This window comes from Arthrobacter sp. NPDC056691 (genome assembly GCF_042791415.1).
In the GTDB taxonomy this organism is placed as follows: Bacteria; Actinomycetota; Actinomycetes; order Actinomycetales; family Micrococcaceae; genus Arthrobacter.
In genome coordinates this window covers 1-81,567 of the sequence record NZ_JBHTXX010000031.1, presented here as the reverse complement: position 1 = coordinate 81,567, position 81,567 = coordinate 1, and the positions used below count along the sequence as shown (strand labels likewise).

At 68.1% G+C, this 81,567-nt stretch carries 71 protein-coding genes, 2 pseudogenes and 1 riboswitch; of the genes and pseudogenes, 31 read left to right on the top strand and 42 right to left on the bottom strand.

Translation table 11 applies throughout. The features are described 5' to 3' along the window. Nucleotides 1-55: 55 nt before the first annotated feature. Genes ACFRAU_RS20575 through ACFRAU_RS20565 form a run of 3 tightly spaced genes read right to left on the bottom strand, consistent with a single transcriptional unit; the run spans nt 56 to nt 4,031 of the window. Nucleotides 56-1,219, bottom strand: a complete 1,164-nt coding sequence (locus ACFRAU_RS20575) for a mannitol-1-phosphate 5-dehydrogenase (protein WP_378001265.1) — start codon at nt 1,217-1,219, stop codon at nt 56-58. Next, complete coding sequence (locus ACFRAU_RS20570) at nt 1,219-3,249, bottom strand: PTS mannitol transporter subunit IICBA (protein ID WP_377995744.1); 2,031 nt, start codon at nt 3,247-3,249, stop codon at nt 1,219-1,221. Before ACFRAU_RS20570 ends, ACFRAU_RS20575 begins: the two co-directional genes overlap by 1 nt. Before the next feature lie 53 nt (nt 3,250-3,302). After that, nucleotides 3,303-4,031 (bottom strand): TetR/AcrR family transcriptional regulator, encoded by a 729-nt coding sequence (locus ACFRAU_RS20565; RefSeq protein WP_377995743.1) that lies wholly within the window; start codon nt 4,029-4,031, stop codon nt 3,303-3,305. A gap of 162 nt (nt 4,032-4,193) precedes the next feature. On the opposite strand from ACFRAU_RS20565, the gene ptsP reads away from it, so the two are divergent. After that, nucleotides 4,194-5,879, top strand: coding sequence for a phosphoenolpyruvate--protein phosphotransferase (ptsP, locus tag ACFRAU_RS20560; RefSeq protein ID WP_377995742.1), 1,686 nt, complete (start codon nt 4,194-4,196; stop codon nt 5,877-5,879). A 100-nt stretch (nt 5,880-5,979) separates the two neighbouring features. On the opposite strand, the gene ACFRAU_RS20555 is transcribed toward ptsP, so the two are convergent. After that, nucleotides 5,980-6,807, bottom strand: a complete 828-nt coding sequence (locus ACFRAU_RS20555; protein WP_378001264.1) for an alpha/beta fold hydrolase — start codon at nt 6,805-6,807, stop codon at nt 5,980-5,982. 48 nt (nt 6,808-6,855) lie between these two features. On the opposite strand from ACFRAU_RS20555, the gene ACFRAU_RS20550 reads away from it, so the two are divergent. The 4 genes from ACFRAU_RS20550 (at nt 6,856) to ACFRAU_RS20535 (ending at nt 9,308) form a co-directional block, all read left to right on the top strand. Continuing rightward, nucleotides 6,856-7,293 (top strand): helix-turn-helix domain-containing protein, encoded by a 438-nt coding sequence (locus tag ACFRAU_RS20550; RefSeq protein WP_378001263.1) that lies wholly within the window; start codon nt 6,856-6,858, stop codon nt 7,291-7,293. A 136-nt stretch (nt 7,294-7,429) separates the two neighbouring features. Then, nucleotides 7,430-8,206, top strand: a complete 777-nt coding sequence (locus tag ACFRAU_RS20545) for a FadR/GntR family transcriptional regulator (RefSeq protein WP_378001262.1) — start codon at nt 7,430-7,432, stop codon at nt 8,204-8,206. Between the two features lies 1 nt (nt 8,207). Continuing rightward, nucleotides 8,208-8,927: a cache domain-containing protein gene (locus tag ACFRAU_RS20540; protein WP_378001261.1), complete on the top strand. Its 720-nt coding sequence runs from the start codon at nt 8,208-8,210 to the stop codon at nt 8,925-8,927. 111 nt (nt 8,928-9,038) lie between these two features. Beyond that, a complete protein-coding gene (locus tag ACFRAU_RS20535; RefSeq protein ID WP_378001260.1) occupies nt 9,039-9,308 on the top strand; it encodes a hypothetical protein in 270 nt (89 codons plus the stop codon). Nucleotides 9,309-9,313: 5 nt separating this feature from the next. Here ACFRAU_RS20535 and ACFRAU_RS20530 read toward each other — a convergent pair whose 3' ends face one another. Then, entirely contained in the window at nt 9,314-10,531 is a 1,218-nt protein-coding gene (locus tag ACFRAU_RS20530; RefSeq protein WP_378001259.1) for a PucR family transcriptional regulator, read from the bottom strand. 234 nt (nt 10,532-10,765) lie between these two features. Between ACFRAU_RS20530 and ald the strand changes: the two genes are divergently transcribed. Next, entirely contained in the window at nt 10,766-11,884 is a 1,119-nt protein-coding gene (gene ald, locus ACFRAU_RS20525; RefSeq protein WP_377995748.1) for an alanine dehydrogenase, read from the top strand. Nucleotides 11,885-11,952: 68 nt separating this feature from the next. On the opposite strand, the gene ACFRAU_RS20520 is transcribed toward ald, so the two are convergent. Both ACFRAU_RS20520 and ACFRAU_RS20515 read right to left on the bottom strand, forming a co-directional pair. Then, nucleotides 11,953-13,023: a Gfo/Idh/MocA family oxidoreductase gene (locus ACFRAU_RS20520; RefSeq protein ID WP_377995735.1), complete on the bottom strand. Its 1,071-nt coding sequence runs from the start codon at nt 13,021-13,023 to the stop codon at nt 11,953-11,955. Nucleotides 13,024-13,032: 9 nt separating this feature from the next. Continuing rightward, nucleotides 13,033-13,677 (bottom strand): TetR/AcrR family transcriptional regulator, encoded by a 645-nt coding sequence (locus ACFRAU_RS20515; protein ID WP_378001258.1) that lies wholly within the window; start codon nt 13,675-13,677, stop codon nt 13,033-13,035. Nucleotides 13,678-13,801: 124 nt separating this feature from the next. Between ACFRAU_RS20515 and ACFRAU_RS20510 the strand changes: the two genes are divergently transcribed. Both ACFRAU_RS20510 and ACFRAU_RS20505 read left to right on the top strand, forming a co-directional pair. After that, nucleotides 13,802-14,368, top strand: coding sequence for an NAD(P)H-dependent oxidoreductase (locus ACFRAU_RS20510; protein WP_377995733.1), 567 nt, complete (start codon nt 13,802-13,804; stop codon nt 14,366-14,368). A 409-nt stretch (nt 14,369-14,777) separates the two neighbouring features. After that, the gene (locus tag ACFRAU_RS20505) at nt 14,778-15,584 is read left to right on the top strand and encodes a GerMN domain-containing protein (RefSeq protein WP_378001257.1); all 807 of its coding nucleotides are present in this window, start codon (nt 14,778-14,780) and stop codon (nt 15,582-15,584) included. A 20-nt stretch (nt 15,585-15,604) separates the two neighbouring features. On the opposite strand, the gene ACFRAU_RS20500 is transcribed toward ACFRAU_RS20505, so the two are convergent. Beyond that, nucleotides 15,605-16,519, bottom strand: a complete 915-nt coding sequence (locus ACFRAU_RS20500) for an isocitrate lyase/phosphoenolpyruvate mutase family protein (protein WP_378001256.1) — start codon at nt 16,517-16,519, stop codon at nt 15,605-15,607. A gap of 122 nt (nt 16,520-16,641) precedes the next feature. Between ACFRAU_RS20500 and ACFRAU_RS20495 the strand changes: the two genes are divergently transcribed. The 3 genes from ACFRAU_RS20495 (at nt 16,642) to ACFRAU_RS20485 (ending at nt 18,918) form a co-directional block, all read left to right on the top strand. Then, nucleotides 16,642-17,937 (top strand): PLP-dependent aminotransferase family protein, encoded by a 1,296-nt coding sequence (locus ACFRAU_RS20495; protein ID WP_378001255.1) that lies wholly within the window; start codon nt 16,642-16,644, stop codon nt 17,935-17,937. Between the two features lie 46 nt (nt 17,938-17,983). Continuing rightward, nucleotides 17,984-18,415: a universal stress protein gene (locus ACFRAU_RS20490; protein WP_378001254.1), complete on the top strand. Its 432-nt coding sequence runs from the start codon at nt 17,984-17,986 to the stop codon at nt 18,413-18,415. A 161-nt stretch (nt 18,416-18,576) separates the two neighbouring features. Beyond that, nucleotides 18,577-18,918: a hypothetical protein gene (locus ACFRAU_RS20485; RefSeq protein WP_377995728.1), complete on the top strand. Its 342-nt coding sequence runs from the start codon at nt 18,577-18,579 to the stop codon at nt 18,916-18,918. Nucleotides 18,919-18,959: 41 nt separating this feature from the next. Here ACFRAU_RS20485 and ACFRAU_RS20480 read toward each other — a convergent pair whose 3' ends face one another. From ACFRAU_RS20480 to ACFRAU_RS20460, 5 genes are all read right to left on the bottom strand, one after another. Next, nucleotides 18,960-19,589: a phosphatase PAP2 family protein gene (locus ACFRAU_RS20480; protein WP_377995727.1), complete on the bottom strand. Its 630-nt coding sequence runs from the start codon at nt 19,587-19,589 to the stop codon at nt 18,960-18,962. A gap of 83 nt (nt 19,590-19,672) precedes the next feature. Then, nucleotides 19,673-21,169 carry a dihydrolipoamide acetyltransferase family protein gene (locus ACFRAU_RS20475; protein ID WP_378001253.1) on the bottom strand — a complete coding sequence of 499 codons (1,497 nt, stop codon included), beginning with the start codon at nt 21,167-21,169 and terminating at the stop codon, nt 19,673-19,675. A gap of 89 nt (nt 21,170-21,258) precedes the next feature. Continuing rightward, complete coding sequence (locus tag ACFRAU_RS20470) at nt 21,259-22,239, bottom strand: alpha-ketoacid dehydrogenase subunit beta (RefSeq protein WP_377995725.1); 981 nt, start codon at nt 22,237-22,239, stop codon at nt 21,259-21,261. Then, on the bottom strand, nt 22,236-23,483 hold the full coding sequence (pdhA, locus tag ACFRAU_RS20465; RefSeq protein ID WP_378001252.1) for a pyruvate dehydrogenase (acetyl-transferring) E1 component subunit alpha: 1,248 nt from the start codon (nt 23,481-23,483) through the stop codon (nt 22,236-22,238). The genes ACFRAU_RS20470 and pdhA overlap by 4 nt, the downstream gene beginning before the upstream one ends. 149 nt (nt 23,484-23,632) lie before the next feature. Further along, the gene (locus tag ACFRAU_RS20460) at nt 23,633-24,751 is read right to left on the bottom strand and encodes a histidinol-phosphate transaminase (protein WP_378001251.1); all 1,119 of its coding nucleotides are present in this window, start codon (nt 24,749-24,751) and stop codon (nt 23,633-23,635) included. A 59-nt stretch (nt 24,752-24,810) separates the two neighbouring features. On the opposite strand from ACFRAU_RS20460, the gene ACFRAU_RS20455 reads away from it, so the two are divergent. Further along, nucleotides 24,811-25,239, top strand: a complete 429-nt coding sequence (locus tag ACFRAU_RS20455) for a phage holin family protein (RefSeq protein ID WP_377995722.1) — start codon at nt 24,811-24,813, stop codon at nt 25,237-25,239. On the opposite strand, the gene ACFRAU_RS20450 is transcribed toward ACFRAU_RS20455, so the two are convergent. Together ACFRAU_RS20450 and ACFRAU_RS20445 are read right to left on the bottom strand one after the other, a co-directional pair. Next, nucleotides 25,193-26,758 carry a hypothetical protein gene (locus ACFRAU_RS20450; protein ID WP_378001250.1) on the bottom strand — a complete coding sequence of 522 codons (1,566 nt, stop codon included), beginning with the start codon at nt 26,756-26,758 and terminating at the stop codon, nt 25,193-25,195. The two genes, ACFRAU_RS20455 and ACFRAU_RS20450, sit on opposite strands and share 47 nt — an antisense overlap. Further along, nucleotides 26,758-27,096: a hypothetical protein gene (locus ACFRAU_RS20445; RefSeq protein ID WP_378001249.1), complete on the bottom strand. Its 339-nt coding sequence runs from the start codon at nt 27,094-27,096 to the stop codon at nt 26,758-26,760. Before ACFRAU_RS20445 ends, ACFRAU_RS20450 begins: the two co-directional genes overlap by 1 nt. A gap of 205 nt (nt 27,097-27,301) precedes the next feature. Between ACFRAU_RS20445 and purB the strand changes: the two genes are divergently transcribed. From purB to ACFRAU_RS20420, 5 genes and pseudogenes are all read left to right on the top strand, one after another. After that, the gene (purB, locus tag ACFRAU_RS20440) at nt 27,302-28,744 is read left to right on the top strand and encodes an adenylosuccinate lyase (RefSeq protein WP_378001248.1); all 1,443 of its coding nucleotides are present in this window, start codon (nt 27,302-27,304) and stop codon (nt 28,742-28,744) included. A gap of 132 nt (nt 28,745-28,876) precedes the next feature. Continuing rightward, complete coding sequence (locus ACFRAU_RS20435) at nt 28,877-29,542, top strand: histidine phosphatase family protein (RefSeq protein WP_378001268.1); 666 nt, start codon at nt 28,877-28,879, stop codon at nt 29,540-29,542. Between the two features lie 135 nt (nt 29,543-29,677). Then, nucleotides 29,678-34,719: pseudogene (locus tag ACFRAU_RS20430) on the top strand (NAD-glutamate dehydrogenase). 142 nt (nt 34,720-34,861) lie between these two features. After that, nucleotides 34,862-35,365: a GNAT family N-acetyltransferase gene (locus tag ACFRAU_RS20425; protein ID WP_377995716.1), complete on the top strand. Its 504-nt coding sequence runs from the start codon at nt 34,862-34,864 to the stop codon at nt 35,363-35,365. Nucleotides 35,366-35,432: 67 nt separating this feature from the next. Beyond that, nucleotides 35,433-35,867 carry an acyl-CoA thioesterase gene (locus ACFRAU_RS20420; protein WP_377995715.1) on the top strand — a complete coding sequence of 145 codons (435 nt, stop codon included), beginning with the start codon at nt 35,433-35,435 and terminating at the stop codon, nt 35,865-35,867. Here the strand turns inward: ACFRAU_RS20420 and ACFRAU_RS20415 are convergent. From ACFRAU_RS20415 to ACFRAU_RS20405, 3 genes are all read right to left on the bottom strand, one after another. Beyond that, nucleotides 35,864-36,937 carry an FAD-dependent monooxygenase gene (locus tag ACFRAU_RS20415; RefSeq protein ID WP_378001247.1) on the bottom strand — a complete coding sequence of 358 codons (1,074 nt, stop codon included), beginning with the start codon at nt 36,935-36,937 and terminating at the stop codon, nt 35,864-35,866. The two genes, ACFRAU_RS20420 and ACFRAU_RS20415, sit on opposite strands and share 4 nt — an antisense overlap. 57 nt (nt 36,938-36,994) lie before the next feature. Beyond that, nucleotides 36,995-38,179, bottom strand: a complete 1,185-nt coding sequence (locus tag ACFRAU_RS20410) for a 4-hydroxybenzoate 3-monooxygenase (RefSeq protein ID WP_378001246.1) — start codon at nt 38,177-38,179, stop codon at nt 36,995-36,997. Between the two features lie 138 nt (nt 38,180-38,317). Next, nucleotides 38,318-39,067: an IclR family transcriptional regulator gene (locus tag ACFRAU_RS20405; protein WP_378001245.1), complete on the bottom strand. Its 750-nt coding sequence runs from the start codon at nt 39,065-39,067 to the stop codon at nt 38,318-38,320. A 206-nt stretch (nt 39,068-39,273) separates the two neighbouring features. On the opposite strand from ACFRAU_RS20405, the gene ACFRAU_RS20400 reads away from it, so the two are divergent. From ACFRAU_RS20400 to ACFRAU_RS20390, 3 genes and pseudogenes are all read left to right on the top strand, one after another. Then, nucleotides 39,274-40,548, top strand: a complete 1,275-nt coding sequence (locus ACFRAU_RS20400; protein ID WP_378001244.1) for an MFS transporter — start codon at nt 39,274-39,276, stop codon at nt 40,546-40,548. A 77-nt stretch (nt 40,549-40,625) separates the two neighbouring features. Next, a pseudogene (locus tag ACFRAU_RS20395) lies at nt 40,626-43,078 on the top strand (molybdopterin oxidoreductase family protein). Continuing rightward, nucleotides 43,075-43,536, top strand: coding sequence for a hypothetical protein (locus tag ACFRAU_RS20390; RefSeq protein ID WP_378001243.1), 462 nt, complete (start codon nt 43,075-43,077; stop codon nt 43,534-43,536). The pseudogene ACFRAU_RS20395 and the gene ACFRAU_RS20390 overlap by 4 nt, the downstream one beginning before the upstream one ends. Nucleotides 43,537-43,570: 34 nt before the next feature. Here the strand turns inward: ACFRAU_RS20390 and ACFRAU_RS20385 are convergent, their stop codons facing one another. After that, nucleotides 43,571-44,647 carry an FUSC family protein gene (locus ACFRAU_RS20385; protein WP_378001242.1) on the bottom strand — a complete coding sequence of 359 codons (1,077 nt, stop codon included), beginning with the start codon at nt 44,645-44,647 and terminating at the stop codon, nt 43,571-43,573. Between the two features lie 155 nt (nt 44,648-44,802). After that, complete coding sequence (locus tag ACFRAU_RS20380; RefSeq protein WP_377995707.1) at nt 44,803-45,795, bottom strand: hypothetical protein; 993 nt, start codon at nt 45,793-45,795, stop codon at nt 44,803-44,805. Between the two features lie 245 nt (nt 45,796-46,040). On the opposite strand from ACFRAU_RS20380, the gene ACFRAU_RS20375 reads away from it, so the two are divergent. Beyond that, nucleotides 46,041-47,066, top strand: a complete 1,026-nt coding sequence (locus tag ACFRAU_RS20375; RefSeq protein WP_378001241.1) for an amino acid-binding protein — start codon at nt 46,041-46,043, stop codon at nt 47,064-47,066. On the opposite strand, the gene ACFRAU_RS20370 is transcribed toward ACFRAU_RS20375, so the two are convergent. Then, nucleotides 47,014-47,547 (bottom strand): HPP family protein, encoded by a 534-nt coding sequence (locus ACFRAU_RS20370; RefSeq protein WP_378001240.1) that lies wholly within the window; start codon nt 47,545-47,547, stop codon nt 47,014-47,016. The two genes, ACFRAU_RS20375 and ACFRAU_RS20370, sit on opposite strands and share 53 nt — an antisense overlap. Nucleotides 47,548-47,663: 116 nt before the next feature. Continuing rightward, nucleotides 47,664-48,647 carry an aldo/keto reductase gene (locus ACFRAU_RS20365; protein WP_378001239.1) on the bottom strand — a complete coding sequence of 328 codons (984 nt, stop codon included), beginning with the start codon at nt 48,645-48,647 and terminating at the stop codon, nt 47,664-47,666. 273 nt (nt 48,648-48,920) lie between these two features. Between ACFRAU_RS20365 and ACFRAU_RS20360 the strand changes: the two genes are divergently transcribed. The 7 genes from ACFRAU_RS20360 (at nt 48,921) to ACFRAU_RS20330 (ending at nt 57,145) form a co-directional block, all read left to right on the top strand. After that, nucleotides 48,921-50,279 (top strand): MFS transporter, encoded by a 1,359-nt coding sequence (locus tag ACFRAU_RS20360; RefSeq protein WP_378001238.1) that lies wholly within the window; start codon nt 48,921-48,923, stop codon nt 50,277-50,279. Between the two features lie 171 nt (nt 50,280-50,450). Continuing rightward, entirely contained in the window at nt 50,451-51,818 is a 1,368-nt protein-coding gene (locus tag ACFRAU_RS20355) for an MFS transporter (RefSeq protein WP_378001237.1), read from the top strand. A gap of 11 nt (nt 51,819-51,829) precedes the next feature. Further along, nucleotides 51,830-53,362, top strand: a complete 1,533-nt coding sequence (locus tag ACFRAU_RS20350) for an amidase (RefSeq protein WP_378001236.1) — start codon at nt 51,830-51,832, stop codon at nt 53,360-53,362. A 56-nt stretch (nt 53,363-53,418) separates the two neighbouring features. Further along, nucleotides 53,419-54,102 (top strand): GntR family transcriptional regulator, encoded by a 684-nt coding sequence (locus ACFRAU_RS20345; protein WP_378001235.1) that lies wholly within the window; start codon nt 53,419-53,421, stop codon nt 54,100-54,102. After that, nucleotides 54,099-54,899, top strand: coding sequence for an aspartate/glutamate racemase family protein (locus ACFRAU_RS20340; protein WP_377995700.1), 801 nt, complete (start codon nt 54,099-54,101; stop codon nt 54,897-54,899). The genes ACFRAU_RS20345 and ACFRAU_RS20340 overlap by 4 nt, the downstream gene beginning before the upstream one ends. A 59-nt stretch (nt 54,900-54,958) precedes the next feature. Beyond that, a complete protein-coding gene (locus ACFRAU_RS20335) occupies nt 54,959-56,380 on the top strand; it encodes an amidohydrolase family protein (protein WP_378001234.1) in 1,422 nt (473 codons plus the stop codon). Between the two features lie 9 nt (nt 56,381-56,389). Further along, nucleotides 56,390-57,145 carry an aspartate/glutamate racemase family protein gene (locus ACFRAU_RS20330; protein WP_378001233.1) on the top strand — a complete coding sequence of 252 codons (756 nt, stop codon included), beginning with the start codon at nt 56,390-56,392 and terminating at the stop codon, nt 57,143-57,145. Between the two features lie 82 nt (nt 57,146-57,227). Here ACFRAU_RS20330 and ACFRAU_RS20325 read toward each other — a convergent pair whose 3' ends face one another. From ACFRAU_RS20325 to ACFRAU_RS20315, 3 genes are all read right to left on the bottom strand, one after another. Next, nucleotides 57,228-58,145, bottom strand: coding sequence for a diacylglycerol/lipid kinase family protein (locus tag ACFRAU_RS20325; RefSeq protein ID WP_378001232.1), 918 nt, complete (start codon nt 58,143-58,145; stop codon nt 57,228-57,230). A 111-nt stretch (nt 58,146-58,256) separates the two neighbouring features. After that, a complete protein-coding gene (locus ACFRAU_RS20320) occupies nt 58,257-59,534 on the bottom strand; it encodes an MFS transporter (RefSeq protein WP_378001231.1) in 1,278 nt (425 codons plus the stop codon). 11 nt (nt 59,535-59,545) lie between these two features. Further along, on the bottom strand, nt 59,546-60,433 hold the full coding sequence (locus ACFRAU_RS20315; protein WP_378001230.1) for a dihydrodipicolinate synthase family protein: 888 nt from the start codon (nt 60,431-60,433) through the stop codon (nt 59,546-59,548). 99 nt (nt 60,434-60,532) lie between these two features. Between ACFRAU_RS20315 and ACFRAU_RS20310 the strand changes: the two genes are divergently transcribed. Next, nucleotides 60,533-61,939, top strand: coding sequence for a PLP-dependent aminotransferase family protein (locus tag ACFRAU_RS20310; protein ID WP_378001267.1), 1,407 nt, complete (start codon nt 60,533-60,535; stop codon nt 61,937-61,939). Between the two features lie 46 nt (nt 61,940-61,985). Here ACFRAU_RS20310 and ACFRAU_RS20305 read toward each other — a convergent pair whose 3' ends face one another. Continuing rightward, a complete protein-coding gene (locus ACFRAU_RS20305; protein WP_378001229.1) occupies nt 61,986-62,591 on the bottom strand; it encodes a LysE/ArgO family amino acid transporter in 606 nt (201 codons plus the stop codon). A gap of 69 nt (nt 62,592-62,660) precedes the next feature. On the opposite strand from ACFRAU_RS20305, the gene ACFRAU_RS20300 reads away from it, so the two are divergent. After that, a complete protein-coding gene (locus ACFRAU_RS20300; RefSeq protein WP_378001228.1) occupies nt 62,661-63,566 on the top strand; it encodes an ArgP/LysG family DNA-binding transcriptional regulator in 906 nt (301 codons plus the stop codon). A 135-nt stretch (nt 63,567-63,701) separates the two neighbouring features. On the opposite strand, the gene ACFRAU_RS20295 is transcribed toward ACFRAU_RS20300, so the two are convergent. The 16 genes from ACFRAU_RS20295 to ACFRAU_RS20220 form a co-directional block, all read right to left on the bottom strand. Next, a complete protein-coding gene (locus ACFRAU_RS20295; protein WP_378001227.1) occupies nt 63,702-64,706 on the bottom strand; it encodes a LysM peptidoglycan-binding domain-containing protein in 1,005 nt (334 codons plus the stop codon). A 6-nt stretch (nt 64,707-64,712) separates the two neighbouring features. Beyond that, a riboswitch (cyclic di-AMP (ydaO/yuaA leader) is annotated at nt 64,713-64,881 on the bottom strand. Between the two features lie 161 nt (nt 64,882-65,042). Next, on the bottom strand, nt 65,043-66,416 hold the full coding sequence (locus tag ACFRAU_RS20290) for an NAD(P)(+) transhydrogenase (Re/Si-specific) subunit beta (protein WP_378001226.1): 1,374 nt from the start codon (nt 66,414-66,416) through the stop codon (nt 65,043-65,045). After that, nucleotides 66,413-66,763, bottom strand: a complete 351-nt coding sequence (locus ACFRAU_RS20285; protein WP_378001225.1) for an NAD(P) transhydrogenase subunit alpha — start codon at nt 66,761-66,763, stop codon at nt 66,413-66,415. Before ACFRAU_RS20285 ends, ACFRAU_RS20290 begins: the two co-directional genes overlap by 4 nt. Continuing rightward, nucleotides 66,763-67,965 (bottom strand): Re/Si-specific NAD(P)(+) transhydrogenase subunit alpha, encoded by a 1,203-nt coding sequence (locus tag ACFRAU_RS20280; protein ID WP_378001224.1) that lies wholly within the window; start codon nt 67,963-67,965, stop codon nt 66,763-66,765. Before ACFRAU_RS20280 ends, ACFRAU_RS20285 begins: the two co-directional genes overlap by 1 nt. A gap of 155 nt (nt 67,966-68,120) precedes the next feature. Further along, on the bottom strand, nt 68,121-68,957 hold the full coding sequence (locus ACFRAU_RS20275) for an IclR family transcriptional regulator C-terminal domain-containing protein (protein WP_378001223.1): 837 nt from the start codon (nt 68,955-68,957) through the stop codon (nt 68,121-68,123). 122 nt (nt 68,958-69,079) lie between these two features. Beyond that, a complete protein-coding gene (locus tag ACFRAU_RS20270; RefSeq protein WP_378001222.1) occupies nt 69,080-69,763 on the bottom strand; it encodes a 3-oxoacid CoA-transferase subunit B in 684 nt (227 codons plus the stop codon). Between the two features lies 1 nt (nt 69,764). Then, the gene (locus tag ACFRAU_RS20265) at nt 69,765-70,472 is read right to left on the bottom strand and encodes a 3-oxoacid CoA-transferase subunit A (protein ID WP_378001221.1); all 708 of its coding nucleotides are present in this window, start codon (nt 70,470-70,472) and stop codon (nt 69,765-69,767) included. Nucleotides 70,473-70,475: 3 nt separating this feature from the next. Further along, nucleotides 70,476-71,690, bottom strand: a complete 1,215-nt coding sequence (locus tag ACFRAU_RS20260) for a thiolase family protein (RefSeq protein ID WP_378001220.1) — start codon at nt 71,688-71,690, stop codon at nt 70,476-70,478. Nucleotides 71,691-71,769: 79 nt separating this feature from the next. Beyond that, nucleotides 71,770-72,288, bottom strand: coding sequence for a 4-carboxymuconolactone decarboxylase (gene pcaC, locus ACFRAU_RS20255; protein ID WP_378001219.1), 519 nt, complete (start codon nt 72,286-72,288; stop codon nt 71,770-71,772). Beyond that, on the bottom strand, nt 72,285-73,103 hold the full coding sequence (locus ACFRAU_RS20250) for an alpha/beta fold hydrolase (protein ID WP_378001218.1): 819 nt from the start codon (nt 73,101-73,103) through the stop codon (nt 72,285-72,287). Before ACFRAU_RS20250 ends, pcaC begins: the two co-directional genes overlap by 4 nt. Continuing rightward, nucleotides 73,096-74,622, bottom strand: coding sequence for a lyase family protein (locus ACFRAU_RS20245; protein ID WP_378001217.1), 1,527 nt, complete (start codon nt 74,620-74,622; stop codon nt 73,096-73,098). The genes ACFRAU_RS20250 and ACFRAU_RS20245 overlap by 8 nt, the downstream gene beginning before the upstream one ends. After that, nucleotides 74,619-75,209 carry a protocatechuate 3,4-dioxygenase subunit alpha gene (gene pcaG, locus ACFRAU_RS20240; protein WP_377995859.1) on the bottom strand — a complete coding sequence of 197 codons (591 nt, stop codon included), beginning with the start codon at nt 75,207-75,209 and terminating at the stop codon, nt 74,619-74,621. Before pcaG ends, ACFRAU_RS20245 begins: the two co-directional genes overlap by 4 nt. Then, the gene (gene pcaH, locus ACFRAU_RS20235) at nt 75,202-76,050 is read right to left on the bottom strand and encodes a protocatechuate 3,4-dioxygenase subunit beta (RefSeq protein WP_378001266.1); all 849 of its coding nucleotides are present in this window, start codon (nt 76,048-76,050) and stop codon (nt 75,202-75,204) included. The genes pcaG and pcaH overlap by 8 nt, the downstream gene beginning before the upstream one ends. Before the next feature lie 83 nt (nt 76,051-76,133). Then, nucleotides 76,134-78,056, bottom strand: coding sequence for a bifunctional sugar phosphate isomerase/epimerase/4-hydroxyphenylpyruvate dioxygenase family protein (locus ACFRAU_RS20230; RefSeq protein ID WP_378001216.1), 1,923 nt, complete (start codon nt 78,054-78,056; stop codon nt 76,134-76,136). Further along, complete coding sequence (locus tag ACFRAU_RS20225; protein ID WP_377995861.1) at nt 78,056-78,937, bottom strand: shikimate dehydrogenase; 882 nt, start codon at nt 78,935-78,937, stop codon at nt 78,056-78,058. The genes ACFRAU_RS20230 and ACFRAU_RS20225 overlap by 1 nt, the downstream gene beginning before the upstream one ends. A gap of 160 nt (nt 78,938-79,097) precedes the next feature. Next, a complete protein-coding gene (locus ACFRAU_RS20220) occupies nt 79,098-79,928 on the bottom strand; it encodes an IclR family transcriptional regulator (RefSeq protein ID WP_378001215.1) in 831 nt (276 codons plus the stop codon). 227 nt (nt 79,929-80,155) lie between these two features. Here ACFRAU_RS20220 and ACFRAU_RS20215 point away from each other — a divergent pair, with 227 nt between their 5' ends. Then, the gene (locus tag ACFRAU_RS20215; protein ID WP_378001214.1) at nt 80,156-81,475 is read left to right on the top strand and encodes an MFS transporter; all 1,320 of its coding nucleotides are present in this window, start codon (nt 80,156-80,158) and stop codon (nt 81,473-81,475) included. The last annotated feature ends 92 nt before the right edge of the window (nt 81,476-81,567 follow it).

Sequence of the window (81,567 nt, the reverse complement as noted above, 5' to 3'; positions counted from 1 at the left end):
ACGCCGGAACTCACCTTGAGTTCCGGCGTCGTGCGTTTCGTCATATGCAGGGAGGCTAGGCCGGGGCGGCGACGTCCTCCGCTTTGCGCTCCTCGACGAGACCGCAGACCGCCGCAAAAAGCGGGTGGTCCTGCGCCAGCCCGGTGATCCGCTCCGTAGCGGCGGCCGGCTCGGACGAAGCCAGGATCTGGCTGAGTTCCACGGCCTCGGCGTCGGCGGGGTCGTTGAAGCGCAGGGCGGCCGCGATGGCCCCGAGCAGCGCTTCGGGGACAATCCCGCGCTCGGCCAGTTCCGCCGCCGGGCCGATGAACCGTTCGTGCCGGCTAAGCTTGCGCAGCGGGGCCCGGCCCACACGGTTCACCGTGTCCGGCAGGTGCGGGTTGGTGAAGCGGCCCAGGATCTTCTGGACGTAGGCCTCCTGCTCGTCATAGCTGAAGCCGTGCTTGGACACGAGCAGCTGCTTCGTCTCGTCCAGCACGGCGCGCACGTCTGCGGCAACGTCCTCGTCGGCCATGGCATCGGAGATCTTCTCCAGCCCGGCTTCAAAACCGAAGTAGGCCGCGGAGGCGTGCCCCGTATTCACCGTGAACAGCTTGCGCTCGATGTAGGGGCCCAGCTCGTCCACGAAGGTGGCGCCCGGTATCACCGGGGCAGCCCCGCCGAACGGAGTGCGGTCGATGACCCATTCGTAGAACGTCTCCACCGTCACGTCCAGGCCCTGGCCCGGTTCCTGGTTGGGCACAATGCGGTCCACGGCCGTGTTGGCAAACACGGCCGCGTCCGCCAGCGACCCGGCCGCTTCGTCCCAGGACGAGGCGATCGACTCGCGCAGGATGTCCGTGGCGTTGATGGCGTTCTCACACGCCATCACCTGCAGCGGCGCCAGCCGCGCGGCCCGGGCAGCAATTCCCTTGGCGATCGCGGGGGCCACGAACTTGAGGATGTGCGGCCCCACAGCAGTGGTGACGATATCCGCCGTCGCAATTTCCTCGATGAGCTGCGCCTCCTGGGTGCCGGAGTTCACCGCCCGGAAGTTGTCCACCGTGCGCACGGCGGGGTTCTCCCCCACCTCGTGCACGCTGTAGTTGTCCGCCCCGGCGAGCTGGGAGATCAGCGCGTCCGCAACATCGGCGAACACCACCTCATACCCGGCCTCGTGCAGCAGCAGGCCGACGAACCCGCGGCCGATGTTGCCGGCCCCAAAATGTACAGCCTTCACTATGCGTTGACCTTTCCGAACAGCTCCAGGACTTCGTCCACAGATGTCGCCGCCTCAAGCTGCGCCACCTGCGCCTTATTCGTGAAGACCTTGGCGATCGAGGACAGGATGTGCAGGTGCTCGTTGTTGACGCCGGCCACGCCCACCACGAACTTGACCTGCTTGCCGTTCCAGTCGATGCCCTCGGGGTAGCGGATCACCGAGACAGCCGACTTCCGGATGTGGTCCTTGGCGGCGTTGGTGCCGTGCGGGATGGCCAGGAAGCTGCCCATGTACGTGGAGACGGACTCCTCGCGCTCGTGCATGGCGCGGATGTAATCCTCGTCCACCGCCCCGCGCGCCAGCAGCAGCTGGCCCGCCTCGTCGATCGCGGCATCACGGGTGGAGGCTGATCCGGCCAGGACCACACTCTCCGGCACCAGGATGTCCGACGGCGCCGCACCGGTTTCGGGGGCACCGGCGGTTTCGGCGGTGGTGCCGGCAGTTGCTGCATCGGCCGGGGCTGCCACTGTGGCCGCCCCGGCGCCGGGAGCCGCCGTTCCTTCCGTATTGCTGCGCTCGACCAGTTCCACGATCTCGTCATAGCGCGGGCTGTTCATGAAGTTGTCCACGGAGACGTGCATGGCGCTGGCCGTGGCAGGCTTGGCCCGCTCTGTCAGGTCCTGGTGCGTGACCACAACGTCGTAGGTGTCCTTGAGATTGGCGATGGACGCGTTGGTGACGTTGACCTCCGGGAACCCGGCGGCCTTGATCTTGTTGCGCAGCACCGAGGCGCCCATGGCACTGGAGCCCATGCCGGCGTCGCACGCGAACACGATGTTCTTGATGGGCCCGGTCAGGACGCCCACTCCGCCTCCGGCGTCGGCCCCGGTGAGGGTGGAGGCGACGGAGCTCTTCTTGCCCTTCATCTCCTCCATGCGGCTGGTGGCCGCGCTGAGGTCGTCCTCGTCACTGTGGCGCGTGGTCCGCAGGATGACCGAGGCGACCAGGAAGGACACCGTGGCGGCGAGCAGCACCGAGAGCGCCACGCCGAGGTAGCTGTCACGGGCAGTCTGGGCGAACACCGCAAAGATTGATCCCGGAGCCGCCGGCGCAACCAGACCTGCTCCCGTGACGGCAAGGGTGGCGATGCCGGTCATGCCGCCGGCGATCGCTGCCAGGATCAGCAGTGGGCGCATGAGGACGTACGGGAAGTAGATCTCGTGGATGCCGCCGAGGAACTGGATGATCGCGGCGCCGGGGGCGGAAGCCTTCGCCGCACCGCGGCCAAAGAACATGTACGCCAGCAGGATGCCGAGGCCCGGGCCCGGGTTGGCCTCCAGCAGGAAGAGGATGGACTTGCCCTGCGCCAGCGACTGCTGGATGCCCAGCGGGGTCAGCACGCCGTGGTTGATGGCGTTGTTCAGGAAGAGGACCTTGGCCGGTTCGATGAAGATGGAGGTCAGCGGAAGCAGGCCGTTGTTCACCAGGAACTGGACGAAGTTGCCGGCGGCCGTGCTGAACGCGGTCACCAGCGGGGAGATGCCGTAGAAGCCCAGCATGGCCAGCAGGGCACCCCAGATGCCGGCGGAGAAGTTGTTCACCAGCATCTCGAAGCCCGGGCGGATCTTGCCGTGCCAGATCGCGTCGAGATGCTTCATGGTCCAGCCGCCCAGGGGTCCCATGATCATGGCGCCGATGAACATCGGGATGCCTGCGCCGACGATCACGCCCATGGTGCCGATGGCGCCAACGACGCCACCCCGCACGTCATAGACCATCTTGCCGCCGGTGTAGCCGATCAGCAGCGGCAGCAGGTAGGTGATCATGGGGCCGACGAGGCCCACGTTCGGTGCGCCCGCCGCGTTGGTGCCGAACCCGCCCAGGGCAGGGACGGGGATCCAGCCCTTCTCGATGAAGAGGGCTGTGATGAGCCCCCAGGCGATGAAGGCGCCGATGTTGGGCATGATCATGCCGGACAGGAACGTCCCGAACCTCTGGACGTGCACCCGCGCACTGGTTTTGGGTTTTGCAACTGTCTCTGTTGCCATGTGATTTCCTAACGTGGTCCCTGCGGCACCGCAGGATGGTCCGATAGTTTCGACTAGCCGGTGGAACTGGTGGAGATCCGGTGGAGCCATTCGAGAAAAAGCTTGAGTTCCGAGCTGGTGAGCTGGTCCGAGTGGGATGCCTGCAACGCCGCGTTCAGCGCAATGGCAGCCACCACCACCGATGACTTCCCGGAGTCCTCCGGTCCGGCATCCCGCCCTTGGTCCCTGGACACCGCAAAGATCATGGCGTCCCGGGTCATCGTGGACAGCTCCAGGTTCCGCTCCGCGGCCGGTTCTGCGATCAGCATGAGTGTCACGCCCACGTTGGCGGCCAGGATGCTCCTGGCGGCTTCCCGTGGCTGGACGTTCAGCTGGCCGGCCGCAGCGGCCTTGTTCAGCATTTCCTCCAGGAGACCCTCCGCATCGGCAACGATGGCGGGGCGGCTCTCGGGGCGGATGTTACCGAACATGACCAGATAAAGTTCGGGCTGCTTGAGCCCGAACTGGACGTGGTTGTCCCACATCCGCCGGATATCCACCAGGGGCTGTCCGGACGGGGCGAAATCCCTCTCGCCCGCCACATACTCTTCGAAGCCCGCGGCGACTACTGCGTCAAACAGGCCCTCCTTGTCACCGAAGTGGTGATAGAGGGTGGGCGCCGTGACGCCCGCCAGCTGCGTGATCTGACGGGTGGAAACAGCGGCCCCCGCGGAGTTGGCCAGCAATTCGGCTGCCGCACGCAACAGCCTCATTTTGGGCGGAAGCTGGCCATCGAAACTCATAACCGCTACCCTAGCACCTATAGCAACGCTATATGAACTGAATCACATACAATTTTTTTCAGGCACCGCAACGCACATCGGACGTAGCCGTTCCGAGCTTCCGGGCTCCCGCCCGGGCAGATTCCGGCGGGCCTGGTTACCGGCAGAGAACGAGGACCTTCAGTGCAGAACTTCCCAGGAGTAGGCGTCAGCCCAGGCCGCATCATCGGCACGATCCGCCAGATGCCCAAGCCCATCAGCGAACCTCCGGCCGGCGAGCAGCTGGCCGCCGGAACCACGCCCGAGGAGGCGACGGCGGCGCTGAAGGCTGCCTCGACAGCCGTCCACGATGAGCTGAAGGCCCGCGCGGACCACGCCACCGGTGATGGCAAGGCCGTCCTGGAAGCCACGGCCCTGATGGCCAAAGACACCATGCTGATCAAGGGTGCCGCCAAGCTGATCGCCAAGGGGGTTTCCGGGCAGCGGGCCATCTGGGAATCCGGCGCCTCGGTCTCCGAGATGCTGCACAACCTCGGCGGTTACATGGCCGAGCGCGCCACTGACGTCCTGGATGTCCGCGCCCGCATCGTGGCCGAACTCCGCGGCGTGCCCGCCCCTGGCATCCCGTCGTCGAACGAACCGTTCATCCTGGTGGCCGAGGATCTGGCCCCTGCCGACACCGCCACCCTCGATCCGAACAAGGTCCTCGCACTGGTGACCGCCGGCGGCGGTCCGCAGTCCCACACCGCGATCATCGCCCGCTCACTTGGCCTGCCCGCCGTCGTGGCCGCGGTGGGCGTGGACGAGCTCCCGGACGGCACCGAGGTTTACGTCGACGGCGCCGCCGGTTCCATCACGGCCAGCCCGGACGACTCACTGCGCGCAGCCGCCGAGGCCTGGGCCGCCACGGCGTCCCTCCTTGCCGAATTCAGCGGGACGGGTTCGACGGCGGACGGCCACCTGGTGCCGCTCCTCGCCAACGTGGGCGGGGCCAAGGATGCCCAGGCCGCGGCCAAGCTCGGCGCCCAGGGCGTGGGCCTGTTCCGCACCGAGTTCTGCTTCCTGGAACGTGACACCGAGCCCTCAGTCGAGGAGCAGGCCGCCGCGTACAAGGGCGTGTTCGATGCCTTCCCCGGTAAAAAAGTAGTGCTTCGTACCCTGGACGCGGGCGCGGACAAGCCGCTCCCCTTCCTCACCGACTCCACCGAGCCCAACCCGGCGCTGGGCGTGCGCGGCTACCGCACCGACTTCACCACCCCGGGCGTCCTGGACCGGCAGCTGGAGGCGATCGCGAAGGCCGAAAAGGAATCGGAGGCCGACGTTTGGGTCATGGCACCGATGATTTCGACGGCGGAGGAAGCCGCCCGTTTCGCCACCATGTGCGCCGAAGCCGGCATCAAGACGCCGGGTGTGATGGTGGAGGTTCCCTCCGCCGCCCTCACAGCCGACACCATCCTGCGCGAAGTGGGGTTTGCCAGCCTGGGAACCAACGATCTCACCCAGTACGCCATGGCCGCCGACCGCCAGCTGGGTCCTCTCGCCGGGCTGAACACGCCGTGGCAGCCCGCCGTGCTGCGCCTCGTGGGCCTGACCGTGGAAGGTTCAAGGGCAGAGGGACACAACAAGCCGGTGGGCGTTTGCGGCGAGGCCGCGGCGGACCCTGCCCTCGCCGTCGTGCTGACCGGCCTGGGCGTCACCACCCTGTCCATGACGGCCCGGTCGCTGGCAGCGGTGGCCGCCGTGCTGAAGACTGTCACGCTGGCGGAGGCCCAGGAGCTGGCCAAGCTGGCCCTGTCCGCGCCAAGCGCCGTGGAAGCCCGGGCCTGGGTCCGGGAGAAGCTGCCCGTTTTGGAAGAGCTCGGGCTGTAGTTCCGGTAGTTGCTAGGGAGGTGCGGGCGTCCGGTTTCCGGGCGCCCGCACCCGCCTGACGCCGCGTAGCAATAGGGCAAATTGGGGTTCAGGCCAGGGTTTAGGTCACGGCACCGCCTGCCGCCGTGGAGCCCTCGGCTGCGGTGCCGGCCCAGTGCCGGATGATGCGGGCAACATCTTCGGTGGCGGTCTCCTGCACCACGTGCCCGCGTCCGCGCACCTCGGCAAACGCACCGTCCGGTGCCTGCGCCGCGAGATAGGTACACCACGGCCGGCGTGCGATCGGGTCCCTTCCGCCGCGGAGCACCAGTACCGGCTGGGTTACGCCCCGCACCCGGGAATCGAGCGGATACGCCATCATCACGGGCAGTTCCGTCAGGTACCACCGCATGCCGGTGCGGAAATAGTCGGCGAAGACCACGGCGTTGGTGGTCGGCGGTTCGCTGAGCAGTGCGTCCCGTGTCAGCGCGAGCGCGTGCCAGGCAGCGCTCCTGCGGGCGGAATCCACCACCGGCCCCATGAGCACTGTGCGGGTCACCAGCCGGGGAGCCTGAAGTGCCAGCTCCACCGCAAACTGCGCTCCCATGGAGTGCCCCACCACAATGCAGGACTCCACGCCACGCTCCGCCAGGACCGCCGCGACGAAGCTGGCATATTCGCCAACAGTCACCTGACGGCCGGGCCGCGGCGTGCCGCCGAAACCCGGCAGGTCGAAGGAATAGACGGCAGCGCCGGCGTCCTCCTCCTGCCGGTGCTGCCCTTCCGGACGTTGGGCCAGTTCGACGTGCAGCCGGGCAAGGTAGCGGTGCGAGACGCCGATGCCGTGGAGCAGCACGTAGGCCGGCTGGCCCGTGGACGGCGCGTTGGATGAGTACAGGCGGCCGGTCAGGCCGTTCGCCGTCACTGCTGCTCCACCGGCAAGTCTCATCCGCCGAGCATATCCAACCCTCCGTTCCGCAGCGGTTAGGCTTCTGCCATGGCTCTGATTGCTCCCAGGGTGGCGCCCGCCCTTCCTGCCGAAGACGCGCTGGCGCTGCAGCGCGCACTCGACGGCGGCACTGACATCACCGTGTTCGTGGACGGCACCGTCCACCGCCTCCCGCCGCAGGCGAGGGACGCCGTCGTCGACCTTCTGTCAAGGTTCAGCCGCGGCGAAGCGGTGACCGTAAGCAGCGTGGAGGAAATGCTGACCACCTCGCAGGCGGCCGAACTGGCCGGCATCTCCCATACCTACCTGCGGAACATGACGGACCGGGGCGAGATCCCGGTGGAATACCGCGGCACGCACCGCCGCATCAGGCTGGCCGCGATCATGAGCTGGCTGGAGGGGCAGAAAAAGAAGCAGGCGGCAGCGGACGCCGCCGGCGCCGTGAGTTCCGACGGCGGGACCTCCGACGGCGGAAGCGGAACGTAGCGCCTCGCCCGGCCGTGCCGTGGCCCACAACGTTAAACGTGCAAAGATTGAAGGTAATCGGAAAAGCGCTGGCGCCCGAAGCCTCGGGGGATCGACGCCGGTGACATCAAAGCCACGGACTGCTGGAGGCCTGGGAATGGAAAGTGCGGCAATTTCCACCTCTGCGCTTGACCTGCTGCTGCTCTTGCGCGGTAGCGAACCGGAGGGCCTGGGACGGGCGGATCAGGTTTCGTACCAGATCGAAACAGCCATTCTGATGGGCATCCTCACCGAAGGCGACAGGCTGCCCACGGAGTCCGTGCTTGCCGGGGAGCTGGGCATCTCCCCGATCACCCTCCGGCAGTCCCTGGCCGCCCTGCGGACCAAGGGCCTGATCGAAACCAGCCGGGGACGCAGCGGCGGCAGTGTGATTCGCCGGCAGATCGAATTCACAGATTCACAGTTGCAGGACAAGCTTCGGGAAACCAGCACCGAGGCGCTCAGGGACCTTGGCGACCTGGGGGCTGCCATCGCGTCAATGTCCGCGAGGCTTGCCGCCGGCCGTGCTGATCCAAAAAATGTGGAGCACCTTGAAGATCTGGCCCGGCGCCACCGGGACTCGGCCGATGAGCGTGCGCGGCGCCGCATGGACAGCCGGTTCCACGTTGCCGTCAGCATTGCCGCGCAGTCCAGCAGGCTGACCTCGGCTGCCCTTCAGCTGGAAGCTGAGCTGATGACCCTGTGGTGGGGGCGCTCCGGCCAGGCCGACAACTACGGCAAGTCGGTGGAAGAACACGCCGCAATCGTTGATGCGATCAGGGCGCGGGACGCTGACGCGGCCGCCAGCGCGGCAGAGCGGCACAGCCGCAACGAGACCGAATACTTGATAGAGCAGCATCTCAGGTTGACGATGCGGCCCGAAGAAGGTGCGTGACGTGGAGACCGTAGAAGAAGCCCTTGAGCGGACGGCCACCGCGCTCTCCTCCAGCATCAGCCGCGTTTTCGTCGACCTGGAAAAGATTGCGGGCACCGTCACGGCAGCGGCGGCAGCGGCGTCGGGCGTACCCCGCCGCAGCGAATTCCTTTACTTGAAGCAGGAGCTGGCCAACTTCATCAAGCGGCACTCGGACCTCATCGTGGGAGCCGGCATCGCGTACGCTCCTGGAAGTCTCCGGGAGGCAACCCACTGGCTGGAATGGTGGCGGACGCAGCGGACTGGCGTACCCCGTTTCGTCACCCACGACCTCAACCCGGACTCGCTGAACTACTACGACTACACGTCCCGCGACTGGTTCACCATTCCGACCGCCAGCGGGCAGCCCGTGGCCGTTGGACCGTACGTTGACTTCGGCGGCATCAACGTCAACATCATCACGCTCTGTGTTCCGGCGCCCACGGCCCAGGGGATTCAGATCCTGGGATGCGACCTGACCCTCGCGAACCTTGAGGGGATCTTCCTCCGCGCCCTTCAGCTCCGCGAGCCGGTGGTGGTGCTGCTGGGGCCGAACGGCCGCGTCATCGCGTCCAACAATGCACGCATCGCCACCGGAACCCTGTTCCTGGAGGAGGACGTGGCACGGGCGGACGTCTCAGTGGACGTTTCGCCGGCCAACCCCACGCGCCTGCCCTGGAAGCTGATCACCCTCCGGGACTAGGTTTCCTCGCCGAAAATGACGGGGTGATAAGGATCAAGCAACGATCCCCCGGAAGCAGGACTTCCGGCTGGCGCGCAGGGTTACTCTTTATTCGTGGTGAGATTCAGGGGGTTGCACATCGTGGCGGGCGTCGTCGCAATGGGTGTGGCGGCTGCCCTGGGAATCGTCATGGGCCTGAACAACACCGCCGTTTTTACCTCCAGCTGTGTGGTCTTCGTGGCAGTATCCCTGTGGGTCCAGAGCCGTGTCGCCAAGTTCCGCACCCCGCTCCAGGGGCTCCCGCAACGCCTTCCCGACGGCGTCGCGCCGGAGCGTGCCGCGGAGCGTCCTGCCGAGCGGACCACCGAGCAGTTGCCCAGTGGTGAAGGCAACGCCGCGTAGCCGCCTCAGATTCTTGGCCTTGACGCCCAGCGCCGCGCTTTCAGGGCCGCGTGCAGTTCCAGCCGCACCATCCCCTTGAGCGGATCGACGCCCAGCAGCTGACGGATGCGGCCCAGCCGGTTGTAGATGCTGCTGCGGTGCAGGTGCAGTTTTTCGGCAACATCCTGGACAGAACCGTCATTGTCGTAGAGCAGCTCCAGCACGGGCAGCAGCTCCCCGTTCCTGTCATGGTCCTCAAGGGCCCGGAAATTAACCGAACTTGCATCGCTCCAGACCCCTGCCCCGCCGCCGGCTGATGCCAGGAGCTGGTAAACGCCCGTGGCGCGGCAGTCCACCAGCTCGCCGAGCCGCGGATCAACCGCTGCCGCCAGGGCGGCCACCTTGGACTGCCGGTACGCCTCGGCCAGGTCTTTGATGCGGCCGAATCCCTCACTGGTCCCCAGAATGATCCGCTCCACGGACCGGCCGGACCGCTTGGCGAGCTCCAACTGGTAGTGCACCAGAACCTGGGCCTGGCTGGCGCGCCCCGTGGACTCCCGGAAGAGAACCACCGAGTGCGTTTCCGCGCCTGCGCTGAACAGGACCGCGTCCACGCCGATGGTGGCCTGCAGCGCCGCGGCGCGGTGGATGAGCGTTGAGGCGATCGGATCCGGGCCGGCCATCCAGCCGTCGGCATCAAGGACCGTCACCAGCTGCCAGGGCCCGCGGTCCTGGACTTCCTTCCAGCCCGCCACGGCAGCAACCGCATTGGCTTCCCCGGCGCAGGCGGCCAGGAACTCCCGTTCGCGGCTGCGCCGGAACTCGGACTCAGCGGTGTTGGAGTCCAGCAGCAGTCCGGAGAGCACATCCAGCTCGTCCCGGACGCCGGGCAGTTCGGCGAGGATCGCCGTCGCGCTTTGGTCCTCCACATCCAGCTGGACCCACAGGTAGCCCACCCGGAACCCGCGGACCAGAAGCGGGACGCAGACGCGCCCGAGCATCCCCAGCTCCTCGTTGGCGGGCACCACCACGGGCCGCACCGCCGTGGCGATGCCGTGCGAGAGCTGCCAGTTTTTGACGTCCAGCGGCACCCGCTTGCTCAGCAGGAAGTTCACCCGCACCCGGTCCGCGTGCGACTGGTTGGAGCTGTAGGCAAGCAAAAGGCCGTCGAGGTCCTCCAGGGAAAGCCCGCGGCCCAGCTTGAGGGCCACCCGCTCCACGAGCTGTTCCACATCCTGCTGCATGCTGCCAGACTACGTCCCCCGGGGCATCTTGGGCGAACGGACATCAGGCGACACCTGACGCCCCGGCGGTCGACATTAGTCGAGCTGCGGCGCTGGAAAACCCCGGAAACACGCGGATTAGCTGCGGCGGAGGCGATCGCTTCCTGTAGCGCGCCTCACAGCCGGATCTATTCTGGAATCACAACTTCACCCACACATTCCGGCCTTGCAGCCATCGAATCTGGAGCCCAAAAAATGATCATCGGTGTCCCCAAAGAGATCAAGAACAACGAATTCCGCGTCGCCATCACAGCAGCCGGCGTCCACGAATTCCGCACCCACGGCCACACGGTCCTGGTGGAGCGCGGTGCGGGCCTGGGTTCCGGCATCACGGACGAGGAATACTCCATCGCGGGCGCTGAAATCATCGCAGACGCCGATGAGGTCTGGTCCCGCGCGGACATGGTGATGAAGGTCAAGGAACCCATCAAGGCCGAGTACCACCGCTTCCGCAAGGGCCTGATCCTCTTCACCTACCTGCACCTGGCCGCCGAGCCCGAACTGACCCAGGAGCTCCTCAACTCCGGCGTCACCGCCATCGCCTACGAGACCGTCCAGGAAGGCCGGACCCTGCCGCTGCTGGCCCCGATGTCCGAGGTGGCCGGCCGCCTGTCCGTCCAGGTCGGCGCGACCTCCCTCATGGCGCCCGCCGGCGGCAAGGGCGTGTTGCTCGGCGGCGTTCCGGGCGTCCGCCCCGCCAAGGTGGTGGTCCTCGGCGCCGGCGTCGCGGGCACCAACGCTGCAGCCATGGCTCTGGGCCTCGGCGCCGACGTCACCATCCTGGACATCAACATCAACCGGCTGCGCGAACTCGACGCCCAGTACCAGGGCCGGCTCAAAACCGTGGCATCCAACAAGTACGAGATCGAGAAGTCCGTGGTGGACGCCGACCTCGTGATCGGGTCCGTCCTGATCCCAGGCGCCAAGGCCCCCAAGCTGGTGACCAACGAGCTCGTGGCCCGGATGAAGCCCGGCTCGGTGCTCGTGGACATCGCCGTGGACCAGGGCGGCTGCTTCGAGGACACGCACCCCACCACGCACCAGGAACCCACGTACAAGGTCCACAACACGATCTTCTACTGCGTGGCCAACATGCCCGGCGCCGTCCCGAACACCTCCACCTACGCGCTGACCAACGTCACGCTCCGCTACGGCGTTGCCCTGGCAAACCTCGGCGTAAAGGCCGCCTTCGAGAAGGACCCGGCCCTCGCCGCCGGCCTGAACATTGCCGGAGGCCACGTGGCGCACCACTCCGTCTCCGAGGCACACAACCTGCCCCTGGTGGCCGACTGGCACGAGCTGGTCTCGGCCTAACGGTTCCGCCGGCTGAGAACGCCGCTGGTTGAGCTTGGTTTCGACAAGCTCAACCGGCGGCGTTCTCTTTAAGCAGAGGCCAGTTCGCGCGCTTTTTCTATGAGTTTGAGGACTTCGACGGGGCCGGCCGGGTCTACCGGGACGGGCAGGGCCGAGGCGGCGCCGCCGTCGGAGATCTTGGCCGCGAGGATCCGGTAGAACTCGGGATAGTTCCCGCGCTCCGTGGGCAGCCGGTCAAGGTGCCCGTCGCGGCCCAGCTGCCCGGCCCATTCGGCGGCCTCCACACCGTACTCGGCATCCAGCGGGCTCCCGCCGGCCACAATATACGGCTCCTGCGGGTCCACGCCGTGCTTCGTATACCCTCCGCCGGCGCCGAGGACCCGGTAGCGGGGGCCCTGCTGGGCGCAGAGCATGTTCATCCAGTGATGGCTAAGCACGCCGTTCCCGTGCCGCAGCACCACAAAGCAGTCATCATCCGTCTTTTCGCCCGGCCGCCGGGCAAGAAGCTCGGCGTGGACCACTGTTGCCGGGCCGAAGAGCTGCAGCGACTGGTCCAGGAGGTGGGTGCCGAGGTCGAACAGGACACCGCCCCCGTCGGCCGCCGTCGCGTCCGCTTTCCAGGCTTTGGAAACCTCGGGCGACCACCGTTCAAAGCGTGATTCGAACCGCGTCACCTCACCCAGCACTCCGTCCTTCAGCAGGGCCTTGACCGTGAGGTAGTCCCCGTCCCAGCGCCGGTTCTGGAACACTGTCAGCACCCGCCCCAGCCGCTCTGCGAGTGCGATCAGCTCCTGCCCCTGCGTGCTCGTCACGGCGAACGGCTTGTCGACCACGACGTCGAGCCCGGCCTCCAGCGCAGCCTTCGCCAACGGATAGTGGGTGGCCGGAGGAGTTCCCAGCACCACGAGGTCCAGGTCAGGGGCCAGCGCAAGGACGGCATCGCCGTCGGGCACTGTTTTCACGCCGGGGTACTGCTCGACGGCGGCAGCCTGCCGGGCTGAGTCGGAGGTGGCGATCACGTCCAGCGAGTAGCTGGGGTCCGCCGCGATCAGCGGCGCATGGAAAACCCGGCCGGACAGGCCGAAGCCCACCACGGCGGTGCGGATCGGGGTAGCGGGGGTGGAGGAATCGGTGCTCATGGTGCCACGCTACCCCGCCACACCCCCGACGACGCGGCTGACCAGCTCGCGCCAGGATTCCTCCAGCCGCTCCGGCGAAACGTGCTGCACGCGGACGGCATGCAGCAGCCGTTCGGGGTCGAGGGTTGCGCTGAGGGACATGGCCATCAGCCAAGGGTCTGCGTCAAAGCCCGCCGAGCGCAGCAAATACTCGATGTGCCGGTGCCACAGCACCGCCGCGGGGGCCTCGAACCTGTTGTGCAGGGACGCCTGGGCGGCCCTCGCGAGCTCACCGAATTCCAGGACGTAGCGGATGCGTTCGGCACCGAAGGCGATCAGTCGTTCCCGCGGCGGCGCCCCGGGGCCAAGCGGCGGCGGCCCGAACATGAAGCGGCCCTGGAAGTCGGCCTCGGCGTCGCTGAGCAGGGTCATCATGAGGCCGGCCCGGCTGCCGAACCGGCGGAACACGGTGCCCTTGCCGACGCCTGCGCGCTCCGCCAGCTTGTCCATGGTCACGCCGTCGGCGCCGCACTCCTCCACCAGCTGCCGGGCAGCACACAGGAGCAACTCCCGGTTCCGGGCAGCATCGCTGCGTTCCGCTCCGGGGCCCGATGAGGGCCCGGGCGAGGGCCCTTGGCCGGATGAGGACCCGGAGCGGATTGGGATGAGGCTCACACCAAGCATTCTAGCCCCGGGAATAATATCCGGACCGTAGTCCGTTTAGTCTGGGTGAAGGCACCAAACGCCTCCAAGAACCACTCGCCACGGAGCGTTCCGCGGCAAGACCTAAGGAGTTCACATGTCCAAGAGCACCGTACTCGCCCTGGTGGGAAGCCTCCGCGCCGACTCCCACAACCGCAAGCTTGCCGAAGCCATCCAGCTGAACGCCCCGGAAGGCCTCGAGATCGTGATCCACGAGAGCCTGGGCAACATCCCCTTCTACAACGAGGACATCGACGTCGAAGGCCAGGTCCCGGCAGCCGCCACCGCCCTGCGCGAGGCGGCCGGCCAGGCTGACGCCCTGCTGCTGGTCACCCCGGAGCACAACGGCACCATGCCCGCCTCGCTGAAGAACGCCATCGACTGGCTGTCCCGCCCGTTCGGCGCTGGCGCCCTCGCCGGCAAGCCCACCGCCGTCGTCGGCACCGCCTTTGGCCAGTTCGGCGGCGTCTGGGCGCAGGACGAGGCCCGCAAGGCTGTCGGCATCGCCGGCGCCCGCGTCCTGGAGGACGCCAAGCTCGCCGTCCCCGGCTCCATGGTCCGCTTCGCCGAAACCCACCCGAAGGACGACGCCGAGGTCGTTGAGCAGATCAAGGAACTCTTCGTCACCCTTGCCGCCGTCGAGCCCGCCGGCGCAGCTGCCTAAGCGGCACCTCCCCTTCGCACGCCTCCGGCACGCGGACCAGTTCACAGCGGACCAGTTCACAGCGGACCAGTTCACAGCGGCTGGGGGCGTGCGCGCTTCCGCGCCCTGCGCCCGGCCGGACGGCCGGGAAAGGCTGCAACCAATCCGTGACTGAGCTGCGGCCAAACTGACACCCGGGCACCGTTCCCCGCCCCGCCGCCCCGCCGTAACGTTGATGTACGGGACGTGCCGGGGCAGGGAGTGCGGTGCAGTCATGAAGTCAAGCTGGGGAGCCAGACCGCTGGCGACGGCGGTCGCCGCCATTTGCCTGACACTGCCCTTGTGGCTAGGCTCCTGCGCTTCCCTCCAAAACGCGTACGACGCCGGGCCCGCCCCTGCGGCCGCACCCGAACCCCGCCCGGCTCCTCCCGTGAGTCCGCCCGAGGGCGCCGGCGCGCCCACCGCTTCCGGATCCGGCCTGGGCGCTTCCGGCGAGGGTGCTTCCGGTTCGGGCGTTGCTGGTCAGGGAACAGCGGCCGCGGCTTCCGAAACCGCTCCTCCGGCGTCAGCTCCGCCTGCCTCCGGGGGCCCTAACCCGGGCGCCCAGATTGCCGGCAGCCAAACTGCTGCCGGTGGTTCAGGGCCGGGCGGGTTTCCGTCCGGCGGACTCGGGGCAGGCACCGCTGCGGACACGCAAGCCCAGCTTCCGGGCGGAGCCGGACAGCAACCGGCGCCCGCCTCCGGAGCCGCGGCCGGCCCGGCCTCGCCGGGCCCCACGACATCTGGCTCCGTACCCGGGGCCTCCCTGCCGGGGACCGGCACCGGTGAAGCTTCCGGCGCCGGCACCGCGGTGTACTACGTTGCGATCGACGACGGCGGCAGGTCCGGCGTGCGCTTCGGTTGCAATGACAGCCTGGTGGCCGTGCACAATGCCGATTCCTCCATCACCGAGCCGCTGCAGGCCGCCATGAGCAGGCTCCTGTCCGGTCCGGGCGCACCGCCTGCGAGCGGCCTGTACAACGCGCTGTCGGCGTCCTCGCTCCAGTACGTGTCGGGCTACCTCGACGGCACCACCGTGGTGGTGAACCTGACCGGCGCGGTGCAGCCCGGCGGCGTGTGCGATCTTCCGCGGATTGAAGCTCAGCTCACGCACACAGCCGTCACGGCCGCCAATGCCGTCCGCGCGGAAATCTACGTCAGCGGCGTGCCCCTGGACCAGGTCCTCGGCCTCCGCTAACTTACGAACGCTGGGCTAACTTACGAACGCTGGGCGCCCGGCCTCCCGGGAGAGCCCGCCTCCGCGGCGAACAGGGCATCCATCTCAGCATGGCTCGGCGAACCGGCAAGTCCGGACCAGTTGCCGTCGCCGAGGATTTCGGCGGCCACGCGGGAAACTGTTGCGTACGCCGCCTTCGCGGCATTGCCGCCGATGCTGACCCGCCGCACACCGGCGTCGTGCAGTTCGCCCACTGACGCCGATCCGACGCCGGCAAGGGCATTCAGCGGCGCCGGTATCCGCCTGCTGAGCTCATGCAGGATGTGGAGGTCCGTCACGCCCGGCACGAAAATTCCGTCGGCCCCCGCGGCAAGGTAGCCCTCGGCCCGCGCCAGCGTCTCCCCGAAGGCAGAGTCCCCGGACTGCCCGGAAAGGTACGTGTCCGTCCGGGCATTGATGAAGAGGGGCACCCCGGCCTCCGCCGCGATGCCGCGGACCAGACTGATCCTGCGGGCCTGCTCGTCCACGGCTGTGAGGGAGGCTCCGCCGGAGTCCTCGATGTTCACACCCACGGCCCCGGCCGCCAGCACCGCCGCGACAGTCTGCCGGAGCCGGCCGTCGTCGAAAGCGCCGTCAGCACCGGCATACCCGGCTTCAATATCAGCCGTGACCGGGATGCTCGTGGCCGCGGCAATCCTGCGGAGTGCGTCAAAGGCCAGTTCCGGCGGCACGTGGCTGCCGTCCGGAAACCCGAGGCTCCACGAGATGGCCGAACTTGAGGTGGCAATCGCCCGCGCCCCGGCGTTCTCCACAAGCACGGCGGAGGCGGCATCCCACACGTTCACGAGCACCAGCGGAACGGCACCGCCGGCGTGCATCTGGCGGAAGGCGTCTGCCTGGGCGGACTGGGACTGCGCGGGCCGGGACGGTGAAGGCGTGGGCTCGAGTGACGTCATGGCTCCATTCCATGCCTTGTCCTGCCGAAGGTAAAGGCGTCCGCAGGCTCAGTTCAGAATCGCATCCGAAACAAGTCAACAGATGTTGCCTAATCAGCAACCAATGGCTGTACTCTGGGATTGTGACCCACGAGACACTCGCCGCCGCCGCAGCCGTCCTCCCCGCCGAAGCCATCGACGCCATCGAGCGGGCCGCGACATCAGCCCACCGCCACGACGAACTCTTCTCCGAGCGCGCCGCGAACATCAAGCAGTCGGCGGTCCGGGATGTTTTCGACATCTCCATGCGGCCGGGCCTGGTCTCGCTGGCCGGCGGCAGCCCCTACCTGCAGTCCCTGCCCCTCGAAAAGCTCGCCCACACGGCCGCACGGATCATCGCCGAGGACGGCCTCACGGCGCTCCAGTACGGCGGGGGCCAGGGCACCGAGGAACTCCGCACGCAGATCTGCGAGGTCATGGCCGCCGAAGGGATCCTGGATGCCCGGCCGGAGAACGTGGTGATCACGGCGGGCTCGCAGTCCGCCCAGGATGTGGCCACCAAGGTGTTCTGCGACCCCGGCGACGTGGTCCTCGTGGAGGAACCCACCTACGTGGGTGCGCTGAACACGTTCGAGGCCTACCAGGTCCAGGTGGAGGCGGTTCCCATGGACGACGACGGGCTGGTGCCTGAGCTTCTCGAGGCCCGGATCGCGGCGCTCCAGACCGCCGGGAAAAACATCAAGTTCCTCTACACCATCCCCAACTTCAACAACCCGTCGGGCATCACCCTGGCACAGGACCGGCGGCAGCAGATCGTGGACATCTGCCGCCGCGCCAACATTCTGGTGCTTGAGGACAACCCGTACGGCCTGCTGCGGTTCGACGGCGCGCCTCTGGCGCCGCTGCGGGCAGGCAACCCCGACGACGTCATCTACATGGGCTCGTTCTCGAAGATCTTTGCCCCGGGACTGCGCATCGGCTGGGCCCTCGTTCCCGCCCACCTCCAGCGCCGCTACTACCTGGCCTCCGAGGCAGTGACGCTCTGCCCGCCCACGTTGAACCAGATGCTCGTCTCGGCCTACCTTCGGGACTACGACTGGAAGGGCCAGATCGAAACGTACCGCGGGCTGTATGCCGAGCGCTGCCACGCGATGCTGGCGGCACTGGAGAAGGACATGCCTGAGGGGCTCAGCTGGACCCGGCCGCAGGGCGGATTCTTCGTCTGGGTGACACTGCCCGAGGGCGTGGACACCTATCCTTTGCTCCGCAAGGCGATCAGTGCCGGCGTCGTCTTCATTCCCGGCGCAGCCTTCACCCACTCGGACGCGCCGTCGAACAAGCTCCGCCTGGCGTTCAGCGCCGTTCCGCCGGAGGCCATCGCGGAGGGCGTGCGGCGCCTGGCGCCGGTACTGCAGGACGCCATAGACGCGTTGGCCTAAGCTGGGCAGCGAACGGAACATCAGGCTATTCAAAGGAGATTCGGCCATGGCGGGAACGATTGTTGTTGGTGTGGACGGAAGCGGTACCGCACGCAAGGCAGCGGAGGTGGCGCGGGATCTGGCTGCGGCGCTGGGCGCCGGGCTCCACGTCGTGTCCGCGTTCGACACCGACCGGACCGAAGTCTTCGGCAGCGGTAGCGACAGGTGGATCGTGTCGTCCGCTGACGATGCTGAAAAGGTGGCCCGGGACGTGGCGACCGCGCTGGCGGGCGGCGACTTCGAGATCACGTATTCCTCCGCGCGGGGCAAACCCGCCGAAGCCCTGGTCAGGGAGGCGGACCGCCTCGAGGCGAGCATGATCGTGGTGGGAAACCGCCGCATGCAGGGGCTGGGGCGGGTGCTGGGCAGCGTGGCGAACAGCGTGGCCCACAGCGCGTCCTGCGACGTCTATATCGCGAACACCTACGGCGCCGACTAGCCGGAGCCGGCAGGCACTGTCCAGACTGACTTGACGCGGATCACCCGGGCTGGTGGGCAGTCTCACCCCGTTTTCCGGCGATCCGGCATGCCCTGAAAGATAAAATTGGAGTTGCCCCCGATGGTGCGGACAATTCCAAATCTACCTTTCAGGGGAACACTGTGCTTACTCTCCAGCGTCGCCACCTCGTCGGCCACGACATCCTTCTTGCCCGCCACGGCAACCACATCAGCGCCATGCGCGTTGACCGCTCCGCCGGCCGCGTGATCGCCCTCCTCGACGACGGCTCCGTGGACAGCGCCCCGAACCTCATCTCCCCCGACCTGCAGCTGCCGGACACTCTGAAGAGCGTCCTGCGCGAAGACTGGAAGTTCCTCACGCTGGTGAGCAGCGGCATTGCCGCCGTGAGTGGCATCATGCTGGCCGCCGCCGTAAGCATGGCAGGCATGTCCGGCGATCCGGCCATGGCCCAACTGCTGGCCAACTCCTACGCCGCTTACTGAGCCAGCCTCCGGCGTCACTTAGGGGCGCCCGGTTCCGGGCATCAGCCGATCCGGACCAGCAGCTCGCGCAGCAGCCACCAAAGGCCCGCGGTGACACCGCCGCCCACCAGGGCACCGGCAACAACCTGCGCCACCGTGTGGGCCCGCAGCACCACCCGGGACCAGCCGACAGCGGGAACCAGCAGCAGCAACGGAAGCCACTGGACGCCTAGGATCAGCACCGAGATGACCGTCGTAAGCGCGATGGCCCCGGCGTGGCCGCTGATTTTCCAGAACAGGCTGATGACGGCGAGCACCACCACGCCTCCCACTATCGCCAGCACCACCACAATGACGCTGTACGGGGCGTTGATGGCCAGGAGCACTGCCAGCCCTGCGAGCAGGGACACCACCGACATGGCGAGCACCGGCGCGCGTTGTTTGCGGTCGCTGACGTGGTGGTCCGTCACCTTGCCCAGCCGCACCAGGAGAACGACGGCGGCCAGCGGCAGTACGCACACAAACAGTACCGCCACCGCACCGAACCAGACGGTACCCGGAAAGCCGGGTTCCATGGCCGGGCTGAGGAGCAGCAGCAGCGCCACTGTGATGGGCGGCTGAAGGGCTTCCGTGATGATCCGGGCCACGCGGTTTTTCACGCGGATGCTGACGATCCCGCGATCCTCACTCATGGGAACCCCGTCCCTGCCTGTCCGGTCCATCCCCCTTTCCCCGGAGGGTACCCCTCCCGGGCCTGTCCGTCGAGCAGGGCGGGTCAGTCGAGCAGCAGAGCCGGCTCTTCCAGGATGGCAGCGACGTCGGCCATGAAGCGGGCGGAAAGGTCGCCGTCCACGACGCGGTGATCGAAGGATCCGCCAAGCGTGGTAATCCAGCGCGGGATGACCTCACCGTCCAGGACCCACGGCTTCTGCTTGATGGTGCCGAACGCCACGATGGCCACCTCACCGGGGTTGATGATGGGGGTTCCTGTGTCGATGCCGAGGGCGCCGATGTTAGTGACGGTCAGCGTACCGCCCTGCATCTGCGCCGGCTGGGTCTTGCCGGCCCGCGCCGTGGTGGCGAGCTCGTTCAGGGCCAGCGCCAGTTCCTTGAGGGACAGGTCCTGGGCGTTCTTGATGTTCGGGACCATCAGCCCGCGCGGCGTGGCCGCGGCAATGCCCAGGTTCATGAAGTGCTTGACATGGATCTCGGCGGAGTCGCTGCCGTCAGGGTTGTCCACCCAGGTGGCGTTAACGCTCGGGTTCCGGGCCGCCGCCCAGATGACGGCCTTCGCAAGGATCAGCAGCGGGGAGACCTTGATGCCCTCAAAGTCACGCGAGGCCTTGAGCCGCTTGACGAACTCCATGGTCCGGCTGGCATCCACGTCCACGAAGATGCTCACGTGCGGCGCGGAGAACGCCGACTCCACCATGGCCTTCGCGGTGGCCTTCCGGACGCCCTTGACCGGGATCCGCTCAACCCGCTGCTCCTGCGGACGGCCGGAGGCGCCCCAGAAGGTGTCCGCCTTGTCCACTTCCGCATCGCGCTGCGCCTGGTAGCTGACCAGGTCCTCGCGCGTCACCTCGCCGCGCGCACCCGTGGCCACAACGTCTGCCAGGTCAATCCCCAGGTCGCGGGCGATCTTGCGCACCGGCGGCTTGGCCAGGACCCTGTTCATGAGGCCGGAGATTGCTCCGCCCAAGGTCGGCTTGTCGGCACCGTTGGCTGCGGTCCCGCCGTCGGTTGCGCCAGCCGAAACCGACTCGTCCAGCACGTCCCCCATAGAATGCGGCTGCACCGGCTCGACCTCCGGAGCGCCGTGGACTGGGTCCGCGGGAATAGCGGACCGCGTCAGGCGCGGGCGCCGCTTCACGGCGTCGGCCTTCGGCCCCGAACCAACCAGCGGACCGGCGGCAAGGCCGCCGGCGGCAGCTCCGCCGTCGGACTTTTCGCTGGCGGCGGGCTCGGCGTCCACCGGGAGTTTTCCGTACATCGGCGCGGGCGCGTCGGCCGGCGTGGGGTCGCCGTGCATGGCGTCAGAGACGCTGATGATGGCAGTTCCGACGTCGACCGTAGCCCCTTCCGGGACCAGCAGTTCGGTGACGGTACCGGCGAACGGTGACGGGAGCTCCACGAGGGACTTGGCCGTCTCGATCTCGCACAGGACGTCGTTGATGGCCACCTCGTCGCCGGGCTTGACCTTCCAGGAAACGATCTCTGCCTCGGTCAGGCCCTCACCGACGTCGGGGAGGTTGAACTTGTTAAGCGTCATGGGATCCTCGGGTTCGAAAGCTCGGGCGCTCCGGGAGGTGTGCGGAGGCGGTAGGCGAAAGAGTCAGCAGGCGCCGGTGCGCCACGGCGTCAGTACGCGAAGGTGCGGTCCAGCGCCTCAAGGATGCGGTCGATGTCCGGGAGGTAGTCCTCTTCGATCTTGGCCACGGGGTACGGCATATGGAAGCCCCCTACCCGGATGACCGGCGCCTCCAGCGACAGGAAGGCCCGTTCGCTGATGCGGGCAGCGATTTCGCCGCCGATGCCGCCGAAGGTGGGTGCCTCGTGCGCCACGACCAGCCGGCCCGTCTTCTTGACGGAGGCCTCGATGGCGTCGAAATCGATCGGCGAGATGGAGCGCAGGTCGATCACTTCGATGCTGCGGCCGTCCTCGGCCGCGGCGTTGGCGGCGGCGAGGGCCACGGGGACGAGCGGGCCGTAGACCACCACGGTGGCGTCGGTTCCCTCCCGGACCACGTGGGCCTTGAACGGGTCTTCGGCCGGGCCGGCAGATTCGGTGTCGACCTCGCCCTTGAGCCAGTAGCGGCGCTTCGGTTCGAAGACGATTACCGGGTCCTGGCAGTTGACGGCCTGCTGGATCATCCAGTAGGCGTCGTGGGGGTTGGACGGGGTGATGATGCGCAGCCCGGGGGTATGCGCGAACAGTGCCTCGGGCGATTCCGAGTGGTGCTCGATGGAGCCGATGCCGCCGCCGTAGGGGATGCGGATGACAACGGGCACGGTGAGGTTGCCGTTGCTGCGCGAGTGCATTTTGGCCAGCTGGGTGGTGATCTGGTTGAAGCCGGGGAAGACGAAACCGTCGAACTGGATCTCGGCGACGGGCAGGTAGCCGCGCAGCGCCAGGCCGATCGCGGTGCCGATGATGCCGGATTCTGCGAGCGGGGTGTCCACCACGCGGTCGGCCCCGAATTCGCCGATCAGGCCGTCGGTGACGCGGTACACGCCGCCGAGGGGGCCGATGTCCTCGCCCATGAGGAGGGACTTGGGGTTGTTGCTAAGCGTGGCGCGCAGGCCTTCGTTGATGGCCTTGGCAATGGTCATGGTGGTCATCGGCGGCCTGCCCCTTCTCCCTCGTCCTCGCCGGCAAAGCCTGCGCTGTACTCTTCGAACCACGCCAGTTCCTCGGCCACGAGCGGATGCGCCTCGACGTAGGTGTTGGCGAAGGCCGTCCTGATGTCCGGGGCGTCCGACGCGTAGGTGGACTTGCGGATGTAGGCGGCGAGTTCGTCGCCCTCGGCGGCAAGGCCGGCGAAGAACGCGTCGTCGGCCATGCCCTCGGCGCGGAGGTACTTCTCCAGGCGGTCCAGCGGGTCCTTTTCGCGCCACAGGGCCTCCTCCGAGGACTCGCGGTACTTCGTGGGATCGTCGGCTGTGGTGTGGGCGCCCACGCGGTAGGTGAAGGCCTCAATCAGGACCGGGCCGTTGCCCTGGCGTGCGTGCTCGAGCGCCCATTCGGTGACGGCGTGGACCGCGATGACGTCGTTGCCGTCCACGCGGATGCCCGGGAAGCCGTAGCCCTTGGCGCGGTTGGCGAGCGGGATGCGGGTCTGCACGGCAGTGGGCACGGAGATGGCCCAGTGGTTGTTCTGGCAGAAGAAGACCACCGGGGCGTTGTACGAGGAGGCAAAGACCATGGACTCGTGGACGTCGCCCTCGGAGCTCGCACCGTCGCCGAAGTAGACCATGACGGCGGCCTTCGGCTCGGCTGGACCGTCGACGCCCTGGGCGCCGTCCAGCTTCCGGGCCTCTGCCAGCCGCTGGTCGCGCTGAATGCCCATGGCATAGCCGACGGCGTGCGGCGTCTGCGCAGCCAGCACCAGCGTGTACAGGTGGAAGTTGGTGTCCTTCGGGTTCCAGCCGCCGTTGGAGACGCCGCGGAACTGCTTCAGCAGTTCGGCCAGGTCCACGTTGCGGGTCAGGGCAACGCCGTGCTCGCGGTAGGTGGGGAAGATGTAGTCCTGCGGCTGGCTGGCCCGGCCGGATCCGATCTGGGCTGCTTCCTGGCCCGTCAGCGGAACCCACAGGGCCAGCTGCCCCTGCCGCTGCAGGGCCGTGGCTTCCTGGTCGAAGCGTCGGATGGCCGCCATGTCCGCGTAAAAACCGCGGAGCTTTTCGGCATCGAGACGCGCGGCGTACTCGGAGAACACGGAATCCGTGCCCAGTGTGCCGTCGGGACCCAGAAGCTGGACCATTTCAGCCGGGGGCACGCCCAGGGCAGCCTCGGCCTGCGCCTCGAGCTGGTCGTCCAGTTCCGTTCCATCGAACTCGGTGGAGGGCAGATGTGTTGCGCCCATACCGTCTCCTTGCCTGCCGCATCCGGATGCGTTGCAATGTCGCTGGGATATATGCCTCGCGGGGAATGCATTCCCGGCGAGGCATATATATTTTGGCTTACTGTTCCTTACTTTATCCGGCGTAGGTAGCGCCGGCTGTTTGTTAAGCGCTAGGAACGGCGTGGCGGTTTTGTGTAGACCGCACAGAGTTCCAGGAATCGCGTATTCGCTTCCACCTCGCCGATGCTGACCCGGACGCCTTCGTTTCCGAAGGCCCGCACGGACAGCGCCCGCTCCCCGGCGAGCCGGGCAAACTCTGCGCTGTCCTCGCCCAAACCGAGCCAGACAAAGTTCCCCTGCGCGTCCGGAACGAACCAGCCGAGGTCCCGGAGACCTGCTGTCACCCGGTCCCGCTCCTCCACCAGGCTTTGTACCCTTTCTACAACCTGGTCAAAATTCTGCAGGGACACCACCGCCGCCTTTTCGGCGATCTGCGAGACCGCGAACGGGGTGGCGGCGACGCGCAGGTGCTGGGTGAGCTGGGGCTGGGACACGCTGTAGCCGACCCGCAGGCCGGCGAGGCCGTGCGCCTTGGAGAACGTCCTGAGCACCACCACATTGGGGTACTTGCGGTACATCCGGATGCCGTCCACGGCGTCTTCAGCGCGGACGAACTCCTGATAGGCCTCATCGATGACCACCACAACATCCGAAGGAACAGCCTTGATGAAGCACTCGGTTTCCTCGGCGGTCAGGATGGGGCCAGTGGGGTTGTTGGGAGTGCACAGCAGGATCACCCTGGTTCGGACGGTCACGGCTGCGGCCATGGCGTCGAGGTCGTGGCGCCCGTCAGCCATCAGGGGGATTCGGACGCTCTCAGCCCCGGCCAGCCCAACGCAGATGGGATAGGCCTCGAAGGACCGCCACGCGTAGATCACCTCGTCCGGCTTGCCGTCGTCGTTCTGGCCGGCGAACGTGGTCAGCAGCTGGGTGAGGGCGCCGAGGCTGCCGGCACCGGTGACGATGTCCTCGGCCGGGACGTCGAGGAACCCGGCGAGCGCGGCGCGAAGCCTGGTGCTGAGGGGGTCGGGGTAGCGGTTGAAGTCGGTCTGGGCGGCGATGGCCTCCACCACGGCCGGGATGGGCGGCAGCGGGTTCTCATTGGACGACAATTTGTAGCTTGCAAGGCCGTCGACAGCGACGGGCGGCTTGCCGGCAGCGTAGCGGGGCAGCCGGTCAACCACCGGTCGGGGCCTCAGGCCCCCCGCCATAGTCTCTGATGAAGTCATGCCACCTAGCCTATGCCCCTGACTGCCTGCCAGACCTTGCGGTGTGACAGCATGGGCGCATGCGGTCTTTCATCATGCGCGTGATCATTAACGGACTGGCGCTGTGGATTGCCAGCTGGCTTCTGCCGGGCCTGGACATCTCCACCACAGCCACCACGGAAGCTGTTGCCAAGACCGGGGTGAACCAGGGAACCGACGCTGCCGGCATTGTCCTCGCGTACCTGTTCATCGGGCTGATATTCGGCCTGGTCAATGCGTTTGTGCGCCCGGTGGTCAGCTTTCTCTCCCTGCCCATCACCATCCTGACGCTGGGCCTGTTCACTGTGGTGATCAACGCCGCGATGCTCTACCTCACCTCCTGGATCAGCAGCTACACGCCGGTGCACTTTACGATCGATTCGTTCTTCTGGACCGCCGTGCTGGCCGCCATCATCATCACCGTCATTTCGCTCGTGGCAGACCGGCTCCCCGGCGCCCGCCACCGCTGACTCCGGCGGCGCCGCCGCCAGACACCGTGCGGGGTTCTGCACGGGATTCCGGCTGAGGAGACTGGCCTGGAAGAACGATCCGGCCCGGGCCGGGCACCGGCAGCTGCCGTGCGGGCACGGGCGGCTTTGGCGCGCGGACCAGCTGAAACCGGGTGGCCTTGGCCGTTCCCCCCGCGCCCACCACACCGGCGAGCGCGGCGGTGGACGCCGCCAGCGAAGGATCGGGGCTCGCAGCGACTGCCCGGGCCCCGGCCTCGTAGTTGGTGAGCCTGTGCCCGGGACCGAGGCCGGCGTCCTCCCCGGGAGGTGTCCTGACCAGACCGTTGAGCGTCACCGTCACCCGGTCCCTGGTGTCCGGATTGGGAAGGCCCTCGCTCCCCGGAACCCAGTCCTGCCGGTGCTCCAGATGCAGGCTGCTGACGCCCGGCCCCGGAGATATTGCGCCCACCGGCGATCCCGCGGTCAGCACGTATTTGAGGTTGTACTCGGCAAGGAAGGCCTTGTCCTGGCTCAGATTCATCGCATGGATACCGCCCTGGCTGTAGCCCACAGCCACCACCTGGTCCCCGGCCTCTGCCCCGGCCTCGCGCAGGGCCGCCCGGATGGCCCCGGCCGTGTACTCGGACCCGTATCCCAAAGCTTCGCCGATGCCGGCTTCATCGAAGGGGTTGGGCCCGCCGGTGTTGCCGGGCTGGGTTCCCGGAATGATCACGATGAACGCGTCCCGTCCCCCGCTGGTTGTCTGGATGACCTCGATCTGGCCGGGACCGGCGTCCTCCACCTCTCCTGCCCGGGCAAGAAGACCTGCAGGGGACGCGTCCAGGTCGATGTCCGCGGAGCCCTCCTTGAGGGCCCTGACCGGCCGCGGCTGCAACCCCGGCAGGACGCGGTCCAGCAGCGTCCGGGCAAGGATCGGGACACTCGACCCCGCCATGCCGGACGCGAGCGCCATCTTTACGGCGGCGTCCACCGGGCTCTGCCGCACTCCCAGGAGCGCTGCCAGGATGGTGCCGGCCACCACGGGGTCACTCGATGCGATGGCCTCGGTGCTGGCCGTGTTGGGGCGCCAGTCCCGCCAGTCCCGGGCCAGGCCAAGGTCAACCACCTGCCGTCCCCACAACCAGGATGCGTCCCAGTGGAGCTGGGTGATGAGCAGGTTCGCCGTCTCGGCCGCGCTGTACTCGAGCTGGCAGGCCCGCACACCGCCGGCCAGGCGGTCCATCTCCTCCCGCACCGACGCCACAGAGCGCCGCCCCTCCCAGACAGCGGCCAGGGCCTCGGCACCGCTGGACGGATCGTCCCGCTGGTAGCTTCCCAGCGACTCCCAGACCCTGTAGATACCCAGCTCGACAGCCGCCAGATCCCGGGCGAGCGCGTCCAGCTCCCGCGCCCCCGTATCCAGTTCCTCGAGCTGGAAGGAGATCCCGCCCACTCCGCCGCGCACGGAAAGCACACCGTCGGAGACCGGCTCGACGGGACGAAGCTGGCCGCCGCTGCCACCCGGCGCGGCCTCGGCCATCAGTAACCTCCGGCAGCCGTAAGGGCGGACTCCGCGACATGGACGGAGTGCCGCCGCAGCGCGAGGGCGGCGCCAAGCACTCCTTCGCGTGCCCCGGAGAGAGCCATTGCCTGCACCCGGAGGCTGGACCGGTAGGCCTGACCGGCAGGTGACTGCCAGTCCATGAGCTGGAGCTGCGAGAGCCTGGCACACACGGCATCGACCTGTTCCGCGCAGGCCTCCACCCGCCCGGCCAACAGCTGGACTTCGAAACTGCGCGACGAGCATGCCGCGGCGTCCGCCGCCGTGACGCTCCCCGCCGTGATGATGGCGCTCATGCCTGTGACGCTGGCGCTCATTCGGGTACCCCCATCCCTGCGGTCCGGCGCCCCGGCGCCTGGCCCCTTCCTCGATTCCTGCCCACGACGCTACGGTGCGGACCGACAACAACGGAACGGCCGGCGTCGTCCATGTGGAGAAGTGCGCGGGGGCGGGCCTGTGGAGGGGAAGTCACACGGAATCCCGTGCTTCAGCGGGCACAGAACTTCATGAAAGAATCAGCTCATGCCTGAAACTGCCGCCACAGCTGACACCCGTACGCCCTCCGGACGCCTCGCCCTCGCCGCATCAGGGGAACAAATCGCGCTCGGCCCGCTGGACGGCCGCTACAAGTCCGCCGTCGGCCCCCTCGTTGACTACCTGTCCGAGGCAGCCCTCAACCGCGACCGCGTCGCCGTCGAGGTGGAGTGGCTGATCCACCTGACCGGGGACAACGTCCTCCCGGGCGCCGGCCCGCTGACCGCGGACCAGCAGCAGCAGCTGCGCGCAATCGTCACCGAATTCGATGCCGCCTCCGTCACCGAGCTGGCCGAAATCGAAGCCGTCACCGTCCACGACGTGAAGGCCGTGGAGTACTACATCGGCCGCCGGCTGCCCGCCGTCGGGATCGAAAACCTGACCGCCATGGTGCACTTCGGCTGCACCTCCGAGGACATCAACAACCTGTCCTACGCCCTGGGCGTGAAGGGTGCTGTGGAGGACGTGTGGCTGCCCGCCGCCCGGGCCCTCGTGGCCCAGATCAGCAAGATGGCCGAGGACAACCGCGCCGTTCCGATGCTGTCCCGCACGCACGGCCAGCCCGCCACGCCCACCACCCTGGGCAAGGAACTCGCCGTCATTGCGCACCGCCTGAACCGGCAGCTGGACCGCGTCGCCAGGACCGAATACCTCGGCAAGATCAACGGCGCCACCGGCACGTACGCCGCCCATGTGGCATCCGTCCCGGGCGCGGACTGGCAGCAGGTGGCCAAGTCGTTCGTGGAGAAGCTCGGCCTGACCTGGAACCCGCTGACCACCCAGATCGAAAGCCACGACTGGCAGGCCGAGCTGTACGCCGACGTCGCCCGCTTCAACCGGATCCTGCACAACGTCTGCACGGACATCTGGAGCTACATCTCGATCGGCTACTTCGCGCAGATTCCCGTGGCAGGCGCCACCGGCTCCTCCACCATGCCGCACAAGGTCAACCCGATCCGCTTCGAAAACGCCGAGGCCAACCTGGAGATTTCCTCCGGGCTCCTGGACGTGCTGGGCTCCACCCTGGTGACCTCCCGCTGGCAGCGCGACCTCACGGACTCCTCCAGCCAGCGCAATATCGGCGTCGCCTTCGGCCACTCCCTGCTGGCCATCTCCAACGTGGCCAAGGGCCTGGAGCGCCTCGACGTCGCCGAGGGTGTCCTCGCCGAGGACCTCGACACGAACTGGGAAGTCCTGGGCGAGGCCATCCAGATGGTTATGCGCGCGGAGGCGATTGCCGGCGTCGAAGGCATGGAGAACCCGTACGAGCGCCTCAAGGACCTCACCCGCGGCCAGCGCGTGGATGCCGCCCGGATGCAGGAGTTCGTCCAGGGCCTGGGCCTCTCCGCTGATGCCGAGGCGCGGCTGCTGGCCCTGACGCCGGGCAAGTACACCGGCATCGCGGACCAGCTGGTGGACCACCTCAAATAAGTACGACGGCGGTGCCGGGCTTTGTTGCCCGGCACCGCTTTTGTTTCCGGCGGCTTCCGCAAGAAGCGGCCGGTCCCGCCTACGGCGGCCCGCGCCGCCAACCTTCCCGACGACGACAAGGAACGCGACACCATGAGGCTGCTGCTCATCCGCCACGGCGAAACCCCCGGGAACGTGCTGGGGCAGCTGGACACCGCCCACCCGGGCCCCGGCCTCACCGAGCTGGGCGAGCGCCAGGCGGAGGCGCTGCCGCGGGCCCTGGCGAACGAGCCGATCAGCTCGCTGTACGCCTCCACATTGATCCGCACGCAGATCACCGCCAAACCGCTGAGCCTGGAGCTGGGACTCGACGTGAAGATCCTGGACGGCATCCATGAGATCGAGGCGGGCGCCCTGGAAAAGCTGACGGACCACGAGTCCCACCGCCGGTACATGAGCACCGTTTTCGCCTGGACGGACGGAGATTTCGACCGCCGGATGCCCGCCGGGCCCAACGGGCACGAGTTTTTCGAGCGCTACGACGCTGCCATCGCCAAGGTGGCCGCGGAGGCCGCCGGCGCCGGTGCCGTCGCCCTGGTGAGCCACGGCGCCGCGATCCGTGTCTGGGCAGGCCACCGGGCGAACAACATCGACATGGAATTCGCCGCCCGGCACGTCCTGGCGAACACCGGCATCGTGGCCCTGGAAGGCGATCCCGACGGCGGCTGGAACCTGATCCACTGGGACGCCAGCCCGGTGGGTGGCCTCGCCCTGGCCGACCCCGCCGCCGAGGACCCGATGGGAAAAACCACAGGCTAGGCCTGCCGTCGTCCACATAGCGAACCAACGTACTGGACGGGCGCCAGCGGACGCGGCCATCATGAAAGCAGGCGTCGGGACAGGACCGGCAACCGCGACTTGCGGCGGTGTCCCGCACGGTGGAGGCGCACTGCCATGGCACAAGAAACGGTGCCGCGGGGCGGGGACCGCGGCGACGGCCCCTACCTGCCCGGCGAATCGTTCCTGACTGACTATTACGAGCACGTGTCCGGGGAAGACATCGGGGACTACAGCCTCGACGTACTCCGGACGCGGGCGATGTACCACCTTTCCGTGGCGGCGGAGCGCGCCCCGGGGCAGGCCGCCGTCGGGGTTTTGAACGACCTCGACGCCACAATCGTGGCAGTTGTTGCGGACGACATGCCTTTTCTGGTCCACTCGGTCACGGCGGAACTGACGCGCGAGGACGCGGCGATCCGGCTGCTGGTGCACCCCACTTTCGAGGTGCGGCGGGACTCCCGGACCCATCAACTGCTGGACCTGCGGCACGGGCCTTCGAGGTCGGGTCTGGCTGTTCCCGAGGCGGCACAGGAGTCACACCCGCCGGCCCCAGCCATGGGCGGCGGACCGGCGGTCCAGGACGCCCGGTCCTCGGATGGCCGGGCGGCCACCGGCACGCGGGTGGCAACCGAGACCTGGGTGGCGGTGGAAATCGACAGGCTGCCGGAGCAATCCACCGTCGAAGAGCTCACCGCCAACCTGCACCGGGTGCTGGACGATGTCCGCGCGGCCGCGACGGACGCGGCAGCCATCCAGGAGGCGGTGACAGCCGCCGTTGCCTCCGTGGACAGTTTCCCCGGGTCATCCACTCCGCCGCCGGACCAGGTCCGTGACCTGCTCCGGTGGCTGGACGACGGCAATTTCACGTTCCTCGGATACACGGAGCGCCTGGGCCGCGCGGAAGGCCGCCTGCCGGCCTCGCCGCAGGCACCGGGGGAGCCGGTGAATGCGCTGGGACTGCTGCGCAGAGCCCTTGCAGGGGAGGCCGGACAGGCGGACGACGGCGGGCTGGCAGCGGGCGGTGCCTACGCGGACGGCGGTGGACGCGGACAGTGGGACGGACCCGGGGCCGGCCAGGTTTTCACACTGACCACCTGTGAGCTGCACTCGAGCGTGCTGCGGGCCTCCTACCTGGACGAGCTGCGGCTCCCCATCTTCGATGCCGCGGGCACTGTCACCGGTGAGCGGCACTTCGTGGGCCTCTTCACCCCGGGCGCTTCGAGCCAGTCCGTGCGCCGGATACCCGTGATCCGCGACAAGCTGGCAGCGGTGCTGGGGCTCCTCGAGGCCGCACCCCGGTCGCAGCGGAGCAAGGACGTTCTGGCGGTCCTGGAGTCTTTTCCCCGCGACGAGCTGTTCTCGATCGGCGTCGATGATCTGACCAGGCTGGCCGCCGACATCCTTGACCTGCAGCAGCGCCGCCGGACCCGGCTGTTCCTGCGTCCGGACAGTCCCGGACGCTTTGTCCATGCCCTCGTGTTCCTGCCGCGGCGGCGCTACAACACTGCCGTCCGGCTCAGGATGGAGCATGAACTCCGCCAGCCTTCCGGCCACAGGACATGGAGTTCGAGGTACGGCTGGGAGATTCCCCCATGGCCCGGGTCTTCTTCCGGATCCTGTTGGCCCGCGGCGCCATGCCGGACGTCGATGCCGCCGCGCTGGAACAGCGGGTGCTGCAGGCCACGCGCTCCTGGACCGAGGGCCTCCACGAAGTGCTGAAGGAGCACTTTCCCGGCCCTGAGGCGGCGAGGCTCACGGCACTATGGTCGGGCGCGTTTCCGCCCAGCTACCGCGCGGAATGCGGCGCGGACGATGCCATCCGGGACATCAGCAGGTTCGAGGAATTTGACCTGGACGGGCGGGGCGGCCGGGACCCGGAAGATCCGGCCCTGTCGGTCTACACGCTGCCCGGGCCTGCCGGTACTGCGGACGCTGCCTCTCCCGCCGCGGCGGGCGGCTCCCGGATCAGGCTCTACCTCACCCGTTCCCGCAGCCTCACGGCGTTCCTGCCGTTCTTCCACAATCTCGGCGTGGAGGTGCTGGACCAGCGCCCCTTCGGCCTGCGCCGCGGCGGCCGCGACCTGCCCCTGTACGACCTGGGCGTGAAGTATCCCGACGGCGTCGACCCCGCCCAGGTGGGCGCGCTGCTGGCGGATTGCTTTTCCGCAGCCATGCGGGCGGACATCGAATCCGACAGTTTTGATGCCCTGGTGATCCGTGAGTCGGTGCCGTGGCAGCAGGTTGTCATCCTGCGCACCTATGCCAAGTACCTGCAGCAGCTGGGCACCACCAATTCCTACGGCTTCATCGCCGAAACACTGTTGGCCAACGTCCGGGCCACGCGCGCCCTGCTGGAACTGTTTGCGGCCAAGTTCGATCCGGACCTGGCCAATGGTGAGCGGCTCCGCAGCACCGCCAAGGCCCGGCAGGAACTTCTGGCCGCCATCGACGACGTCCCCGTGCTGGACGCCGACCGGCTGCTGCGGACGTTCATGAATCTCGTGGAGGCCACCCTGCGCACCAACTACTACCAGGCCAGGGCGCATCTGAGCATCAAGCTCAACCCCGCGGCCATCCACAGTTCACCGCTGCCGCGGCCAAAGTACGAGATATGGGTGTACTCGCCGCGCGTGGAAGGCGTGCACCTCCGGTTCGGGGCACTGGCCCGGGGCGGGTTGCGCTGGTCCGACCGGCGTGAGGACTTCCGCACCGAGATCCTCGGCCTGGTGAAGGCACAGGTGGTCAAGAACTCAGTCATTGTGCCAACCGGCGCCAAGGGCGGTTTCTACCCAAAGCGGCTGCCGGACCCCGCGACTGACCGGGCGGCCTGGCTGGCCGAGGGCCAGGAGTGCTACCGGACCTTCATCCGCGGCCTGCTGGACCTGACCGACAACCTGGTCCAGCCCGCCGTCGGAATAGCCGGTGGCGGTGAAACCAGTGGCGCTCAGCCCCGCGGCGCTGAAGCCGGTGGCCGGGAAACGGTGGTCCCGCCGGACCGCGTGGTCCGCCACGATGGCGACGACTACTATCTGGTGGTGGCCGCCGACAAGGGCACCGCTTCCTTCTCGGACACCGCGAACCTCCTCGCCGCGGAGTACGGCTTCTGGCTGGGTGACGCTTTCGCCTCAGGCGGTTCGGTGGGCTATGACCACAAGCAGATGGGCATCACGGCCCGCGGTGCCTGGGAGTCGGTGAAGGAGCATTTCAGGGAGCTGGGGCTGGACACCCAGAACCAGGATTTCACCGTTGCCGGCATCGGCGACATGAGCGGCGACGTTTTCGGGAACGGGATGCTGCTCTCCCGCCACATCCGTCTGGTGGCGGCCTTCGACCACCGGCACATCTTCCTGGATCCCGCCCCGGACACCGCTGCCGCCTACACCGAGCGCCGGCGCCTGTTCGGGCTGCCCCGTTCATCCTGGGCCGACTACGATGCGTCGCTCATCAGCGAAGGCGGCGGCGTGTACTCCCGGCAGGCGAAGTCGATCCTTGTGACGGAACCGGTCCGGCACATCCTGGGGCTGGAGCGCGGCACCACGGGGCTGGCGCCGCAGGAACTCCTGCAAGCCATCCTCCGGGCGCCGGTGGATCTCCTGTACAACGGCGGGATCGGCACCTATGTAAAGGCCGCGACGGAAACAAACGCCGACGTCGGCGACAAAGCCAACGACGCCATTCGGATCAACGGGTCCGAGCTGCGGGCGAGGGTGGTCGCCGAAGGCGGCAACCTGGGGCTGACCCAGCGCGGCCGCATCGAGGCAGCGCTGGGCGGGGTCCTGCTCAACTCCGACGCCATCGACAACTCAGCCGGAGTTGACTGCTCGGATCACGAGGTCAACATCAAGATCTTCGTGGACCGGGTGATCGCCGCCGGCCGCATGGACGCCGTGGAACGGACCGGCTTCCTGCATTCCCTCACGGATGAAGTGGCCCGGCTGGTCCTCAAAAACAACACCGACCAGAATGTGCTGCTCCTCAACGACCGGCACCTGGTGTCCAACTGGAGCCCCGGCTTCGAACGGGCCATGGACTGGCTGGAAACCGCCGCGGACCTCGACAGGAACATCGAGGCGCTGCCCGGCACCGCGGAGCTGCACGACCGGCTCCGTTCCAGCCAAGGACTGACCGCCCCGGAGCTGTCCGTGCTGGCCGCCTACGCCAAGATTGAGCTGGCCGCGGACCTCGTGGCCAGCGACCTCGCCGATGACCCCTGGTTCCGCGGCGTGCTCCGGGGCTACTTCCCGCGCCAGCTTTCCGAGCGCTTCGGCGCCGAACTGGACACACACCCGCTGCGCCGCGAGATCATCTGCACCGTGGTGGCCAACGACATGATCAATCTGGGCGGCATAACCTACGCCTTCCGCGCCATCGAGGAAACGACCGCCACCCCTGCGGCCGTCGCGAAGGCCTTCGTCGTGGCCCGCGAGGTCTACGACCTGCCGTGGGTCGTGGACCGGATTGCCGCCCTGCCGCCCGAATTCCCCACCGAGCATGCTGCCGAGGTCGCGCTGCACATGCGCCGGGTCCTCGACCGGGCCACCCGCTGGTACGTCACACACGACCACCGGGACCGGCCCGTCACGGAGGCGTTGGCACGGATCACGCCAACGCTGGAGATGTTCCGGACCCGCACAGTGGATTACCTCCGTGGCTCTGACCTGGACCGCGTGCAGGACCGCCTCGCCCACTGGGACCAGGCGGGGTTGCCGCACGACCTCGGCCTGCGGGCCGCAGACATGCTGGAGAGCTTCGGACTGCTGGACATCTCGCTGGTGTCGGAACAGATCGGGGAGCCCCTCGCCACGATCACGGATCTCTATTACACGGTGTTCCAGCGGATCGGGGCCGCCAGCCTGCTGCTGCGCATCACGGACCTGCCGCGGCAAAACCGGTGGGAGGCCCTCGCCCGGGCCGCCCTGCGGGACGACGTCTATTCCGCCGTGGCGGACATGACGGTCTCGGTCATGCAGCACACCCGGGACGCCGACCCGGCTGCCCCCGACCCGATTGGACGCATCGTGGCCTGGGAGCGCGGGCACCAGGAACAGTTGGCCCGGATCAAGGACACGTTCGCCGAGGTGACCAGGCCCGGGCAGGTGGACATCGCGTCCATCTCGGTGGCCCTGAAGCTCCTGCGGACCCTGGTGCGGCCGTAACAGCTCGGCGCCAGCCGTAACAGCACGGCCACAGGCAAGCACGGCGCCAAGTGTTCCCACGGCGCTTACCGGAAGGAAACACCGCGGTAACGGCGCGCTTCTAGCCTTAATTCGCACAACCCTTCGGCGAATCGAGGCACAGATGCAGACCAATCCCAGGCTCAACATCCGGAAAGTCAGCTGGTCGAACCCTGTGGGCGCCGACCTGCGCGCGGCGCAGCAGGCTGAACTGGACGCCCGCTTCGGATGTGCCGACCATGAGCCTGGACCCAAGCCGTCAGAAGTGGACACTGCCGTGTTTCTCGTGGCCTACGACAAGGGATCAGGCCAGCCGGTGGGCTGCGGCGGCCTGCGGCTGCTCGACTCCGAGACGGCGGAGATCAAGCGCCTCTACGTTCTGCCCTATACCCGCGGGTCCGGCGTGGCCAGCTCCATCCTGGCCGCCCTCGAGGCCGAGGCCTTTGCCCAGGGGATCACCAGGATCACGGCGGAGGCGGGCTCGGCGCAGACTGACGGCCGCAACTTCTATGCGAATTCCGGCTTCGATCCCGTTCCCAATTTCGGTCCCTACATCGGCGTCGATCATTCTTACTGCTACGCCAAGCGGATCGATTGCCACAGCGCAGCGCACACCGCCATGGCCTGAGCGTTCGCACAACCGCGGCGGCCGTCACACTCCGGTGGAGCGGGCCGCCGTCGGCTAATCTCGCGCTATGGAAACCAAAGACATTACGTTCCGCACCCGCAAGTGGGTGCGGCCCGAGGACCTCAACGCCAACGGCACGCTGTTCGGTGGCAGCCTGCTGAAGTGGATCGACGAGGAAGCCGCGATCTACGCCATCCTCCAGCTCGGCAACGGCCGCGCCGTCACCAAGTACATCTCCGAAATCAACTTCGTCAGCTCCGCGGTGCAGGGCGACCTGATCGAGATGGGCCTGACCGCCACGCGCTTCGGCCGCACGTCGCTGACCATGCGGGCCGAGGTACGCAACATGATCACGCGGCAGAGCATCCTCACCATCGAGGAGATCGTGTTCGTGAACCTCAGCTCCACCGGCAAGCCCGAACCGCACGGCTACACGGAGATCACCTACGACCGCGACCGTATCCCCAACCACCACCTCACCGAAACGCTGCACCAGGACTAGCGCCCCGCCGTCGTCCGGGTTTTACCGGGGAAGCCGGGCGTTAACGGGACGCCAACCTTCAGCTCGTCGCGCACCGGCTGCGACCGTTCGGCCAGGGCTACTTCTGCCATGGCAGAGGAGGCCAGCCGCAGCAGCTGCGTCTTCAGGGCGCGCTGCCGGTTGTAGGCCTTCAGTGCGTCTTCCAGCTGATGGGCGTTGAGGAGTTCGGCCAGCGTGACGGCGTCCACGAGCGCCTCACAGGCGCCGCGGCCAAGGTTGGGCGTCATGCCGTGCGCAGCGTCGCCCGCCAGGACCACGCCGGGCCGCACAAAGCTGCCGAGACTCGGTGTGGTCCAGATCCGCTGCGCCAGCGTGGCGTCCGGTTTGGCGTGCTCCAGCACAGCCCGGACGGCCGGCGCGCTCTCGCCGAAGCGCGCCTTTGCCTGCTGCAGCGCTTCAGCCGCATCGACACCTGCCGGGCCCAGGTTCGAGCGGAACGAGGCATACCAGTAAGTCCTCCCGCCGGACGCGGGCGTGATGCCGAACAGCTGTCCGCGTCCCCAGTATTCCCCGCCGGTGTCGGCATGGGCCGGCACGGTAAGGACGCCGCGCAACGCCAGGTACGGCGTCAGCCTGGCCTGCGACCGGGCGCCCCAGAAGGTGCGGCGCACCACGCTGTGGACGCCGTCGGCACCCACCAGCAGGCCTGACGCCAGCGGCCCGGTAGCGGGGATGTCATCCACCCTGCCCTCGACGCGGCGCACGGATGCGGGCACGGCGGCGTCAAGCATCCGGATGAGGTCCGCCCGTGAGACGCCCAGGACCCCGCGGACCTCGGGTGCCACCAGGGCTGTGCCTGCCGCGTCGCGCAAGGCCATCTCGCCGAACGTCGCGCCCGCCGCCCTGATCTGCGGCAGCACCCCCAGCACCGCCAGGGCAGCCTGCGCCTCCGGCCACATGGCCAGTGACGTTTCCACCGCCGGCTCGCCGGTCCGCTGCTCGTGGATGGCGACGTCGAAGCGCTGCGGGTCCAGGCCGGCCGCTAGCGCCAGGCCGGCAATGCCGCCGCCGATGATGGTGATGGCTTCCATGGACCCGATCCTAAGCCCGACCGCGGGACGTAGGGTGGGCGGGCCACCCCGGGAGGTTCAGCGCGACGGCCAGCCGGTGTAGGCCTCGGCAAGATATGCCTGGCCGTGGCGCGACGACACCACCGAGTTCAGCTCGCCCAACTGACGCGCCCGGGCGAAGTCACCGGCATCCGCAGGCGTGTGCAGCATGGTGGTCATCCAGTAGGAGAACTGTTGGGCCTTCCACACCCGGTCCAGGGCGCGGTCGCTGTACGAATCCAGAAGGGCCGTGGAGCCGCTGTTGTAGTAGCTGTCGAGCCCCTCGAACAGCACCTTCACGTCGTGGATCGCCAGGTTCAGGCCCTTGGCGCCAGTCGGCGGCACGGTGTGCGCGGCATCGCCGGCCAGGAACAGCTTGCCGTGCCGCATCGGCGTGTGCACGAAGCTGCGGAACGGCAGGACCATCTTGTCGATGACCGGGCCTTCCTTGAGCTCGAAGCCGTTGCCGTTGACCCGGCTGCGGAACTCCGCCCAGATCCTGTCATCGCTCCAGTCGGCCACGTTTTCCTTGGGGTCGCACTGGAAATACATGCGCTGCACGGTTTGGGTGCGCTGGCTGATGAGGGCAAAGCCGTTCTCGGAGTTGGCGTAGATCAGCTCGTCGGAACTCCGCGGCGCTTCGGCAAGGATTCCGAACCATGCGAACGGGTACTCATGGAAGTACCACTTGCGGTGGGCCTCGGGGATCTGGAAGCGGCAGTGGCTGCGTGAGCCGTCGGCACCGGTGATGAAGTCTGCCTGGAGCTCATACTCAACGCCGTCGGAATCCGTGAACCAGACCTTGGGCTTGTCCTCGATGTCGTGAATGGTCGTGTCGGTCACGCTGTAGCGCACGTCGCCGCCGTCGGCTTCACGCCGGGCGGCAAGGTCCATGAAGACGTCCGTCTGCGGGTACAGCCAGACGGACTCCCCCACGAGTTCCTTGAAGTCGATGCGGTGGCTTTCGCCGTTGAACCGCAGCTCTATCCCGTCATGGCGGTCGCCTTCGCGCAGCACACGATCGGACACACCGCCGTCCACGAGCATGTTGACCGTGCCGTGCTCCAGGATGCCGGCGCGCACCGTTTCGGAAATTTCCTGGCGGCTGCGGACTTCGATCACTGTGGATTCGATGCCGGCCTTGGCCAGGAGGTGGGACAGCATGAGTCCCGCAGGGCCCGCGCCCAGAATGGCCACCTGGGTAGTGATGGTCTGTCGTGCCATGATGTTCCTCGCTCCGTTGCGTGTGCCCAAAGACCGGAGCCCGGGCGGAAGGTGGTTGCTGGCTAACAGTGTGCGCCGGAGAGTGTGGGCGGCGTTACAGCGATTCCGCTGAATGGAAGCAACGGCCGGTGAGAAGGCTTAGCCGGCACCCTCTCTGAGCCGGCGCGCGATGCCGCGCGCCGCCGTCTGGAGTGCCGGGACCAGCGCCTGCATGCGCATCTCCCGGAGGGGAACGACGACGCCGATCGCTGCCGCCGCCCGCTTCTGGCCGTCCAGCACGGGCACGGCGATACCCCAGGTGTCGGGATCGATCACGCCCGCCAGTTCGGCGAAGCCCTGGTTCGCGGCCTCGGCCAGCAGGGCGCGCACGTCGTCACGGCCAACTTTGCCGGCTGGGTCCGCGAACTGGTCCAGATATTCGGCCTGCACATGCTTTGGCTGGTGAGACATCAGGGCCAGGCCGGCCGACGACACGTGCACTGCCATCCGGCCCGCGATCTGGGCGCGGTTTGCCACGGATCCGCGGCGGGACAGCCGCTCAACGAAGAGCGCTTCCCAGCCGTCGAGCACGGCGAGGTTCACGTTCTGGTTCAGCACATGCTGGATGTCCTCCATGAACGGCATTGCTGCCTGGCGCAAGGCCAGCGTGGGCGAATTGCGGTTCACCAGCTCCCACAGCCTCAGCCCCAGCCGCACCGACCCGCCGGGGCTGGTTTCCAGGAGCCCGTGCGTGGCCAGTTGCCGCACCAGGCGATGGGCGGTGGTGAGGGGAAGGTCCGCGCGCTCGGCGAGCTCGGACAGCTGCAGGACGGTGACGCCGGCCGGGAACGCCGCAATGACGCGCACCACGCGGTCCACCACCGAATCCCCGGACACTGAGTTGGCCACGGCACCCAACTTCCATTGAATGGTTTATGTTGTCCCAGATTACACCCGGCGGTGATACAAATCTCATGTCGAAATTTGATGGCGGCAAACGCGCCGGCCCCCAGCACGGACCTCCCCGGCCCACCCGTGCGCCACCCTGTGCGGCGCCTGCCCCGCGTCACGTTCGATTCCATAACAGGCTTCTACCCCGGACGATGAGGTTCCCCATGTCAACGCTCCCTGTTGCCCGCCGCTCACAGTGGCCCGTCTGGCTTTGCTGGCTGGCCATGGTGCTGGACGGATTCGACCTGGTGGTGCTGGGCACCGTCATACCCACCCTGATCAAGACCCATGAACTCGGCTTCGATGCCGTTGGCGCAACCTACGCGGCCACTATTTCCCTGGTGGGCGTGGGCATCGGAGCACTGTTCATCGCTCCGCTTTCCGACCGGCTGGGCCGGCGCCGCCTCCTCGTGGCCTGCGTTGCGTGGTTTTCCCTCTTCACCATTGCGGTGGCCTTCGCGCCGAACGTGGCCGTCTTCGGCATTTTCCGACTCCTCGCCGGGCTCGGCCTGGGCGCCTGCCTGCCCGCCGCGCTGGCCTACATGAACGACTACGCCCCGGCCGGCACCGCAGGCAAGTCCACCACCAGGACCATGACCGGGTATCACGTGGGTGCCGTTGCCACCGCCTTCCTGGCCATCCTGGTGGTGCCGGACTGGCGCATCATGTTCGTCGTCGGCGGCCTGGCCGGCTTCGCCCTGGTTCCGCTCCTGTGGTTCCGGCTGCCGGAAACCCTGCCGCCGGCGCACGCCACAGTATCTGCGGAAACAGCGGCCGCAACGGCACCCAACGGCGCCCCCGCAAAGACGACCCGGCAGGCCAGCTTCCGCGACCTTATCCGCAAGCCCTACCCCTTCGTCGCCCTCGGCATCGCGGTGGCTTCCTTCATGGGCCTCCTGCTGGTGTACGGCCTGAACACCTGGCTGCCGCAGCTCATGGCCTCCGCCGGGTACACCGTGAGTGCGGGCCTCGTGCTGCTGCTGGTCCTGAATGTGGGCGCGGTGGTGGGCCTCGTGGTGGCCGGGATCCTGGCGGACAAGCACGGCACCAAGAAGATCGTCCTGCTGTGGTTCGGCCTGTCCGCGGCATTCCTTGCCGTCCTCAGCATCAAGGTCCAAAGCGAGCTGCTGCTCAATGCGGCAGTCTTCGTGACCGGCGTCTTCGTCTTCAGTTCCCAGGTCCTGGTCTACGCCTGGGTCAGCCAGCTGTTCCCGGCCCGGCTCCGCGGCACGGCCCTCGGCTTCGCGGCCGGCGTGGGCAGGTTCGGCGCCATCACAGGACCGGCCGTCACCGGAACGCTGGTGGCCGCCGGCATCGCCTACCCGTGGGGCTTCTACGTATTCGCGGCCGCCGCCGTTCTTGCGGTCGCCGCGTTGGTGGCCGTCCCCCATGCCATCGCCGCGGCACCCGGCCGGGAGCCCGCCGTCGAACACTCCTGAGCCAGCCCTTCCGCGGACGACGACGGCGGGTAACCTAAGGACAGTAAGTCCACTTACCATCCTTGGAGGCTGACCCCATGACGGACCGGATCGCAGACATCTGGGGTGAACGGACACCCCACGGAAGCGGGCAAGCGTGGCCGGAGCGGGTGGACCAGGTCCTGGCCGAAGGGCTGGCCGACGGCGACGTGGACCGCTGGGTGCAGTCGGCGTGTGTCCTGTGCAGCAACGGCTGCGGCTGCGACATCGCTGTCAAGGACGGGAAAATGGTGGGCATCCGCGGCCGCGCGGCAGACCGGGTGAACCGCGGCCGGCTGGGACCCAAGGGGCTTTACGGCAGCTGGCAGGGCGAAGTGCACCGGGACCGCCTGACCCGCCCGCTGATCAGGGTCGACGGCCAACTGGTGGAAACCGATTGGGACACCGCCATGGCATCGTGGAGCGGAGCAAGGAGCTCCTGGCCGGCAAGGGCCCGCTCAGCCACGGTTTCTACACCAGCGGGCAGCTGTTCCTGGAGGAGTACTACGCGCTGGGCATGCTGGGCAAGGCCGGGATCGGCACTCCGCACATGGACGGCAACACGCGCCTGTGCACCGCCACGGCCGCTGCGGCGCTCAAGGAATCCTTCGGCGCCGACGGCCAGCCCGGCAGCTATACGGACGTCGACGAGTGCAGCGCCGGCTTCCTGTATGGCCACAACATGGCGGAGACGCAGACGGTGCTATGGTCGCGCGTGCTGGACCGGCTGGACGGGCCCAACCCGCCGAAGCTCGTGTGCATCGACCCGCGCGACACCGAGGTGGCCCGCCGCGCCGATGTGCACCTGGCGCTTCATCCGGGCACCAACCTGGCGCTCATGAACGGGCTGGTCCGCGAGCTCTTCGCCAACGGCTGGATCGACGAGGCCTACATCGCCGAGCACACTGCCAACCTGGACCAGCTGCGCACCGTGGTGGAGCCGTGGACCCCGGAGCGGGTCGCGGAAACCTGCGGCGTGGCGGCGGCCGACGTGAGGCGCGCGGCGGAAATCTTCGGCACCGAAGACAGGGTGCTTTCCACGGTCCTGCAAGGTTTCTACCAGTCGGCCCACGCGACGGCGTCCGCGTGCCAGGTCAACAACCTGCACCTCCTCCGCGGGATGCTGGGCAGGCCCGGTTGCGGTCTGCTGCAGATGAATGGCCAGCCCACCGCCCAGAACAACAGGGAATGCGGGGCCGACGGCGACCTGCCGGGCTTCCGCAACTGGGAGAACCCGCAGCACGTGCAGGACCTGGCCCGGCTGTGGAATGTGGACGCCGGGATCATCCCGCACTGGGCCCCGCCGACGCACGCCCTGCAGATCTTCCGCTACGTCGAACAGGGCTCCATCCAGCTCCTCTGGATTTCCGCGACGAACCCGGCCGTGTCCATGCCGCAGCTCGAACGCATCCGGCACATCCTGGACAGGGACGGCCTGTTCCTGGTGGTGCAGGACATCTACCTCACCGAGACGGCGCAGTATGCCGACGTCGTCCTCCCCTGCGCTGCGTGGGGCGAGAAGACCGGCACCTTCACCAACGTCGACCGGACCGTCCATCTGTCCGAGAAGGCCGTCGACCCGCCCGGCGAGGCACGCAGTGACCTCGACGTCTTCCTCGACTATGCCCGCCGGATGGGGTTCACGGACAAGGACGGGCAGCCGCTGCTGGACTGGTCCGGCCCCGAGGACGGCTTCGAGGCCTGGAAGGAATGCTCGCGCGGCCGCCCGTGCGACTACACGGGCCTCAGCTACGACAAACTCCGCGGCGGCAGCGGCATCCAGTGGCCCTGCACCGAGGAGCACCCCGGCGGTACCGGACACCCCGCCGGTACCGAGCGGCTGTACGCCGACGCCGAATTCCCCACCGCGCCGGAGTACTGCGAGTCCTTCGGGCACGACCTCCTCACCGGCGCCACCACCGGCGAGACGGAGTACAAGGCAACGGTGCAGCCCGGGAAGGCCTGGCTCAAGGCCCTCGATTACACCCCGCCGCATGAGGAACCGGACGCCGACTACCCGCTCCGCTACACCACCGGCCGGACGGCGTACCATTTCCACACCCGGACCAAGACCGGCCGCAGCCGCCGGCTCAACGCTGCCGCGCCGGAGCCCTGGATCGAGATGTCCGTGGAGGATGCCGCGCGCGCCGGGTGCCAGGAGGGGGACATCGCCCGGGTGACCTCCCGCCGCGGCAGCCTCGAGGTTCCGGTGCGGGTCGGGGACATCCGGCCGGGCACCGTCTTCGCGCCGTTCCACTACGGATATTGGGACACGTCCGACGCCGGTGCTGCCGCCGGCAGCGGGACCGGGGATCCCGCCGTCGTTCTTAAGTCCGACGGCGGCCGGCACCGGGCCGCGAACGAACTCACCATCACCGAATGGGACCCGGTGTCCAAGCAGCCGCTGTTCAAGAACGCCGCCGTCCGGGTCGAAAAGCTGCGCAGCGGCGACGGTCCGTCGAAGGCCCCCGACACCACAGCATCCCGCCGCGCGACAGGAGCCCAGCGATGAAACTGCCTGTCTACATCGGCCTGCTGGACGAGGCGGAGGCAACGCTCGCGTCGTCGTTCCGGGTTGTGGCGGACGGCCACGGCGACGAACCCGACGTGCATTTCATCCTGCAGACGTTCGCCAGGAAATGCGATGCGCACCGGGAGGCGCTGAAGCCGGTGATCGACCGCTACGGCGAGGATGTCGAGGGCGAGGAGGAGCACCGGCTGACGGCCAGCGGCGTGAAGGAGGTCCGCTTCGGCCCGCTGGCTCTGATGCTGGACCTGCAGGACCTGTACGTGCTGGTCAACCACATCGACGTCACGTGGATGATGCTGGGGCAGGCCGCCCAGGGGGACCGGGACAAGGAACTCCAGGGCGTGGTGGAGCAGTGTGAGGGCGATTCCGCGCTGGAAATCCGCTGGCTGCAGACGAGGATGAAGCAGGCCGCGCCCCAGGCGCTCCTCGTGGCTGAATGAGCCGCGGCTGAGCCCGCCCGCACAGGCGGCCGTCTTACCGCGCCGCGACCCCCGCCGAAATCCGCCGCGAAAGCCGGGTCCACACGGCGGGGGCCAGCACCACGGCGATTCCGACGGCGGCGCCGATCACCGTCTCAACGATCCGGTCCCGGAGCAGGATGCCGGGTGCACCCGGGGAGACCAGCAGTGTGGATGTCAGTGCCAGCGGCGTCACGAAGACCTGGGCCAGCACGTAGTTCCGGGCAATGAAAAGCTCGGCGCCGAACTGGCAGATGGCGATCACCAGGACTGTCTGCCACGGCACCGGCTGCAGCAGCAGGATGCCCGCCAGGAGAATGAGGCCCAGCACGGTGCCGATGATCCTCTGGATGCCGCGGGCGATGCGGTGCCGCGTGGTGCGGCCCACCAGCGGAACGACCGCCGCCACCATGGCCCAGTAGTTGTGCCCGAAGCCAAGCAGCTGGCCCACGAGGGTGGCAAGGGTGCCCGCGAGCCCCGCGGCCACGAGGTAGCCCACGGCCTCGAGCCCGGCCGCGCGCTTCTCCTCCGCGGTCAGCCGGACGGGCGGAGGCATCTCCCACGCCGTCCGGTGGCTCCGCAGCACCCGCGATGACAGCCCCACGGCCAGGCAGAAAAGCGTGGTCACGACAGACACCAGCAGGCCCTGCCACAGCGGCGGCTGGTTGGGAATGGACGCGATCGCGGCAAAGGCGAAGATGTGGAACAGCGAGCCGGCCGGCCGGTGCCGCCAGCGGGCGATCACCAGCGAGCAGCCGCCGGCCACCAGGGTGGTGGCCAGCACCTGCAGCCAGATGCCCGCCTCCTGCGACAGGCCGCCGGCATGCACCAGCCGGGCCGTCAGCGTGGCAAGGAGGATCACCAGAAGCATGAGCCCGCCGGCGCGGACCTGGATGAAGAACCGCTTCCGGTGCAGCTCGCCGCGGCCGTAAATGCCGGTGAACGCGCCGAAGGAGGCAAAGATCGCCAGGTCCAGTCGGCCCAGCAGCACAAGGGTGATCAGCGGGACGAACACGCCCACGGCGCACCGCATGGCGACGTGATGATCCTTGTTTGCCGGGGCAAGGGTGAACATCTCGGCCAGCAGTTTCACGGGGGAATCGCGCCTTTCGTTGCAGTTTGGAGCTGACGACGGCGGCACTGGCGTCCGCCTACCAGCTTAATGGGGCGGCCCCCGCCTTTCCCGTGGAGGCCGCCGCCCGCACTGTTGCGTTCGTCTCCTGGCCGCTTTCGGCCCGGCGCCGCTTCCTACTTGGTGGCGTTGGTGCGTGCGTCCACGGTGACCACTTCGAAGGTCTTGGCGTTCGGCACGCCAAACTTGGCGTTGACGGCGGCGAGGGTGTCATCGAAGAGGGCGGCCGTCGTCGGGATGTTGAAGTCCGGGCTGGTGATGACTTCCCGCAGCTTCGCAGTCGACTCGTGGAAGTTCACCCGGAGACGGCTGATCTGGTTGGACATGTTCTGCACGGCCCAGACGGTGTCGTCCTTGACCAGGACGCCGTCGACGTTGGGGACCTGCACGCCGGTGATCTCGGTGCTGTTACCGGTCCGCGGGCTGACCGTGTAGAGCGCCGCGTTGCCTGAGTGGGCGACCACCAAACGGCGGGCGTCACGTGAGTAGGCGATGCCGTTGAGGTTGAACTGTTTGCTGGTGTCCGCCGCAGGACCCTTAAGGGCCAGCGTGCGGACGCTGCCGAGGTCGCCGTCGTCGTCCACCGGAATGAAGTACAGCTCAGCCTGCCGCGAGTTGGTAAACCACGCGCCGTGGTCGGTGAGCGCCACGTCGTTGATGAAGGCTTCCTTCTTGGTCAGCTGGTAGGTCTTGACCGTCTTGCCCGTGTCGGTGTCGTACACGTAGGCCTGGCCCGTGGGGCCGCCTGCGACGAACAACAGATCATTGTGCCGGTCCGCCTTCATGCCCACGGCCACCCTGCCGTCGGGCGCATCGATGAACTTGGTGGCCTTGTCCTTGCGGATGTCGCCGCGGTAGATGTCCCCGGTGACGAGGTCGCCCGCGAAGAATTTGGTGCTGCCGGCGGCGGCGATGCCTTCGGCACCCTTGGCCCCGTCCAGCAGGATGACCGGGGCGACATCCCCCGAACGGGACTGCACTGCCCTGGCCTCTCCGGCCGAGGCGACGGGTGCGGGGACCAGGAGCGCGGCGAGGGCGAGGAACCCTACGGCGGCACGGCGGCGTGTATGACCTGAACTGATGCTGATGGGCATGACGGTGCTCTCCACGAGTCGACTCTTCCGTGCGAGCAGGCCGTTGTACGGGAGCTCCGCACGCTGGTCCCTTCAGTGTAGGGACCGGGCCGGAGGCTGGCCATAGACGTGCATCAGCCTCGAGTTTTTGTCCAGCTATTCGCCCCAAAAGCCCCATCAGCGGCCATTATCTGGACAAAAACTCCAGCGGCCTGGGATGTTTCGCGGGATCGGAACGCGGGGGCAACCCCGCCGTAACAACAGCCGGGCAGGCTGGCACCATGAAGCCCCACGTGCCGAAGGCCCACCCGCGGATCCGCCACGCACCGGCCCGACACAGGCCGCACCCGCACCAGCCGAATTCCGCCGCTGCCGAACTGAGCTGCGAGGTCTGCGGGCAGATGCCCGAGCCCACCAAGACGCGCCTCACGGTGGCCAATGTCGCCGTCATGCTCCCGATCGAACTGCTGGTGCACGCGCTGGTGGTGCAGACGCACCTGCCCTATCTGGCCAAGGTGCTGGTCCTGACGCTGACGGCCACCGTCCTGGTGATCTGGGTGGCCGAGCCGTCCGCCGCGCGGATCCTGCGGCGCTGGCTCCACGCACCAGCGCTGCGCCACCGGCGCAGGCTTGGCACGGCACCGGCGCTGTGGCGTGCAAGGACGGTGCTCCGCGACGAGCCCGGCTCCCTCAAGCGGATCACCAGGTCCCTGGCGTTGCTGGACACCAACATTTTGGGCATCCACGTCCACCCGGTCCGGGGCGGGGTGATGGACGAATTCGTGCTGTCCGCCCCGGGCGAGGTCAGTGACCGCCAGCTGCTGGAGGCCCTGACCGACGGCGGCGGCCGGAGCGCGCAGGTCTGGCCCACCACCGCCCTGGCCATGGCCGACGGGCAGACCAAGGCCCTCAGCCTGGCCGCACGCATTGCCGCCACTCCCGGGGAGCTCCCGCTGGCCGTGGCGGAACTGCTGTCCGCCCGGATCCTTGACCCCGGAAGCGAGTCAGCCGGCCACCTCGGCCCAACGGACAGCGGTCCAACGGACCGCGCCCAAACGAACGACGCCGGCACCGTCCTGAAGATCCCCACCGCCTGGCACGGACCCATCACCTTCTTCCGTCCCGGCGAGCCGTTCACGCCGGCCGAATCGGCCCGCGCCCACCGGCTTGCAGAGCTCGCCGAAATCCTGGCGCACCGGGAGGCTCAGACAAATGTGGACGGTCAGGGATCCGGGAAGGCGCAGGGATCCGGGCTCATTTCCGGGCCGGACGCGTCCCCAGCAGCATGTTCAGCCCCCAGCCGATGAGCGTGGTCATCACCACGGCCGCCGCTATGGACAGGAGCTGCAGCGGCGTGGTGAGGATGCCGAGGCTGATGATCAGTGTGGTCGCTCCGGCCGGCGGATGCGGCAGGCCGACCCACGTCAGCACCAGCGTGGTCAGCGCCACCGACAGGGCCCCGCTTATCACGTGCAGCGGCGTCAGCCCGCCCACCGGCGCCGAAGGCTGGCCCTGCAGCCCGAACGCGTACAGGCACAGGGCACCCGCCACCAGCCCGACGCCGTGCCCGGTGAGGGCGTTGACCGGCCTGGATGCCTCCTGCTCAGGGGATTCGAAGAACAGCATCACCGTGGGGCCGAGGCTGGGGAAAAGCCACGGGAGATGGAGGACAACACCGACCACGCCGCAGAGTCCCAGGACCACGATCACCAGGGCCGCCGCGTACACACCGGCCCCGAGCCCGGTCCATTGACTTTTCATTCGCTCCAGCAAAGAAGCCTGTGCCATTGCCGATCCTCCTGAGTACGTCAACGCCCTGCATCCGGCGTTGTAGTGACCCGTACCCAGACGGCGGCAGACTTACCCGCGCCACGGCATAACCCTGGGACCAGAATCCGGACCCCTCAGAACCCGGACGGGTTGCGGGGCGTGTAGCCCGCTTCGAGGCGCCGGATCTCCGATTCAGTCAGGTCAATCCCGACGGCGGCAGCGGCGTCGTCGATATGGCGTTCCTTCGTCGCCCCGATGATGGGGGCGGTGACGGCGGACTTGCCGGCGCTCCAGGCCAGGGCGATCTGCGCCATCGGCACGCCGCGTTCGTCCGCCACGGCTGCGACGGCGCCGACGATGGCTTTGTTCGCATCCTCGTCCTGCCTGTACAGGCCCTTGCCGAACTCGTCCGTGTCCTGCCGCGTTCCGGATCCGGCGGCACCCCACGGCCGGGCCAGGTTGCCGCGTGCCAGCGGGCTCCAGGGGATCACGCCCACGCCCGTTGCCTGGCAGAACGGGTGCATTTCACGCTCCTCCTCCCGTTCGAGGAGGTTGTACTGGTCCTGCATGGACACGAACCTGGTCCAGCCGTGCAGCTCCGCCACATGCTGCATTCGGGCGAACTGCCAGGCCCACATGCTTGACGCCCCGATATACCGCGCCTTGCCGGCCTTCACGACGTCGTGCAGGGCCTCCATCGTCTCCTCGACCGGGGTCACCGGGTCGTGGCGGTGGATCTGGTAGAGGTCGACGTAGTCGGTGCCAAGCCGGGTGAGCGACGCGTCGATCTCGTGCAGGATCGCGGCGCGGCTGAGGCCTGCCCCGTTGCGGGCCTGGCGCATCCGGCCGTGGACCTTGGTGGCGATCTGGATCTCTTCCCGGGGCGCCAGTTCCTTGAGCAGGGTTCCGGTGATCTCCTCGCTCGACCCGGCCGAATACACGTTGGCAGTATCGAAGGTGGTGATCCCTGCCTCGTAGGCGCGCCGCACGAACGGCCTGGCTTCATCGAGCCCCACGCTCCACCCGTGCGACCCCTTCCCCGGATCGCCATAGCTCATCATGCCCAGGACAACGGCACTGATTTCCAGGCCGGAGTTTCCAAGTCGGACCGTTTTCATTCGGTACTTCCTTTCGATGCCTTGCCGTCCGGCCCTCGGTCACAATTCGTTTTTTCGTGGGCCACGGCCATCTTTGCCGAAAACCCTTGACAGTGTCCCACGCCACTCCTTACCTTGAATTTGGGATCCCAAAACGGGATCCCAAACGGCAGGTGTCTTTCCGCCGGCGCAAAACCCAACACCGCCGGCCCGAAGAGTCCCGCCGAACGCGGCCGCACCGCCCCACTACATCCCCCCATCCCCTGTCCGCACCCTTCCCGCAAAGGAGAAGCTGTGTCTCTCCCAGATACTGAAGCAGTGACAACCCAGGCCCCATCCCCCGAATCCCGCGGCACCAAGCCCGGCAAGGACGGCGTGCAACGGCGCACCAGCGTCCGCTGGAAGCTGTTCCTGCTGCTGCTCGTCCTGGTTTCCGTCAACTACATCGACCGCGGTTCCATCTCCGTGGCCCTGCCCATCATCCAGAAGGAATTCAACCTTCCCCCCGAGCTCGTGGGCCTCCTGCTCTCCGCGTTCTTCTGGACCTACGCCCTGATGCAGATCCCGGTCGGCCTGCTGATCGACAAGTTCGGTCCGCGCAAGGTCATGACCGCTTCATGCGTGGGCTGGGGCGCGGCCACCGCCGCCTCCGGCATGGCCGGCGGCTTCCTCAGCATGTTCATCGCCCGGCTGGGCATCGGCGTCACCGAAGCCGGCGTGATGCCGGCCGGCGGCAAGCTGAACGCCATCTGGATGCACAGGTCGGAGCGTGGCCGCGGCGCCACCATCCTGGACGCCGGCGCTCCCCTCGGCGCGGGCCTGGGCGGCATCCTCATCGCCGGGCTCATTGCCTCCACCGGCAGCTGGCGGACGTCCTTCGTCATCGCCGGCGCCGCCACCGTCCTCATGGGCCTGGCAGTCTGGTGGTACGTCCGCGACAATCCCCGCCAGCACCGCGGGGTCAACGCCGCCGAGGCCGACTACATCGAGGCCTCCCACGCCGAGGAGGACGCCGAAGCCCTAAAGGAAGGCAGCAAGGGCAAGCGCGCGCTGCTCCCCTACCTGAAGTTCCGCTCCTTCTGGGCCATGTGCTTTGGCTGGCTCGGCTTCAACGGCGTGTTCTACGGCCTGCTTACCTGGGGCCCGCTGTACCTGGCCCAGGCCAAGGGCTTCGACCTGAAGACCATCGGCTGGTCCACCTTCGTGATCTTCGGCGCCGGCTTCGTCGGCGAGATCCTCGGCGGCACCATTGCCGACAAATGGCGGGCGTCCGGCGCCTCCGCCAACCGCGTCATGCGGACGCTGCTGGGCATCTCCAGCGTCGTGGTGGTGGGCGGTCTCGTCGGGGTGACCGTCGTTGCGGACCCGACCACCGCCGTCGTCCTTCTCTCCGTGGTGATGTTCTTCCTCCGCTGGGTGGGCCTGTTCTGGAGCATCCCGGCCATCCTGGGCGGCCGCACCAACGCCGGCGTCCTCGGCGGGGCCATGAACTTCAGCGGCAACATCTCCGGCTTCGTCACGCCGATCGCCGTCGGCCTGATTGTCGGCGCCACCGGCTCCTACACCTGGGCGCTGCTCTACTTCGTGGGATCCGCCATCATCATGGGGGTCTCCGTACTCACCCTGAACTACAACAAGCGGCTTCCCGTCTAAGGCTGGCCAGCCCTCAACACCATTCTCGTTTGGGATCCCAAAACTATTGACTTCAACTCACGCACGGCTTACCGTGAGATTTGGGATCCCAAACCGGCACTCCGAGGACAGACTTCCTCACCTCACCCAAACCCGGTCCTGTACCCCCATCGCATCGCCCAGGAGGGCCACATGTCGATCAACTCCCAAACCCGAGGTTCCCTGTCCGACGTCAAGCAGAAGGGCGGCGGGAACTCAATGAAGAGAGTCGTCGCCGCGAGCTTCGTCGGCACCACGCTTGAGTACTACGACTTCTTTGCCTACAGCACAGCGGCTTCCATCGTCTTCCCCCTCCTCTTCTTCCCGGGTTCAGAGCCGGCAACGGGCCTCCTGCTGGCCCTGGCCACCTATGCTGTGGGCTACCTTGTGCGTCCGCTGGGCGCCGCGATCTTCGGACACTTCGGCGACAAAATCGGCCGCAAAAACGTCCTTGTCACCACACTGCTTCTGATGGGCCTGGCCAGTGCCGCCGTTGGGCTCCTGCCCACCTACGAAAACATCGGCGTCTGGGCTCCGGTCCTTCTGGTCAGCCTGCGCTTCCTGCAAGGCATCGGCATCGGCGGCGAATGGGGCGGCGCCGCTCTCATGGTGACCGAATCAGACAAGAGCGGCCGGCGCGGTCTCTTCGGCAGTCTCGTCCAAACCGCTGCTCCCACCGGCCTGCTTCTGGCCACCGGCATCTTCACGCTCATGACGTCGGCCCTCTCCAAGGAAGCCTTCCTCGCCTGGGGCTGGCGGATCCCCTTCCTGATCAGCTTCGCGCTGGTCGCCATCGGCCTCTACATCCGAATGAAGCTCGCTGAATCGCCCGTCTTCGCGGAAACGGAAAAGAAGGCCGCCGAGAAGAAGCAGGAAGAAGTCAAGGCTCCACTCCTGTACGTCTTCAAGCACTACAAAAAGCAGCTGGTCCTTGCGGTCGGCGCCCGCATCGGCAGCGACATTGCGTTCTACATCTTCGCCCTGTTCGTCCTCGTCTACGGAACCGAACACCTGGGCTTGCCCAAGAGCCTGGCCCTGGCCGCTTCGACTGTTTCGGCTGTTGCACAGATGATCAGCATCCCGCTTTTCGGGGCACTCTCGGACCGTATTGGCCGCAGGCCGGTCATGATGGGCGGTGCGGTCGCGGGCATCATCTACAGCTTCGTATTCATCGCGATGCTCAACTCCAAGGACCCGATCCTGGTGCTTATCGCCCCGGCCATCGGCCTCGTGATCGTCGCGGCCATGTACGCCCCCGTTGCCTCATTCATCCCCGAACTGTTCGCAACCAAGGTCCGTTACACCGGCTCCGCAGTAGGTTTCCAGCTCGCCGGCGTCTTCGGCGGCGGTTTTGCCCCGCTGATCGCTATCCAGCTGATCGTCCTGACCAGCTCCGGATTCGCCGTGGCCGGTTACCTGTCCGCCGCGCTGCTGCTCATGGTGTTCTGCGTCTACGTCGCCAAGGAAACGTCCAAGATCACCATGAACGAGGCCGGCAAGACGGCCAGCACCACACGATAGGGATCACGGACATGAACAACACCGCCCTGCCTCCAACGCAAGCCTCCGTGGATAAGGCTTCCATCGACACGGCCGCCTTGAACACGGAGCAGCTGACCCGGCTTTCCGTGACGGAATGGGCGAACGCCATGCGGGAAGGCCGCCTCACGGCGACGGAGTGCCTGGCACTGCACCTCGACCGGATCGCCCGGGAGAACCCCCGTCTGAACGCCATCGTCACCCTGAACCCGCTGGCAACTGAGGAAGCGGCGGCCGCGGACCGGGCTGCCGCAGCCGGCAGGTCTTTGGGTCCCTTGCACGGTGTGCCGTTCACGGTGAAGGACACCCTGGCCACGAAAGGGCTGCGCACCACGGCGGGAAGCCCCCTTCTGTCGGATTACGTTCCGGCAGAGTCCGCGACGGCGGTCCGCCGCCTTCAGGAGGCGGGAGCGGTGTTGCTGGGCAAGACGAACTGTTCGGAGTTCGCTGTCGAGACACATACCCGCAACCCGCTCTTCGGCGACACCTGGAATCCCTGGGACACGCGCCTGACGTCCGGCGGTTCCACCGGCGGCGACAGCGCTGCCGTGGCTTCCGGCATGAGCGCTTTCGGGCTCGGCACCGACTTTGGCGGGTCCATCCGCTGGCCGGCCCACTGCACGGGCCTGACCAGCCTGCGGCCCACCGTCGGACTGGTGCCCGAAACAGGGCTCCTCCCGTACGTACCGCCGGCGGCCGGAGCAAGCCTCCCTGCGCCCAACTCAATGTCTGCGCTGCACCGGCTGGGTACAGTGGCCTGGCTGGCCCGGAGCGTGGACGATCTGGGCGTGCTGCTCGGCGTTCTCGCGGGGACGGACGGCGTGGATCCTTCCACCGTTCCGGTACCGCTGGGCGGTCCGGTTGATTCCCTGGCCGGGATCAACTGTGCCTGGTTCGAGGACGAGGGCACTCATCCCGTCCGCGACGATCTGGTGGCCGCCGTCCAGAGTGCTGCGGAAGCCCTGCAGGCTCTTGGTGTTCCAACGACGCGCGGCAGGCCGCCCGGCATCGAACAGGCGGCGGCAGCCTTCGTGGCCTTGCGCACGGCAGAGGGCATGCCCGAAGTGGTGGAGCTTGCCAGCGGGCGTGAGGACGGGCTTGGCAGCAACCTCCGCAGCTCGTTGCTGGGCGCCGCCCCCAGCACTGTGGCGGACTACCGCAAGGCCGCCGCGGAGCGGGATGCGATCCGCGCACAGGTGCTCGGGTTCATGGAACAGCACAACATCCTGCTGTTGCCCGTGGCCAGTGTGCCGGCGGCGGATCCCCGGACCGCAACCTTCAACATCAGCGGCAAGGACATTCGCTGGACGGAGCTGGGATCCTGCTGCCGGGCCATCAGCATCCTTGGTTTCCCGGTGGCGGTTGTGCCGTGCGGCCTTTCCAGCGAAGGCCTCCCGGTCGGCGTCCAGGTGGTTGGCCGGCCCTACCGCGACCGCGAAGTACTCGCGGTCGCCGCGGCCCTTGAACGGGAGTTTGGCCGCTTCAGCCCTCCGCGATTCAGGTCTTTGTCAGAATCGTCGGCCTGAGCAGAGATGGATGCCGACGAGGACATAGAGTCACAGAAAAACACGAATGGAGCATCATGCTTGCCGCAGAAGAAACCCAGAACAAGGAACGCCCCCTCCGCGAGACTGTCCGGGACGCGCTCCGCACCAGGATCTTCGAAGGGCATTACGCTCCCGGCACCCGGCTCGTGGAGCGCGACCTGGCGGCCGAGTTCAATGTCTCCCGGCTTCCTGTGCGCGAGGCGCTGCGGATGCTGCGCCAGGAAGGGCTGCTCAGCGACCGGGGCGCACGGGGCGCTGAGGTCAGCTCGCTCAGCCCCAAGGACGTGGAGGATCTCTTCGACGTCCGTCAGTCGCTCGAAGTACTCGCCTGCCGCCTTGCCGCCGTCCGGGCAACACCGGAGAACCTTGTCTACCTTGACGGACTGCTGGACGAGGCCGAACGGTGCCTCGGCAAGGGCGCCGTCATGGAGGCCCACCGCGCCAACAGCGAATTCCACGACGCCATCACACGAATCGCGGACAACGGCTTCCTCAAATCCGCATTGGAACCCCTGCAGGGGCGCATGCACTGGCTTTTCCGCCACGTCAGCGACCTGCCGGAACTGATCCAGGAACACCGGGACCTCTACGAGGCCATCGCCAGCGGTGATCCCGACCGTGCCGCGGCCCAGTCGGCGTCGCACATCGGCAAATACCGCGAACAGTTCCCCGACGACTTCCAGAAAACCGAACCCGCTCTGCACCGGAAGAAAAAATGAAACTTCTTGTCATCAACCCCAACATAAGCGACGACGTCACCGCGCTGATCGAATCGGAGGCCCTGCGCTCCGCCTCGCCGGACACCGAGCTGGTGGTCTGCACCGCCGGGCACGGCGTGGAATACATCGAAACCCGCTTTGAGTCCCTGATCGCCGCCGGCGCCGTGGCTGAGATCATCGCCGAACACACCACCGGCACCGGTGAGGACCCTGCCTCCCCAAAGATCGACGGCGTCGTCGTGGCGGCCTTCGGGGATCCGGGCATGCCGGCCCTGAAGGAACTCACCGACGTGCCGGTCATCGGCATCACCGAGGCCGCCCTCTGCGCCGCGGCGCTACAGGGGCACCGTTTCTCCATCATCGCCATCTCCGACCGGATCCGGCCGTGGTACCGGGACTGTGTGGAACGCTTTGGTCTCGGCGGACGGCTGGCATCCATCCGCTCCATCAACGAAAGCCTGAACGGCATCGGCTCGGTGCAGCACGACTTCAAGGAGACCCTCCTGGCACTGAGCCGGCAGGCCGTCACCGAGGACGGGGCCGACGTCGTCATCCTCGCCGGCGCGCCCCTCGCAGGGCTGGCCCGCGAACTTCGCGGCCAGATCCCGGTCCCCGTGGTGGACGGCATTTCCGCCGGCATCCGCATGGCGGAGGCCATTGTGGAGCTTCAGTCCGGCATGCACCGGGCCGGAGCGTTCGCCCCGCCGCCGGTCAAGGCCCGCAAGGGCCTGTCCGAAAATCTCGACGCCGCCCTGACCGCCGCCCAGACGGCGTCGAACGCCGTGGCACCCAGCTAGCCCCGGCGCACCCAACCAGCCCCAGCAAACCCGTCAGCTCCCCAGTCAGGAGGACAACGATGTCCCGCATCCCCGAACTCGTCATTGCCAACGGCACCGTGGTCAACAGTTTTGGCCGCCGGCATGCCCACGTCGTGGTGGTCGACGGCAAGATCAGCCAGCTCGTCGACGCCACAGAACCCGCACCCGACGCACTCCGCACCGTCGACGCCACCGGCCAGCTGGTGATCCCCGGCGGCGTGGACGGGCACTGCCACGTGGCCCAGGTGACCGGCCGGTTCCGCACCCTGGACGATTACCGGACCACCTCGACCGCCGCCCTGTGGGGCGGCACCACCACCATCATCGACTTCGGCATCCCCCGTGACGCCCGCGAAACCCCGCTGGCAGCCGTGCTCAACAAGAAGGAACTGGCGCAGGAGTCCCGCTGCGATGTGGCCCTGCACGGGTCCGTGGTCAGCTGGGACGAGACAGTGCCGTGGCAGCTCGAACAGCTCGCCGCCGAGGGCGTCCGCTCCGTGAAGATGTACACCACCAACCGCGGCAGCACCATGGCGGACGGGGACACCATCCTGAGGGTGATGCGCGAAATGGTCCGGCTGGACGGGCTCACCTACATCCACGCCGAGCACGATCCGATCATCGCGGACTGCACACAGCAGCACGCCGACGACGGGCGGATCGGCATCGAGCACCTGCACCGCACGCGCCCTGAGCTTGCCGAGGAAATCTCGGTGAAGGAAACCCTGGCCATGGCCGAATACACCAAGGCACCCGTGTACTTCGTCCACCAGTCCACGCCAGGGGCGGTCGACCTGGTTACCGAGGCCCGGGAGCGCGGCCAGGAAGCCTACTCGGAGACGTGCCCGCACTATCTCACGCTCGATGACACCGTTTACAGCTCGGCCTTCCCGGAGTGGTACGCCTGCTGCCCGCCCATGCGCAGCCCGGAAACGGTGGCGGCGCTGAAGGAGCGGCTGGCCGGCGGCGCCATCCACACCGTGTCCTCGGACCACTCCTGCTACGACCTGACCCAGAAGCGGGAACGCACCGACGACGTCCGCGCCATGCCGCACGGCCTCCCGGGCGTGGAGACGCGCATGCCCGTGACGTTCACGGCGATGGCTGAATCCGGCAGCAGCGTCGAGGACTTCGTGGAGGTGTTCTCCTCCGGACCGGCGCGCATCAACGCCCTCCCCGGCAAGGGCACCGTCGCCGAGGGATTCGACGCCGACCTGGTGCTCTTCGATCCCGCTGAACAGCGCACCGTGGACGGCGGCTCGCTGCACATGGGAACTGATTTCTCGCCCTTCGACGGCCGCACGCTGGCCGGCTGGCCCGCTGTCGTGGTTTCCGCAGGCCGCGTGGTGCTGGACCGGGAGGGCTTCCACGATCCGGGCGCCGTGGGCCGCTTCGTGGCCCGGAACGGATTCCGGGAACACCTTGCCGCCGCTGCCGACCTGTCCGCCGCGACCCTCTAGGAGCACCCGTTGAACCGCCACACTTCACCCCACCGCCCGGCTTCACCTGTCCGGCCCACCCGGATCGGCATGATCGTGCCGTCGTCGAACACGTGCCTGGAACCGCAGAGCTACCGCATCCTGGGCGACCGCACCGACGTCACGATCCATTTCACCCGGATACCGGTAACCCGGATCGCGCTGGACGATTCATCGGACCGGCAGTTCGACCCCGCCGTCATGCGCGAGGCAGCCAGGCTGCTGGCGACGGCGGACGTGGACGTGATCGCGTGGAACGGCACCTCGGGATCGTGGCTGGGGTCCACGCACGACCGCGACCTCGTCCTTGAAATCACGGACGCCACCGGCATCCCTGCCACGACGTCCACGCTCGCGTACCTCGAGGCGTTCCGGTCCTTCGGCACCGAACGGATCGGGCTGTTCACGCCGTACACCGAGGACGTCAACGAGGCCATCATCAAGTCCTACGAGCGGGACGGCATCAAAACCGTCAGCCACCGCTGCCTGGGCCTGAGCGACAACGAGTCCTTCGGCCGGGTCACCGATGATGAAATGCGTCCCGGTTCACTGCAACTCGCGGCCGACGCTCCGGATGCGCTGATCTACCTCTGCACCAACCTGTACGGCGCCAACATCGCCGCCGAAATCGAGGCGGGCACCGGCGTCCCGGTGCTGGACTCGGTGGCCGTGACGCTGTGGCACTGCCTGAAGCTCGCCGGCTCCCCCTTGCTCGCACCAAGGTGGGGCAGGCTCCTCGGGGACTGACGCGCCTGTCCATTTAGGTCAGGTCCGGGCACTCCCAAGCCCGGGGCGCTCTACGTCCGGAAGATCTACTACCGGATCGGGTCTACATCCGGACTTTGAGCGCCCCGGGCTCCACCCAGATGGACAACTGTCTGACGGCGCCCACATGGTCACCGTCGAGCTGGAACTCCTCCTCGTGGTCCAGGGTGATCTCGATTTTCTTGCCCTGAAAGTACTCCGCGGATTCCTTCCGGTTCTTCCTGCGGCCGAAAATGCCTGCCGCGACGCCCAGCCAGCCGAAATGCCCGCGGGGCGCCAGGATCAGCAGGTCCAGGATGCCGTCGTCGATCTTCGCTTCGGGGAAAATCTCGATCCCGCCCATGATGCGGCCGCAGTTCCCTGCCATGACACTGCGGATCCGCCGCTTGACCGGGTGCTTGTCGTCCACCTGGATGGTGGCCCTGACCGGCTTGCCCGGCAGCTTGCGGATGCCCGCTTCCACATAGGCGAGCCAGCCCACGCGGTCCTTCAGCGCGTCCACGGTGTCCGCCATGATCGCGGCGTCATAGCCCACGCCGGCCATCACCAGGAAGACGTTCTCGTCGTCGGACCCGTCAAAGCTGGACCTGGCGACGTCGACTGTGCGGTCGGTGCCGTTCAGGACGTCATGCGCTGCGGAAACGGGATCCGTGATGTCCACGCCCATGTTGCGGGCCAGCAGGTTGCCAGTCCCGAGCGGGACCATGCCCATCGGCGTTCCGGTACCGGCCAGCGCCTCAGCCACGCAACGCACCGTACCGTCGCCGCCGGCGGCAATAACGACGTCGACCCCCGCCTCCAGTGCCTCGCGGGCCTGACCCACGCCCGGGTCTTCAACCGTGGTTTCCAGCCAGAGCGGCTCGGCCCAGCCCTGCGTGTCGCACAGCCGGATCAGCGAGGCGCGGAGGTCGGCGCCATCAGCCTTGGCGGGGTTGACCACCACGGCGGCCCGTGGCGGCGAGGATGCATTCTGGGCTGTCATGGTGTCCTTCAGCTGCTGCGGGCGGGCCCGAAAGCCCCGGAACTCAAATCGTAACGGCGAACCCGGGATATGGGCACGAACCACAGCTGATCGACCCGCGGCCAGCCGCCATCACCCCGGGTCCGGCCCGCCGGCATTGCGGCGGTCCAGGACGGATGCCCCGGCAACGGCCACGATGAGTGCGGCGACAAGGAACAGCGGAAGCTGCGGCTCCCCTGTTATGACGACGCCGGCGGCGGCTGTTCCGGCGGACCCGGCGGCAATTTTGAGGGCACCGACCCAAACAAACACCTGCCCGCGGACCTGCGGCGGGGCAAATTCGCTGCGGGCGGCGAGGGTCGCCGCGAAGAAGTACGAGTTCATCACCCCAGCGGCTGCGTACGCGGCGGCGGCAGGCACAAAGGACCCGGACAACGCGGCGACCGCGAGCGCGGCCGCAACCGCTCCCGCAAGCCGGGTGACCAGCCGGTCCGCGTCGCCCCGCAGCGGACGGCACATCACTCCGGCCGATCCGGCCAGGCCGCCCAACCCGTACGCGGCCGTCAGCACGCCGGCGGCAGCCGGTTGCACGTGGAACATGGCTGTGGAGGCGACGGCCGCGATGGGGAGGGCCGCAACGGAGAACGCCACCGTCGCGGTCAGGTACAGCATCCGCCGCAGGCGGCCTGTGACGGCCATCAGCCGCAGGGTCTGGACCGGCCGCGGAACCTCCGCTGCCACTGCTGCGGGAGGAACGTAGGGCAGCAATCGAACGACGGCGGCAGCCACGAATGTGGCCGCCGCCAGAATCAGCGCGGCTGCTGTGGGTCCCGCCCAGGCCGAGACGGCAGCCACGACGCTGGGGCCGATGGTTCCGCCGATTCCGTAGGTTGCCACATCCCAGCCCTGGGCACGGCGCTGGCTGACCTGGCCCGGGCCGGCGATCGCGGGAAGTCGGCTGCTGATGCCGCCGGTCAGCAGCGGGCCAACGAGTCCCGAAACCACCAGCAGAATGCCGGTGACCGGCCATGCCACCGGGTACAGCAGGACGGCGGCCGCCAGGGTGGCGCCATGGACCATGCAGGCCCACGCGATCAGTACACGGCCGTCACGGCAGGAGTCCAAGCTCCGCGCCACCAGCGGCCCCAGCAGGTGCGGGGCCGTGATGCAGGCGCCGAGCAGGCCGGCAAGCCAGCCCGGCGCCCCGCTGGTGGTGACCATGAGGACGATCGCCACAACGGCTCCGCCGTCTGCGGTGCGGGCAAGCGTCGCGGCCGCCACGTAGCGGGCCAATCCGCCGCCGGTCCGGGCCGGGCCCGGCGCCGGTATTGGCTGCGGGCCCTGCTCCATCTGTGCCTTTTGCTCAGCCCGTCCTTTTTGCTCCGCCGTACCTCGGTTCAGGTTACCCATGCCGCACCTGCTCAGGCGCCCAGGCCGCTGAGCCGCAGGGCTTCCTCGACCCTCGTGCGGCCTTCACCGTCAAGGCTTTTCAGCGGGCGGGGCAGGCACGGCGCCTCCACGAAGCCCAGCACTTCGGCCATGGTGGCAGCGACCCGCAGACTCCCGTACGCACGGAAGAGCACCCACACGGGCTCCAGCGCGGCAGATGCTTCCATTGCCAGGTGGCCCTGGCCGGTCCTGGCCAGATCAAAGATCATCCGCGTGGTCTTGGGAAACAGACCGGCGACGACCGAATACCAAACGTCGCAGCCGGCGAGCAGGGCCTCTGCCGCGGCCCAGTCGCCGCTGATGCCCAGGGAAACACGCCCGGGAACAGCCGCCCGGAACCGGGCGATGCGGTCGGCGGCCTGGCCCGGCGCCGGGGGCGGGAACTTGATCGATGCAATGCCCGGAAGTTCGGCGATGCGGCCATGGAGCTCATCGGAGAAGGTGAATCCCGTGGTGGCCGGGTTATCGTAGACGGCGATCGGCAGGTCGGATGCCGACGAGACGTCGAGGTAGAGTCCGTAGACCTCTTCGTCGGTCAGCCGCTGATACGACACCGGCGCCAGCAGCAGGCCGGATGCTCCCGCAGCGTGGGCATCCTCGACGCACGCCAGCACGTCCCGGGTGCGCATCGCGCCGACACCCGCCACCACGGGGGTCCCCCCGGCAGTTTCGACGGCGGCCTTCACCGCCTTGCGGCGTTCCTCGCGCAGCAGATAGGTGTAGATGCCGGTCGAACCAAGCACGCCAACCGAGTCGGCGCCGGCATCGACGCACCGCCCGACCAGCCGAACCAGTGCGGCTTCGTCGACGTTATCCCCGGCGAGCGGAGTCAGGGGAAATGCACAAAGGCCGTTAAACACGACGGCGTCCTCTCTCAGTCCAGTTGGCTTCTCCCTTCATGCTCACAGCCGGATTGGTCCTAGCATAGATCCAAGAATCCACGATTCAGGAGGACCAAGATCGAAGCCGAACTGCCACTGGTACTGGACCACCGGAGCCGCGTTCCGCTTGCCGCCCAGCTGGTCGGCCGGCTGCGGGCAGCCATCCTGGACGGAACCCTGAGGCCGGAGCATACGCTCCCCGCGTCGCGGCGCCTCGCCGCCGAACTGGGAGTCTCCCGCGGAGTGGTGGTCCGCGCCTATGAGCAGCTCGCGGGTGAAGGATATTTGGAAAGCCGGGGCTCGGGCGGCACCCGCGTGGCGGTCCGCTCCGACGGCCGGGGCATGGCGTCGTCAGGCACCCAGGCGGCATCCGGCAGGGAGCAAACCGCAACGATTGACCTCACGCCCGGACGCCCGTCCGGCGCCCCGTTCCGTGACCGCGACTGGCGGGCCGCCTGGCGGAAGGCCGTTGCCGAGCCGGTGGAGGTTGAGCTTCCGGCCGCCCTGGGCACGCCGGCCCTTCGCGCTGCCGTTGCCGATCACCTCGCCGCGTCCCGTGGACTAACGGTGGGTGCTGACGACGTCGTCATCACAGCGGGCACCAGTGACGCCCTGCAGCTGGTCGTCGCGGCACTCCGCGGCCAATCGGCCCTCCGGGTGCTGATGGAGGACCCCGGCTATCCCACGGCCAGGCGCGTGCTGTCCGCAGCCGGAGCCGCGGTGCAGACCCTTCCGGTTGCCGACGACGGGCCGGAAGCGGCACAGCTTGCGGCCCTCGCTCCCCGCCCTGACGCCGTCCTGGTAACACCCAGCCACCAGTACCCCCTGGGCGGCCGGATGCCGGTGAAGGAACGGCTGGCCCTGCTCGCCTGGGCCGAAGCCAATGGGGTGGTCATCCTCGAGGACGACTACGACAGCGAGTTCCGGCACCGCAGGATGCCCCTGCCCGCACTGGCGTCGCTGCCCTCCGCGGCCGAAGTCGTCCTGGTAGGCACCTTCTCCAAGTCACTGAGCCCGTGGCTGCGGTGCGGATATCTGGTGGTTCGCGGCACCTCCGGGCAGCGCCTCAAGAACGCACGGACGAACCTCGGCACACCCGTTCCCGGGGTCATGCAGTCCGCCCTGGCCAACTACATCGCCGGCGGCGGCCTCGCACGGCACATCGCCCGGGCACGGCGCCAGTACGCCCACCGCCGTGAGCTGCTGCTCGACAGGCTCGGAGGGCGGGCAGACCTTCAGTTGGCGGCCCTGGACGGCGGCCTCCACGCTGTCATCCGGCTTCAGCCGGGCGTTCCCGCCGGGCGCGTGGCCCAGGAAGCACTCGCACTGGGAGTCAGGGTAGTGACGCTGGCAAGCTACTTCGCAGAACGGGCACCGGAAAATGGCCTGGTCATCGGGTACGGCGCGCCGACTGATCTGGAGCTTGCCCGCGCGCTGGACATCATCGCCGGCATCCTCGACCGGACGGCCGGTGGCCCGGCGTAGCACCGCGGCCTCGAACTGGCAGCGACACCGCCGTCAGTGTGCCGCGTCAGTGTCCGGTCGCGAGGACGGCGGCCAGCGTGAGCATGAGCAGGGCCACACCGCCGTCGAGGATGCGCCATGACGCCGGCCGCGCAAAGAAGCCGCTGAGCCCGCGCGCACCGTAGCCGATAAGGGGGAACCAGAGGGCGCTGCCGGCGGCGGCCCCCGCTCCGAACAGCCACTTGCCTGAATCACCGTGAGAGTTGGCCAGCGAGCCCAGCAGCACCAGCGTGTCGAGGTACACGTGGGGGTTGAGCCACGTGATGGCTGCGGCGGTGAGCACGGCCGACCAGGCGGTTCCCCTGACCGGGGAATCCGCTGCCTTGAGCGCCCCGGGCCGCAAGGCCCGCCGCGCGGCGAAAACCCCGTACGCGAGAAGGAACGCGACACCGAACCAGCGCACCACGGCGAGGAGCACCGGCGCACCCTGGATGAGTGCGCCGATCCCCGCGACGCCGGCCAGAATCAGCAGCGCGTCACTGGCGAGGCAGACCAGGACCACCGGAAGGACAGCCTCACGTTTGAGTCCCTGCCGCAGGACAAACGCGTTCTGGGCTCCAATGGCGACGATGAGGCTGAGGCCGGCTCCGAGCCCGGTCAGAAAGGGAAGCATTCTTCGAAGGTACGACCGTCAAATCTGAAATGCAATTCACTTTTTTTACAGTTTCATTAGAATATCTTCATGGAACTCGATCAGCTCAGGGCGCTTGCCGCCGTCGTCGACCACGAGACCTTCGACGCCGCGGCCAGCGAACTCCGCCTCACCCCCTCGGCCGTAAGCCAGCGCATCAAGGCGCTCGAACGCTCCGTGGGGAGCGTGCTGGTGCGGCGCCTCAAGCCGGTCCGGCCAACGCCGGCTGGCGAGCAGCTCCTCCGTTCGGCACGCCAGCTCCTGCTCCTCGCCGACGAGGCGGTCCTTGCCCTGCGCAGGCCGGAGACCACCGGGGAGGACGACGGCGGACGGCCCGGCGCCGGGCGGCTGCGGGTTCCCATTGTGGCCAATGCGGACTCGATCGCGACGTGGCTGCCGCCGGCCTACCGGGAGATTGCGCTCGGCGGCCGCGTGGCCCTTGAGCTGTTGCGCGACGATGAGCACGCCACGGCCGACCTGCTGCGGTCCGGCGATGCCGTCGGTGCGGTCACCGCGGATCCCCGGCCGGTACAGGGATGCACCATCCGGCCGCTCGGCACGATGGTGTACCGGGCCAAGGCGTCGCACAAGTTCGTGGCCAGATGGTTCCCTGGCGGGCCCACTCCGGAGGCCCTCGCCGCGGCCCCCGTCATGCAGTACGACCGGAAGGACACCCACCAGCTCGCTGTCCTCGCACGGGTCGCACCGGACGCCACTCCCCCGCAGCACTTCATCCCCGACTCAGTCCAGTACGTCGAATCGATCCACGCCGGCCTTGGCTGGGGCATGGTGCCGGACCAGCAGGACCCGGCGAACTTTCTCGTGGAGCTCGACCCGGCATGGAGCGAGGACCTGCGGCTCTACTGGCAGGTTTGGACGCTGGACTCGCCGGGCCTCACGGAGGTGACAGACGCCGTCGTCCGCGCCGCCCGGATCCTGCCGCCGCACCGGAAGTAGGTGGAGCGAAATTATGCGGCACGCTGCTCCCGGCCCACCCGTATTCCAGTTGGGGCATCAAGCGCAGCAGCGGCGGGTGCCGATGCACCCGCCGCTGCTGTGTCCGGTTGCCGCCGGTCAGGCGGGCATCCGCTGTTAGGCGTTCACCCGCACGTAAGTGGAGCCGGTGAGCCAGGAGGCCGGGTGCACGATGGTTTCGTTGACGCCGTTCATGCCGCTGCTGATGGCCTGGCCGCCGCCGATGTAGACGCCGACGTGTCCGCCGCTGATCATCAGGTCACCGGGCTGCGGGGAGGAGACCGGAGTTCCGTACTGGTAGAACTGCGCGGGCGCGAGGTCACCGACGGACTTGCCGACGGAGCGCAGGGCCTGCTCCACCAGGACGGTGCAGTCCTGGGTGGCACCAAGCTGCGCCCTGGCGGAGGCCACAATGGCTGCGCCCGCGCCGCTGGCTGCCGGAGCGGTTGCTGTTGCCGGGGTTATCGACGCGGAGGCGTTGTAGATTCCCATGCCGGCGGGCTCCGGGACGGCCGGGGCTGCAGGAACGGCCGGAACTGCAGGGGCCGCGGGAACAGCAGGGACCGCGGGGACCTCAGGCACTGCGGGAGTTACCGGCCCTGCGGGAGCCGCGGCCGCGCCGGGCCCCGGGATGAGGATCTGGTCACCGGGGTAAATGACGGAGGCCAGGGACAGGCCGTTCTCCGCGAGCAGTGCATCGAGGCTGACGCCGTGGCGTGCCGCGATGGCGCCGAGGGTGTCGCCGGGCGCAACGGTGTGCGACGCGCCTGCAACAGCCGATCCTCCGTCTGCCGGAGCCGGGACTGCCGGCGCAGGGGCCGGGACTGCCGGAGCCTGCGCCTGGGTGGGTGCGGCGAGCGCCTGGCCCGCGACGGACTTCACAGCAGCAGCGGCCGGGGCCGGGGCGGACTGTGCAGCGCCGCTGGCCGGAATCTCGGGCGCGTAGGCACCTGCGTGGGCAGGTGCCCCCGCGCCGAAGAGGAGTCCGGAAGCGACGGCGGCGGCGGCCGCCGGCTTGGCAACCGAGGCGGCATTGGACTTGAAGGAATACGACAGGCCCTGCAGGGCGATGGACGTCGTCGGGGTGGCGCGATGGCGCGCGGGCGTGAACTTACGTGACATGGTTGATGTGCCTCTCCCATGCCTGCGGGGTTAGCTGTCGGGTTCGGGTGGGAGTCACCCGGTCCTGCCCGCTGCTGGGCGCAGCGCCTGGACTTAACCCCTAGGCCTTGGCGCGCAAGGCCGGTACTAAGGTGGTTCCCCCGTCCCTGCCTGTTGGTGATAGCGAACGGATCCCGGTCAGCGGCAGGGCTCGGCATTCTGCCCGGGATGCCCTGAGCGGAACCAGGGCACCGGCCGAGGCTACCGCACCCCCGCACCAAAAGTCACATTTCGGTAACGGCGGCGGTTGAATAAGCAGTTGAGGAACCAGTGCAGGAGGGTGCAGACCCCAACACCCTACAGGGCCTTCACCGCGCCCAGCACCTTCGTCAGGGACTCCTTCGCGTCGCCGAACAGCAGCGTGGTCTGCGGCTCGAACATGAGGTCGTTCTCGATCCCGGCGAACCCCGGCCGCATGGAGCGCTTGAGGAACACCACCTGACGCGCGTCCGCCACCTCGAGGATTGGCATCCCGTAGATCGGCGAGCCGGCCGTGGTCTTCGCGGCGGGGTTCACGACGTCGTTCGCGCCGACCACCAGCGCGACGTCGGCGGTGCGGAACTCGGAGTTGATCTCGCCCATTTCCTTGAGCGATTCGTAGGGCACGTTGGCCTCGGCGAGCAGCACGTTCATGTGCCCCGGCATGCGCCCGGCCACCGGATGAATGGCGAAGTCCACGCGGGTGCCCCGGGATTCCAGGGCCTGCGCCAGCTCTGCCGCGGTGTGCTGCCCCTGCGCCACGGCGAGCCCGTAGCCGGGAACGATGATCACGCGCTGCGCGTAGCCTAGCAGCACCGCCACGTCCTCCGGGCTGGACGAGCGGACCGGACGGTCGCTCACGGCCGTGGATCCCGCCGTCGAACCTCCCCGGAACGCGCCGAACAGGATGCCGGCCACGCTGCGGCCCATGGCCGCGGCCATCGCGCGGGTGAGGATGGTGCCTGAGGCGCCCACGAGCGTGCCGGCCACCACCAGCAGCACGTTCCCCAGCACCAGGCCGGACGCCGCAACCGCCAGGCCGGTGAACGCGTTGAGCAGGGAGATGACGATCGGCACATCCGCGCCGCCCACCGGCAGCACCAGCAGCACGCCCGCCGCCAGGCCCAGCAACAGGAGCAGCAGCGCCAGGACCAGCGAACCGCCCGTCACGACGGCGGACGCGGCCCCGACCGCGGCAAGCAGGACCGCCCCCATGAGCACCGGCAGGCCGGGGAACACCACGGGACGGGTGGTCATGAGCTCCTGCAGCTTCGCGAACGTCACGGCCGAGCCGGCGAAGGACACCGCCCCCACCAGCAGGGTGAAGGCGACGGCGACACGCACCCAGGCGTCCTCCGCATGCGGCAGTTCCAGCAGCGCCACGAGCGCGGCGGCGCCGCCGCCCACGCCGTTGAACAGCGCAACGAGCTGCGGCATCTGGGTCATCTTGACGCGCCTGGCCACGGGGGCGGCCACACCGGAGCCGACAACAATGGCGCCGAGGATCAGGGGGACATTGTCCAGCCGGGTCGAAAAAAAGACCGTGACGACGGCGATCAGCGCACCAAAGGCGCCGATGAGGTTGCCCCGGCGGGCGGTGCGCGGGGAGTTCAGGCCCTTCAGCGCCAGGATGAAGAAGACGGCGGCCGCGAGGTACAGCAGGGCGGTGACATTGGGGTCCAGGAGGATCACCGCGTGGCCTCCGTGTTTTCCCTGGCGTCACCCTGAGGTTCACCCTGGGTGGGTTTGGCCGGTTTGTCGGGTTTGCGGCCGCGGAACATCTCGAGCATGCGGTCGGTCACCACAAAGCCGCCCACCAGGTTCGCCGTGGCAAGAACCACGGCCAGCAGCGCCACCGCGAGGACCCAGGGGTGCGTGGCCTGGCCGGCAACGATGATGGCGCCCACCAGGATGATCCCGTGGATCGCGTTCGCGCCGGACATCAGGGGCGTATGCAGCGTGCTGGAAACCTTCGACACCACTTCGAAGCCGACAAACACCGCAAGCACGGTGATGGTCAGCAGGCTGATGCCGTCCATCAGGCCACCCCTTCGTTTTCCGACGCAGTCACCGGGTCATTCGCCAACTCGTCGGCGAGTTCGAGCGCCGCGAGAGCCTCGGCCGTCGGCGGGTGCCGCACCACGCCGTCGTGCGTCAGGCAGGCACCTGCGATCACGTCGTCGTCGAAATCCGGGACTACCGCCCCGTCCTTGGTCATCAGGGCCAGCAGGTTGGCCACGTTCTTCGCGTAAAGCCGGGAGGCGTCCGTGGGCATGGCGGACGGCGCGTCCTTCAGGCCGACGACGGCGACAGTTCCCCTTCCGTCGGCGGTGGGGACGTGGATGTCCCGGCCGGGAACAGACCCCTCGACGTTGCCGCCTGACTCGGCGGCGAGGTCGACGACGACCGACCCGGGACGCATCCCCTGCACCATCTCGCGGGTCACCAGGAGCGGGGCGTGCCTGCCGGGGACGGCCGCCGTCGTGATCAGCACGTCGGCATCGGCGACGTGCGGTGCCAGCAGCTGCCGCTGCAGGGCGCCGCGGTCGGCGCTGAGCTCGCGGGCGTACCCGCCGGCTGCCTCCGCCGTCTCCAGGTCCAGCCTGATGAACGTGCCGCCCATGGACGTGACCTCTTCCGCAGAGGAGGGCCGGATGTCGTTGGCGGAGACGCGGGCGCCGAGACGCTTCGCCGTTCCGATTGCCTGCAGCCCGGCCACGCCGACGCCGAGTACCAGCACCCGCGCGGGCGGGACGGTTCCGGCGGCGGTCATGTAGAGCGGAAAGAACCGCGGCAGGCGGATGGCGGCTTCGAGGACGCAGCGGTAGCCGGCCACGAGGGCCTGCGAGGAGAGTGCGTCCATGGACTGCGCACGGGAGATGCGGGGCACGAGTTCCAGCGCGAAGGAGGTGACCCCGCGTTCGGCGAGCGTCCTCACGGTGGCGAGTTCGGACGACGGCGACGCCAGACCGACCGTGACGGCCCCGCGCTTCAGGGCCCCCGCCGTCGGAAGTTCCAGCGGACGGACGTGGGCGAGGATATCCAGCCCGGCGGGATCGAGGTCGGCGACGATGTGGGCTCCGGCTTGGCGGTATTCGTCGTCGGCATGCCCGGCGGAGACACCCGCCCGGGATTCGACCAGCACCTCCAGGCCCAGTCCTGCCAGCTGCTTCACGGTTTCCGGCGTCGCAGCGACCCGCCGTTCGCCTTCCCTGCGCTCCCGCGCTATGCCCAGCTTCACCCGCCACTTCCTTCCAACGGGTGCAGCGGCGCCTCTGCTCCTCCTGGAGGGTCCGGACCTTCGCGGTCGGGTGGACGGAGCGGCGCTGCTGCACGTAGTTGGCTAGAGTCTATGGCCCAAGTCCGTGTGGCGGGAGGGTGACCCGTCGACAGGGCCTAGCGTCCGCTGGAGAAGTCCGCCGAAATTCGCTCAGCCGTGGTCACGATTTCCTTGCGCACGGATTCCAGATAGGCATCGCGATCCGGCTTGGCGGCCACAGACTGTGCCTGCAGAGACACGTTAACGGCCGCCACGACCTTCGGGCCGTGATAAACAGGTGCGGCCACGGACATCAGCCCCAGCTCCAGCTCCTGGTCCAGCAGGCACCAGCCCTGGGCCCGGACCTTGTCGAGGACGGCCAAGAGGTCCTTCACGGTGCCGACCGCGCGCGGGGTGAGCGGTTTGATCTCCGCCGCGGCCAGGTATTCCTTCAGCTGCTCCGGGGGGAGCCCGGCGAGCAGCACCCTGCCCATCGATGTCGCATAGGCGGGGAACCTGGTGCCTACGGTGATGCCGATGGTCATGATCCGGCGCGTGGTGACCCTGGCGATGTAGGCAATGTCTGTCCCGTCCAGCACCGCGGCGGAGGTGGACTCACCGAGCTTCAGCGACAGCTCCTCCAGGTGCGGCTGGGCCAGTTGCGGCAGGGAGAGCCCGGAAAGGTAGGCATAGCCGAGCTGAAGCACCTGGGCCGTGAGCGCGAAGGTCTTGCCGTCGGTCCGGACGTAGCCGAGTTCCACCAGCGTGTGCAGGAAACGCCGGGCCGTGGCGCGGGTGAGATCGGTGCGGGCAGCAACCTCGGTGAGCGTCATGTCGGCGTGTTCGGTGTCGAACGCGCGGATGACCGCCAGCCCGCGCGCGAGCGACTGCACGTACTGGTCGCTGGCCGCCGGCGCCCCATCCTTGGGCGGGCGGCCGGCCCGGGGCGTGGTCCCTGCTGCTGCGTCGGTCATGGTTACCAATCCTATTAGCGCGAACGAACACTTAAGCCCCGCCCCGAAGCGCGAACTGGCAGCTAATGCCCTCAGATCGGGGATTTGAGGGCATCTGCTGCCAGTTCGCGCGGTGATGGAGGCTAATGCTCGACGGCGGGGGCTGCAGTGAGGGGGACGGGCACCAGGGCCTGGAGTTCCTCGAGGGTGCAGCCGAAGGTTTCGCGGACGCGGACGCCGTCGGGGCCGGTGAGGAACACGGCTTTGTCGGTGTAGACGCGGGTCACGCAGCCCACGCCGGTCAGCGGGTAGGTGCAGGATTCCACGATCTTGGAGGCGCCTTCGCGGGTCAGGAGTGTCATCATCACGAACACGTCCTTGGCGCCGGTGGCGAGGTCCATCGCGCCGCCCACGGCGGGGATCGCGTCGGGGGCGCCGGTGTGCCAGTTGGCGAGGTCACCGGTGGCGGAGACCTGGAACGCCCCGAGCACGCAGATGTCCAGGTGTCCGCCGCGCATGATCGCGAACGAGTCGGCGTGGTGGAAGTAGGACGCGCCCGGGAGTTCGGTGACGGGGATCTTGCCGGCGTTGATGAGGTCCTCATCAATCTGGTCCCCGGTGGCCACCGGTCCCATGCCCAACATGCCGTTCTCGGTGTGCAGGGTGATGTTCTGCTCCGGCTGGAGGTAGTTCGAGACCAGCGTGGGCTGGCCGATCCCCAGGTTCACGAACGAACCCGGTGCGATGTCGCGGGCCACCAGCCGGGCGAGGTCGTCCCGGCCCAGCGGGATTTCGGACGTCTGGATGGACATTTCTACAAGGCTCATCTCAGGCCACCTGTCCTTTCAGGTCAGTGCCGGCGGCTGCGGCACCGCTGGAATCAATACGGACGATGCTGTTGACGTAAATGCCGGGCGTCACGACGTTCTCCGGGTCCAGCGAACCGGTCGGCACGATCTCGGAAACCTGCACGATGGTGTGCTTCGCGGCGGCGGCCATGATCGGGCCGAAGTTCCGGGCCGTCTTTCGGTAGACCAGGTTCCCCACGCCGTCGGCCTTCAAAGCCTTGATCAGGGCGACGTCGGCGTGGATGGGTGTCTCGAACACCTGGCCGCGGCCGTCGATGATGCGGGTTTCCTTGCCCTCGGCCAGCATGGTGCCGTACCCGGTGGGGGTGAAGAACCCGCCGATCCCGGCCCCGGCGGCGCGGATCCGTTCGGCCAGATTGCCCTGCGGGACAAGTTCGAGTTCGATCTGCCCGGCCTTGTACTTGGCGTCGAAGTGCCAGGAGTCGGACTGCCTTGGGAAGGAGCAGATCATCTTCCGGACCCGGCCTTCCTTGATCAGCAAAGCGAGGCCCTGGTCGCCCTGGCCGGCGTTGTTGTTCACCACGGTCAGGTCCGTGGCGCCGGACTCCAGCAGCGCGTCAATCAGTTCGAACGGCTGCCCGGCGTTGCCGAACCCGCCGATCATCACGGTGGAGCCGTCCTTGACGGCCGCGACGGCCTCCCCGACCGTGTCAACGAAATTCAGCATCTCTTAGCCCTTCACTCCAGCGGTCACGTTTTCGAGGACGACGGCGAGGCCCTGGCCGACGCCGATGCAGATCGCCGCGACACCCCACCGCTCGCCGGAAGCCTGCAGGGAGCGGGCGAGGGTGCCCAGGATCCGGGTGCCGGAGGCACCCAGCGGGTGGCCCATCGCGATCGCCCCGCCGTGCCGGTTCACGATTGACGGGTCGATGCCCCAGGCGTTGATGCACGCCAGAGACTGCGCGGCGAACGCTTCGTTAAGTTCGACGGCGCCCACCTGGTCCCAGCCGATGCCCGCCTTCGCGAGGGCCTTGTTCGCCGCCTCCACCGGGGCGAACCCGAAGAACTGGGGGTCGTTGCCGTGCGCGCCGCGCCCGGCGATCCTCGCCAGCGGTTCCAGTCCCAGGATCGAGGCGGCGTTCTCGGACCCGATCCAGGCCGCGGACGCGCCGTCGGACAGCGGCGACGCGTTCCCGGCGGTGACCGTGCCGCCCTCAACACCGGCAGCCTCTGCACGGAACACCGTCTTCAGCCCGGCCAGCTTCTCGGCCGACGAACCCGGGCGGATGCTTTCGTCCCGGACCAGGTCCGTGCCCGGGACCGGGGCCACGAGGTTGTCGTAGAACCCCTCGTCCCAGGCCGCGGCGGACAGGTTGTGCGAGTTGGCGGCGAACTCGTCCTGCTGGGCCCGGGTCACCCCGTACTTCTCCCGCAGCCGTTCGGTGGCCTCGCCTAGGGAGATGGTCCATTCCTTGGGCATGGCCTTGTTCACCAGGCGCCAGCCCAGCGTGGTCGAGGCCAGGGTCATGTCCCCGGCCGGGTACGGCTTCTCCGTCTTCGGCAGCACCCACGGCGCCCGGCTCATCGACTCGGCGCCGCCCACCAGCACCAGGTTCGCGTCGCCGGCGTTGATCTGACGGGACGCGATGATCGCCGCGTCCAGCGACGAACCACACAAACGGTTCACCGTGGTGCCCGGGATCGAGACCGGCAGCCCGGCCAGCAGGGTGCCCATCCGGGCGATGTTGCGGTTCTCCTCGCCGGCGCCGTTCGCGTTGCCGAACACCACCTCGTCGATCCGCTCGACATCCAGCTGCGGCGCCCGGCGAACGGACTCGCCGATCACGTGCGCGGCAAGATCATCCGGCCGTACAGCGGCGAGGCCGGAGCCGAACTTCCCGAACGGCGTGCGTACGGCGTCGTAAACAAATGCCTGGTTCATGAATTCCTCGAATTGTCTGTTCTGGGCCCAACTGGGTAGCAGGTGAGGGGGTTCTCAGGGCTGGGAACGCCCTGTGCTGCTACCTAGTTGGGTGGGTGGGGGTGGTGTCAGTTGCAGGGGTGTCAGTTGCAGGGGTGTCAGTTGCTGCGCTGTCCATTGCTGCGCTGTCCATTTCATGGAAGACCTGCTGTGCCGTCTTGAAGGCGGTGTTGGCGGAGGGGACTCCGCAGTAGATGGCGGTCTGCAGCAGGATCTCCTTGATCTCGTCCCTGCTCAGGCCGTTGGTGATGGCTGCGCGGATGTGCATGGCCAGTTCCTCCCAGTGCCCGTGGGCCACCATGGCGGTGATGGTGACGGCGGAGCGCATCTGCCGCGGCAGGCCCGGACGGGTCCAGATGCCGCCCCACGCGATGCGGGTGATCATGTCCTGGAAGTCCTCGGTGAAGGCGTCCTTCTTGGCGTTGGCCCGGTCCACGTGCGCGTCGCCGAGCACTTCGCGCCGGACCACCATGCCGCCGTCGTAAATCTCCTGGCTGGTGGCGTCCGGCTGGACCACGCCGTGGCGCTGGGTGCCGGAAGTTTCGCTGCTCCAGGTCATTTTGCTGCCCCGCGGGATTCGGTCCAGGTGATCAGGCTCCGCATCAGCTCGGCCACGTGGGCCGGCGCCTCGGCGGGCGCCAGGTGCGCCACGCCCTCGAGTGTGGCTGCGGACGCGGTGCCGCCGCCGGCGGTGATGCCGGTCGCCACTTCTTCGGCGAACGACGGCGGGGCCACGCCATCCAGCGCACCCGCCACCACCTGCGTCGGGACGGTGATGCTGCCGAGTTGGTCGCGCACATCGAAGCCGGCCAGTGCCTCGCAGCAGAAGGCGTAGCTGAAGCGGTCGGCGTCGCGCAGGGAGTGCAGGAGCCGGCTGCTGATTTCGGGTTCGCGGTCCATGAATCCGGGCGCGAACCAGCGTTCGGCCGAGCCCTGGATCATCACCGGGGTGCCCTGGCTACGCACGGTCTCGGCGCGTTCCAGCCAGCCCTCGGGGGTGCCGAGCTTGGCTCCGGAGCACTGCACGGAGAGGCTCTTGAGCCGGTCGCCGTGCTTGATGCCCAGCTGCAGTCCGGTGGCCCCGCCCAGCGAGACGCCGGCATAGTGGAACCTCTCACCGGGCGCGATGGAGTCAACAAGCTCGACGACGGCGTCCGCCAGGTCCGCGACGCTGAAGGTTTCCGCGGCGGGGGCAGAGACGCCGTGGCCGGGCAGGTCCCAGGCTACGACGTCGAGGCCGTTGCCCAGAAGTGAGCCGACCTGGGTCCACAGGACCGAGGAGGTGCCGAGCGACGGCCCGACGATCAGGAGCGGTTTGTCCCCCAGCGCGCGCTGGGGGGAAAGCAGCACTGCCTTCACTGCTGGTTTAGCCACGGGAATCTCCGTTTCCGTCTGGTTCGGTTGAAGTAAGCGCAAAATCCGGGAAAGCTGCCAGGATCCGCCGCGAGATCCGGGCTGCCTGACCGAGGTAGCTGGCGGGGTCGAGCAGTTCCTCCAGCCGGGCGTCGGAAAGCCTGTCGGCGGGGACGGCCCCGCGCAGCAGCCGGCGGTAGGTGGCGGCCTGTTCGGCCGGCGGCGCCTGCAGCGTCTTGTCGACGACGGCCTGCAGCTGCTGCTTTCCGTCGGCAACGGATCCGGCAGCGCCGGCTCCGGATGCGGGAAGAAGCGGTGCCACCGCGGCCGAAACGCCCTCGCTGAGCAGCAGCGGGCCGGACAGTTCCAGGTTCCGCCGCATGCCGTCGGGGAAGACCTGCAGGCCCGCCGCGAGTTCCCGCACGTGGCCGGCGGCGCCGAGGGCCAGGGCGAGCAGCTGGCGCAGGGCCGGCCATTCGGTGTGCCACGCACCGTCGGGGCGTTCGTCGTTGAAGGTGGCCGCGGCAAGGTGCAGCTGCGCAGCCAAGCCGGGGGCCTGCAGGGCGGCGCTGCGGACCAGCACGGACAGCACGGGGTTCTGCTTCTGCGGCATCGCCGAGGACACCCCGCGGCCCGGTGCCCTGGGTTCGGCCACCTCGGCCACTTCGGGACGGCTCAGGAACAGGACGTCCGAGGCGATCTTGCCGAGCGCGTCCACCACCGAGCCGACGGCGTCGCCGAGCGACGTCACGGCCAGCCGGCTGGTGTGCCATGGTGCAGGTGCCGCGGCGAGGCCCAGCTGCGCGGCCAGCGCATCGGAGAGTGCAAAGGGGTCCGTGGCGGAACCCGATGTCAGCACTGTACCGGCAGCGAGCGTGCCCGCCGCGCCGCCAAACTGCACCGGCAGCTCCAGCGCCTCGAGCCGGCGTGCCGCAGCCGCCAACCCGTGAAACCACTGCGCCGCCCGAAGCCCGAACGTGAACGGCAGCGAATGCTGGGTCAGGCTCCTGCCGACGCACAGCGTGTCCGCATGCTGTTCCGCGAGGCGGGCGAGGGCCGCCGTCGTGCCTTTCACGTCGGCGAGCAGCGCCGCAACGGTATTGCGGGCCACCAGCATCAGGGCCGTGTCCAGGACGTCCTGGCTGGTCAGCGAGGTGTGCACCGCACGCAGTGCACCAACACCGTTGGCCCCCACATTGGCGGTGTCCAGCGCCCTGACCTGGGTCCGGAGGTCGGCCAGCAGCGGGATCACCGGATTCCCGCCGCCCTGGGCGCGGCGGGAGATATCGGCAAGATCGTACCGGGAGGCGTCGGCGGCGTGGGCCACCACGGCAGCGGAACCGGCGGGAGCAAGGTCATGCTGCTCCAGCACCGCGGCCCAGCCGGCCTCGACGGCGAGGATCGCCGCGAGGACGGCCCGGTCACCCGTCAGGGCCGCCACCAAGGGCGACGCCGATACGGGACTCAGCAGGCCAAAGTCGCCGCCGAGTCCGGCGTCGCCGTAAAGCGCGCCGGCGCCCGCTGCCTGGAAGCCGGTCACTTTGCGGCGCCCCCGGTTCCGGTTCCCTCGAAGTCGAGGAAGACGGTTTCGCCCTCGCCCTGCAGGCGGATATCCCAGGTGAGTCCGCCGTCGGCGTCGCGGCGTGCGATCAGCGTCTTGCGGCGCTCGGGATCCAGCGAGGACAGCAGCGGGTCCTGCGCCAGTGCTTCTTCGTTCTCCGGCAGGTAGACGCGGGTGAAGAGGCGGTTCATCAGGCCGCGGGCAAAGACCGCGACGGAGATGAAGGCAGCTGCGCCGGGTTCGGTGGGGCCGGGGTTGACGGTGGTGAAGGTGTAGACACCGGTGTTGCCGACGGCGCTGCGGCCAAAGCCCGTGAAGGTATAGCCGTCGCGGACCAGGGAACCGGTCCGGTGGACGATGTTGCCCTCGGAGTCCGGCTGCCAGATTTCAAGGATGGCGTCCGGGATCGGGTGCCCGGCGCCGTCGTAAACAGTGCCCTGGAGCCGGATGGAGCCCGGGGATCCGGGGGCCAGCAGTTCGCGGTCCTTGGTGTAGGGCAGGGCGTAGCCGTAGAACGGGCCTACGGTCTGGCCCGGGGTGGGAACAAGCTTGGTGGAGTTACTCATGGTCGTCGCCTTCCGCGCCCAGCGCCTCGTTCTCGGTCCAGGTCCGCTTGGAGCCTGTCAGGACGATGTCCCAGTTGTAGCCCAGCGCCCATTCGGGCTGGGTCAGGTCGTGGTCGTAGGTGGCCACGAGGCGGTCGCGGGCATCCTGGTCCACGATCGACTGGTAGATCGGGTCCAGCGGGAAGAGCTGGTCGCCCGGGAAGTACATCTGGGTGACGATCCGCTGCGTGAACTCCGAGCCGAACAGCGAGAAGTGGATGTGCGCGGGACGCCAGGCGTTGAGGTGGTTCTTCCACGGGTAGGCGCCGGGCTTGATGGTGGTGAAGCGGTAGGAGCCGTCCGGACCGGTGATGCAGCGGCCCACGCCGGTGAAGTTGGGGTCCAGCGGTGCCGGGTGCTGGTCGCGTTTGTGGATGTAGCGGCCGGAGGAGTTGGCCTGCCAGATCTCCACGAGCTGCCCGGCTACCGGGCGGCCGTCGCCGTCGAGCACGCGGCCGGCGACGATGATGCGTTCGCCCTGCGGTTCGCCGTTGTGCTGGATGGTCAGGTCCGATTCCAGCTCGTGGACGTCCTGGTGGCCGAACGCCGGGGAGTACAGCTCGATGGTTTCGGGGTCCGCGTGGTGCAGGCTCTTGGTGGGGTGGCGCAGGAGGCTGCTGCGGTAGGGCGGGAAGTCCAGGCGCGGCTGGGTTTCCGGCGCCGCACCGTCCTTCAGGGCGCGGGCGTAGGCGTCTCCGAGGGCCTTGATCTCCGCGCTGAGATCCTGCTGGGTTTCCACGCGGGGCTTCCTTGCGGGGACGGCCTGCGGGGCGGCCGGGGTTGCGGGTACTGCGTCCGACAGGTCCTCGGTCAGCGCGTCGGCGTTGTACGTTGCGAGGTTCACGTCTTCAGGCACAGCAGCCTCCTTTCAATCTGTGGTGGGAATCAGTGGTTGGTTTGGGTCAGGTCGTGCAGGTGGTCGTACTGGACGGCGTGGCGCACCGGCGCGTTGGGCGCACCGTAGCCGTCGTAGTGGCCGCGGCGTTCCACCATTTCGAAGAACACGCTGCCCACCGTGGCGGTGTAGAAGTGCAGGAACTCGCCGTCGGCGTCGCGGTCGTACAGCAGGTTGAGGTCCCGGAGCGTGTCCAGGAAACCGGGGTCGAGGTCGAAGCGTGCGTCCAGGTCCTCGTAATAGTTCTCCGGGATCTGCAGGAAGGCCAGTCCCCGGTCGCGGGCCGCGCGGGCGGTGGCCACCAGGTCATCCACCGCGAAGGCGATGTGCTCCTGGTAGGTCTTCCGCGGGGCCGACCCCGGGGCCGCGCCGTCCTGCTGGATGACCGGGGCCAGGTTCAGCACCAGGCGCACGTCCCGGTCCGAGGTCTGCATGACCTGCGACCGGACCAGGCCGCTGGGGCTGGCCACTTCGGCGTACGGCTGCGGCTCCAGCGCCAGGGCGCTCGTGTAGAAAAGAACGGCCTCGTCGAAGTGCTGCCACGGCTGGGCCAGGTTCACGTGGTCGATCACCGCCGCCCGGGCGCCGGAGAGTCCCTCACCGGACCCGCGGGTCTGCCCAAATTCAGCCGTCCAGGCGGCGGTGCCGTCCGGGCTGCCCTGGCACAGGAAGATCTCGGTCGAGTCGGGGGCGGCGAAGCCCTGAAACACTTCCTCGTTGGCCTGGCTCTTCCGGGGAACCACGGGGGCCTTGAGCTGCTGGGCGCGGGCCGAGGCAATCACCGGGGAGTCGACGTCGAACCCCAGTGCGGCGATGGCCGGCTCGGCGGCTGCGGGGGCCTGTTCGTTGATGATCACCCGGGCGTGGCCCATGGTCCAGAGCTGGACGTCCTTGGTGCGGTGGCGGCCGTTGAACTCGAAGCCGAGCTGGCCGAGGACCTTTTCGAGCACTCCGGTGTCCGCGGCCTTGACCTCGGCGAAGTTGAAGCCGGCGGGCTCTGCGACCTGCGGCAGGGTGGCCAGTTCCATGGGATAACGACGGCGGGCGGCAGCTTGAGTGCCTGCCGCGCTCCCGTTGGAGGCGGGCGTATTCGTGTCGAGCCACTTGGCGCTCTGCTCCTCCAGCCAGATGAGCGAGCGCATCGCGTCGACGGCGGTGCGTTCGACGTCGGACTGGCGGAAGACGTCGTTGAAGACTTCGAGCGACACCGGCCCGGTGTAGCCGGCGCGGACCACGTGGCCCATGAACTTGGCGAGCTCGAACTGGCCCTCGCCCGGGAAGACGCGGTAGTGCCGGCTCCAGGAGAGCACGTCCATGGAGAGCTTGGGGGCGTCGGCCACCTGGACGAAGAAGATTTTGTCCGCGTTGATGTTTTCGATGGGCGCGGTGTCCCAGTCCCGGGACAGGATGTGGAAGGAGTCCAGGCAGGTGCCGAGGTTGGGGTGGTCCACCTTCTCCACGAGGCGGTGGGCGTGTTCGTAGTCGTTGACGTACTTGCCCCAGGCGAGGGCCTCGTAGGCGACCTTGAGGCCGTGCTCGCCCGCGAGGTCCGCCAGGGCGGCGAGCTGCGCGGCGCGGACGTCGTCGTCGTCGATCGTGGCAGTGGCGACGTTGGAGCAGACCAGGATGGTGTCCATGCCCAGCCGGGACATGAGCCGGAATTTGGCCCCGGCCCGGCGGAGGTTGGCGGCGAGCAGGTCCTCGGCCACGCTGTCGAAGTCGCGGAACGGCTGGTACAGGTCCAGCGTAAGGCCCAGGTCCGCGGCCATCCTGCGGACGTCCTCGGGGCTGAGCGAGGAGGTGACCAGGTCCTGTTCGAAGATTTCGATGCCGTCGAAGCCCGCGATGGCGCAGGCCTGCATCTTTTCCTTCAGGGTGCCGGAGAGGCAGACGGTGGCGATTCCGGTGCGCATCAGACGGCCACCTCTTCGGCGGCGATGAGCTCCAGGAAGTGGGCGCGCATCCGTTCGGCGTCGGGCTCGAGCCCGGTGAAGATGCGGAAGGCGTCGGCGGCCTGGCCCACGGCCATGCGTCCGCCGTCGAGCACCTGGCAGCCCTTGGCCCGCGACTCGCGGACCAGCTCGGTTTCGATGGGGCGGTAGACAATGTCCGCCACCCAGTGCCGCGGCTCCACGAGCGCCATGTCCAGCGGGGTGCCGGGGTGGGCGGCCATGCCCACGGGAGTGCAGTGCACCAGACCGTCAGCGGCGGGCATCAGCTGCGGCAGCTCCGCCGTCGTGCGCGCGGTGACGGTGCGGTCCGGGAAGAAGCCGGCCAGCTCGGCGGCACGTTCGGCGCAGCGCGCCGGATCCATGTCCACGAGCTCCAGCGTCTGCACGCCGGCCGTCAGCAGGGCGTACGCGACGGCGGATCCGGCACCGCCCGCTCCCAGCTGCACCACGCGGTCCAGCTTGGCCCCGGGAAGTCCGGAGGCGAGGGCGGCGGCAAAGCCGGAAAAGTCTGTGTTGTGGCCGATGAACCGGCCGTCCTGGATGACCACGGTGTTGACCGCGCCCAGGCGTTCGGCGTCGGGGGCGATGTCGTCGAGGTGTTCAAGGACCAGTTGCTTGCACGGGTGCGTGATGTTCAGCCCGTTGAAGCCCATCCGGTAGGCGCTTTGCAGCAGGTCGCCGACGGCGGTGGCCGGCAGGTCGAGCTCGTGCAGGTCGATGGGCCGGTACAGGTAGCGGACGCCCTGGAGGTCGCCTTCGCGTTCGTGCATGGAGGGCGAGAGGGACGGCATCACGCCATCCCCAACAAGTCCAATGAGATAGGACTCGGTTCGATTGCTCATGCGTGCGGCTCCTTTGACAACGGCACTCGGCCGGTTCGGGCGCCTGCTGCGCCCCATGCTGGCCGGGTGATACGGATAACAGTACAGGAAAAGTTCATATGATGCACTCTTGTTCTAGATACGAACAATTGCGTTTTTGGCCATTGTTGCCGAGGCAGCCCTAGCGCTGGGGCAGCCTGGCTGAAAGCTCGACGGCGGCCGCCTGCAGGAGGGGGACCAGCGCCACCATCGCTTCCACGCTGAGCCGGAACACCGGAGCGGCCGTGGCCAGGGAGGCAAAGGCAACGCCCTGGGAATTGAAGACCGGCACGGCTATGGCCCGCATGCCCAGCTCGTTTTCCTCATCCATGACCGCGTACCCCTGCCGCCGGACCTTCTCGATTTCGGCGCGGAAGGCATCCCTGTCGGTGATGGACAGGGCGGTCAGGGGCTCCAGCGGAAGCTCGCCAAGCAGCCGTTCGCGGTCCTCATCCTCGGCGAAGGCCACGAGCGCCTTGCCCACGGAGGTGGTGTGGAGCGCGCCGAGAAACCCGGGGTCACTGGTCACACGGAAGGTCTGCGGGCCGTCCACCTTGTTCACGGTGAGGTGGTGCATGCCGTCACGGACGGAGAGGATGGTGGCCTCCCCGGTCTGCTCGGTGACCCGGCGCAGGATGGGCAGCGCCGTGCCGGCGAAGCCGTGGTGGCTTGAGACCGCCTGACCCAGCTGGAAGATGCGCAAGCCGAGGTGGTAGCGGCGGCCGTCAGGCTCGTAGTCCACGAACCCGTCACGGGTGAGCGAGCCGAGGAGCCGGTAGGTGGTGCTGAAGGGAAGGTCCGCGCGGCGGGAAATCTCCGCCGCGCTGGCGCCGCGGGGCTCGTCCCCCAGCAGGACCAGCAGGCCCAGCGCTTTGCCCACCATATCGGTGCGGGACTCCCCCCTGGCGGGCTTTGTTTCTTCAACGGGGGCATCTGGGGAGGCGTCTTCGCCTGTGGCTTCCTTCACACTCATAACCCGATGTTGCCACAATGTGAGAGCTATTTCTAGATCGTGAGCAGGTTTCTTGACAGGTGACTGCCCTCACAGCCATCATTGCTGTATCGCACAAGTAGCTCTCACCATGTGGCTACTCGGTCCGCGTCTTTCCAAGGACCTCCCGCTGCCCCCTCCCCAACCAGGACGGCGGCCCGCGATCCCCGACTTATCCCGCGACAACGTCGTCCCCCTGAAGGAACACCATGAGCCAGACCATCCCGTCCGCCGCGCCGGGCACTGTTGCCCCGGCCGGGACACCGAAGAAGGCAGCCCTTGCCAGCTTCCTCGGCAGCGCCGTCGAGTACTACGACTTTTTTATCTTCGGCTCGGCAGCCGCCCTGATCTTCCCGCACGTGTTTTTCCCGGACGCGGACGCCAACGCCGCCATCATGTCCTTCGCGACATTTGGTTTTGCCTATATCGCGCGGCCCATCGGCGCCGTTGTCCTGGGACACTTCGGTGACCGGGTGGGCCGGCGCAAGGTCCTCATGTTCACCCTGGTCCTCATGGGTGCCTCCACCTTCCTGATCGGCTGCCTGCCGGACTTCAAGACCGTGGGCTGGTGGGCTCCGGCCCTCCTGGTGCTGGCCCGCCTCTGCCAGGGCCTCTCCGCGGCCGGTGAACAGGCCGGCGCATCCTCCATGACCCTGGAGCACGCGCCGGACAACCAGCGTTCCTTCTTCACGTCGTGGACCCTCACCGGCACGCAGGGCGGCCAGATCCTGGCGGCGCTCGTCTTCATTCCGGTGCTCGCGCTGCCGGACGAAATCAAGTACGGCATCGGCTGGCGGATCCCGTTCTGGCTCAGCGCCGTGGTTGTTGTAGTCGCTTTCTTCATCCGCCGTTCCCTGCACGAGCCGCCGGCCTTCGAAGCCGCCCAGAAGTCAGCACAAATCGCCAAGCTGCCCGTGGCGGACCTGCTCAAGGCGCACTGGCGCGACGTCCTCCGGGTGATCTGCTGCGCCTTCATCGCCGCCGTGTCCACCGTGTTCGGCACCCTCGCCATCAGCTACGCCAAGACCGTGGCCGGCGTGGACGGCACCACCACCCTCTGGCTCGTGGTGGGTGCCAACCTCGTGGCCCTGGGCACCCAGCCACTCTTCGGCAAGCTGGCCGACCGGATCGGCCGGAAGCCGGTCTACATCTACGGCGCCCTCTCCAGCGCGGTCCTGGCGCCGCTGTTCCTGCTGAGCCTCGAGTCCGGCAACGTGCCGCTGATGTTCCTGGCCGCCATCGCCTTCTTCTCGTGCGGCTACGCCGCCGCGAACGCCGTCTGGCCATCCTTCTACGCCGAGATGTTCAGCACCAAGGTCCGTTTCTCCGGCCTGGCCATCGGCACGCAGCTTGGCTTCCTGATGGCCGGTTTCGCCCCGGCCATCGTCGCGGCCATGGGCGGCATCAAGCCCGGCGGCTGGGTGCAGATCAGCATCTTCACCGCGGTCATCTGCGTCATCGCAGCCATCTCGGCCCTGACGGCCAAGGAAACCTTCAAGGTCCCAACCAAGCAGCTCGGCCTCAAGTAGCCCGAAGCTCAGCAAACAAACCAATACGACGACGGCGGTCCGCCCCTTTCGGAAGGGGGGGGCCGCCCGCGGGGGTTTTTAAGCCCGACGGG

Bases quoted from the DNA above. Each gene is read 5' to 3' on its own strand.
- ACFRAU_RS20570 (WP_377995744.1), bottom strand. From the start codon at position 3,249: ATGGCAACAGAGACAGTTGCAAAACCCAAAACCAGTGCGCGGGTGCAC.
- ACFRAU_RS20565 (WP_377995743.1), bottom strand. From the start codon at position 4,031: ATGAGTTTCGATGGCCAGCTTCCGCCCAAAATGAGGCTGTTGCGTGCG.
- ACFRAU_RS20555 (WP_378001264.1), bottom strand. From the start codon at position 6,807: ATGAGACTTGCCGGTGGAGCAGCAGTGACGGCGAACGGCCTGACCGGC.
- ACFRAU_RS20550 (WP_378001263.1), top strand. From the start codon at position 6,856: ATGGCTCTGATTGCTCCCAGGGTGGCGCCCGCCCTTCCTGCCGAAGAC.
- ACFRAU_RS20545 (WP_378001262.1), top strand. From the start codon at position 7,430: ATGGAAAGTGCGGCAATTTCCACCTCTGCGCTTGACCTGCTGCTGCTC.
- ACFRAU_RS20530 (WP_378001259.1), bottom strand. From the start codon at position 10,531: ATGCAGCAGGATGTGGAACAGCTCGTGGAGCGGGTGGCCCTCAAGCTG.
- ald (WP_377995748.1), top strand. From the start codon at position 10,766: ATGATCATCGGTGTCCCCAAAGAGATCAAGAACAACGAATTCCGCGTC.
- ACFRAU_RS20520 (WP_377995735.1), bottom strand. From the start codon at position 13,023: ATGAGCACCGATTCCTCCACCCCCGCTACCCCGATCCGCACCGCCGTG.
- ACFRAU_RS20510 (WP_377995733.1), top strand. From the start codon at position 13,802: ATGTCCAAGAGCACCGTACTCGCCCTGGTGGGAAGCCTCCGCGCCGAC.
- ACFRAU_RS20500 (WP_378001256.1), bottom strand. From the start codon at position 16,519: ATGACGTCACTCGAGCCCACGCCTTCACCGTCCCGGCCCGCGCAGTCC.
- ACFRAU_RS20490 (WP_378001254.1), top strand. From the start codon at position 17,984: ATGGCGGGAACGATTGTTGTTGGTGTGGACGGAAGCGGTACCGCACGC.
- ACFRAU_RS20480 (WP_377995727.1), bottom strand. From the start codon at position 19,589: ATGAGTGAGGATCGCGGGATCGTCAGCATCCGCGTGAAAAACCGCGTG.
- ACFRAU_RS20475 (WP_378001253.1), bottom strand. From the start codon at position 21,169: ATGACGCTTAACAAGTTCAACCTCCCCGACGTCGGTGAGGGCCTGACC.
- ACFRAU_RS20470 (WP_377995725.1), bottom strand. From the start codon at position 22,239: ATGACCACCATGACCATTGCCAAGGCCATCAACGAAGGCCTGCGCGCC.
- pdhA (WP_378001252.1), bottom strand. From the start codon at position 23,483: ATGGGCGCAACACATCTGCCCTCCACCGAGTTCGATGGAACGGAACTG.
- ACFRAU_RS20460 (WP_378001251.1), bottom strand. From the start codon at position 24,751: ATGACTTCATCAGAGACTATGGCGGGGGGCCTGAGGCCCCGACCGGTG.
- ACFRAU_RS20455 (WP_377995722.1), top strand. From the start codon at position 24,811: ATGCGGTCTTTCATCATGCGCGTGATCATTAACGGACTGGCGCTGTGG.
- ACFRAU_RS20450 (WP_378001250.1), bottom strand. From the start codon at position 26,758: ATGGCCGAGGCCGCGCCGGGTGGCAGCGGCGGCCAGCTTCGTCCCGTC.
- ACFRAU_RS20445 (WP_378001249.1), bottom strand. From the start codon at position 27,096: ATGAGCGCCAGCGTCACAGGCATGAGCGCCATCATCACGGCGGGGAGC.
- purB (WP_378001248.1), top strand. From the start codon at position 27,302: ATGCCTGAAACTGCCGCCACAGCTGACACCCGTACGCCCTCCGGACGC.
- ACFRAU_RS20435 (WP_378001268.1), top strand. From the start codon at position 28,877: ATGAGGCTGCTGCTCATCCGCCACGGCGAAACCCCCGGGAACGTGCTG.
- ACFRAU_RS20425 (WP_377995716.1), top strand. From the start codon at position 34,862: ATGCAGACCAATCCCAGGCTCAACATCCGGAAAGTCAGCTGGTCGAAC.
- ACFRAU_RS20420 (WP_377995715.1), top strand. From the start codon at position 35,433: ATGGAAACCAAAGACATTACGTTCCGCACCCGCAAGTGGGTGCGGCCC.
- ACFRAU_RS20415 (WP_378001247.1), bottom strand. From the start codon at position 36,937: ATGGAAGCCATCACCATCATCGGCGGCGGCATTGCCGGCCTGGCGCTA.
- ACFRAU_RS20410 (WP_378001246.1), bottom strand. From the start codon at position 38,179: ATGGCACGACAGACCATCACTACCCAGGTGGCCATTCTGGGCGCGGGC.
- ACFRAU_RS20400 (WP_378001244.1), top strand. From the start codon at position 39,274: ATGTCAACGCTCCCTGTTGCCCGCCGCTCACAGTGGCCCGTCTGGCTT.
- ACFRAU_RS20390 (WP_378001243.1), top strand. From the start codon at position 43,075: ATGAAACTGCCTGTCTACATCGGCCTGCTGGACGAGGCGGAGGCAACG.
- ACFRAU_RS20375 (WP_378001241.1), top strand. From the start codon at position 46,041: ATGAAGCCCCACGTGCCGAAGGCCCACCCGCGGATCCGCCACGCACCG.
- ACFRAU_RS20370 (WP_378001240.1), bottom strand. From the start codon at position 47,547: ATGGCACAGGCTTCTTTGCTGGAGCGAATGAAAAGTCAATGGACCGGG.
- ACFRAU_RS20365 (WP_378001239.1), bottom strand. From the start codon at position 48,647: ATGAAAACGGTCCGACTTGGAAACTCCGGCCTGGAAATCAGTGCCGTT.
- ACFRAU_RS20355 (WP_378001237.1), top strand. From the start codon at position 50,451: ATGTCGATCAACTCCCAAACCCGAGGTTCCCTGTCCGACGTCAAGCAG.
- ACFRAU_RS20350 (WP_378001236.1), top strand. From the start codon at position 51,830: ATGAACAACACCGCCCTGCCTCCAACGCAAGCCTCCGTGGATAAGGCT.
- ACFRAU_RS20345 (WP_378001235.1), top strand. From the start codon at position 53,419: ATGCTTGCCGCAGAAGAAACCCAGAACAAGGAACGCCCCCTCCGCGAG.
- ACFRAU_RS20340 (WP_377995700.1), top strand. From the start codon at position 54,099: ATGAAACTTCTTGTCATCAACCCCAACATAAGCGACGACGTCACCGCG.
- ACFRAU_RS20335 (WP_378001234.1), top strand. From the start codon at position 54,959: ATGTCCCGCATCCCCGAACTCGTCATTGCCAACGGCACCGTGGTCAAC.
- ACFRAU_RS20325 (WP_378001232.1), bottom strand. From the start codon at position 58,145: ATGACAGCCCAGAATGCATCCTCGCCGCCACGGGCCGCCGTGGTGGTC.
- ACFRAU_RS20320 (WP_378001231.1), bottom strand. From the start codon at position 59,534: ATGGGTAACCTGAACCGAGGTACGGCGGAGCAAAAAGGACGGGCTGAG.
- ACFRAU_RS20305 (WP_378001229.1), bottom strand. From the start codon at position 62,591: ATGCTTCCCTTTCTGACCGGGCTCGGAGCCGGCCTCAGCCTCATCGTC.
- ACFRAU_RS20300 (WP_378001228.1), top strand. From the start codon at position 62,661: ATGGAACTCGATCAGCTCAGGGCGCTTGCCGCCGTCGTCGACCACGAG.
- ACFRAU_RS20295 (WP_378001227.1), bottom strand. From the start codon at position 64,706: ATGTCACGTAAGTTCACGCCCGCGCGCCATCGCGCCACCCCGACGACG.
- ACFRAU_RS20285 (WP_378001225.1), bottom strand. From the start codon at position 66,763: ATGGACGGCATCAGCCTGCTGACCATCACCGTGCTTGCGGTGTTTGTC.
- ACFRAU_RS20275 (WP_378001223.1), bottom strand. From the start codon at position 68,957: ATGACCGACGCAGCAGCAGGGACCACGCCCCGGGCCGGCCGCCCGCCC.
- ACFRAU_RS20270 (WP_378001222.1), bottom strand. From the start codon at position 69,763: ATGAGCCTTGTAGAAATGTCCATCCAGACGTCCGAAATCCCGCTGGGC.
- ACFRAU_RS20265 (WP_378001221.1), bottom strand. From the start codon at position 70,472: ATGCTGAATTTCGTTGACACGGTCGGGGAGGCCGTCGCGGCCGTCAAG.
- ACFRAU_RS20260 (WP_378001220.1), bottom strand. From the start codon at position 71,690: ATGAACCAGGCATTTGTTTACGACGCCGTACGCACGCCGTTCGGGAAG.
- pcaC (WP_378001219.1), bottom strand. From the start codon at position 72,288: ATGACCTGGAGCAGCGAAACTTCCGGCACCCAGCGCCACGGCGTGGTC.
- pcaG (WP_377995859.1), bottom strand. From the start codon at position 75,209: ATGAGTAACTCCACCAAGCTTGTTCCCACCCCGGGCCAGACCGTAGGC.
- ACFRAU_RS20230 (WP_378001216.1), bottom strand. From the start codon at position 78,056: ATGCGCACCGGAATCGCCACCGTCTGCCTCTCCGGCACCCTGAAGGAA.
- ACFRAU_RS20225 (WP_377995861.1), bottom strand. From the start codon at position 78,937: ATGAGCAATCGAACCGAGTCCTATCTCATTGGACTTGTTGGGGATGGC.
- ACFRAU_RS20220 (WP_378001215.1), bottom strand. From the start codon at position 79,928: ATGAGTGTGAAGGAAGCCACAGGCGAAGACGCCTCCCCAGATGCCCCC.
- ACFRAU_RS20215 (WP_378001214.1), top strand. From the start codon at position 80,156: ATGAGCCAGACCATCCCGTCCGCCGCGCCGGGCACTGTTGCCCCGGCC.